The sequence below is a fragment of the Mycobacterium sp. genome (assembly GCF_965229265.1).
GTDB lineage: Bacteria > Actinomycetota > Actinomycetes > Mycobacteriales > Mycobacteriaceae > Mycobacterium.
Map to the genome: position 1 here is coordinate 733,943 of NZ_CBDDIY010000012.1, position 114,706 is coordinate 848,648.

Annotated in this window: 101 protein-coding genes, 5 tRNA genes, 1 other RNA gene and 3 pseudogenes (2 of these 110 cut by a window edge); 58 read left to right on the forward strand and 52 right to left on the reverse strand. The window is 67.4% G+C overall.

Going from position 1 to position 114,706, the window contains the following annotated elements; genetic code table 11:
• The 4 genes from ADBZ9K_RS21300 to ffs form a co-directional block, all read right to left on the reverse strand.
• On the reverse strand, positions 1-8 hold the 5' end (the start) of the coding sequence (locus tag ADBZ9K_RS21300; RefSeq protein ID WP_526623932.1) for a DNA polymerase III subunits gamma/tau. The gene continues 1,858 nt to the left of window position 1, outside the view; the window shows 8 of its 1,866 coding nt (coding positions 1-8); its start codon is at positions 6-8; the stop codon falls past the left edge of the window.
• A 58-nt stretch (positions 9-66) separates the two neighbouring features.
• On the reverse strand, positions 67-1,515 hold the full coding sequence (locus ADBZ9K_RS21305; RefSeq protein WP_526623934.1) for an aminotransferase class I/II-fold pyridoxal phosphate-dependent enzyme: 1,449 nt from the start codon (positions 1,513-1,515) through the stop codon (positions 67-69).
• 12 nt (positions 1,516-1,527) lie between these two features.
• Positions 1,528-2,799, reverse strand: coding sequence for an aspartate aminotransferase type Ic (locus tag ADBZ9K_RS21310; RefSeq protein ID WP_526624301.1), 1,272 nt, complete (start codon positions 2,797-2,799; stop codon positions 1,528-1,530).
• A 14-nt stretch (positions 2,800-2,813) separates the two neighbouring features.
• An RNA gene (gene ffs, locus ADBZ9K_RS21315) (signal recognition particle sRNA small type) lies at positions 2,814-2,908 on the reverse strand.
• Between the two features lie 105 nt (positions 2,909-3,013).
• On the opposite strand from ffs, the gene ADBZ9K_RS21320 reads away from it, so the two are divergent.
• The 3 genes from ADBZ9K_RS21320 (at position 3,014) to ADBZ9K_RS21330 (ending at position 4,761) form a co-directional block, all read left to right on the forward strand.
• A tRNA-Ser gene (locus ADBZ9K_RS21320) sits at positions 3,014-3,099 on the forward strand.
• Positions 3,100-3,170: 71 nt separating this feature from the next.
• Entirely contained in the window at positions 3,171-3,926 is a 756-nt protein-coding gene (gene lucA / locus ADBZ9K_RS21325; RefSeq protein WP_526623936.1) for a lipid uptake coordinator LucA, read from the forward strand.
• 166 nt (positions 3,927-4,092) lie between these two features.
• Positions 4,093-4,761, forward strand: coding sequence for a cutinase family protein (locus ADBZ9K_RS21330; RefSeq protein ID WP_526623938.1), 669 nt, complete (start codon positions 4,093-4,095; stop codon positions 4,759-4,761).
• A gap of 18 nt (positions 4,762-4,779) precedes the next feature.
• On the opposite strand, the gene ADBZ9K_RS21335 is transcribed toward ADBZ9K_RS21330, so the two are convergent.
• Positions 4,780-6,693, reverse strand: a complete 1,914-nt coding sequence (locus ADBZ9K_RS21335) for an alpha/beta hydrolase family protein (protein WP_526623940.1) — start codon at positions 6,691-6,693, stop codon at positions 4,780-4,782.
• Between ADBZ9K_RS21335 and ADBZ9K_RS21340 the strand changes: the two genes are divergently transcribed.
• A complete protein-coding gene (locus ADBZ9K_RS21340; RefSeq protein WP_526623942.1) occupies positions 6,650-7,222 on the forward strand; it encodes a hypothetical protein in 573 nt (190 codons plus the stop codon). The two genes, ADBZ9K_RS21335 and ADBZ9K_RS21340, sit on opposite strands and share 44 nt — an antisense overlap.
• 225 nt (positions 7,223-7,447) lie before the next feature.
• On the opposite strand, the gene ADBZ9K_RS21345 is transcribed toward ADBZ9K_RS21340, so the two are convergent.
• Positions 7,448-8,692, reverse strand: coding sequence for a PecA family PE domain-processing aspartic protease (locus ADBZ9K_RS21345; RefSeq protein ID WP_526623944.1), 1,245 nt, complete (start codon positions 8,690-8,692; stop codon positions 7,448-7,450).
• Positions 8,693-8,807: 115 nt separating this feature from the next.
• Here ADBZ9K_RS21345 and ADBZ9K_RS21350 point away from each other — a divergent pair, with 115 nt between their 5' ends.
• Positions 8,808-9,095, forward strand: coding sequence for a hypothetical protein (locus tag ADBZ9K_RS21350; RefSeq protein WP_526623945.1), 288 nt, complete (start codon positions 8,808-8,810; stop codon positions 9,093-9,095).
• 330 nt (positions 9,096-9,425) lie between these two features.
• Positions 9,426-9,992: a GNAT family N-acetyltransferase gene (locus tag ADBZ9K_RS21355; protein ID WP_526623947.1), complete on the forward strand. Its 567-nt coding sequence runs from the start codon at positions 9,426-9,428 to the stop codon at positions 9,990-9,992.
• Here the strand turns inward: ADBZ9K_RS21355 and ADBZ9K_RS21360 are convergent.
• Positions 9,982-11,055, reverse strand: a complete 1,074-nt coding sequence (locus ADBZ9K_RS21360; protein WP_526623949.1) for a DNA polymerase domain-containing protein — start codon at positions 11,053-11,055, stop codon at positions 9,982-9,984. The genes ADBZ9K_RS21355 and ADBZ9K_RS21360 overlap by 11 nt on opposite strands.
• Positions 11,056-11,121: 66 nt before the next feature.
• On the opposite strand from ADBZ9K_RS21360, the gene ADBZ9K_RS21365 reads away from it, so the two are divergent.
• From ADBZ9K_RS21365 to ADBZ9K_RS21380, 4 genes are read left to right on the forward strand one after another with little or no spacing between them, the layout of a single operon-like run.
• The gene (locus ADBZ9K_RS21365) at positions 11,122-12,195 is read left to right on the forward strand and encodes an ATP-dependent DNA ligase (protein ID WP_526623950.1); all 1,074 of its coding nucleotides are present in this window, start codon (positions 11,122-11,124) and stop codon (positions 12,193-12,195) included.
• Between the two features lie 19 nt (positions 12,196-12,214).
• Positions 12,215-13,096: a tRNA glutamyl-Q(34) synthetase GluQRS gene (gluQRS, locus tag ADBZ9K_RS21370; protein ID WP_526623952.1), complete on the forward strand. Its 882-nt coding sequence runs from the start codon at positions 12,215-12,217 to the stop codon at positions 13,094-13,096.
• 45 nt (positions 13,097-13,141) lie between these two features.
• On the forward strand, positions 13,142-14,614 hold the full coding sequence (locus ADBZ9K_RS21375) for an ABC transporter permease subunit (RefSeq protein WP_526623954.1): 1,473 nt from the start codon (positions 13,142-13,144) through the stop codon (positions 14,612-14,614).
• Complete coding sequence (locus tag ADBZ9K_RS21380) at positions 14,611-15,381, forward strand: amino acid ABC transporter ATP-binding protein (protein ID WP_526623956.1); 771 nt, start codon at positions 14,611-14,613, stop codon at positions 15,379-15,381. The genes ADBZ9K_RS21375 and ADBZ9K_RS21380 overlap by 4 nt, the downstream gene beginning before the upstream one ends.
• Positions 15,382-15,388: 7 nt before the next feature.
• Here ADBZ9K_RS21380 and ADBZ9K_RS21385 read toward each other — a convergent pair whose 3' ends face one another.
• A complete protein-coding gene (locus ADBZ9K_RS21385) occupies positions 15,389-16,612 on the reverse strand; it encodes a saccharopine dehydrogenase family protein (protein WP_526623958.1) in 1,224 nt (407 codons plus the stop codon).
• Between the two features lie 232 nt (positions 16,613-16,844).
• On the opposite strand from ADBZ9K_RS21385, the pseudogene ADBZ9K_RS21390 reads away from it, so the two are divergent.
• Positions 16,845-17,499: pseudogene (locus ADBZ9K_RS21390) on the forward strand (response regulator transcription factor).
• A gap of 11 nt (positions 17,500-17,510) precedes the next feature.
• Here the strand turns inward: ADBZ9K_RS21390 and ADBZ9K_RS21395 are convergent.
• The gene (locus ADBZ9K_RS21395; RefSeq protein ID WP_526624303.1) at positions 17,511-17,867 is read right to left on the reverse strand and encodes a response regulator transcription factor; all 357 of its coding nucleotides are present in this window, start codon (positions 17,865-17,867) and stop codon (positions 17,511-17,513) included.
• 124 nt (positions 17,868-17,991) lie between these two features.
• On the opposite strand from ADBZ9K_RS21395, the gene ADBZ9K_RS21400 reads away from it, so the two are divergent.
• The 4 genes and pseudogenes from ADBZ9K_RS21400 (at position 17,992) to ADBZ9K_RS21415 (ending at position 22,602) form a co-directional block, all read left to right on the forward strand.
• A complete protein-coding gene (locus ADBZ9K_RS21400; RefSeq protein WP_526623960.1) occupies positions 17,992-18,777 on the forward strand; it encodes a hypothetical protein in 786 nt (261 codons plus the stop codon).
• A pseudogene (locus ADBZ9K_RS21405) lies at positions 18,671-19,336 on the forward strand (sensor histidine kinase); the annotation flags it as partial. The gene ADBZ9K_RS21400 and the pseudogene ADBZ9K_RS21405, both read left to right, overlap by 107 nt.
• 66 nt (positions 19,337-19,402) lie before the next feature.
• Positions 19,403-21,118, forward strand: coding sequence for an oxalyl-CoA decarboxylase (oxc, locus tag ADBZ9K_RS21410; RefSeq protein WP_526623962.1), 1,716 nt, complete (start codon positions 19,403-19,405; stop codon positions 21,116-21,118).
• Positions 21,115-22,602 (forward strand): FadD7 family fatty acid--CoA ligase, encoded by a 1,488-nt coding sequence (locus tag ADBZ9K_RS21415; protein ID WP_526623964.1) that lies wholly within the window; start codon positions 21,115-21,117, stop codon positions 22,600-22,602. Before oxc ends, ADBZ9K_RS21415 begins: the two co-directional genes overlap by 4 nt.
• Before the next feature lie 7 nt (positions 22,603-22,609).
• Here ADBZ9K_RS21415 and ADBZ9K_RS21420 read toward each other — a convergent pair whose 3' ends face one another.
• From ADBZ9K_RS21420 to ADBZ9K_RS21440, 5 genes are all read right to left on the reverse strand, one after another.
• The gene (locus ADBZ9K_RS21420) at positions 22,610-25,486 is read right to left on the reverse strand and encodes an NHL repeat-containing protein (RefSeq protein WP_526623965.1); all 2,877 of its coding nucleotides are present in this window, start codon (positions 25,484-25,486) and stop codon (positions 22,610-22,612) included.
• Positions 25,487-25,517: 31 nt separating this feature from the next.
• On the reverse strand, positions 25,518-27,338 hold the full coding sequence (locus ADBZ9K_RS21425; RefSeq protein WP_526623967.1) for a hypothetical protein: 1,821 nt from the start codon (positions 27,336-27,338) through the stop codon (positions 25,518-25,520).
• A gap of 128 nt (positions 27,339-27,466) precedes the next feature.
• Complete coding sequence (locus ADBZ9K_RS21430) at positions 27,467-28,705, reverse strand: cytochrome P450 (protein WP_526623969.1); 1,239 nt, start codon at positions 28,703-28,705, stop codon at positions 27,467-27,469.
• Between the two features lie 16 nt (positions 28,706-28,721).
• Positions 28,722-29,963 (reverse strand): tRNA guanosine(34) transglycosylase Tgt, encoded by a 1,242-nt coding sequence (gene tgt / locus ADBZ9K_RS21435; protein ID WP_526623971.1) that lies wholly within the window; start codon positions 29,961-29,963, stop codon positions 28,722-28,724.
• A 24-nt stretch (positions 29,964-29,987) separates the two neighbouring features.
• Positions 29,988-30,887 (reverse strand): alpha/beta fold hydrolase, encoded by a 900-nt coding sequence (locus ADBZ9K_RS21440; RefSeq protein WP_526623972.1) that lies wholly within the window; start codon positions 30,885-30,887, stop codon positions 29,988-29,990.
• 182 nt (positions 30,888-31,069) lie between these two features.
• Here ADBZ9K_RS21440 and ADBZ9K_RS21445 point away from each other — a divergent pair, with 182 nt between their 5' ends.
• Entirely contained in the window at positions 31,070-31,582 is a 513-nt protein-coding gene (locus ADBZ9K_RS21445; RefSeq protein ID WP_526623974.1) for a lipoprotein LpqH, read from the forward strand.
• 60 nt (positions 31,583-31,642) lie between these two features.
• Here ADBZ9K_RS21445 and ADBZ9K_RS21450 read toward each other — a convergent pair whose 3' ends face one another.
• The gene (locus ADBZ9K_RS21450) at positions 31,643-33,004 is read right to left on the reverse strand and encodes a WS/DGAT/MGAT family O-acyltransferase (protein WP_526623975.1); all 1,362 of its coding nucleotides are present in this window, start codon (positions 33,002-33,004) and stop codon (positions 31,643-31,645) included.
• 175 nt (positions 33,005-33,179) lie between these two features.
• On the opposite strand from ADBZ9K_RS21450, the gene ADBZ9K_RS21455 reads away from it, so the two are divergent.
• A complete protein-coding gene (locus ADBZ9K_RS21455) occupies positions 33,180-33,743 on the forward strand; it encodes a hypothetical protein (protein WP_526623977.1) in 564 nt (187 codons plus the stop codon).
• 3 nt (positions 33,744-33,746) lie between these two features.
• Here ADBZ9K_RS21455 and ADBZ9K_RS21460 read toward each other — a convergent pair whose 3' ends face one another.
• From ADBZ9K_RS21460 to ADBZ9K_RS21490, 7 genes are all read right to left on the reverse strand, one after another.
• Positions 33,747-34,037 (reverse strand): hypothetical protein, encoded by a 291-nt coding sequence (locus ADBZ9K_RS21460; RefSeq protein WP_526623979.1) that lies wholly within the window; start codon positions 34,035-34,037, stop codon positions 33,747-33,749.
• A 137-nt stretch (positions 34,038-34,174) separates the two neighbouring features.
• Positions 34,175-34,441 (reverse strand): hypothetical protein, encoded by a 267-nt coding sequence (locus tag ADBZ9K_RS21465; RefSeq protein ID WP_526623981.1) that lies wholly within the window; start codon positions 34,439-34,441, stop codon positions 34,175-34,177.
• 9 nt (positions 34,442-34,450) lie between these two features.
• A complete protein-coding gene (locus tag ADBZ9K_RS21470; protein ID WP_526623982.1) occupies positions 34,451-35,527 on the reverse strand; it encodes a hypothetical protein in 1,077 nt (358 codons plus the stop codon).
• Positions 35,528-35,815 carry a hypothetical protein gene (locus tag ADBZ9K_RS21475; RefSeq protein ID WP_526623984.1) on the reverse strand — a complete coding sequence of 96 codons (288 nt, stop codon included), beginning with the start codon at positions 35,813-35,815 and terminating at the stop codon, positions 35,528-35,530.
• Between the two features lie 116 nt (positions 35,816-35,931).
• Positions 35,932-36,022: transfer RNA gene (locus tag ADBZ9K_RS21480), tRNA-Ser, on the reverse strand.
• A 28-nt stretch (positions 36,023-36,050) separates the two neighbouring features.
• Entirely contained in the window at positions 36,051-36,512 is a 462-nt protein-coding gene (locus ADBZ9K_RS21485; RefSeq protein ID WP_526623986.1) for a nucleoside deaminase, read from the reverse strand.
• Positions 36,509-37,036, reverse strand: coding sequence for a tRNA adenosine deaminase-associated protein (locus ADBZ9K_RS21490; RefSeq protein WP_526623988.1), 528 nt, complete (start codon positions 37,034-37,036; stop codon positions 36,509-36,511). Before ADBZ9K_RS21490 ends, ADBZ9K_RS21485 begins: the two co-directional genes overlap by 4 nt.
• A 95-nt stretch (positions 37,037-37,131) precedes the next feature.
• Here ADBZ9K_RS21490 and ADBZ9K_RS21495 point away from each other — a divergent pair, with 95 nt between their 5' ends.
• On the forward strand, positions 37,132-38,076 hold the full coding sequence (locus tag ADBZ9K_RS21495) for a prephenate dehydrogenase (RefSeq protein ID WP_526624305.1): 945 nt from the start codon (positions 37,132-37,134) through the stop codon (positions 38,074-38,076).
• Here the strand turns inward: ADBZ9K_RS21495 and ADBZ9K_RS21500 are convergent.
• From ADBZ9K_RS21500 to ADBZ9K_RS21520, 5 genes are read right to left on the reverse strand one after another with little or no spacing between them, the layout of a single operon-like run.
• Positions 38,039-38,641 (reverse strand): putative glycolipid-binding domain-containing protein, encoded by a 603-nt coding sequence (locus tag ADBZ9K_RS21500; RefSeq protein WP_526623990.1) that lies wholly within the window; start codon positions 38,639-38,641, stop codon positions 38,039-38,041. The two genes, ADBZ9K_RS21495 and ADBZ9K_RS21500, sit on opposite strands and share 38 nt — an antisense overlap.
• Positions 38,638-39,426: an ABC transporter permease gene (locus ADBZ9K_RS21505; protein WP_526623992.1), complete on the reverse strand. Its 789-nt coding sequence runs from the start codon at positions 39,424-39,426 to the stop codon at positions 38,638-38,640. The genes ADBZ9K_RS21500 and ADBZ9K_RS21505 overlap by 4 nt, the downstream gene beginning before the upstream one ends.
• Positions 39,423-40,067 (reverse strand): ABC transporter permease, encoded by a 645-nt coding sequence (locus ADBZ9K_RS21510; protein ID WP_526623994.1) that lies wholly within the window; start codon positions 40,065-40,067, stop codon positions 39,423-39,425. The genes ADBZ9K_RS21505 and ADBZ9K_RS21510 overlap by 4 nt, the downstream gene beginning before the upstream one ends.
• Before the next feature lie 4 nt (positions 40,068-40,071).
• Complete coding sequence (locus ADBZ9K_RS21515; RefSeq protein ID WP_526623996.1) at positions 40,072-41,163, reverse strand: ABC transporter ATP-binding protein; 1,092 nt, start codon at positions 41,161-41,163, stop codon at positions 40,072-40,074.
• The gene (locus ADBZ9K_RS21520; RefSeq protein WP_526623998.1) at positions 41,164-42,117 is read right to left on the reverse strand and encodes an ABC transporter substrate-binding protein; all 954 of its coding nucleotides are present in this window, start codon (positions 42,115-42,117) and stop codon (positions 41,164-41,166) included.
• 140 nt (positions 42,118-42,257) lie between these two features.
• Here ADBZ9K_RS21520 and ADBZ9K_RS21525 point away from each other — a divergent pair, with 140 nt between their 5' ends.
• Together ADBZ9K_RS21525 and ADBZ9K_RS21530 are read left to right on the forward strand one after the other, a co-directional pair.
• Positions 42,258-42,623: a LapA family protein gene (locus tag ADBZ9K_RS21525; protein WP_526624000.1), complete on the forward strand. Its 366-nt coding sequence runs from the start codon at positions 42,258-42,260 to the stop codon at positions 42,621-42,623.
• A gap of 66 nt (positions 42,624-42,689) precedes the next feature.
• Entirely contained in the window at positions 42,690-43,613 is a 924-nt protein-coding gene (locus tag ADBZ9K_RS21530) for a hypothetical protein (RefSeq protein WP_526624001.1), read from the forward strand.
• Here the strand turns inward: ADBZ9K_RS21530 and ADBZ9K_RS21535 are convergent.
• Genes ADBZ9K_RS21535 through ADBZ9K_RS21545 form a run of 3 tightly spaced genes read right to left on the reverse strand, consistent with a single transcriptional unit; the run spans position 43,610 to position 46,467 of the window.
• The gene (locus ADBZ9K_RS21535) at positions 43,610-44,635 is read right to left on the reverse strand and encodes a phosphotransferase family protein (RefSeq protein ID WP_526624003.1); all 1,026 of its coding nucleotides are present in this window, start codon (positions 44,633-44,635) and stop codon (positions 43,610-43,612) included. The two genes, ADBZ9K_RS21530 and ADBZ9K_RS21535, sit on opposite strands and share 4 nt — an antisense overlap.
• 16 nt (positions 44,636-44,651) lie before the next feature.
• A complete protein-coding gene (locus ADBZ9K_RS21540; protein ID WP_526624005.1) occupies positions 44,652-45,257 on the reverse strand; it encodes a histidine phosphatase family protein in 606 nt (201 codons plus the stop codon).
• Between the two features lie 49 nt (positions 45,258-45,306).
• Positions 45,307-46,467 carry a CaiB/BaiF CoA transferase family protein gene (locus tag ADBZ9K_RS21545; protein ID WP_526624007.1) on the reverse strand — a complete coding sequence of 387 codons (1,161 nt, stop codon included), beginning with the start codon at positions 46,465-46,467 and terminating at the stop codon, positions 45,307-45,309.
• A 91-nt stretch (positions 46,468-46,558) separates the two neighbouring features.
• Between ADBZ9K_RS21545 and ADBZ9K_RS21550 the strand changes: the two genes are divergently transcribed.
• Complete coding sequence (locus ADBZ9K_RS21550; RefSeq protein WP_526624009.1) at positions 46,559-47,317, forward strand: SDR family NAD(P)-dependent oxidoreductase; 759 nt, start codon at positions 46,559-46,561, stop codon at positions 47,315-47,317.
• A gap of 70 nt (positions 47,318-47,387) precedes the next feature.
• Positions 47,388-48,362, forward strand: coding sequence for an NADPH:quinone oxidoreductase family protein (locus ADBZ9K_RS21555; RefSeq protein ID WP_526624011.1), 975 nt, complete (start codon positions 47,388-47,390; stop codon positions 48,360-48,362).
• Positions 48,363-48,373: 11 nt separating this feature from the next.
• On the opposite strand, the gene ADBZ9K_RS21560 is transcribed toward ADBZ9K_RS21555, so the two are convergent.
• Entirely contained in the window at positions 48,374-50,251 is a 1,878-nt protein-coding gene (locus ADBZ9K_RS21560) for an alkyl/aryl-sulfatase (RefSeq protein WP_526624012.1), read from the reverse strand.
• A 66-nt stretch (positions 50,252-50,317) separates the two neighbouring features.
• Positions 50,318-52,162: an alkaline phosphatase family protein gene (locus ADBZ9K_RS21565; RefSeq protein WP_526624014.1), complete on the reverse strand. Its 1,845-nt coding sequence runs from the start codon at positions 52,160-52,162 to the stop codon at positions 50,318-50,320.
• Between ADBZ9K_RS21565 and ADBZ9K_RS21570 the strand changes: the two genes are divergently transcribed.
• Positions 52,149-52,577: a hypothetical protein gene (locus tag ADBZ9K_RS21570; RefSeq protein ID WP_526624015.1), complete on the forward strand. Its 429-nt coding sequence runs from the start codon at positions 52,149-52,151 to the stop codon at positions 52,575-52,577. The genes ADBZ9K_RS21565 and ADBZ9K_RS21570 overlap by 14 nt on opposite strands.
• A 127-nt stretch (positions 52,578-52,704) precedes the next feature.
• On the opposite strand, the gene ADBZ9K_RS21575 is transcribed toward ADBZ9K_RS21570, so the two are convergent.
• The 6 genes from ADBZ9K_RS21575 to ADBZ9K_RS21600 are packed head-to-tail and all read right to left on the reverse strand — an operon-like array spanning position 52,705 to position 61,143.
• Positions 52,705-54,591, reverse strand: coding sequence for an ArnT family glycosyltransferase (locus ADBZ9K_RS21575; RefSeq protein ID WP_526624017.1), 1,887 nt, complete (start codon positions 54,589-54,591; stop codon positions 52,705-52,707).
• Positions 54,591-55,832 (reverse strand): bifunctional glycosyltransferase family 2/GtrA family protein, encoded by a 1,242-nt coding sequence (locus ADBZ9K_RS21580; protein WP_526624019.1) that lies wholly within the window; start codon positions 55,830-55,832, stop codon positions 54,591-54,593. The genes ADBZ9K_RS21575 and ADBZ9K_RS21580 overlap by 1 nt, the downstream gene beginning before the upstream one ends.
• 44 nt (positions 55,833-55,876) lie before the next feature.
• On the reverse strand, positions 55,877-57,145 hold the full coding sequence (locus tag ADBZ9K_RS21585; RefSeq protein WP_526624021.1) for an MFS transporter: 1,269 nt from the start codon (positions 57,143-57,145) through the stop codon (positions 55,877-55,879).
• Between the two features lie 14 nt (positions 57,146-57,159).
• Positions 57,160-58,962 carry a glycosyltransferase family 39 protein gene (locus ADBZ9K_RS21590; RefSeq protein WP_526624022.1) on the reverse strand — a complete coding sequence of 601 codons (1,803 nt, stop codon included), beginning with the start codon at positions 58,960-58,962 and terminating at the stop codon, positions 57,160-57,162.
• On the reverse strand, positions 58,959-60,461 hold the full coding sequence (locus tag ADBZ9K_RS21595) for a sensor histidine kinase (RefSeq protein ID WP_526624024.1): 1,503 nt from the start codon (positions 60,459-60,461) through the stop codon (positions 58,959-58,961). Before ADBZ9K_RS21595 ends, ADBZ9K_RS21590 begins: the two co-directional genes overlap by 4 nt.
• Positions 60,439-61,143 (reverse strand): response regulator transcription factor, encoded by a 705-nt coding sequence (locus ADBZ9K_RS21600; RefSeq protein WP_526624307.1) that lies wholly within the window; start codon positions 61,141-61,143, stop codon positions 60,439-60,441. The genes ADBZ9K_RS21595 and ADBZ9K_RS21600 overlap by 23 nt, the downstream gene beginning before the upstream one ends.
• A gap of 160 nt (positions 61,144-61,303) precedes the next feature.
• Here ADBZ9K_RS21600 and ADBZ9K_RS21605 point away from each other — a divergent pair, with 160 nt between their 5' ends.
• From ADBZ9K_RS21605 to ADBZ9K_RS21640, 8 genes are all read left to right on the forward strand, one after another.
• The gene (locus tag ADBZ9K_RS21605; RefSeq protein WP_526624026.1) at positions 61,304-61,768 is read left to right on the forward strand and encodes a hypothetical protein; all 465 of its coding nucleotides are present in this window, start codon (positions 61,304-61,306) and stop codon (positions 61,766-61,768) included.
• Positions 61,769-61,794: 26 nt separating this feature from the next.
• A complete protein-coding gene (locus ADBZ9K_RS21610; protein WP_526624028.1) occupies positions 61,795-62,157 on the forward strand; it encodes a DUF1622 domain-containing protein in 363 nt (120 codons plus the stop codon).
• Between the two features lie 7 nt (positions 62,158-62,164).
• Positions 62,165-63,481 (forward strand): threonine/serine exporter family protein, encoded by a 1,317-nt coding sequence (locus ADBZ9K_RS21615; RefSeq protein WP_526624030.1) that lies wholly within the window; start codon positions 62,165-62,167, stop codon positions 63,479-63,481.
• A gap of 40 nt (positions 63,482-63,521) precedes the next feature.
• Positions 63,522-64,520: a phosphotransferase family protein gene (locus ADBZ9K_RS21620; RefSeq protein WP_526624309.1), complete on the forward strand. Its 999-nt coding sequence runs from the start codon at positions 63,522-63,524 to the stop codon at positions 64,518-64,520.
• Entirely contained in the window at positions 64,517-65,695 is a 1,179-nt protein-coding gene (locus ADBZ9K_RS21625; RefSeq protein ID WP_526624032.1) for an acyl-CoA dehydrogenase family protein, read from the forward strand. Before ADBZ9K_RS21620 ends, ADBZ9K_RS21625 begins: the two co-directional genes overlap by 4 nt.
• Positions 65,692-66,453: an SDR family NAD(P)-dependent oxidoreductase gene (locus ADBZ9K_RS21630; RefSeq protein ID WP_526624034.1), complete on the forward strand. Its 762-nt coding sequence runs from the start codon at positions 65,692-65,694 to the stop codon at positions 66,451-66,453. Before ADBZ9K_RS21625 ends, ADBZ9K_RS21630 begins: the two co-directional genes overlap by 4 nt.
• Before the next feature lie 123 nt (positions 66,454-66,576).
• Positions 66,577-66,846 carry a hypothetical protein gene (locus ADBZ9K_RS21635; protein ID WP_526624036.1) on the forward strand — a complete coding sequence of 90 codons (270 nt, stop codon included), beginning with the start codon at positions 66,577-66,579 and terminating at the stop codon, positions 66,844-66,846.
• 117 nt (positions 66,847-66,963) lie between these two features.
• Entirely contained in the window at positions 66,964-67,260 is a 297-nt protein-coding gene (locus ADBZ9K_RS21640; protein WP_526624038.1) for a hypothetical protein, read from the forward strand.
• 10 nt (positions 67,261-67,270) lie between these two features.
• Here ADBZ9K_RS21640 and ADBZ9K_RS21645 read toward each other — a convergent pair whose 3' ends face one another.
• The 4 genes from ADBZ9K_RS21645 to ADBZ9K_RS21660 form a co-directional block, all read right to left on the reverse strand.
• Entirely contained in the window at positions 67,271-67,465 is a 195-nt protein-coding gene (locus ADBZ9K_RS21645; protein WP_526624039.1) for a three-helix bundle dimerization domain-containing protein, read from the reverse strand.
• A 248-nt stretch (positions 67,466-67,713) separates the two neighbouring features.
• Positions 67,714-68,886 (reverse strand): Fic family protein, encoded by a 1,173-nt coding sequence (locus tag ADBZ9K_RS21650; RefSeq protein ID WP_526624310.1) that lies wholly within the window; start codon positions 68,884-68,886, stop codon positions 67,714-67,716.
• Positions 68,887-69,247: 361 nt separating this feature from the next.
• Positions 69,248-69,320, reverse strand: a tRNA-Arg gene (locus ADBZ9K_RS21655).
• Between the two features lie 40 nt (positions 69,321-69,360).
• A tRNA-Ser gene (locus tag ADBZ9K_RS21660) sits at positions 69,361-69,449 on the reverse strand.
• 117 nt (positions 69,450-69,566) lie between these two features.
• On the opposite strand from ADBZ9K_RS21660, the gene hisC reads away from it, so the two are divergent.
• A complete protein-coding gene (gene hisC, locus ADBZ9K_RS21665; protein ID WP_526624041.1) occupies positions 69,567-70,634 on the forward strand; it encodes a histidinol-phosphate transaminase in 1,068 nt (355 codons plus the stop codon).
• On the opposite strand, the gene ADBZ9K_RS21670 is transcribed toward hisC, so the two are convergent.
• Together ADBZ9K_RS21670 and ADBZ9K_RS21675 are read right to left on the reverse strand one after the other, a co-directional pair.
• Positions 70,621-71,226 carry a TIGR03086 family metal-binding protein gene (locus ADBZ9K_RS21670; RefSeq protein ID WP_526624312.1) on the reverse strand — a complete coding sequence of 202 codons (606 nt, stop codon included), beginning with the start codon at positions 71,224-71,226 and terminating at the stop codon, positions 70,621-70,623. The two genes, hisC and ADBZ9K_RS21670, sit on opposite strands and share 14 nt — an antisense overlap.
• Positions 71,227-71,427: 201 nt before the next feature.
• Positions 71,428-72,675 (reverse strand): annotated as a pseudogene (locus tag ADBZ9K_RS21675) (pyridoxal phosphate-dependent decarboxylase family protein); the annotation flags it as partial.
• Positions 72,676-72,941: 266 nt separating this feature from the next.
• Here ADBZ9K_RS21675 and ADBZ9K_RS21680 point away from each other — a divergent pair.
• Positions 72,942-74,408 carry an amino acid permease gene (locus ADBZ9K_RS21680; protein WP_526624042.1) on the forward strand — a complete coding sequence of 489 codons (1,467 nt, stop codon included), beginning with the start codon at positions 72,942-72,944 and terminating at the stop codon, positions 74,406-74,408.
• Positions 74,409-74,585: 177 nt separating this feature from the next.
• Here the strand turns inward: ADBZ9K_RS21680 and ADBZ9K_RS21685 are convergent, their stop codons facing one another.
• Positions 74,586-74,837 carry a hypothetical protein gene (locus ADBZ9K_RS21685; RefSeq protein WP_526624044.1) on the reverse strand — a complete coding sequence of 84 codons (252 nt, stop codon included), beginning with the start codon at positions 74,835-74,837 and terminating at the stop codon, positions 74,586-74,588.
• A 285-nt stretch (positions 74,838-75,122) separates the two neighbouring features.
• On the opposite strand from ADBZ9K_RS21685, the gene cysK reads away from it, so the two are divergent.
• From cysK to ADBZ9K_RS21715, 6 genes are all read left to right on the forward strand, one after another.
• Complete coding sequence (cysK, locus tag ADBZ9K_RS21690) at positions 75,123-76,055, forward strand: cysteine synthase A (RefSeq protein WP_526624046.1); 933 nt, start codon at positions 75,123-75,125, stop codon at positions 76,053-76,055.
• Positions 76,056-76,059: 4 nt separating this feature from the next.
• Positions 76,060-76,761 (forward strand): serine O-acetyltransferase, encoded by a 702-nt coding sequence (gene cysE / locus ADBZ9K_RS21695; RefSeq protein ID WP_526624048.1) that lies wholly within the window; start codon positions 76,060-76,062, stop codon positions 76,759-76,761.
• Between the two features lie 191 nt (positions 76,762-76,952).
• Positions 76,953-77,915 carry a MetQ/NlpA family ABC transporter substrate-binding protein gene (locus tag ADBZ9K_RS21700; RefSeq protein WP_526624049.1) on the forward strand — a complete coding sequence of 321 codons (963 nt, stop codon included), beginning with the start codon at positions 76,953-76,955 and terminating at the stop codon, positions 77,913-77,915.
• 24 nt (positions 77,916-77,939) lie between these two features.
• Positions 77,940-78,968, forward strand: a complete 1,029-nt coding sequence (locus ADBZ9K_RS21705; protein WP_526624051.1) for a methionine ABC transporter ATP-binding protein — start codon at positions 77,940-77,942, stop codon at positions 78,966-78,968.
• Positions 78,965-79,627, forward strand: a complete 663-nt coding sequence (locus ADBZ9K_RS21710) for a methionine ABC transporter permease (RefSeq protein WP_526624053.1) — start codon at positions 78,965-78,967, stop codon at positions 79,625-79,627. The genes ADBZ9K_RS21705 and ADBZ9K_RS21710 overlap by 4 nt, the downstream gene beginning before the upstream one ends.
• 16 nt (positions 79,628-79,643) lie before the next feature.
• Complete coding sequence (locus tag ADBZ9K_RS21715) at positions 79,644-80,786, forward strand: glutamate--cysteine ligase (protein WP_526624055.1); 1,143 nt, start codon at positions 79,644-79,646, stop codon at positions 80,784-80,786.
• 6 nt (positions 80,787-80,792) lie between these two features.
• Here the strand turns inward: ADBZ9K_RS21715 and ADBZ9K_RS21720 are convergent, their stop codons facing one another.
• Positions 80,793-81,920, reverse strand: a complete 1,128-nt coding sequence (locus ADBZ9K_RS21720) for a carboxylate-amine ligase (RefSeq protein ID WP_526624057.1) — start codon at positions 81,918-81,920, stop codon at positions 80,793-80,795.
• Positions 81,921-82,097: 177 nt separating this feature from the next.
• Here ADBZ9K_RS21720 and ADBZ9K_RS21725 point away from each other — a divergent pair, with 177 nt between their 5' ends.
• Positions 82,098-83,558 (forward strand): amino acid permease, encoded by a 1,461-nt coding sequence (locus ADBZ9K_RS21725; protein ID WP_526624059.1) that lies wholly within the window; start codon positions 82,098-82,100, stop codon positions 83,556-83,558.
• A 190-nt stretch (positions 83,559-83,748) separates the two neighbouring features.
• Positions 83,749-84,573, forward strand: a complete 825-nt coding sequence (locus tag ADBZ9K_RS21730; protein ID WP_526624061.1) for a crotonase/enoyl-CoA hydratase family protein — start codon at positions 83,749-83,751, stop codon at positions 84,571-84,573.
• 3 nt (positions 84,574-84,576) lie between these two features.
• Here ADBZ9K_RS21730 and ADBZ9K_RS21735 read toward each other — a convergent pair whose 3' ends face one another.
• From ADBZ9K_RS21735 to ADBZ9K_RS21745, 3 genes are all read right to left on the reverse strand, one after another.
• Positions 84,577-84,840, reverse strand: a complete 264-nt coding sequence (locus ADBZ9K_RS21735) for a hypothetical protein (protein ID WP_526624063.1) — start codon at positions 84,838-84,840, stop codon at positions 84,577-84,579.
• Positions 84,841-85,088: 248 nt separating this feature from the next.
• Positions 85,089-85,175: transfer RNA gene (locus ADBZ9K_RS21740), tRNA-Ser, on the reverse strand.
• Positions 85,176-85,226: 51 nt separating this feature from the next.
• Complete coding sequence (locus tag ADBZ9K_RS21745) at positions 85,227-85,739, reverse strand: MarR family winged helix-turn-helix transcriptional regulator (RefSeq protein WP_526624065.1); 513 nt, start codon at positions 85,737-85,739, stop codon at positions 85,227-85,229.
• 63 nt (positions 85,740-85,802) lie between these two features.
• On the opposite strand from ADBZ9K_RS21745, the gene ADBZ9K_RS21750 reads away from it, so the two are divergent.
• Positions 85,803-86,786 (forward strand): NAD(P)H-quinone oxidoreductase, encoded by a 984-nt coding sequence (locus tag ADBZ9K_RS21750; RefSeq protein ID WP_526624067.1) that lies wholly within the window; start codon positions 85,803-85,805, stop codon positions 86,784-86,786.
• A gap of 4 nt (positions 86,787-86,790) precedes the next feature.
• Here ADBZ9K_RS21750 and ADBZ9K_RS21755 read toward each other — a convergent pair whose 3' ends face one another.
• Complete coding sequence (locus ADBZ9K_RS21755) at positions 86,791-87,987, reverse strand: cysteine desulfurase-like protein (RefSeq protein WP_526624068.1); 1,197 nt, start codon at positions 87,985-87,987, stop codon at positions 86,791-86,793.
• A gap of 109 nt (positions 87,988-88,096) precedes the next feature.
• On the opposite strand from ADBZ9K_RS21755, the gene ADBZ9K_RS21760 reads away from it, so the two are divergent.
• The 9 genes from ADBZ9K_RS21760 (at position 88,097) to ADBZ9K_RS21800 (ending at position 99,612) form a co-directional block, all read left to right on the forward strand.
• Entirely contained in the window at positions 88,097-90,073 is a 1,977-nt protein-coding gene (locus tag ADBZ9K_RS21760) for a DUF6541 family protein (RefSeq protein ID WP_526624070.1), read from the forward strand.
• Between the two features lie 29 nt (positions 90,074-90,102).
• Entirely contained in the window at positions 90,103-90,615 is a 513-nt protein-coding gene (locus ADBZ9K_RS21765; RefSeq protein ID WP_526624072.1) for a proteasome activator, read from the forward strand.
• A gap of 14 nt (positions 90,616-90,629) precedes the next feature.
• Entirely contained in the window at positions 90,630-91,469 is an 840-nt protein-coding gene (gene wzt, locus ADBZ9K_RS21770) for a galactan export ABC transporter ATP-binding subunit Wzt/RfbE (protein ID WP_526624073.1), read from the forward strand.
• On the forward strand, positions 91,466-92,410 hold the full coding sequence (gene glfT1 / locus ADBZ9K_RS21775; RefSeq protein WP_526624075.1) for a galactofuranosyltransferase GlfT1: 945 nt from the start codon (positions 91,466-91,468) through the stop codon (positions 92,408-92,410). The genes wzt and glfT1 overlap by 4 nt, the downstream gene beginning before the upstream one ends.
• The gene (wzm, locus tag ADBZ9K_RS21780; protein WP_526624077.1) at positions 92,407-93,237 is read left to right on the forward strand and encodes a galactan export ABC transporter permease subunit Wzm/RfbD; all 831 of its coding nucleotides are present in this window, start codon (positions 92,407-92,409) and stop codon (positions 93,235-93,237) included. Before glfT1 ends, wzm begins: the two co-directional genes overlap by 4 nt.
• Positions 93,238-93,287: 50 nt before the next feature.
• Positions 93,288-96,020, forward strand: coding sequence for an AAA family ATPase (locus ADBZ9K_RS21785; protein ID WP_526624078.1), 2,733 nt, complete (start codon positions 93,288-93,290; stop codon positions 96,018-96,020).
• Between the two features lie 93 nt (positions 96,021-96,113).
• Positions 96,114-96,905 (forward strand): alpha/beta fold hydrolase, encoded by a 792-nt coding sequence (locus ADBZ9K_RS21790; protein ID WP_526624313.1) that lies wholly within the window; start codon positions 96,114-96,116, stop codon positions 96,903-96,905.
• 13 nt (positions 96,906-96,918) lie between these two features.
• The gene (locus ADBZ9K_RS21795) at positions 96,919-97,749 is read left to right on the forward strand and encodes an alpha/beta hydrolase (protein ID WP_526624079.1); all 831 of its coding nucleotides are present in this window, start codon (positions 96,919-96,921) and stop codon (positions 97,747-97,749) included.
• Positions 97,750-98,106: 357 nt separating this feature from the next.
• Positions 98,107-99,612 carry an HNH endonuclease signature motif containing protein gene (locus tag ADBZ9K_RS21800; protein ID WP_526624081.1) on the forward strand — a complete coding sequence of 502 codons (1,506 nt, stop codon included), beginning with the start codon at positions 98,107-98,109 and terminating at the stop codon, positions 99,610-99,612.
• On the opposite strand, the gene ADBZ9K_RS21805 is transcribed toward ADBZ9K_RS21800, so the two are convergent.
• Together ADBZ9K_RS21805 and ADBZ9K_RS21810 are read right to left on the reverse strand one after the other, a co-directional pair.
• Positions 99,609-100,043, reverse strand: a complete 435-nt coding sequence (locus tag ADBZ9K_RS21805) for a pyridoxamine 5'-phosphate oxidase family protein (RefSeq protein WP_526624083.1) — start codon at positions 100,041-100,043, stop codon at positions 99,609-99,611. The two genes, ADBZ9K_RS21800 and ADBZ9K_RS21805, sit on opposite strands and share 4 nt — an antisense overlap.
• Positions 100,044-100,125: 82 nt before the next feature.
• Entirely contained in the window at positions 100,126-100,749 is a 624-nt protein-coding gene (locus ADBZ9K_RS21810) for an HD domain-containing protein (protein ID WP_526624085.1), read from the reverse strand.
• Between the two features lie 65 nt (positions 100,750-100,814).
• Here ADBZ9K_RS21810 and ADBZ9K_RS21815 point away from each other — a divergent pair, with 65 nt between their 5' ends.
• From ADBZ9K_RS21815 to ADBZ9K_RS21845, 7 genes are all read left to right on the forward strand, one after another.
• A complete protein-coding gene (locus tag ADBZ9K_RS21815) occupies positions 100,815-101,225 on the forward strand; it encodes a GtrA family protein (protein WP_526624087.1) in 411 nt (136 codons plus the stop codon).
• A 27-nt stretch (positions 101,226-101,252) separates the two neighbouring features.
• Positions 101,253-102,653 carry a decaprenylphosphoryl-beta-D-ribose oxidase gene (gene dprE1, locus ADBZ9K_RS21820; protein WP_526624089.1) on the forward strand — a complete coding sequence of 467 codons (1,401 nt, stop codon included), beginning with the start codon at positions 101,253-101,255 and terminating at the stop codon, positions 102,651-102,653.
• A 19-nt stretch (positions 102,654-102,672) separates the two neighbouring features.
• On the forward strand, positions 102,673-103,452 hold the full coding sequence (dprE2, locus tag ADBZ9K_RS21825) for a decaprenylphospho-beta-D-erythro-pentofuranosid-2-ulose 2-reductase (RefSeq protein ID WP_526624091.1): 780 nt from the start codon (positions 102,673-102,675) through the stop codon (positions 103,450-103,452).
• A 38-nt stretch (positions 103,453-103,490) separates the two neighbouring features.
• Entirely contained in the window at positions 103,491-105,305 is a 1,815-nt protein-coding gene (locus ADBZ9K_RS21830; RefSeq protein ID WP_526624314.1) for an arabinofuranosyltransferase, read from the forward strand.
• The gene (locus tag ADBZ9K_RS21835) at positions 105,302-108,535 is read left to right on the forward strand and encodes an arabinosyltransferase domain-containing protein (RefSeq protein ID WP_526624093.1); all 3,234 of its coding nucleotides are present in this window, start codon (positions 105,302-105,304) and stop codon (positions 108,533-108,535) included. The genes ADBZ9K_RS21830 and ADBZ9K_RS21835 overlap by 4 nt, the downstream gene beginning before the upstream one ends.
• An 89-nt stretch (positions 108,536-108,624) precedes the next feature.
• The gene (locus ADBZ9K_RS21840) at positions 108,625-111,894 is read left to right on the forward strand and encodes an arabinosyltransferase domain-containing protein (RefSeq protein ID WP_526624095.1); all 3,270 of its coding nucleotides are present in this window, start codon (positions 108,625-108,627) and stop codon (positions 111,892-111,894) included.
• 8 nt (positions 111,895-111,902) lie between these two features.
• Positions 111,903-114,706 carry the 5' portion of an arabinosyltransferase domain-containing protein gene (locus tag ADBZ9K_RS21845; RefSeq protein ID WP_526624097.1) on the forward strand. The gene runs 436 nt beyond the window's last position, so the window shows 2,804 of its 3,240 coding nt (coding positions 1-2,804); the start codon lies at positions 111,903-111,905; the stop codon falls past the right edge of the window.

Sequence of the window (114,706 nt, forward strand, 5' to 3'; positions counted from 1 at the left end):
AGCGCCACAGTCAGCAGGTTACCCAGGCCTACCGACGTGGGCGCGACGCAGGCTCCGCCTCGGCTCTCAGCGCACGACCCGCAGCGTCTGCAGTGTCCGATCGGCGGCATAGGCGACGCGCACACCGTCGGCCTGTGCCTTGCCGAGGGCGTCCAGCACGCTGTCGGTGATCTCCTCACCGGGCGCCAGAACCGGGATGCCCGGTGGATAGGGCGCGACGAGTTCGACGCTGACGCGTCCCACCGCCCGCGGCAACTCGACCGTCTCGGTCGGCGCGAAGAACGCCTCCCGCGGGGCCATCGCGGTCACCGGGGTGATCTGGTAGGCCGCCCCGGTGACGACGGGCCGGGGCAGGCCGCGGTGTCGTCGCACCGACCCGACGATGGTGTCGACCAAGCGGGTGAGGGAGGCGCTGGTGTCGGCCAGGGATACCTGGGCGACGATCATGTCGCGTTCGGCCGCCTCGACCGGAAGACCCGACGCCAGCAGGTCGTTCTCGACCGCTATCCCGTCGGCACCGGTGCCGGAGAGCACCAGCGTCAGCTTGAGCGGATCGATATGGGGTCCGTCCAGGACGACGAGGCCTTCGACCCCGGACAGTTCCGCGCGAGCCGCCCGCACCGCGGCCAGGGCATCCCCCAGCAGCGCTGGCCCGTCTCGTTCCAACAGGGCACGGGCCGCATCGATGCTGGCGAGGATGGCCCCGGCAGGGCTCGTGGTGTGCGTCGCCTCCACCCCGGCATCCAGCGCCGCGGGATCTATCCGCGCACCGTTGGCCAGCACCATGGCCGCTTGGCTCCACGCGGGCAACGTCTTGTGGGCACTGATGACCATCGCGTCGGCGCCCAGTTGGAGCGGGTGGCGCGGCAGGTGGGGGTGGAATCCGAAATGCGCCGCCCAGGCCGCGTCGACGATCAGCGGCACGTCACTCGCGTGTGCGACATCGGCCAGCCCGCGAATGTCACCGACGGTGCCAACATAGGACGGGTCCCCCACGAACACCGCGCGCACGTCGGGATGCCGCCGCAAAGCGTCGGCGACTGCATCGGGGCGGACGCCGAGTGGCAACCCGGTCGCGGTGTCGATCTCGGGATGCACCCAAATCGGCGTGAGACCGGCCAGCACCAAGCCCAGCAGCATCGAACGATGCAGGGTGCGGCTGATGACCACCGAACCATTGCCAGGCACACCGACGCCGGGCGCCCCCGCACCGGACGCCACCGCGAGCGCCAGGGCCTGGTTGACATGAGTCGCGCCGCCAACGGAGAAACGGCAGACATCGGCACCCCACAGCCGCGCGGCAAGCGCTTCGGCCTCAGCCAGGACGCCCCGGCTCAACTTCATCGTGTCCAGACCGGCGTAGAGCGGGACGTCCCCGGCGATGACATCGCCGACAAGATCGGCACGCTGCTTGTGACCCGGGATGGTGAACGGCGTCGGCGGGTCTTCGCAGAACCGCAACCACGCATCCAGAAGCGGAGCTTGGGAGCGCAATCCGCGTGGGTCAGACGGCATGTACCAGGGAGCTCAGCGCAGCATCAGCTCGGTGGCCGCCAGCAGTGCGCAGGTGGCCAATCCGTCGACCGCATCCTCAAGATCCGGCACCGACGGAAAGCTCGGAGCGATCCGAATGTTCTTGTCGTCTGGGTCTTTTCGGTACGGGAACGCCGCACCGGCTTCGGTGACCGCGATCCCGGCATCCTTGGCCAGAGCCACGGTGCGCTTGGCCGTACCGGGTAGCACGTCGAGGCTGATGAAGTAGCCGCCCTTGGGTTCGGTCCACGAGGCGATCTTGGAGTCAGACAACCGCTTGTCCAGGATCTCCAATGCCAGCGCGAACTTGGGCGCCAGCACCTGCTGATGGCGCCGCATGTGCAGGCGTACCCCGTCGGCGTCTTTGAAGAACAGCAGATGGCGCAGGTGGTTGACCTTGTCCGGGCCGATCGACTTCTTACCCGCATGCTGCAGGTACCAGGCGATATTGCCCAGTGAGCCGCCGAAGAAGCTCACCCCGGCTCCGGCGAAGGTGATCTTCGACGTCGAGGCGAACACGTACGGCCGGTGCGGATGGCCGGCCTTGTCGGCCAATCCGAGAATGTCCACCTGGCGCGGGAATTCCAGCGTGAGCGTGTGCACGGCGTACGCGTTGTCCCAGAACAGCCGGAAATCCGGTGCCGCCGTCCGCATTTGCACGAGCCGCCGGACCACTTCCCAGGAGTAGGTGGTGCCGGTGGGGTTGGAGAACACCGGAACGCACCACATCCCCTTGATCGCCGGGTCGGCGGCGACGAGCTCTTCGATCAGGTCGACGTCGGGGCCGTCATCGCGTAACGGGACGCCGATCATCTCGATGCCGTAGCTCTCGGTGATCGCAAAGTGGCGGTCATAACCCGGCACCGGGCACAAGAACTTCAGGACGGGTTCCTCACGCCACGGCCGCGGCGAGTCCACGCCGCCGTGCAACAGCGAGAACACGACGATGTCGTGCATCAGCTCGAGGCTGGCGTTGTTGCCGGCGATCAGGTTGGGCGCCGGGATACCGAGCAGTTCGCCGAAGATCGACCGCAGTCCGGGCAAGCCGTGCAGACCGCCGTAATTGCGGGTGTCGGTGCCGTCTTCGTCGCGGAAGACCTCGCCAGGCAGGCTCAGCAGCCCGTTGGACAGCTCGAGTTGCTGGGCCGACGGCTTACCCCGGGTGAGGTCCAGCGAAAGCTTCTTGGCCTGCAGGTCCGCGTAGTTCTGCCGCTGCAATTCGTGCTGGGCTTGCAGCTCATCGGGGCCCAGGGACTGGAACGACACCATGCGCCTTTCGCGAAAGGGGACCCCGCGCACCCGCCAGAGCCCATTGACCCTTGCTGCCTTCCGGCCCTGGGGGAGTTCACAGGATAGACGCCGCGCGGGGTCCAACGCGAGTGTAATACGCGCCGGGAGGTGGCCCGCCGCGGAGGCGGCAAGAGAAGGTGGGCCAGGCAGTCGGGGCAAGGCGCGTCCCGGGTCGGCTACCATGGCCGACGGAGGATTCGCCTAGTGGCCTATGGCGCTCGCCTGGAACGCGGGTTGGGTTAACAGCCCTCAGGGGTTCAAATCCCCTATCCTCCGCACCGGTCCGAGGTGCGATCGGGCGAGATGAACGCCTGATCGCACCTCGGATTCAAGCACCAAGGAGGGGTATGGGGCGCGTCGCCGCGACTGCAGTACACCTCACGTTGTGGGTCCTCGCCGGCGTCCTGTACTTCCTGTTCATCCTGCCCCGGTGGTGGGAGCTGATGGGCGATACCTCCCACACCCTGGGCACGGTATTGCGCATCGTTACCGGCGTGCTGTTCGGGCTGGCCGCGTTGCCGGTGCTGCTCACCCTGCTGCGGACCCGCCATCCCGAGCTGGCCACGCCGCCGTTGGCGCTGCGACTGCGGCTGTGGTCGGTGATTTTGCAGGTGCTGGCCGGTGCGCTCATCGTCGGAACGGCGGTTGCCGAGATCTGGGTGAGCCTCGACGCCGGCGGGCCATGGCTGTTCGGTGTCTACGGCGCGGCCGCGGCGGTGGCGATCCTCGGGTTGGTGGCGTTCTACCTGGCGTATACCGCCGAGCTGCCGCCTAAGCCGCCCCGGCCCAAGAAAGCGAAGAAGGCGAAGAGCGGCTCGGCCACCGACACCGACACCGACACCGACACCGACGAGACGCTCGAACCGGCCGAGCCCGAGGCCGAGCAGCCCGACGAACCGGCTGCGGACACCGAAGTAGCCCCGGCCGACGAGCCCGAGCCCGCCGTCGAACCGGCCGAGTCGGAGCCAGTCACCGCCGATACCGAGTCGGCCGAGCAACCCGAACCCGAGCCCGAGCCCGGCCTTCGTAACAAGCGCCCGAGCGGCAAGACCACCCACCGGCTGCGTCGTCGCAACCGCGGAAACGTCGCGCTCGACGACTGAACATCCGCACCGAACTCGACGTTCTGGCGCGATTGTCTCGCACTTGTACGCCCAAACGTTGGTTTGGGCGTACCAGGCGAAGGGGTGAGGGTGGGTTTGCTCACGCCTTGCAACTCTCCTCGGCGCGCCGCAGCCAACCGAGGTCAGTAGGTGCCAACATGCTCCGGTGCACACCCATCGGGGCGTTCAGATCGTTGCTACCGCGGTCATCACGGCCGTCGCGCAGCTGACCGGCGTGGCCGCGCCCGTCGCGCGTGCGGACAACTGCGCAGACATCCACCTGGTGTATGCCCGCGGGACCAGCACCATCCCACCAATCGATCCGGTCGGACAAGCTCTCTTCACTGCCATCAGTGTCCAGGCGCCTGGCAAGAGCATGTCGGTGTACGGCGTCAACTACCCGGCCAATTTCGACCTCAACGGTGGGTCCACCACCGGCGCCACCGACGCGTGGGTGCACATCCAGAACGTGGTGGCGGCGTGCCCCGACACCCGGCTGGTGCTGGGCGGATACTCGCAGGGCGCCGACGTCATCGACCTGATCACCACGACATCAGGGGCGGCATTCGGTTCTCCGACCCCGATGCCGCCGACCGTTGTCTCACACGTCGCCGCGGTGGTGGTGTTCGGGAACCCGTCCCGAAAGGTCGGCGGCGGCCCGCTGCCGGCGCGCAGCGCCCTCTACGGCTCCAAAGCCGTCGACTTCTGCATGACGGGTGATCCCATCTGCTCCGACGGCTACGACCTGACCGCCCACAACAAGTACATCAGCGCCGGCCTCGTCGACCAGGGTGCACGGTTCGCGGCCAGCCAGCTGGCCCCGAGGTCTGCCTGATCGCGGTCGGTGCCGCCCCTACGGGTCGGGGGTGATCGACGCCGGCGTCTGCAGCGACAGACCGATATTGGAGATGTTCACCACGCCGTAGGAGGTGAAGTTCTCGTAGGCCGTCGCCGAGCTGGTGATCTGCAGGGTCAAGTTGTCGGTGGCCGGGTCCTGGACGGTGTAGACGATGTCCTCCAAATTCACCGTCACGCTGTGGCTGCGCCCGTCCAGGGTGACCGGCACCGGCGTGACCAGGTTGCCCACCACCAGGCCGGTCTTGTTGTCCACCAGCTGTGCGTAGACGAAGCGACTGGTGCCCAAACCCTGGTAGTCGAAGCTCAGCGTCGGCGAACCCACGGTCTGAGCCAGTCCGGTGGTGTCGAGCTGCACGTTGATGGCGTTGCTCGCCTTCGACGCCAACCCCAGCGAGTAAGGAATCGAGGCTTGCGGCGCGGGTCCGGAGCCGCCGAGGACCGGAACGATGCCCAGAACGCCGCCGGAGGCGCCACTGGCCGCGTCGAAATTCGAGCCGAAGAAGGGGCTGCCCGCGGTGGGCAGGTCGTCGGCCTTGTACCAGTTGCCGTACTGGTCGGCGTACTGGAACTTCGGGCCGGTCGCCACCGCCTCACCCTTGACGTATTTGTCCAGCCAGTCCAGTGACGCGTCCAGGTTCCGGGTCCCGGTGGAGTCATTGGTCAGGCACACCCCGTGACCGCCGCAGAACCAGATCATCTTGGTGGGAACGCCCGTCGCCATGGCCTCGGCGTTGTCGATGGCCTGCTGCAGGGTGAACAGCACGTCGACGGTGCCCTGGATGAACAGCGTCGGCGCCGTGATGTTGCCGACGACGAAGTTGGGCCCGCTGCTCGCCAGCACTGCCTGGGCGGTGTTGCTGAGCACCCCCAGCAGGTCACCGGTGAGGATGCCGAGATAGATCTGGTTGTTGATCCGCGCGCCCGTCGTCACCAGGCTCAGCAGAAGCAGCGAGGCGTAGGACGTCTTGAAGGCGCTATCGGGATACAACGAGTTGTTCAGCGAGTTCCAGGCGATGCCGGGCACGATCGCATCGATGCGGGAGTCGGTGCCCGCCGAGGTCAGCTGGATGCCACCACCGTAGGAGCCGCCGACCATCCCGACCGTCGGGTCGTTGGCCGCGTCGAGTTTCGAAGTAGGTTGTGTTGCAACCCAATTGAGGATCGACGAGACATCACGGCCCTCGTAGGCCGGGCTGTCCAGCTGCAGGATGCCGCCGGAGGCGAACTCACCACGGGGGTCCCAGGTGACCACGTTGTAGCCGGCGTCGCGCAGCGACTGGACCCCGGGGGTCAGCTCCTTGATCCCGTACTTCAGGTAGGGATCGGTCTGGCCGGGAGTGGCCAGGCCGGGTCCGTTGAGGATGGTGGGGGCGGTATCGCCGGCGGGTACACCATCCGGCCCCAATGTCGAGGCGGGGAACCAGTTGACGCTGATCAGCGTGCCGTCGAAGGAGGGCATCTTGTAGGTGAAAGCGATCGGATCCCCGAGCGGGTTGGACACCGACGGGTTCGGCGTGAACGTCACGACCTGGGAGTACCCGATAACCGGTGCCAGGAGGTCACCCAGGAGCGGGGTCTGGTGCAAGGCGACCAGCACCTGCGGGACGAAGCCACCCACGATCGGGATGCCTTCGAGCAGCTTGTCGAACTGCGTCGTCTCGGCGACCAGGATCTTGAACTGCTCAGTGCCCGACGTCAGGATCGACTTGTCCGGCAGGTAGGTGAAATTACCGAGTACGTAGTTCGTGGTGTCCTTGCTCGAGAACGTGACCTTGCCGCCCGCGCTCGGTGCACTGATCAGGGTGTAGGTGAGCGGATCACCCGAGGTCGTCGAGGCGCCGGTGGTGCCATTGAAGATGCCGTCGATGATGCCCAGTGACGGGTTGACGGCGATGGGGTTGTTCCCCACCAGCGAGGACGCGGTCGTCAGCGCTGCTGATGGGGAACTGCTTGCGGCGGTTGCCGATTCACGGCGAGAGAACGCCGCCAGGGCCAGCGCCAGCGGCGAATCGACCGGCGCCGTGGGCAGACCACCGGGGGACACGCTCGAGACCGAGGCTGCCGGCGCGGCGACGGCTACCGAACCAACCGCGGGCAGGCTCACCACGCTGCCCCCCGACGTCGCCGAGGTGGTGGTCACGCTCGCGGCGGTGCCTGAGTTGTTTGCCGTCTCGACCGAGGAGCCGCCGGTCGACGTCGACGCCGAGGAGTCGGTGCTCCGCGATGCGGCACTGGCGCTCGAGTGCTTCGATCCAGATTTGGCGCCGCCGGTGCCTACCACCCGGCCCGACCCCGCGGTCACCGACCTCTTCGTGGTCGCCGTCGCCGAGCCCTTCGAGCCCGCACCCGACTGGCCGGGGTTCGAGGCACCGCCGTCCGAGGAATTGGAATTCGAGCCTGCCGCCGACGATCCCGTATCGGCCCAGGCGACCCCGTAGCCGGCGGAGAAGACTGCGGCACCGACCCCGAGGGCCACCGCCAATCCGCCGACGCGACCGACAAACCTCGAAGCACCCATGGTTGATTTCCTCCCAGACAACGGCGACTGGCACCTCAGCGGAGGGTAAACCCCTCGACCGGCCCGGGGCCCCGAAATACCGAAATCGTCAATCTTGGGTTTGCTGATCTCGCAGCAGCAGGGTCAACGGTGCTGCTGCGTTGTGTCAGGCGTAGTCGAAGTCCGTCGACCCGATGCCGTTGGGTGCGGTGTAGTTGACGTAGACCGGGCCGAGCTGGAACGGCATGTATCCGGTGTTGATCAAGCCGCTGCTGATCAGGGTCGGCGCGGTGGCCGAGGTGACGGTGTAGGAGTACAGCAGGATGCCGTCCGGGGTGTAGACCGAGATGGTGCTGCCCGGCGCAATGCTCTGCCCGGCGACGGAGGTCAGCATCGTGCCGTACACCCCGCCGGAGTCGATGATCGCCCCGACGTCGTGAGTTGTTCCGTTGTTGATCTTGACCTTCAGGTACGCATCGGGGGCGCCGGACACCGACGTACGGACCGGCAGCGGGTTGGGCCCGAAGACCATCACGCCGGCCACCCCGAAGAACAGGCTCTGGTAGAGGAAGACGCCGTCGCTCAGCTCCCCGGGCAGCGCGGTGGTGGGGATGCTCGGACCGGGTCCCGCGGCGTTGGCGCCGATGCCCAGCACACCGGAAGCACCGCCGAGCTGGTTGAAGAAATTCAGGGCCTTGGCGGCATCGGCCTCATCGACGATATTGACACTGGTGGGCTCGGAGACGATGCCGTTCCCGAAGTCGACCGTCGTGGTGTACGACTTGTAGCTGTAGCTCAGCCCGCCGGTATACGAGCTGCTGCCGGAACCGGTCGGTGAGCCCAGCGGTGCGGCGTTGCCCACCGAAGCCCTCGTCAGCACCAGCCCCGACGATCCGGTGTCGACGAGTACGGGAACGCTCGGTCCGCCGTTGACCGAGATGTAGACGATCGGCTCGGTGGTGGACTTCATGGTCACCGGGACCAGGCCGTAGACCTGGCCGTTCTGGCGTGCCGTGGCAACCAGGTTCTCCACCGAGGTGATGGCACCGGTTCCCTCGAACGCACCCACCAGTGGGAGCAACAGGGCGGTGCTGTTCAGCGCGACTCCGGCCAGCGTGGGCAGGAGCAGGGCACCCAGCAGCGTGACCCCGGCAGCCTGATGCACGATCGGGATGCCGGCGGTGTTGGCGTAGAACGCTTGAGTGGCCGGTGTCGCGGTCTCCCAGGTGCTGAACGACAACGCGGCCTGGGCGAGCAGGATCTGCGGCACGATCGCTGTCAGACCGGCCACGACATTGCCGCTGCCCCAGGTCTGCTGGGTGAGCAGCGACTGCGCCTCGGCGATCTGCTGCTGGGCCAGGTTGACGGCGACGCCCGCGACGATCGGGGTCGACGGCAGCCACGAGGTCATGTTGGGCGACGGATCGGCGGCCGGGGCCGCCGCGGCCGCGCTCGACGTGTCCGAGGTGTCACTGCCGGAGCTGGAAGGACTCGAGGTGGTCCGCACTCGGGCCGAGTGACCCGTCGTGGCGCCCGCCGAGCTACCGGGCACCGCGACACTGGCAGCCTCAGCGTGGCTGGCCACCGGCTCGCTCGACACCGCCGCGGCAGCGGGGGCGTTGCTCGAAACCACAGCCGAAGACGTGCGCCCGGTGACGTTTCCGCCCGATGAGGTCACCGAGCTGCGCCGCGCCGAGTGCGCGGTGGCGTTCTTAGCCGGCGCCGAATCGTTGGTGGCAGCGGCCGTGGAGCCGCTCTCAGAGCTGTCGGCGGATGCCCTGCCGGCGCCGGAACCAGTGCCCGTGTCGGCGTAAGCCACCGCGGATCCGCTGGCCAGGGCCGCGCCGAGGCCCAGTGTCACCGCGCCAGCGCCCAGCCAACCATAGGGGGTACGACGACGGCGCCCGGCGCGATGCCTGCCCGCCTCGGGGTGCTTCCCACTGTCGGTCTGCTTCATCGCTTTCCCCCCATGCTCCGAAGGCGTCGACGGCTGGATGTCGCAGTCGCTAGTTTGCTGAGTGTCTACCACAGGTGACCGAAGCGGCGGAAGCCAACCCGCGTGACCGTCACGAATGGATCCGCCAACCGGATCGGGCGCACCTAGCCGCTTCCAGGACCGCTTCCAGGCGACTAAGAACATCTGCATGACCTCTGATGTGGCGATACGGTTGGCGACCCGGCAAGACATTGCCGCAATGATGGCGCTGGAAGCGCGCTACTACGTCGGCAACCTCGATGCGTCCGAGCGCGCCAACGGCTTCATCTCCAATCTCCAGTCGCAGGAATGGTTCACCTGGGCGGTCGACTCCTCCGGGGTGCACGTCGCGGTGGCCGATGACGACAGCGTCGTCGGTTTCATCGCCGTGACCGATCCGCCCACCCGCTCACAGGTGGGCTCGTCCCCGATCATCGGCGCCATGCTTGATCTCGCCGAGTCACTGGAATTCGACGGAAAGCCCGTCGCGCAGAGGCGTTTTGCGTTGCGCGGGCCGGTCTGCGTCGATGCGGCCGCCCGAGGCCGCGGCGTCTATACCGCGTTCAATGCGGCGACTCAGGCGGCCTATCGGGAGCGCTTCGATATCGGTGTGCTCTTTGTCGCTGCGGACAATCCCCGGTCGCTGCACACCACGACCACGAAACTCGGCGCAACGTCCCTGGCCGTGTTCGAGGTCGACTCCCGGCAGTACCACTTCTTGGCGTTCAGCTTCTAGGCCCCTCTGGGTGCTTCCGATCCGTGTCCCGAGAGGGCTGCACCCGCTTGGGTTCGCCCGGCATCTTCGGATAGTTCGGCGGGTAGGGCAGGTCACCGAGGCCGCGCTCCTCGTCGGCACCGGCCAACTCCAGCAGCCGCTCGATGGACTGCGCGACCGAATCCAGGCCCGCCATCGGGTCGCCGCGCTCGGCGATCAGCGCGGGCACGGTGGCGATGGTGAAATCGTCGGGCTCGGCACTGCGCAGTTCCTCCCACGTCAGCGGGGTCGACACGGTGGCGATCGGGGTGGCGCGCACCGAGTACGCGCTGGCGAAGGTGCGGTCGCGGGCGTTCTGGTTGTAGTCGACGAACACCCGCTCGCCGCGCTCCTCCTTCCACCACGAGGTGGTCACCAGGTCGGGCGCGCGGCGTTCCATCTCCCGGGCCAGCGCGATCCCGGCGCGACGCACCGCGACGAAATCCCACTCGGTACGAATACGCAGGAAGACGTGCACACCGCGGCCGCCGGACGTTTTCGGATAGCCCACCAGGCCGAGTTCGTCGAGCAGCGGCTTGAGGATGTCGATGGCGATGGTGCGAGCCTGCGCGAAACCGGTGCCCGGCTGCGGGTCGAGGTCCACCCGCAACTCGTCGGGATGGTCGGTGTCGGGGCAGCGAACCTGCCAGGGATGCAGCGTGATCGTGCCCATCTGGGCGGCCCACACGATCGCCGAGGGGTGGGTCACCTTCAGCGCGTCGGCGGTGCGCCCGGACGGGAACGTCACGCGGCAGGTCTGCAGATAGTCGGGGTGTTTCTCGGGCACCCGTTTCTGGTAGATCTCCTCCGCCTCGATGCCGTCGGGGAATCGCTGCAGGTGCGTCGGGCGGTTCCGTAGCGCGGTGAGTAGCGGCCCGCCATCGTTTTCCGGGTTCTGGCCGACGCCGACAGCGACCGTCCGGTAGTACTCGACGAGCTTGCCCTTGGTGCCGGCGGCGCCCAGCTTCGGGAAATACACCTTGTCGCGGTTGGTCAGCCGGACGGCGACTCCGTCGACGTCGAGTTCCTCGGCCTTGGCCGCCATCAGCGCGACGGGTTGAATGGGAGTCGGCTCACATTTCGACGCTACCCGTACGAGACGAGATGATCGATGAACTTGCCCGTCATGCCGCCGGTTTCGCCGATGCTCGCCAAGTCGGTGCCGACCATCCCACCCGGGGCGTCCTACGAACCCAAGTGGGACGGGTTCCGGTCGGTGTGTTTCCGCGACGGCGCCGACGTCGAACTCGGCAGCCGCAACGAGCGGCCGATGACGCGGTACTTCCCCGAACTCGTCAGCGCCGCGCTCGCCGAGTTGCCACCGCGCTGTGTTATCGACGGCGAGATCATCATCGCCACCGACCACGGCTTGGACTTCGATGCCCTGCAGCAGCGCATCCATCCCGCCGACTCCCGCGTGCGCATGCTCGCCGAGAAAACCCCGGCGTCGTTTGTCGCCTTCGATCTGCTCGCGCTCGGCGACGTCGACTACACCGGCCGGCCGTTCAGCGAGCGCCGCGCCGCATTGGTAACAGCCCTGGCCGATGCCGGCCCGTCGTTTCACGTCACGCCGGCCACCACCGACCCGGAGAAGGCACAACGCTGGTTCTCCGAGTTCGAAGGCGCCGGGCTCGACGGTGTCGTCGCCAAGCCGCTGACGATCACCTACCAGCCCGACAAGCGAATCATGTTCAAGATCAAGCACGAACGGACCGCCGACTGTGTGGTGGCCGGCTACCGGGTGCACAAGTCGGGTGACGACGCGATCGGCTCACTGCTGCTGGGGCTGTACAAGGACGACGGTGTACTGGTGTCAGTGGGCGTCATCGGGGCCTTCAAGATGGCGGTGCGCCGCCAGTTGTTCACCGAATTACAGCCTCTGATAGCCGAATTCGAGGGCCACCCATGGAACTGGGCCGCGCACGAGGCGGGCGAACGTACGCCCCAGAAGAACGCCGGGTCGCGATGGAACGCGGGGAAGGATCTGTCGTTCGTGCCGCTGCGGCCGGAACGGGTGGTCGAGGTGCGCTACGACCACATGGAGGGCGAACGGTTCCGCCATACCGCTCAGTTCAACCGGTGGCGCCCGGACCGCGAGCCGGGGTCGTGCACCTACGAGCAGCTCGAGCGCCCGGTCACGTTCAACCTCGGCGAGATCATCCCCGGGCTGGGGCCGCGAGGCTGAGCCGAGTTAGATTGCGGGCGTGACCCGCCCAGCACCGGGCGCGGGCCGGTTCGCGCCCAGCCCGTCAGCCGACCTGCACGTCGGTAATCTGCGCACCGCTGTACTGGCGTGGCTGTTCGCCCGCTCAACCGGCCGACGGTTCCTGGTGCGCGTCGAGGACCTCGACGACCGGACCCACGACGAGGTGGCCGAGCGCCAACTGGCCGACCTCGCCGCCATCGGGATCACCTGGGATGCCGAGCCGCAATGGCAATCCCGGCAGCGCAGCCACTACGAGACGGTGCTCGAAATGCTGGCCGAACGCGGGTTGGTCTACGAATGCTATTGCAGCCGAAGAGATATCCTCAGCGCTCCGCGGGCCCCGCACGCCCCGGAAGGGGCCTACCCGGGGACCTGCCGACGGCTGAGCGACGCCGAACGCGCCGCGCGGCGGGAAAGCCGGCCACCGGCGCTGCGGCTGCGCGCTGACGTCGCCGAGTTCACCGTGACCGACCTGCAGCACGGCAGCTACACCGGAGTCGTCGACGACTTCGTGCTGCGCCGCGGGGACGGAGTTTTCGCCTACAACCTCGCGGTCGTCGTCGATGACGCGCTGTCGGGTATCGACCAGGTGGTGCGCGGTGATGATCTGCTGTCCTCGTCACCGCGGCAGGCCTACCTGGCCGGGCTGCTCGGGTACCCGCAACCGGTGTACGCCCATGTGCCGCTGGTGCTCAACGCCGAGCGCAAGCGGCTGGCCAAACGCGATGGGGCGGTGACGCTGGGCGAGCTCGGCGTCCCACGTGCGTTCGCACTGATCACCGAGTCGCTGGGCTGGCCGTCGGCCAACCTGGGCGAGCTGCTGGTCCGGTTCGATCCCGACCGGCTGCCGCGCGAGCCCTGGATATATCAACCGGTTTGATCGCAACCCTTGGCGGGCACCCTCGACCTCGTTAACGTCCGCCGAATGCGCCATCTTCCACGCTCCGCCGTACTGGCTGTCGTGCTGATCGCCGTCGCGTTCCTCGGAGGCTGCGGGTCCAAGGACAACAGCGCAGGTCCGCTCGCTTCCGGGGTGCTGCGGGTCGGCACCGAGGGTACGTATGCTCCGTTCAGCTTCCAGGATCCCGCCACCGGACAGCTGGCCGGCTACGACGTCGACGTCGCCAATGCGGTCGGCGAGAAGCTGGGCAAGCAGGTCGAGTTCATCCAGACCCCGTGGGACTCCATCTTCGCCGCGCTCGAGGCCAACCGGTTCGATGTGGTCGCCAACGAGGTCACCATCACCCCCGAACGTAAGAGCAAATACGACCTGTCCGAGCCGTATTCGGTGGGGGAAGGCGTCATCATCACTCGGGCGGACGATGACTCGATCACCTCGCTGGACGATCTCAAGGGCAAGACCGTGGGTGCCAGCATCACCAGCAACTGGGCCCAGATCTCCCGCGAAGCCGGTGCGACGGTGGCCCCAGTCGAGGGTTTCACTCAGGCCATCACCCTGCTCAACCAGGGCCGGGTGGACGCTGTCGTCAACGACAGCATCGCCTTCCACGCCTACCAAGCCGAGACCAACAATCAGTCAGTCAAAATCAGCGCCACGATCGGAGAGAAGAGCGAGCAGGGTTTCGCGGCCCGAAAGAACAGCGGACTGCTGCCCGAGTTGAACAAGGCACTCGAGGAGCTGAAGGCCGACGGCACCCTGGCCGCGATCTCGCAGAAGTACCTGAAAGCCAACGCCACCGGAGGCCCGGCCCCGGGCGCCGGCGAACCCGGGCACCGCTCGGTGTGGAAGCTCATCGCCGACAACCTGTGGCCGTTGGCCAAAGCGGCGATCACGGTCACCGTTCCGCTGACCATCATCAGCTTCGTCATCGGCCTGGTGATCGCACTCGTGGTGGCCCTGGGCCGGTTGTCCAAGAATGTGGTGCTGTCCAACGTCTCCCGGTTCTACATCTCGATCATTCGCGGCACCCCGTTGCTGGTGCAGCTGTTCATCATCTTCTTCGCGCTCCCACAAATCGGGATAAAACTTGAGCCGTTCCTGGCGGCGGTGATCGCGTTCAGCCTCAACGTCGGCGGCTACGCGGCTGAGATCATCCGCTCGGCGATCCAGAGCATTCCCAAGGGCCAGTGGGAGGCCGCCGAGACCATCGGCTACCACTACGCCGGTGCGCTGCGGCGGATCATCCTCCCCCAGGCCGCCCGGGTGGCGGTCCCACCGCTGTCGAACACGCTGATCTCGCTGGTCAAAGACACTTCGCTGGCATCGACGATTCTGGTGACCGAACTGCTGCGCACCGCCCAGGTGGCCGCCGCCCCGACCTTCGAGTTCTTCGCGCTGTACGGCACCGCGGCTGTGTACTACTGGATCATCTGCCTGGTGCTCTCCTTCGGCCAGAGCCGCCTGGAACGACGACTGGAAAGGTATGTGGCGCGATGACTGACACCGAGGGCGTCGAATACCGCGTCGTCGCCGACAATGTGCATAAGGCGTTCGGCGACAACAAGGTGCTCAAGGGCGTCTCGTTCACCGTCGAGCGGGGCACCGCGACGGCGATCATCGGGCCGTCCGGGTCCGGCAAGACGACGCTGCTGCGCACGCTCAACGCGCTCGACCGGGCCGATGCCGGGGTGATCCGGGTCGACGACGTCGAGATCGACTTCTCCAAGCCGACGCCAAAGCCCGAGGTGCGCCGATTCCAGTCGCGCAGCGGCTTTGTATTCCAGAGCCACAACCTGTTTCCGCATAAGACGGTGCTGCAGAACATCATCGAAGGCCCGGTCATCGTGCAGAAGCGTCCCAAGGAGGAAGCGGTCGCCGAGGCCGTCGAACTCCTCGATCGGGTCGGGCTTGCCGAGAAGAGGGACCAGTACCCCTACCAACTGTCCGGCGGACAGCAGCAGCGGGTCGGTATCGCTCGAGCGCTGGCGCTCAAGCCCAAACTGGTCCTGTTCGACGAGCCGACCTCGGCGCTGGATCCAGAACTGGTCGGCGAGGTGCTTTCGGTGATCAAGGACCTCGCGATCGAGGGCTGGACGCTGGTGATCGTCACTCACGAAATCCAGTTCGCCAGGCAGGTTTCCAGTCAGGTGCTTTTCACCGATGGCGGCGTCATCCTGGAGAAGGGGTCGCCCGACGAGGTGATCGGAAACCCGCAGCAGGAACGCACCCGGCAATTCCTCGACCGGGTGCTCAACCCGCTCTAGACGGCGGTCAGACCGGCAGTTCCATCTGCCCCCACGGCGACCCGTAGGCGTTCAGCAGATCCAGGAACGGCACCGCGTCGAACGCCTCCGGCCCGAGAACACCTGTCCCACTCCAGGTGCCGCTGGCCAGAAGTTCGAGTGCGACAACGGGATTGATCGCCGTCTGCCACACCACGCACTGGTGGCCATACTCGGCCATCGACCATTCGTTGTCGGTCACATGGTAGAGGTAGGTCGAGCGCGGCTTGCCATCCTTGCCGGTCCCGGTCACCCACATCCCCGCGCACGTCTTGCCTTTCATCTGCGGGCCCAGCGTGGCGGGGTTTGGCAGGCAGGCCGCCACGACGTCGCGCGGGCTCACCTCGACCGGACCGTTCTTGCTACCGACCGTGACCTTCTCGGTGCGGTCCAACCCGAGCTTGTGCAGCGTCTTGAGCACGTCGATGAACTCGTCACCGAGTCCGTATTTGAACGTGACTCGCTTGCACTTGATCCAGCGCGGCATCAGGAGCACCTCTTCGTGCTCGACGTTCACGCACTCCACCGGGCCGATCCCCTCGGGGAAGTCGAAAACCTCAGGCTCGCTGAAGGGTTCGGTGACGAACCAGCCGCGGTCAGCCTCCCAGATCACCGGCGGGTTGAGGCATTCCTCGATGGTGGTCCAGATCGAGAACGACGGTGCAAAGTCATAGCCGTCGACAGTCAGGTTCGATCCGTCCCGGGTGCCGAGTTCGTCGATCTCGCTGAACAGGTGATCGGCGGCATACCGGGCGAACACGTCGGACAGGCCCGACTCGACGCCGATTCCCACCAGGGCCAGCCGTCCGGCCGCGACCCAGTCGTCGGCGAGAGCGAACTGCTCGTCGCCGAGTTTCACCCCGGTGAGCTCGTAGGGCTTCTCCGGGTGGCGGGTGGACAGGCTCATCGCCATGTCGAGGTAGTCCGCACCACCGGCGAGTGCACCGTTGAAGATCGGCATCACGAACCGCGGGTCGACGGCGTTCATCACATGGGTGATCCCGTTCGCACGTACCACCTCGGCCACCGCGTCGGCCGAGCTGGCGTCGATCTGCGCCGACGTGAACCGCGAGTCGTTGACCGCCTCCGCGGCCTGCCGTGCTCGACCCTCGTCGTAGTCGGCAACGATGATCTGGTCGAAGAAATCACGTCGCGTCGCGATCGAACAGAATGCCGCACCGACGCCACCCGCACCCACCAACAGAATTTTCACATCGTGCAACTTACCGCGCCTGCCGTGGCAGCGCGCCGGATTCAGTCCTCGCGGCCGTCGACCTAGCTCGAGTTGGTCCACGCCGTGGCCGTTGAGCACGTGCGGCTGCCCAGTGCCGGCATTGCACAGGACAGCTGCATCAGCAAAGTGTTCTGCCGTGCCACCGATGATCTACATGACGCATGCCGCACCGATGAGACACTGGAGGTCGATTCGGCGTAGGGAGGACTGGATGGCTAGCACACGGGTGGTCGTGGCCGATGACGACGTGCTGCTGCGGGAAGGCCTCAGCAGCTTGCTGGCCCGCTCCGGGCCTCGACGTCGTCGGTCAGGCCGGCGACGGCAGTGCGCTGCTCGACCTGGTCCGCCGAGAACACCCCGACCTGGTGGTCGTCGACATCCGGATGCCACCCACCCACAGCACCGAAGGTCTCGACGCCGCCCGGCAGATCCGCCAGGAAGCGCCTCAGACAGCCATTCTGGTGCTGTCGGCGCACGTGGACGTCGACCACGCCGTGGAGCTGCTCTCCGGTGGTCAGGCGATCGGCTACCTGCTCAAGAGTCGAGTGACCGACGTCAACGACTTTCTGGACACCCTCGGTCGCATCGTCAACGGAGCGTCGGTCGTCGACCCCGCCCTGGTGGCCGAACTGGTCTCGGTCCGCCGCCGCAACGACCCGCTGTCGGCGCTGAGCAGCCGGGAGCGGGAGGTGCTGGCGCTGATGGCCGAGGGTCTGTCCAACAGCGGTATCGCCCGGCGGATCTTCGTCACCGAGGGCACGGTGGAAAAGCACGTCCGCAGCATCCTGACCAAACTGGATCTGCCGGAGACCAATGACGACCACCGCCGGGTGCGCGCGGTGATCGTGTATCTCGAATCCCTGTGAGCAACAACCTGTTAAAGGCCACCGACCAGGTCGCGAACCGCCTGCGGGGAGAACGCGACCTTCGGCAGGAAGCCCGAGACCGGGCTGACCGCAATCAGGTCGGCGAGGTCGGACTCCGAATGCGTGGAGATCAGGATCATCGCCGACGGCGGCGCACCGACATCGTGCAGCGCGCGCACGACGTCGAAGCCGCTCTCGACGCCCAGGTCGACGTCGACGAGGGTCACATCGGGCCGCAGTTCCTGGTAACTGCGTAGCGCGTCGGCGGCATTGGAGGCCATCCCGACGACGGCGATCCCACCGCGCTGCAGAATCGTGCTCGCAGTCGTACGGAACTGCGCACTGTCGTCGACGATCAAACAGCGCATCACGAACCACCGATACCAAGCATCCATCGAGCATGGCAGAGCGCCGTGTGAGTTGGCATTCCCGCTAGCGGTAAACCTCACGGGTGTGTGAGGTGCGCGGCGGCCTCTACGATCGGTTGACACCATGACACCGTCACCAGCCGCAGACCTCCAGCCGCGCACACCGTGGCCGGATCGTCTGCTGGCGTTGCTCTTACGGCCGACGCCGCCCCCGTTGATCTGGGGCATGGTCACCGCAGTCGCGTTCATCGCCGTCGAGACATTGATCGTCCACGTACTCAAACGGGTGGCGCCCGACAACGCCTTCGGGGCGCTGTTCCTACTCGGAGTCCTGGTCATCTCCGCGGGGTGGGGCTTCCGGCTCTCGGTGGCGACCTCACTGGCCAGCGCGATGGCCTACGTGTGGTTTCACGTCAATGAGGGCAGCGGCAGCCTGGCTCCGGCACTGGTGGTGTTCCTGACCTTGGCGCTGCTGACCAATCTGCTGGTGGGTCAGGCCAGGCTGCGGGCGGCCGAAGCCATGCAGCGACGCATCGAGGCCGATCTGGCCGCCGAGCTGGCGCGCCTGATGCTGCGGACCGCCGACCTGGATTCGGCACTGGCCGCCGCCGGCCGCCGCGTTGCCGAGGTGATCGGCGTCCCCGTACGCCGAATTGGACTTGGAAACCGTGGTTTCCGACGCGCGCTGCTGCGCGATCCCGCTTCGGGACGGCGACAGCCGGGTGGGCACCCTCCTGGTGCCTGCGGAGCTGCCCCGACCAGCGATGCAGCGGTTGCACCGGCTGGTGCCGTCGTTGCAGGCGCTGTTGGCCGCGGCCCGGGACCGTCAGCAGATCAGCGCCGAGCTCACCGCGTCGCGGGCACGCATCGTCTCCGCGGCCGACCAGGCCCGCCGGCGATTCGAACGTGACCTGCACGACGGCGCGCAGCAGCGCATCGTCTCGCTGAGCCTGGAGTTGCGAGCCCTCGAATCCGCGGTACCCACCGAGGTGCCCGACATTCGAGAGCAGCTCACCGAGATCATCGACGGGATGGCCAGCCTGCACGTCGACCTGCAGGAGCTGTCCCGGGGCATCCATCCGGCGATCCTGTCGCGCGGCGGGCTGGGCCCGGCTATCAAGACGCTGGCCCGACGCTCGGCGGTTCCGGTGAGCCTTGACCTCGACGTCGACCGCCGGCTGCCCGAGTCCGTCGAGGTGGCGGCGTACTACGTCGTGGCCGAGGCGCTGACCAACGCGGCCAAGCACGCGGAGGCCGAGGAGGTCACCGTCTGGGCGCGGGTGGACGCCGCGGAGCTGCGGCTACAGATCGCCGACGATGGCGTCGGTGGAGCCACCACCGGCGGCGGCTCGGGACTGATCGGGCTCAAGGACCGGGTCGAGGCGATATCGGGCAGCATCGAGATCGTCAGCGAGGCGGGCCGCGGCACCGCGATGAGCGTGACGATCCCGCTGACGGCTGGGGGTTAACCCCACCCCAGCTTGTGCAGCTAGCGCTCTGGCACCGGCGCCGGCCGGCGCGCAGACTCTGCAGGTATGACTTCGCCTGACGCTCGTGCGCTGACCGACGGGTTCCACCTGGTGGTCGACGCGCTCACACTCAACGACGTCGACACCATCTATGGCGTGGTCGGCATCCCGATCACCGACCTGGCCAGACTGGCCCAGACCTCGGGGATCCGCTACATCGGCTTCCGCCACGAATCCGACGCCGGGCATGCCGCCGCGGCGGCGGGCTTCCTGACCGGCAGACCGGGAGTCTGCCTGACAGTGTCCGGGCCGGGGTTCCTCAACGGCCTGGTCGCCCTGGCCAACGCCACCGTGAACTGCTTCCCGATGGTGCACATTGCCGGCTCCAGCACCCGCGCCGTCGTCGACCTGCAGCGCGGCGACTACGAGGAACTCGATCAGATGGCCATCGCCAAACCGCTGGCCAAGGCGAGCTACCGCGTCGACCGCGTCGAGGACATCGGGCGCGGAATCGCCCGGGCGTTCCGCACCGCGGTGTCGGGCCGCCCGGGTGGGGTCTACCTCGACATCCCCGGTGACGTCCTGGCCCAGACCATCGACGCGGCCACCGGCGCGGCGACGCTGTGGAAGGTCGCCGATCCAGCACCGGGCCAATCCCCCTCGCATGAAGGGGTTTTGCGGGCGTTGGAGTTGCTCGCCGGCGCACAGCGACCGCTGATCGTGCTGGGCAAGGGAGCGGCCTACGCCCGGGCGGATCGCGAGATCCGGTCATTCGTCGAGACCACCGGAATTCCGTTCCTGCCGATGTCGATGGCCAAGGGCCTGATTCCCGACGATCACCAGCTCAGTGCCGCCGCGGCACGCTCGCTGGCGATGTCGCGAGCCGACGTTGTCCTGCTGGTCGGCGCCCGGCTGAACTGGCTGCTGCAGCACGGCGAGGCCCCGCACTGGTCGAGCGGGGCGAAGTTCATCCAGATCGACATCGACCCAACCGAATTCGACAGCAATCAGCCCACCGCTGTCCCGCTGGCCGGCGACATCAAGTCGGTGATCACCGCGCTGTCCGCCGGGCTGCAACGGCACCCGGTGCTGTGCTCGGTCGACTGGCATGCCGAGCTGGTCGAGCGACGGGAGCGCAATGCGGCGGGCATGGCGCGCCGGCTCGCCGAGGATCCGCACCCGATGCGCTTCCACAACGCGTTGCGCCCGGTGCGCGAATTCGTCCGCGACCACCCCGAGGTCTATCTGGTCAACGAGGGCGCCAACGCGCTGGACGTCACCCGCAACGTCGTCGACATGGCCGTGCCGCGCCATCGGCTGGACTCCGGCACCTGGGGTGTCATGGGCATCGGCATGGGTTACGCGATCGCCGCGGCGGTCGAGACCGGCCAGCCCGTCATCGCCGTGCAGGGCGACAGTGCCTTCGGTTTCAGCGGGATGGAGATCGAAACCATCTGCCGATATCAACTTCCCATCACCGTGCTGATCCTCAACAACGGCGGTGTCTACCGCGGCGACGACGACCGCCCGCCGGGGCCCGACCCGGCACCCACCGCCCTGGCGCCGCGGGCCCGCCACGAACGGCTCATCGAGGCGTTCGGCGGCACCGGGTATCACGTGCAGACCCCCGACGAGCTGGCGCAGGCCCTGGCCGCGGCGGTGGCCGCCGGACGTCCGGCGCTCATCGACTGCGAACTGGATCCGGGAGCCGGAACCGAAAGCGGCCATCTGACCAATCTCAATCCGCGCAGCGCCCTGCAACCCGCGCCGATTCAATCATGAAGCTGGGCGAGCTGGCGGCCCACACCGCCGCGGCCAGCCCCGCGGCGGTTGCCCTTGTCGACACCGCGACCGACCGTCGCATCAGCTACCGGGGGCTGGCAGATCTGGTGGATCAGGCGGCTGAAGCATTGGCGCGCAACGGTTTGGAGCCCGGTGACGTGGTCGGGCTGCGGGCGGTCAACAATGCCGCCTATGTCGTGGCGCTGCTCGGCGCGGTGCGGGCGGGTTTGGTGGTGGCCCCGCTCGACCCGGCGCTGCCGGCCGGCGAACAGGGCGACCGGCTGCACCGGCTGGGAGCACGCGCCGTACTGACCGACGCGGTGGCCGCACCCCTTCAGGACAGCCCCGAACTCCTGGTGCGCATCGCCGAAACCTGCTGCACGGTCGTCGGTACCCCGGCCCGCGGCGGTGACCCCGCGGCGGTGGGGCTGACACCTCAGGACGCCATGGTGATGTTCACCTCGGGCACCACCGGGCGACCGAAGATGGTGCCGTGGACTCACGACGCCCTGGCCGCGGCGATGAACAACGTCGTGTCCGCCTACGGGTTGAGCGCTGCGGATACCACGGTCGCGGTGATGCCGATGTTCCACGGGCACGGTCTGGTCGCCGGTCTTCTGGCCACGCTGCGCAGCGGTGGACGGTTGGGATTGCCTGCAGCGGGCCGCTTTTCGGCGCACAGCTTCTTCGACGAGGTGGCCACCGCCGAGGCCACCTGGATCACCGCGGTGCCGACCATCTACCAGGTGCTGCTGGACACCGCGCCGGCCGGCGCACCGGCCCGCGCCGGGCTGCGGTTCCTGCGCAGCTGCAGCGCCCCGTTGCCTCCAGCGGTGGCGCAGCGGCTGGAATCGGCGTTCGGCGCGCCGGTGCTGCCCGCCTACGGCATGACCGAGGCAACCCATCAAGCGTGTGCGGTGTCCCCGGCTGCGGCGGCCGAGACCCGGTGGCAGACCGTCGGCGCCCCGGTAGGCGCCGAGATCCGCATCTCCGACGGCCAAGGCGGGGCGTCCGCTGCCGGCACGACCGGCGAGGTGTGGGTGCGCGGCCCGGCGGTGGCCCGTGGCTACCTCAACGATTCGGCGGCCACCGAAAGCACGTTCACCGACGGATGGCTACACACCGGCGACCTCGGCTCGCTGGATTATGCTGGCACACTGACACTTCGGGGCCGGATCAAGAACATCATCAATCGCGGTGGCGAGAAGATTTCACCCGAACGCGTCGAAGAGGTGCTGCTGGCCCACACCGACGTCGTGCAGGCCGCGGTGTTCCCGGTGCCCGACGCCAAGTACGGCGAGCAGGTGGCCGCGGTGGTCATCCTGCGGGTGGACACACCGTTCGACGCCGACAGGCTGCGGGATTTCTGCGCCGCCAGGTTGGCGCGTTTCGAAGTACCGGAACGGATTTCGGCGGTAGATGCGCTTCCGGTCACCGCCAAGGGGTCCGTCGACCGCAACCGGCTGGCCGAGCAGTTCGGCTAGCCACCGATCACGGCGTGCCCGGCGTCCCATGATGCCCGTCGGTGCCGTTCGTGCCGGTCTTGCCGCCCGAGCCGCCGTCCCCGCCGCTGCCCAGCGAGCCGCCGTCACCGCCGTCACCGCCGTCACCGCCAGCGCCGGAGAACCACAGCGAGTCACCACCGGCCCCGCCGGCGCCCCCGTCGCCGAACTGTGACTGTGCGCTGCCGCCATCTCCGCCCGCACCGCCGTGGCCACCCGCCGTTCCACCGACCTGCCCGATCACCGTCACCGAGTCGCCGCCACGATTGGTCACATAGACGGTGCCGTCGGCGGTGACCGCCACACCGGCGGGTTCGTCGAGTCCGGTGATGGTGTAGGTGATCTGGTTGGTGGCGGTGTCGATCACCGTCAGCTCGTAATCGTCGTCACCGGCAGCAACCTTGTTGGTGACGTAGACCCGGCTGCCGTCCGGGCTGATCGCGATGCTGGTCGGTTTGGTGATGCCGCTGATGGTCTGGGACCCGAAGATGGTCGTATCGAACACCTTCACCTCGCCGGCCCCGTAGTCGGTGACGTACACGTACTGGCCCGAGGGCGTGACCACGAGGGCATTCGGCTCGGTCAAGCCGAGGGCTTGCAACGTGATTTGGTTGGTGGTGGTGTCGATCACCGCGAGCCGGCCGTTCGCTGAGTCCGCCACGTAGGCCTGGGGACTCACCGGGTTGACCGCGACGGCCACCGGCCCGGAGAAGCCGCTGATGGTCTGGCTGATCTGGTTGGTGGCGGTGTCGATCACCGCTACCGAGTCACCGGCCGAGTTGGTGACGTAAGCGGTTGTGCCATCTGGGGTTACCGCGACACCGGTCGGCGAGTCGAAGCCGCCGATCTTCTTGATGGCGTCGATCGTGATGGCGATGACGGCGACCTTGCCGTCGCTGTCGGTGACGTAGGCATACGCGCCGTCGGGGGTAACGGCGATCTGCTCCGGCTTGTCGAATCCACTGTGGGTCGTCGTGATGCTGTTGGTCGAGGTCCCGATGACGACGACGCTCTTGTGGTCGCAGTCGGCGACGAAAACCAGGCTGCCGTCGGGACTGACGGCCACACCTCTCGGTGACTTGAATCCCCCGATGCTGGTGATGATGTCGAGCAGGCCACTGCCATTGACCCCGACGCCGGCGAGGCCGCCGGCACCACCGGCGCCGCCGTCGCCCAGGGACGTTCCGCCGGAACCACCCACTCCCCCGGTGCCACCGTCGCCGCCGGCAGTCGTGGTGTCGCCGGGTCCGCCGTTGCCGCCGGCACCGCCGGCACCCCCGTTGCCGACCGATCCGCCGCTACCGCCGTTGCCACCGTTACCGCCGGTCGCCCCGACGGCCACGACGTCGTAGCCATCTCCTCCGCGGCCACCGTCGCCCCCGGAGGTGAGCCAGGCCCCGCTCGGCCCGGTCTTGCCGGGGTGGGCGCCGCCGCTGTCCCCGCCCGGCTGCCCAGCCGCCCCGCCGGCACCGGCGCTGCCCGGGTCGCCGCCGTCACCACCGTTGCCGCCGTTCAGGTTTGTCGCGTTACCGTCAGCGCCCCGGCCGCCCTTGCCTGCCTCGCCGGCCTTACCGCCGCTGCCGCCGTTACCACCGTCACCGGCGACGCCGGCCACTTCGAAGAGCAGCAGGAACCGCGACGTCCCGGCCGCGCCCCCGGTGCCGCCCGCGCCACCGACCCCACCGTTTCCGCCGTTGCCCGCCTCGCCGCCGGTACCACCGGGGGTCGTGGCATCCAACCCATCGGCGCCGCGGCCGCCTTCACGCCCGTCGCCGCCGTTGCCGCCCTTGCCGCCCGTGCCGCCCGCGCCGAAGATCCAGCTACCGTTGCCGCCGGCACCGCCGGTGCCGCCAAGTCCGCCGTCGCCGCCGTCGCCCCCGTCCTTGCCGGACCCGCCGACATCGGCGCCGTCGGTGCCCTTGGCACCGGCCTTGCCGTCACCACCTTGCCCGCCGCCGCCACCGTTGCCCCACAGCGCAATTGGAGATGCATTCCCACCCTTGCCGCCCGCGCCGCCCGCGCCGTCGACGCCTCCGGCGTCGGTGGCCTTGCCTCCGTTGCCGCCCGCGCCGCCGTTGCCCCAGAGCACGCCACCCTGCCCGCCGGTACCGCCTGCGCCGCCGGAACCACCGTGTCCGCCGACCCCGCCGGTTCCCACCAGCCCGGTCGAGCCGCCTGCGCCGCCCTGGCCCTCGTCGTCGCCGCCCTTCCCGCCGGCGCCACCGGTGCCATAGAGCAGGCCACCGCGGCCACCGTCGCCGCCCGTGCCGTCGCCCTGTCCGGTACCACCGGCGCCGCCCACCCCGGTGAGCCCGGCGCTACCGCCGTTGCCGCCGTTGCAATTGGTGGTGCAGCTGGTCGACGCGTCGCCTCCGGCGCCGGGGCTGCCTCCGAAAAGTCCGGCGCCGCCGCCATTTCCGCCATTGAATCCATTGCCGCCGGATCCGAGCAGCAGCCCGGCGCTCCCACCGTTGCACGCGGCGGTTCCCTGGCACCGGTCGGCGTTGTAGCTGTAGCCGTTGCCGATCAGGATTCCGGCATTGGGATGATCGGCGGTTCCGTTAGAGACGAACAGGGAGATGACGCTGCCCGGACTCCACGACGCCGCCACCTGTCCTGCCGCCGGCCGTCCGGGTGAGGGCGCCGTCACGCTCCGTTTCGCGACCTTGGCCGCCCCCGCCGCGGGGCCGGCCTTGGCGGGCCGGCCCTGGGCGGCCGGCTTGCTGGTATCCGATTTCGTCCCGGTCTCGGCCTGAGCCGCAGGTGAATTCGCCAGCGCGGCGCCGAAGGACAATGCCAGCACGCCGGCGCCTAACCAGGCGTACGGCTGGAGGCGCCGGCCGGCGGTCCTGCGATGCTCACCCATGACGTCAGCCTTTCCGATTCGTGGCGATCCGCTATTGGATGGGGTGGGGAATCAAGCCGAGCGTTCCGCCGCCGCTGGCGTTGCCCATGCTGTACACGACGTCGTTCTCCAGGAACAGCGAGATCCCGGTGTTGAGGTAGTAGACCTCTTTTGCCGAGGTGGCGTTCTGGACGTTCACCCGGCCGCCGTCGATTCCGGGGTCGGTGACGAATTGGAAGTACGTCGGCTGCGATCCGGTGGTCGTGGTTCCCGACAGCGAAAAGCCAAGCCCGCTCTCGAGATGTCCCTTTTTGCTGTCGTCCGTCGAGCTGATGGTGATTCCGGCGTAGGTGACGGCGCTGGAGGACGAACTTCGGTCGGTGTTGTGCAGTGTCGTGTCGGCACCGGTGTCGGGAGTGATACCGACGTTGGTGTCGGCGATCAAGGGCGCCCCCGATCCGTCGACGATGGTGATGGTCGCCTGGAACAGCTGCGGGGCGTAGTAGCGCGTATTGCTGTTCGGGGCGGTGGCCGCCCCAGGCGCCGACGAATCCGGGTTCATCGCGAAGTACAGACCGGTCGAATCGGCGACGTCGGCCTCGGTGAGACCGATCTGAAGCCAGGACTGCCCGGTATCGGCATCAACGTGAATCCGGTAGCCGGGCAAAACCCCTCGGGCGAAGGTCAGTTCGTTCAACAGATTGGAGATCCCGTTGCCTTCGTAGCTCGGTGCCGCACCGAAGTCGCCGTAGAAGGCGTCGTCGACGGGTGGTTTGCCGTCCACCGATCCGGCTGGGTCCCAGACGACCTCGGTCTTGCCGTCCTTGACCACGGAGATCTGGTCCATCTGGCCGACCTTGACATTGGCGGTCGTCAGCAGCGGGGTGCTGCTGGTCAGCGAGGCGAAGAACGACACCGTGGTGGTCGCCTCGACACCTTGGTAGATCGCGCCGCTGTCGAACGACTTGGTGATGGGCTCGCCGGTGGTGACCCCCGATGAGCCCCACCACGGCGAGGCCGTCGCGGGGTCGGAGGCATAGGCAGCGTGGAATCCTGCTGCGCCGGTGTCGAATTCGAAGAACTGGGGGGTGGGGTTGCCCGAGCCGAGCGCGGCATAGATGCCGACGCGCTGCAGGACGGACCCCTTGCAGTTACCGGCGGAGTCAGTCCCGTCGGGGCACACCTCGACCAGTTGGAGCGGGATCTGGATCGGGGCGGTGATCACGCCGACACTGGCCGGAAAGAGCGTGCGGCGGATCAGCCATATGCCACCCTGCAGCGCGTCGGTGATCGGGTTGGCCGGGAATCCGGCCAGCCAGGTCGCGGCGCTGGCGAGGAACTGCTCGATGCCCACTGCAATCGACGAAATCCCACAGGTGCTGCACGACGCGGCGGCCAACCGGGTCTGGGCCGTGATCGCCGGTACCGCCGCGGCGACCCGGACGCTGTGGCCGGTTGCCGCGGCGGCCGCCGGGGCGGGTTCACTTGCCGTAGACGCTGACGCGGTATCCGCGGCGTTCGGTATCGCCGCCGCCGCGGTGCGGGTTTTCCGGTCGGCCGGCGCGGCCGCCGACCTCGACGGGCGCGCCGCAGCAACACTGGCGCGCCGGGCCCCGGGTGCCTTCTGCGCGACGCCGCCCGCCTTGGCCGGACCAGCGGTCCCCGCGGCGGCGGCCGTGGATTGCGCCCGCGCGGAACCGCCCGAATGACCGGTGCCGCCGCCGTCGTCGGCGAAGGCGACCGCCGGTGCCGCTGCCAGCGCCAGGCCCATACCGGCCGTGGCAGTGCAGATGCGCAGCCAGTGGACCACCGGCAGGCCCCGCTGGCGAACCCGTCGACGGTCGGAGTGCTTGCGATCCCTGGTACGCGACATCGTCCCCCACCCGCCGTATATCGAGGCCCAGCCCATTTCAGCCCCAGTCATAGCACGTTCGGGGGCGGACCTACAGCCTTCTCGACCCGACGGTCACCGCCATTCAGCGACATTCCGTTCGGGGCGGCTCAGATCGCGACGTCGAGTCGGGCCATGCCGCGCAGGGTGACGTGTGGCTTGTAGACCGGTTCACCAGCCAACCGGGCGCGGGGGAAGCGCTTGGTGACGGCCGACAGCGCGACCGTCGTCTCCATCCGCGCCAGTGGTGCGCCGAGGCAGAAGTGCGCCCCGTGTCCGAAGGCGAGATGGCGGATCGAGGCGCGCGCGGGGTCGAACGTCTCGGGGCATTCGGCCACGGCCGGATCCCGGTGGGCGGCGGCCAGCAGCAGCATCATGGTGTCGCCCTTGGGGACGTCGATGACGCCGCCGCCGGACTTCTGCCCGATCGTCATGTCGGCGCCGGCGACCCGGCCGACCAGCTGCACCGGCGGGTCATAGCGCAGGGTCTCTTCGATGATCGGCGCCGCGCGGTCCGGGTCGGCGCTCAGCGCCGTCCAGTGCTCGGGGTGGCGCAGCATCGCCAGGATGCCGTTGGCGATCAGGTTGACCGTCGTCTCGTGGCCGGCGATCAGCAGCAGATTGCAGGTCGCGACGATCTCGTCCTCGGTCAGCTGGTCACCGGACTCCTCGACCGCGATCAGCGCCGACATCAGGTCGTCGGCGGGCTGGTCCCGCCGTCGTTCCAACAGCTCACGCAGGTAGCCGCGCAGCCACAGCCCCGCCTCGAGGCGCTCCTCGAGGCCTTGGGCCTGGCCGGTGAAGGTGGCAAACGGATCCAGGCCCTGCGCCAAAAGTGTTGAGGCCGAACTGAATTTGGGCTCGTCTTCGATCGGCACGCCGAGCAGCCGGCAGATCACCGCCACCGGCAGCGGATAGGCCAGGTCGGCGATCGCCTCGAATTCACCGCGCTCGGTCACCGCGTCCAGCAGGCCGTCGACCAGTGCGGTGATATCGGGTTCGAGGGCTTTGACCACTCGCGGCGAGAAGGCCTTGCTGACCAGCCTGCGCAGTCGGGTGTGGTCGGGCGGGTCGAGGAACAGGAATCCCGGGGTGCCGAACGGACGGGGCTGCTGCCCGGCGGCCAGCGCGCGCTGCGCCATGGTGGACTTCAATCGGTCGCTGCACGAGTCGGGGTGGCGCAGCACCTCGTCGCAGTCGGCGAAGCTGGACAGCACGTGCAGATTGGCCTCGGGGATCTGCATCGGTCCGCCCTGCAGGATCTGCCGGTACACCGGGTACGGATCGGCGCGCTGCGCGGGATCGAGCAGTTTGAGCAGCAGCGCTTGTGACTCGGCGGGAGCGGTCATCTCCCCATTGTGCACGCTATTGTGCACGCGTCGAATGACCGTAGTAGTTGCCGAGCATGTGCTCGCGCAGGTCGTCGAACTCGTCGGCGGCGATCGCGGCGCGGATCTGGTCGACCAGACGGATGACGAAGCGCTCGTTGTGGATCGTGCACAGCGTCGCCGAGAGAATCTCCTTGGCCTTGAACAGGTGGTGCAGGTAGGCGCGGGTGTAGTGGCCGCAGGTGTAGCAGTCGCAGTCGGCGTCGATCGGGGTGAAGTCGCGGCGATAGCGCGCCCCGGTGATGTTGAACCGGCCCGTCGGCGAGTACACCGCGGCGTTGCGCGCCACCCGGGACGGCGACACACAGTCGAAGGTGTCGGCGCCGGCGGCGATCGCCGCGAACAGGTCGTCGGGCTCGCTGATCCCGAGCAGGTGCCGCGGCTTATCGTCGGGCAGCTCGTCGATGCACCAGCCGACGATCGTGGCCAGGTTCTGCTTCTCCAGGGCACCACCGATGCCATAGCCGTCGAAGCCGCGCCCGTCGGCGTCGACGATGCCGGCCAGATCGCGCGACGCCTGCCGGCGCAGGTCCTCGTACTGCGCACCCTGCACCACCCCGAACAACGCCTGCGTGGGCCGCTCGGGTCGCGCTGCGGTGAGCCGGCGGTGCTCGGTCAGGCAGCGCACCGCCCACTCGTGGGTCCGGGCCACCGATTCCTCTTGGTAGCCACGGGTATTCACCAACGTCGTCAGCTCGTCGAAGGCGAAGATGATGTCAGCGCCGATCTTGTGCTGAATCTGCATCGACACCTCCGGGGTGAACCGGTGCGTCGAGCCGTCCAGGTGGGAGATGAACGTCACCCCGTCGTCGTCGACGTGCGCCAGCCGTTGCTTACCCTCGGCGATGACGTCGTCGGCCTGCACCCGGTTGGCGTCCATCGAGAGCACCTTGCGGAACCCGGCACCCAGTGACAGCACCTGGAAGCCACCGCTGTCGGTGAACGTCGGCCCGGGCCAGTTCATGAATGCTCCGAGGCCACCGGCCTCGTCGACGATGTCGGGGCCGGGCTGCAGGTAGAGGTGGTAGGCGTTGGCCAGCACGGCCTGAGCGCCGAGGTCGGCCATGGTCTCGGGCAGCACCGCCTTCACCGACGCCTTGGTGCCCACCGCGACGAACGCCGGCGTGTGGATGTCACCGTGCGGGGTGTGGATCACCCCGGTGCGTCCCCTGCGGCCGGACAGCTCGGCGTCGACGGTGAAAAAGGGGCGCTCGGTCACCCCGGTATTCAACCAGCGCGGCGACTAGCCCAGAAACCGCACGATGTGCTCGGCGAGCTCGGGGCCGGCGTCTTCTTGGATGAAATGCCCGGCGCCGTGGACCGTCGGGTGGTCGATGCCCTGCGCGCCGGGCAGCTGCTGAAAGATCGGGCCCATCGCGCCGGTGATGGGGTCACCGTCACTGAAGGCCACCAGCATCGGTGTCTGGCCGGCCGACAACACGGTCCACGCGCGTCGGTTGGCCTCGGAGGCGGGATCGTCGGGAGAGGTCGGCACCAGACCGGGCATGGCCCGGGCGGCAACGCAGAAGCTGTCGTCCGGGAACGGGGCGTCGTAGGCCTCGCGCACAGCGTCGCTCATCGGGCGCTGGCAGCCCGATTCGACGAACCGGCCCACCTCGACGGTCGGGGCGTTCTGGATCGCCTCGCGGAACCGCCACCAGATCTCGGGCATGTTGAAGTCGCCGGTCGGCAGGCCGGTGTTGGCCACGACGATGCGGGCGACGCGATCCGGGTGCTCGGCGGCCAGCCGCAGCCCGATCAGCCCGCCCCAGTCCTGGCAGACCAAAGTCACCCGGCGCAGATCCAAGACGTCGAACGCGAGCGCCCGCATCCACTCGACGTGACGGGCGTAGGTGTGATCCTCCTGGCGGGTGGGCTTGTCGGAACGGCCGAACCCGACCAGGTCCGGGCAGATGACCCGATGCCCGGCGGCGGCCACGATCGGCATCATCGTGCGGTAGAGATACGACCACGTCGGTTCGCCGTGCAGCATCAGAACCGGGTCGGCGTGCGCCGGCCCGTCCTCCACCCACGCGACCCGCAGCCGGCCACCCTCGTCGTCGTCGAGCTCGCAGTAGTGCGGCTGATACGGAAAATCGGGAATTCCAGCGAACCGCTCATCGGGTGTACGCAGTGTCTGCATGCCCGAGAACATACCGACTCTCCTTGCCCGGAATGGCATTTGCGCTGGACAGCGCGCCTTAGTGCGGGTTGTCCATCAGCGGTGTATTTGGGTCATTCCCGCCAACGCCGCAATACGGCGTCTCATACTTCTTTCGATGGCCCGCCAGCGTCGACGGGTCACGGCAACGAAGGAGAAGACTGGTGAATCGTGGATTGGTGGTGACCGTCGCCGGTGCCGCAATAGTCGTAGTCGGTTTGGCCGGCTGTTCCAAGGACGAGAAGAAGTCCGAAGCCTCGTCGTCATCGTCGTCCAGTTCGGCGTCGGCGAGCGCAAGCTCCAGCGCGGTGGAGTCGCCGAACGCGACGTCCGGTGCGGGCAGCGCCAAGGTGACCATTGACGGCCAGCCGCAGACCATCCAGGGACAGGTGGTGTGCGCGACCGCGGGAGGCAACTTCAACATCGCGATCGGCGAGGCGGCCACCGGCATCGCCGCCGTCATCTCCCCGGATGCCTCGGTAGTCCATTCGGTCGGCCTCGGCAACGTCAACGGCGTGACCCTGGGCTACCAGGAGGGCGTGCCCGGCGGTGCTAATGCCACGGCCTCCAAGGATGGCAACAACTACAAGATCAGCGGAACGGCGACGGGTGTGGACATGGCCAACCCGATGCAGCCGGTCAGCAAGCCCTTCGAGATCGAGGTCTCCTGCCCGTAGCGGCGGCTCCAAGCGGAGCGGCGGCGCCCTGAGGGGTCGCCGCCGCTTCTCGTTTGACCACTACACGCCGACGGCCTCTTCGAGCGCAACCAGCGAGTCCTCCAGGTGGCCCAGCAGCCGTTGCAGATGGGGGATGCTGCGCCGGCAGCCCACCAAGCCGAAGTCCAGGTTGTCGGCGTTGTTGGACAGGGTGATGTTGAGGGCTTGGCCGTCGAGGGCGATCGACAGGGGGTAGTTGCCGTCGAGTCGGGCCCCGCGCCAGTACAGCGGCTCGCGGGAGCCGGGCACGTTGGAGATCACGATGTTGAACGGCGGCTGGGCGGCCGATCCCAGCCCCGGCAGCATCGCCAACCCGAGCTGGGCGATGTTGAACGCCGACAGCGCCAACTGCTGCAACCGGGGCAGCTGCGCGAAGACTTCCTTGTTGCCGGTGATCGAGGCGCGGATGGCCTCCAGACGCTTGGCCGGGTCGTCGACGTCGGTGGCCAGGCTGCACAGGATCGTGCCGACCATGTTGCCGCCGCTGGAGGTGTCGTCCTCGGTGCGCAGATTCACCGGAACCATCGCGATCAGCGGCCGGTCCGGCAGCGCGTCCTGCTCGATCAGATAGGCGCGCAGGGCCCCGGCGCACATGGCCAACACCACGTCGTTGACCGTGACCCCGGTCGCCTCCTTGATCGCGACAATGCGTTTCAGCGGCCAGGACTGTGCGGCGCATCGGCGGGCGCCGCCGATCGGGACGTTGAACATCGTCTTGGGCGCGCCGAACGGCAACGTCAGCTGCTGCTCCAGCAGCGCGGCGCGGGCCAGCGCCAGCGCCGACGGACCGAACGCCGCCAGCGATCCGGTGAGCCGCATCAAACCGCCCAGCCCGGAAGAACTTTGCTTCTCCTTGGCCCGGGGCCGCGGCTGCAGACTCCAGGGTGCCCGCACGTCGGTTTCCAGCGGATCCTCCGACAGCGCCCGCTGCATCAGCTTCATCGCCGAGACGCCGTCGAGCAACGCATGGTGGACCTTGGTGTAGACCGCAAAGCGCCCGTCGCTGAGGCCTTCGACGAGGTGCGCCTCCCACAGCGGCCGGTGCCGGTCGAGCAGGCTTCCGTGCAGTCGCGAGGTGAGCTCAAGCAGCTCCCGCACCCGACCGGGTGAGGGCAGCGCCGAGCGGCGCAGGTGGTATTCGAGGTCGATGTCGCGATCGAACGACCAGGCGACGTTGGCGATCCCGCCGAACAGCTCACCGGGGTGCTTGCGGAACGTGGGTTGGACGTCTTCGTGGCTGAGCATGGCGGCGTAGATATCGCGGATGAACTCCAGGCCGGCGCCTTCGGGCGGCTCGAAGAGTTGCAGACCGCCGACGTGCATGGGGTGCTCCCGCGATTCGGCCAGCAAGAACATCGAATCCGTCGGCGATATCAGTTCCATCGATGCCCTCCACAATTCATCCCCCGGTTGTGCCCATTACACCGGCTCCTCACACGGGCCGGTTCCGTTCCCGTCATTCGGCAACCGACGCATCCCCGGAAAGGGGCCCAACGTGCGGTTCTTCGGGCCGAAAGACCCTGTCTCGCCAGATCCCGCACCGCGCAGTGTGGAGATCATGGCGAGCCCACCCGAGCCTGGCCAACGGCGTGGCTCAGTCGTCGCGAGCGTTGTCCTGGGTGTCGTCGCCGCGGTCGCGGGCGCGGTGCTCGCGCTCGGCTTCGTCGTCATGGGTCGCCAGTCCGGTGGTGATGTGGTGACCTCCCCGCCGCCGAGCGCCACCACCACGACCACGTCGACCTCGATGTCGGCTCTGGCCGAGGCTATGTGGAACTGGGAGCTGCGGGCCGGTGATCACTTCAAGGAGTCCGCGAAGGCCCTCGAGCAGGTGTCTGCCGGCGTCGATGCGAACGACCAGGCGGCGGTGCGTGCCGGCTGCCAGCGGTTGCACGACACCAACGCGATCGGGCTGCAGGCCGACCTACCCACTCCGGATCCGGCGCTGACTGCCGAACTGCAACGCATGATCGACGACGTCAACACCGCCGCCCACGCCTGCCTGCGGTTCGCCGACACGCGCCATCCAGACGACGCTTCGACCTACCAGGATTACCTGACGCGGGCGATGGATCATCTGGCCACGGCCAAACGGATCCTCAACGAGGACCTGGGCAAGGGCTAGGTGTCAGTGATGGCCGCCGCCACCACCGCCACCGCCGCCACCGTCGTGCGGGCTGGCGTTGAAGCCAGGCTCGGCGACCTCGGCCTCGGTGAGCTGGTCGCTGGTGTCCGGGATGACTGCCGGGGCGCAGTTCATCGAGAAGCTGTCCTCGGTGTCGGTGTCCTGGCACTGGGCCGTCACCCGGGGCGCGGGGCCGTCGATACCGGCGAACACGGCGACCGCTGGGGTCGCCGCGATCGCCAACGCGACTGCCGCGTAGAGCATCCGTCGTGAACGGGTCGAAGCGGTCGTCATGATCAACTACCCCCAAAGCGGTTCTTGATGACGTCTGGCCGGTAGCACTACGTCTCCGAAACGCCAGGGTAGGTCAGGTTCCTGGGAATGGCGATCGATCACGACGATTCACAGTCGGCTCGGGGCGGTGAAGCTGGTTATGTGACGACGACGATGAGCAGGTACAGACTCACCAGGATCGGCAGAATCGGGGCCGACCAGAATGCCGCGGCCTTCGACGTGTGTTTGTGGCGGCGGGCGAGGGTGACCGCGATCGAGGTCAGGATGGCCAGCACGATGGCGACCGCGATCACCCAGTAGCGAACCGGCGTGGTTGCGACGATGAGTGCGGTGGCGGCGAGCCAGACGGCGTAGCCGACGGCCATGCCGACTGCCGCGGTGGCCAGCGTTCGAACGGTTGCCATCGTCGCAACCTAAACCGTGGCCAGGCCGGGTTGCGGGCTGAGCGTCGGCAGCTTGGCGTTGAGGTTGTCGGCGAACACCTGCCAGATGCCCTTGTTCAGCCAACTTGCCCCCGGTACGAGACTGCCTTTCGAGAGCGGGCCGGACGCGGCGACGCGTAACTCCCAGTTGAGCCGTCCGGGAATCGGGTTCTCAGATGACGGAACGATGTTGAAGGTAATCGTGCGTCCAGCGCCTTCATTGTGACCCGGAAGGGACACGAACGAGAAGCTGTCCGGAGTGATCCCGCTGACCCGCACCGGCTCGTTCTCGCCGAAGGGCCCCCTGAGATTGACCGTGGCACCGTTGATGAGTTCGCCTTTGTCGGCCGTGAAGGTGAAGTAGTTGTTGAAGTGCTGCTGGATTTCGTTCATGATCTGCTCTTTGGTCCAGCCCTCCGCAGTGCTGAATTCATAGCCGTAGTGGTAGCTGCCGTATCCGCCGCCCGGTGCTTCCGGGCTCGGGGACTCGGCTACCGGGGATTGCCTGAAGTCGACGAGCCGCACGGCATCGCCGTCGTCAGACCGTTGGGCAGCGTTGTCCAACAGCAGGTCGCCAATACCGTTGGTAGCACGGGTGATTTGCGCCGCAATCTCCCGGTCAGCGGCGATGAGTGCCTCGACCCTGGACCGGATGCCGGCAGCGATGAGCTGGGCCTCGGATTGCCGGTGCCGGTCATTGTTGCGAACCGAAACGTCGTCCCCCACAAAGAATCCCGCATCCACGGCCGCCTTCACGGCAGCGAGCGTCTCCTGTTTGACGTGGTCGACGCGGTCAGCACCACGGCGCGCTGTCCCGGCGGCGGCGTGCAGTCGGTCGGCCACAGCTGCGACTTTCAGGCGATCGGAGTACCCGCGCTGCTGGACTACCTCTGCGGCCGCACCTTCCCACGACATACCACCCGGGTTGGCGACGTGAGACGACACAAATGCAAACGCGTCTTCCCAGACGATGGCGGCTCGCGTCCAGTCGGTAGCCGCCTGGGTGAGATGCGCGATGTCCCAGGCACGGACTTGCGACAAGGAAGGGTCCGCGACATTTGCAGACATTTACCCCCCGATGACCAGTTCACGAAGGCGGGCTGCTGACCGATCGTCGCTCGCTGTGTACTGACCGGCCACGGTCACCAACCCGACGGCCGTCTCTTGCATGCGCGCCACCATGGCCCGAACAGCAAGGGGGACATCAGCATGGGCGGCACCGACAGCGACCACGGTGGCCTGCCACTCCATCGGAGGCACCGCCGAGGGGGAAGTTGCGCTGATCTCGGCTGCCCAGGACCGGCACGCTGCGGCCAGCCGTTCCAAGCCGATCCGATCGACCTCCAGCAAACCCATGCCGCCATGCTTATGCAGTGAGCGTTCGCCGGCAAGTCACCCCACACGACGTTGGCGACCAACCGCGCAGCAACCAGAAAAATAGCCCCTCACCTGCAGTGCAGGCTTCGGGGCTATGGCGGTGGCGGAGGGATTTGAACCCTCGGACGGGGGTTACCCGTCACACGCTTTCGAGGCGTGCTCCTTAGGCCGCTCGGACACGCCACCGCCGACGAGCTTACGTGCCCAGACCGGGCTATCCCAAATCGCGGTGGCGGGCGAAAAAGTCGTCGAGCAATGCCGCGCACTCGTCGGCCAGCACACCACCCCGTACCTCGGGCCGGTGGGTGAGCCGCCGGTCGCGCACCACGTCCCACAGTGAGCCCGCCGCACCGGTTTTCGGCTCCCACGCCCCGAACACCAACCGGGCCACCCGCGCCATCACCAACGCACCGGCACACATCGTGCATGGTTCGACGGTCACCGCTATCGTGGCACCGGCCAGCCGCCACCCGTCGCCGTACACCCGGGCGGCGGCGCGCAGCGCCAGGATCTCGGCGTGCGCGGTCGGGTCGCCGAGTTCCTCCCGGGCGTTGGCGGCGCGGGCCAGCTCCGTCCCGTCGGGGCCGAACACCACCGCGCCGATCGGCACATCGTCGGGCCCGGCAGCGGCGGCAGCCTCGATCGCCGCGCGAACCAGCGTGTCGTCAGACCTCACCGATCGAGGCGGTCAAGCACGCCGGACAACTCGTCGGCGAAACCCATCTCCCGGGCGATCCTGCCGAGCTGTTCGTCGGCGTAGAGGTCCGTCTCGGCCAGGATGACACCCAGCACAGCCTCGGGCAGCCCGATATCGGCCAGCACCCCGAGGTCACCCTCCTCGAAAGGGTCGGTGTCCTCGAGGTCTTCGGCCGAGATGTCGGCATCGAGAGTCTCCAGCGCCTCGGCGGCGATGTCGTAATCGAGTGCGGCCGTGGCATCCGAGAGCAGCAACCGGGTCCCCGACGGCGCGGGACGCAGGATCAGGAAGAACTCGTCATCGATGTCGAGCAATCCGAAGACCGCACCGGCACTGCGCAATTCCCGCAACTCGGTCTCGGCGGCGCTCAGGCTGGTCAGCACCTTGGCGCTCAGCGGCGAGCAACGCCACTTGCCGTCCTCGCGGACGACGGCCACCCCGAAGCCGTCCGGGGTGTCGGCCGGGCCCGGTGACCCGGGACTGTTGGCCCGCTGTGCCTCCATGGCCGCTTACGGTAGTCGCTGATCAGGCCTTTTGGCCAGGCACCCGTTGGCCCCACCGGCGGGTGTGCCAACCTGGAAACGTGACGAAGACACCCGTGTGTGTGCTCGGGCTCGGTCTGATCGGCGGGTCGGTGTTGCGCGCGACGGTAGCGGCGGGCCGGGAATCCTTCGGCTACAACCGATCCGTCGAGGGCGCCCAGGCGGCCCGCTTCGACGGCTTTGCGGCCACCACCGACCTCACCGAGGCGCTGACGTGGGCCGCCGAGCGCAACGCGCTGATCGTGCTGGCCGTTCCGATGCCGGCGGTGTCGCTACTGCTGGGCCACATCAAGGATGCCGCCCCGGACTGCCCGCTCACCGATGTCATCAGCGTCAAGGGCGCCGTGCTCGACGAGGTGCGCGCGGCGGGACTGCTGGACCGCTATGTCGGCGGCCACCCGATGGCCGGTACCGCACACTCGGGGTGGACCGCGGGCGATGCGCGCCTGTTCATCGGCGCACCGTGGGTCATCAGCGTGGACGACCATGTCGACGCGACGGTGTGGACCCAGGTGATGGACCTGGCTCTGGACTGCGGTGCGGTCGTGGTGCCCGCCAAGTCCGATGAGCACGACGCCGCCGCGGCCAGCATCTCCCATCTCCCGCATCTGCTCGCCGAAGCACTGGCGATCACCGCCGGCGAGATGCCGCTTGCCTTTGCGCTGGCGGCCGGCTCGTTCCGGGACGGCACCCGGGTTGCCGGCACGTCACCGGACCTGGTGCGCGCGATGTGCGAGGCCAATGCCGACCAGCTCCTGCCGGCGCTGGACCGCAGCCTGGACCTGCTGCATCAGGTCCGCGAGTCGTTGGCGGAGAAAGCTTCGGTGGCCGAGCTGGTCGAGGCCGGCCATGCGGCCCGCACCCGCTACGACAGTTTTTCTCGCCCGCAAATCGTCACGATCGCCATCGGTGAGGAGAACTGGCGGGAAGAACTGGCCGCCGCCGGACGTGCCGGCGGGGTGATCAGATCCGCGCTGCCAGGCCCGGATAGTCGACGATGAATCCGTCGTGGTCGACGCTGATCGTGGTCTCGGCGACCGGCGAGTGCAGCTTGATGCCTTCACCGCTGTCCTGGCCCGAGCTGCTGTAGCTGATCGAGGCCTGCTTGACGGTCAGTTCCGGCAGGTTGACGTAGACGACGGGCAGGTTCACCGAATCCACCCGCCGGTACAGCCCGGTGCGCCGGATCGGCAGTGCGTTGAAGAACGGGCTGAACACCACGTCGACGTCGAGCGCGCCGTCATAGGAACCACGCGACTGGCCCTGATGGTCGGTGACCAGCCACATGTTCTCTTCGTCACGGGCGATCGAGAGCTGCCGATCCCGCTCGGCGAGGGTCACGCTCATCGACAACCGCTTGGTGGCACCACTCTCGTCGGTCACCAGGTCGTAGGACGCGCTGAAAGCGGGGTGCGTCTCGGACGCGGCGGCGACGATGCGGCCGTAGGCCTTGATCCGATTACCCGACAGCTGCACGCGGGTGGATTCCATCCGCGAGGCGTCGTGTGCGCGCCAGGTCAGGATCGCCGGCCACGCGCTTTCTGTCGCATCGTTGGCTGCACTCACCCGTCTACCGTAAGCGACGGGTCACCCCGTTCGTAACCAGGTCGCGAAGTGCGACCCTTCTGTGACGTGCGGGCCTGGGCATCGAAGCTCACCTCGTCGTCCAGCAACGGTTGCGGCATCCGCCGGAATCGCCCGCTGCCGGGCACCGACGCCCACACCGCCAGGGCCAGCAGCCCGTCGAGCACGAGCGCCAGCACCGTCACCAGCAGCGCCCCCACCAGCGCCAGGTAGAACTGGCGGACCTTGATGCCGTCGATCAGATAGCGGCCCAGCCCACCCAGGCTGGCGTAAGCGGCGATGGTCGCGGTGGCAACCACCTGCAGGGTGGCGGTACGCAGCCCACCGAGGATCAGCGGCAGCGCGTTGGGCACCTCGACGCGCAGCAGCACCCGCGACTCGGTCATCCCCATCGACCGGGCGGCATCGACCACCGCCGGGTCGACATTGGCGATCCCGGCGTAGGTGCCGGCCAGCAGCGGCGGGATGCCCAGCAACATGAGCGCAACAGTCGGGGGCACCAGCCCCAACCCCCACAGCAGCACCCCCAGCAGCAGCACGCCGAGCGTCGGCAGCGCCCGCAGCGCATTGACGCCGGTCACCACCAGGAAGGTGCCGCGCCGGGTGTGGCCGATGATCATCCCGATCGGAATGGCGATAAGCGCCGAGGCCACCACCGCCACCGCGGTGTACTGCAGATGTTCGACGATGCGGGCCGCCAGGCCGGACTTACCGCCCCAGTTGGCGGCGGTGAAGATGTAGGCCAGCGCCTGATGCAGGAAGTTCATGAGCTCGCCTTCACCCGAGCCCAGGGCGTGATCAGGCGGCCGCCGAGCAGGATCAGGACGTCGATGACGACGGCCAGGACGAAGATCGCGATGATGCCCGCCACGATCTGATCGCTCTTGTCGGCCTGATACCCCTCGGTGAACCAGGTGCCCAGCCCGCCGATGCCGATCACCGAGCCGACCGACACCATCGAGATGTTGGTCACCGCCACCACCCGAAGGCCCGCAATCAGGACCGGAATCGACAGCGGCAGTTCGATTTTCAGCATCCGCCCTACCCTGGTGTAGCCGACGGCGGTCGCCGCGTCACGCACCTGGGCCGGCACCGCGTCCAGCGCCTCGGGCACCGCGCGCACCAGCAGCGCGGTGGTGTAGAGGGTGAGGGCGACGATGACGTTGGCCTCGTCGAGGATCCGGGTCGGGATGATCAGGGGCAGCACCACGAACAGCGCCAGCGACGGGATGGTGAAAATGATGCTCGCCGTCACCGTGGTCAGCCGTCGCAGCGCCGTACTGCGCCACACGTAGGCCCCCAGCGGCACCGCGATCACCAGACCCAGCACCACCGGCACCAGCGACAGCCGCAGATGGATCAGCGTCAACGCCCAGGCCTTGTCCAGATGGGTGAGCAGATAGTTCATCTGCTCACCCGCCCCCGGCGACGGCCTCGAGAACGTCGTCGGCCGTCACGCCGCCGATCACCTGTCCGTCGCCGTCTACGGCGACTCCCAGTCCGGACGGCGAGGACAGCGCGGCATCCAGGGCCAGCCGCAGCGTGCCGCCCGGTGTGAACAGCGACCCACCGGCGATCGTGCTGTCGTACAACGAACTTCCGCCGCGGTGCAGCTCGACACCTTCGGCGTTGATCCAGGCATAGGGCCGGCCGTCGGCCTTGGTCACCAGCCGCCAGTCACCCGGTTCCAGCGACAGCGCGTCGATCTCGGGCTCGTCGACGGTCGCGATGTCGTGCAGCGCCAACCCGCTGGCCGCCCGGAACTGCAGCCCGCGGTAGCCGCGGTCGGCTCCGATGAATCCGGCGACGAAATCGTTGGCCGGGTTGGACAACAACCGCGCCGGGGCGTCGTACTGCTGCAGCGTTCCACCGGGCCCGAAGACCGCCACCCGGTCCCCGAGGGTGATCGCCTCGTCGATGTCATGGGTGACGAAGACGATGGTCTTACGCAATTCGCTTTGCAGGCGCAGGATTTCGACCTGGAGCTCATCGCGGACCACCGGATCGACCGCCGAGAACGGCTCGTCCATCAGCAGGATCGGCGGATCGGCTGCCAGTGCCCGGGCGACACCGACACGTTGCTGCTGCCCGCCGGACAGCTGGGCCGGGTAGCGGTCGCCGAGCTTGGGGTCCAGGCCCACCCGTTCCAGTACGCCGTAGGCGGCCTTGCGGGCCTCCCGCCGCGACTGCCCCTTGAGCACCGGCACCGTTGCGACGTTGTCGATCACCCGCTGATGGGGCATCAGACCCCCGCTTTGGATGACGTAACCGATCCCCAGGCGCAGCTTGACCGGGTCGACACCGGCGATATCGCGGCCGTCGACGGTGATCGTGCCCGAACTGGGCTCGATCATCCGGTTGATCATCCGCATGGAGGTGGTCTTGCCGCACCCCGACGGTCCGACGAACACTGTCAGGGTTCCATCGGGCACTTCCAGACTGAGGTTGTCGACGGCGACGGTGCCGTCCGGGTACGCCTTGGTGACCGTCTCGAAAGTGATCATCTATTTCCCGATCGGCTTGTCGAAACCGTTGTCTTGGATCCATTTTCGCGCGGCTTCGTCGGGGTCGACGCCGGAGTTGCCGGATACCGCGGCGTTGAGCTCGATGAGCCCCTCGGTGGACAGCTTGGCTGACACCGCGTCGAGCACCTTCTTGAGTTCGTCGGACTTCTTCTGCGAACTGACCAGCGGCACGACGTTGGCGGCCAGGAAGTTGTTCTTGGGGTCCTCGAGGACCACCAGGTTGTTCTGCGGGATGGCTGGTGAGGTGCTGAAGATGTCGGCCGCGGTGACGGTGCCGTCCACCAGCGCACGTACCGTTGCCGGCCCGCCGCCGTCACTGATCGAGACGAAGTTGTCGGCCTTGATGTCCAACCCGTACTTGGCTTTCAAACCGGGCAGGCCCTCGGCGCGGGTCTGAAATTCCGACGGCGCACCGAACTTGACCTCCGCGGAATGGGCGGCCAGATCACCGATGGTCTTGAGATTCCACTTCTGTGCGGTGGCCTGGCTGACGGCCACGGTGTCGGTGTCGTTGGCCGGCGAGGGGGTCAGGATCGACAAGTCGCCGGGCAACGCGCGGCTCAACGCGAGCTCCACCTGGTCGGGTGTGGTCACCGTGGTCTTGGGGTCGAAGTACTGCAACAGGTTTCCGGTGTACTCGGGCACCAGGTCGACCGAGTGGTCACGCACCGCGGGGATGTAGGTTTCCCGGCTGCCGATGCCGAACTGGCGGCCGATCGTGAAACCGTTGGCCTCCAACGCCTGGGCGTAGATCTCGCCGATGATCTTCGATTCCGGGAAGTCCGCAGAACCGACGACGAGCGTCTTCAGGTCGCCGGAGGTCGATCCGCCTCCGAGTGGATTGGAGCTGCCGCACGCGCCGACGACGGGCATCACCGCCGCGAGCAGAATCACCGCCAACCACAGTCGCTTTCCACCTCGCGACGGGTTCATGCGCGTCCTTTCGCCCGGCCGTTCACCCGACAGTAACGGCACCGGCCGCCGCTCGCCCAGGTTTGAATCACCGCAGATGTCATCCTCGGTTTGCACCTTTGGTTGTTTCCTTCTGGCCCGGAACGGGCAAAGATGACGTAATGAGCAGCGAATCGCAGGTGTCGCCCACCGAGCCGACGCCGCCGGTCCCCCCGGTGGCGCCGCCGCCGGGACCGCGCCCATCCGGCAAGGCGGTCAACGAGGTCAAGTTCACCCGCGCGGCAGCACTGTGGTCGTCGTTGATCTTCGGTTTGCTGATTCTGACGATCCTGTTGGTGTTCATCGCCCAGAACACCGAGTCGGCGACCTTCGCATTCCTTGGCTGGGGCTGGACCCTTCCGCTGGGGGTGGCGATCCTGCTCGCGGCGGTGTGCGGTGCACTGATCACGGTCCTGGTGGGCGCAGCACGGATCTTCCAACTGCGCCGGGCCGCAAAGAAGAACCTCAAGGCCGCGCGACAGGTCTAGTTTCGTCGCACGCGGCGGGCCGGTATCTTGACGTATTCGTCAATCCGCCGTCGATCGGGGTCCCCCATGTCCGTCGCCAACGCCGCCAGCCGCCCGTGGGTCACGACCGGCATCGCTCTGCTCGGCGCCGGGATCGTCGCCGCGCCGATCGCCGCGCACCCGCAGGCAGCGCTGCCCCACCTGCACCTGCCGGCGATCGAGCTGCAGGCCTCGGTGCTGGATATCTTCACCGTGCCGGCCCTGCGCCAATACATCGCCAATCAGATCGAGGGATACGCGGTTCTGGCAGCCGGGTTCGCCACCGCGGGAGTCGCGGGTGGCCAGGCTGTAGCCGCCCTGCCGTCGACCGTCGTGACGTGGGGACAGCAGGTGGTCACCGGTGATTGGTTGGGGTCGTTGACCACTGTCGAGGACTACGTCGTTGGCTCGGCGGCCTCGGTCGTGCTTCCGGTTCTGAACGCCTACATCACCAACAATGTGCGCGCCCTCGCGGTCCAGTCCGCGCTGTGGACCGCTATTCCGCAGGCCGCCTACCTGGCTGGCCGCGGCGTCTACCAGCTGTTCGACGGCGTCACCCGAGCCCTGATCGTGGCGACCCAGGGCGTGTTGACGGCCATCCGGTCGCTGAATCTGCAGAACGTCGTCGATGCCGTGGTGGCCGGCACCCAGGGCGTGGTCACCTCGGTGGGAACGGGGGCCCAGAACGTCGTCAACGGCATCGTCGACGCACAGACCACGCTGGCGAACGCATTCAAGGTCTACCCGACCATCCCGCCCTCGTCGTTGACACTGCCCAGCGCTGCTGCAGCGGCCAAGTCAGCGGCGTCGATCAGGTCCGCGGCCACATCGGCCGACACCACCGCCGTCACCGCCACGGGCGGCGCTAAGGGGTCGCGCGCGTCGGCTGCGGCCAAGCCGTCGGCCAAGGGTTCGGCCGACGCCGGCAATCGTGGTGTCGGCGGCAGCAAGCGCGCCGCGCACGCCGGCTAGCCCAAGGTCTCCAGGCCGCGATCGATCAACACGGCGACGGCCTGCCCGGCCCGGTCGTCATCGTTGCCTTCAGCTGCGGCCTGCCGGCGCCGAAAATCGATACCGGCGGCGATGATGGCCAGCTTGAAATATCCCAGCGCCATGTGGAAGTCCCAGTGCGCCAACGGGTATCCCGAGACCAGCGAGTACCGGTGCGCGAGCTCGTCAGCTGAGGGCATCTGCGGTGCCGTCCACGCCGTCTCCTCGTTGAGGATCAGATTCAACGCCGGGTCGCGGTGCACGCACATCAGCGCCGCGTCCGAGAGCGGGTCGCCGAGGGTGGAGAGCTCCCAATCCAGCACGGCCCGAACCACAGTCGGGTCGTCTGGGTCGAGGATCGTGTTGTCGATGCGGTAGTCGCCGTGCACGATCGAGGTCCGGCTCTGCTCGGGCACCGCGCCCGCCAGCCTGGCATGCAAGCGCTCGACCCCGGCGTCGCGCGAGTCGTCGGGCAACCGGACATGCTGCCACTGCGAGCCCCAGCGGCGCACCTGGCGCTCGAGATAGCCGGTCGGCTTGCCGAAATCGCCGAGACCGACGGCATCCGGGTCGATCTCGTGCAGATCGACCAGAACCCGGATCAGGCTGTCGACGCAGTCGCTGACCACATCGGAACCGCCGAGGGCGTCCAGGTCCGCCCGACTGCGCACCACCCGGCCCGGCACGAACTCGACCATCTGGAAGGGTGCGCCGCCCACCGAGTCGTCATCGCGCATCGTCACCGCCCGCGCAACCGCGACCGGGGTATCGGCCAGGGCGGCCACCACCCGGTACTCCCGGGCCATGTCGTGGGCGGACGGGGTGAGGCCGTGCAGGGGTGGGCGCCGCAGCACCCAGCTGGTGGCGTCGTCGTGAATCAGGAAGGTCAGGTTGGACCGCCCGCCGGAGATGAACTGCGCCCGCAGCTCCCCGGCGCGGGGGATGCCCGCCGCTCGCAGATGCCGGTCGAGTGCTGCCAGGTCAAGCCCGTCGAGTGAAGTCACCCGCTATGTATAACTCTCAGCGCTTATTGCGCGGCAGCAGATCCCATACGTGCTCGGTGCTGTTGACCGTCGCGACGGTGCCCTGGCCGCTGCGGGCGTACAGCAGGCGCGTCACCGACACGTAGTCGATGGGAAACGACAGCAGCCGCTTGGTGCCCAGCAGTTCGTGCAGGATCACGTTGATCACACCCCCGTGGCTGAACACCACCACGGTGTCGTCGTGCCCGGCGGCGGCGACGATGTCGGACAGCGCCGCACCGACCCGGCCGCGGAACGCATCCTCGTCGACACTGCTGGGCAGTCTGCCGGCCGCCATCCGCGCCCACTCCTCGGGCCGCTCGGTGCGCACCTGTTCGATCGGCACGTAGTGGGACAGGCCGCGGTCATACTCGGCGAGCCGCTCATCGATGTCGAGGCTCAGCTCGCGCGCCTGCGCGACGGGTTCGGCGGTCTGGATCGCCCGGCGCTGGGGACTGCTGACCAGCCGGGTGATCGGAAACCGAGCCAGTGCGGCGGGCAGCCGCCGAGCCTGCTGCCAGCCCTGGTCGGACAGCTCTGGATCCGAGCCTTCGCCCGCCTCGGTCCGATGGGGCAAGGCATGCCTGACGAGCAGCAACTGCATGAGCGAGGTGGTCCTTCCGGTAGTGGCGCCCGTGACACGATAAGGCCACTCAGTGCCGACGTAGCTCGGCCAGGATCTCCTCGGTGTGCTCGCCGAGCCGCGGAGCGGCCGATCGCGGGGCCCACGGGGTGCCGTGGAAGTCCGCCGGAGTGGCCACCATCGGCATCGAACCGCCGTCGTCGGGCACGTCGACCAGTCCGCCGGCGGCGTAGAACTGCTCGTCACCGAGCACGTCCTCCATCGAATTCACCGGCGACCAGAACAAGTCGGGCTCGGCGCCGAAGATCTGCGCCCACTCGTCCAGCGGCTTGGCCGCGAAGATCTCGTCGAGCATCCCGATGAGTTCGCTGGCGTTGGCCGCGCGGTCCCGGGCGCTGGCAAACCGGCTGTCGCCCAACCACTCCGGCCGGCCAACCGCCCGGCACAACGCCGGCCAGTGCCGGTCGGCCTCCAGCCCGACGATCCAGAACCGGCGGCCGTCACCGGCCAGATAATTGTTCATGCAGGGGTTGCCCATCGACTCGCGCTGACCGATCGCGATCGGCCGCCCGGTGAGCAGAAACGTGTTGAGGTCGAAGCTGACGGTGTAGGCGCCCTGCCGGTACAGCGAGGTGCTCACCAGCTGACCCTGGCCGGTACGGGCGCGCGCGACCAGGGCGGCGTTGATCGCGGCGGCCAGTGTCATGCCGGTCACGTGGTCGCCCATCCCGCCGCGCTGAAACGGCGGGGTGTCGCCGGGACGGGTCAGCAGTTCAGCCACCCCGGAACGGGCCCAGAACGCGGCGACGTCGTAGGCCGGGCGGTTGGCCTCGGGCCCGGACTCGCCGTAGCCGGTGATGAGTCCGTAGACCAACCGGGGGTTGAGTTCGGCGACCGCGCCGTAGTCCAGGCCCAGCCGGTGCAACGCATCGGGGCGCACGTTGGTGATGAAAACATCTGCGGTGCAGAGTAATTGGTGTGCTGTCGCCAGCCCGCCGTCGGTGGTCAGGTCCAGCACGATGCTGCGTTTGGATCGGTTGTCCATCTGGAACGGCGGGTTGTCGTCGTCGCCGAGGCCGAGCATTCGGCCGAACAACCGGGCGGGGTCGCCCGTGGGCGGTTCGATCTTGACCACATCGGCGCCCCAGTCGGCCATGATGCCCCCGGCCGCCGGGCCGGCGACCCACACGCCGAGCTCGACGACCTTGATGCCCTCCAGCGGTCCGGCCATGTCGCTCCTTTCGCGTCGCGTCCAGAACGGCGGGTGGCCGCAACCGCGGAGAATACTATTCTCCAGTGCCCACCCGAGGAAGGTTGCTGACATGGGATACGCCGACGACCTCTTCGACCTGACCGATCGGGTGGTGCTGATCACCGGCGGAAGCCGTGGGCTGGGTCGCGAGATGGCCTTCGCCGCGGCGCGCTGCGGGGCCGACGTGGTCATCGCCAGTCGCAAGTACGACGCCTGCGTTGCCACCGCCACCGAGATCGAGGACGAAACAGGCCGGACTGCAATGCCCTACGGCGTCCATGTGGGGCGCTGGGACGAGCTCGACGGATTGGTCGACGCGGTGTACGACCGGTTCGGCAAGCTGGACGTACTGGTCAACAACGCCGGCATGTCGCCCACGTACGACCAGCTCAGCGATGTCACCGAGAAGTTGTTCGACGCGGTGCTGAACCTCAACCTGAAGGGCCCGTTCCGGCTCTCGGCGCTGGTGGGCGAACGCATGGCCGCCGGTGGCGGAGGGGTGATCATCAACGTCAGCACCCACGGCTCGCTGCGGCCGCATCCCTCGTTCCTGCCGTATGCCGCGTCCAAGGCGGGACTGAACGCGATGACCGAGGGCCTTGCGGCGGCATTCGGGCCGACCGTCCGGGTCAACACGCTGATGCCGGGCCCGTTTCTCACCGACGTCAGCAAGGCGTGGGACTTTGGCGCCCAGAACCCGTTCAGCCGCCACGCGCTGCAGCGCGCCGGCGATCCCGCAGAGATCGTCGGTGCCGCACTGTTTTTGATGTCCGATGCGTCCAGCTTCACCACCGGTTCGATCCTGCGAGCCGACGGTGGCGCCCCGTAGCGGACGGTGTTCAGTTCCACCCTGGAAGACAGGCGCCGGCACCGCTGCCTGCGCCGGAAGGAGATCGTTGATGCGTGCTGTCGTCTGCCGTGAATTCGGTACCCCGGAGGATCTGGTGCTCGACGAACTGCCCGACCCCACACCGGGTCCCGGTCAGGCGGTGGTGCGAGTCCACGCCGCGGCGGTCAACTTTCCCGACGTGCTGCTGATCGCCGGCAAGTACCAGATCAAGGTGCCGCCGCCGTTCAGTCCGGGCAGCGAGCTGGCGGGTGAAGTCCTGGCGGTCGGCGACGGGGCGGACTGCCGCCCCGGTGACCGGGTTTCGGCGACCAGCTTCGTCGGTGCCTTCGCCGAGCAGGCGCTGGTCGACGCCCGCGCACTGACCCCGATCCCTGACGGTGTGGACTACGCGGACGCTGCGGCCTTCGGCATCACCAACCGCACCGCCTACTACACCCTGCGCACAATCGCGCCAGTCAAGCCCGGCGACTGGGTCGTCGTCCTGGGTGCTGCCGGCGGGGTGGGCCTGGCCGCGGTCGACATCGCAGTACTGATGGGCGCCAGGGTGATTGCCGCCGCATCGGGACCCGAGAAACTCGAGGTGTGCCGGCAGCGCGGCGCGCATACCTGCATCGACTATGACCGCGAAGACCTCAAGACGCGACTGAAGGAGATCACCGGTGAGGGTGGCGCTCAGGTGGTCGTCGACCCCGTCGGCGGGCGCTATTCGGAGCCGGCGCTGCGCGGTCTCGGCCGCGGCGGACAGTTCGTGACGCTGGGGTATGCCGCCGGATCCATTCCGGCAATTCCGTTGAACCTGGTGTTGCTCAAGGGAATCACTGTGCAGGGCATGGAGATTCGCACCTTCATGCTCGACCATCCCGAGGAGATGGTGCGCGACGACGCCGAGCTTATGCAGCTGCTTGCCGACGGGCGGCTCCGGCCCTACATCGGAGCGCGATTCCCGCTGGAGCAGGCAGCCACCGCGCTGCGCCATGTCGCCGATCGCAAGGCCGTCGGCAAGGTCGTCATCGACGTTGCCTGAGGCCCACCCGGTCAGGGCGTGACGATGTTGAAGCCGGGGTCCGGCCGGTCCAGCGCGCCGAGCAGGGCCTGAAGGGCCTGGCCGTCACCGCTGGTCTCCAGGCCCGGGGAGGTGAAATCGCCTGCCGCGGCGGCCAGTAGCCGCATCTTGGTGGCCAGCCGGACGGTGACGGTCGCCGTCGACTCCTCGGCAGCGCACTTGCGATACACGAGCACGCCATTGCGCAGGGTGAGCCGGTAGTTGGCGCCGAGATCGGCGAAGGTCATGTCCACCGCGATATCGAGATCCCAGGCCCGTGGTCCGTTGACGCTGATGGCCAGGGCGTCGAACATCTGCTCCGGGGTGAGCTGGGCCATCATCGCCATCGAGTTGGCACCGACCGGCGTGCCGAAATTGCCGTCGCGCAGCTCGGTCGCCCCGGACAGGAAGAAGTTGCGCCACGTTGCGCACTCGGCGCCGTAGCCCAGCTGTTCGAGGGTGTCGGCGTACAGCTCCCGCGCCCCGGCGTGGTTCTCGTCGGTGAAGATAGCGTGATCGAGAAGTGTTGCCGCCCAACGGTAATCACCGGATTCGAAGGCGGAACGGCCGATCTCGACGACCCGGTCAATGCCGCCCATGGCCTCGACGTAGCGCGGGCCGATTGCCTCCGGCGGATGCGCCCAGAGCCGGGCGGGGTTGCCGTCGAACCACCCCATGTAGCGCTGGTAGACCGCCTTGACGTTATGGCTGACCGACCCATAGTACCCGTGCGCGTGCCACGCATCGTGCAGCGCGGGCGGCATCTGGAAGTTCTCGGCGATCTCGATGCCGGTGTAGCCCTGGTTGAGCTGGCGCAAGGTCTGGTCGTGCAGATAGGCGTAGAGGTCGCGTTGCAGGGACAGGAATTCCACGATGTTCTCGTGTCCCCAGGTCGGCCAGTGGTGGGAGGCGAACACGACGTCGGTGCGGCCGGCGAAGCTGTCGATAGCCTCGGTGAGATATCCCGACCAGGCGTGTGGGTCGCGGACCAGGGCGCCGCGCAGGGTCAGCAGGTTGTGCAGATTGTGGGTGGCGTTCTCGGCCATGCACAGCGCGCGGAACTGCGGGAAATAGAAGTGCATCTCGGCGGGGGCCTCGGTCCCCGGCGCCATCTGGAACTCGATCTCGACGCCGTCGACGGTGTGGGTCTCACCGGTCGTGGTGATGTCGACGGTGGGGACGATGATGGCCACCTCACCGGTGGAGGTCTGCTGGCCGAGGCCACAGCCCACCTGTCCCTGCGGGCCCCGGTCGAGCAGGGTGCCGTACATGTAGGACGCGCGCCGCGCCATCGCGGTGCCGGCGTAGACGTTCTCCTGCACCGCGTGCTCGACGAACCCCGCCGGGGCGAGCACCGCGACCTTGCCCGAATCGACATCGGCCTGCGTCGTCACCCCCAGCACCCCACCGAAGTGATCGACGTGGCTGTGGGTGTAGATGACGGCGCTCACCGGCCGATCTCCCCGGTGTGCGCGGTAGAGCGCCAGCGCGGCCGCCGCGGTCTCGGTGGAGATCAGCGGGTCGATGACGATGACCCCGGTGTCGCCCTCGACGAAGGTGATGTTCGACAGGTCCAGTCCGCGCACCTGATAGATGCCCTCGACCACCTCGTAGAGTCCCTGCTTGGCGGCCAGGATGGATTGGCGCCACAGACTGGGATGCACCGACGCCGGAGCATCGCCGCCGAGGAAGTCGTAGACGTCGTTGTCCCACACCACCCGTCCGTCGGCGGCCGTCACCACGCACGGCGCCAGCGCGGCGATGAAGCCGCGGTCGGCGTCGGCGAAGTCGGCGGTGTCCCCGAACGGCAGGACCGTCAGATGCTCGGCGTGCGCGGCTTCGATGACAGGTGTTGGCGGCTTGTGTTCCATACCCCGAATCCTCGCGCAGTACCGGGCAGCTTGGCCCGTGATTGCACCGATCAGGAGTCGCCGCCGCTAGACCAGCGAATCGGACCCCGAGTTGGCAGTCTGACCGGTCCAGAAACCGTTGAGCGGCGTCGCGTACTTGTCGTTGTTGGTCATCGTCGGCAGTCCGAGCGCGTCCTCGATCGTGCGCAGCGTGCTGTAGTGGTCGTAGCGGTCGGTGACGACGAAGGCGCCTCCTCGCATCCCGCCCTCGCTGACGGCCAACGGCGAGGGAATCACGACGGTGACGACATGGTTGCCCTCGTTGCCGATACCGAGGGTGATGTTGTTGTTGTCCTCGTCGAAGGTGACGATCAGCACGGACTTGGTGGTGGCCCAGGCCTCCGAGTTCAGCACCGTCGGCACGTTCTGCTGCAGGAACTCATCCAGAGCCGGCACGTTGTACTGATGGCGTGGATCGATCTGACCCAGCAGGAAGTGGGCGACGCCGCTCAGGCCGTCAACCGGGCCCTCTCCGTTGGAGTCCTCGTTCGGAGCGAACCACACGAAATCGGGTGTGGTGGCCTCTGACTGAAGATCGACGGCCATCTGGTCGAGGGTGAAGATGTGCTCAGCCGCGTAAGCCTGGTTGTCCCCGATCCCGGCGAAAGCCGGCCAGGGAGTCTGATCCGTCGAGTAGTCACCGGAGGACACCAGCGGCTGCCCGACCGGCATGCTCTGCGCATACGCGGCCCAGGTCTTGCCCGCCCGGTCGATGTTGAACGCCAGGTTGTTCGGATCGTCGATGCAGACCGATTCGCAGTTGTAGGTCTTGCCGTAGACCTGGCCACCGGCGATCGCGTAGTAGTTTGGCAGGCTGGGATGGGTCACCCCGTAGTAGTTGTTGGCGAACCCGTAGGCATTGATCAGGCTGTTGAGGAACGGCGCATTGGGGCTGCCGACGATGCTGTTGTAGCCCTTGTTCTCCATGTACACCAGGAACACGTGGTCGAGCTGGCCGACGGTGGACGCCGGCGGCTGGGGAGCGGCAGGAGCGGGCACGTCGGCGCCGATGGTGAACGACAGATTGTCGGCGTAGGCGTTGTTGTACCTGGCAGTGAAACCGAAGAAGACCGGATTCAGGTCGTGGAAGGTAACGGTCACCTGGGCGCTGCGGGCACCCACCGGGATGACGCCGGTGCTGGTGCGCTGGCGGAAACCGGTCTGTCCCCAGCGGTCCAGATTACTGACCGGGCCGATGGACGAGCTACCGAGGTAGAGCTGATTCTGGTCCAGGAAGGTCACATTCACGGTGGTGAAGGACGGGTCGAGCAGATAGCCCCCGAGGTAACCACTGAGGTTGAACGCCACGGCGCCGCCGTCGATCTCGGTGCCCGCGGCGCTGAGGTCGACCGTCTGGCTCAGTGACGACGTGGCGACGTCTCCGCCGCCGAAGAACTGGTTGCCGCCGTCGGGGGGCGCGGCATTGACGCCGGGGAACGAGATGATGGCGGGCAGACTCGGCCACGCGAAACTGAGGCCGACCGGCCAAGCATTGCGGAGTTCGCCGTACTGGACCACGGTCGGAGTGCCGGTCAAAGTCCAGCCGGGCACCGCGACCGTGCTGTTGCCGAACCCGGCGGTGTCGCCCAGCTCCGCACCCGGGTTCACCAGCAGGTTCGGGCTCATGGTCTGGCCGTCCGTGCTGACCGCACCAGCTGCGATGTAACCGATGCCGGTGATGCGCTGGAACTCGTCGCGCGCGGCGGCCAGCATCGACCACAGCACCGGGGCCGCGGGCGGCGTGCCGCCGCCACCGGCGCCCAGCAACGAAGCCAACGTTGAGGTCAGCACCTGCACCGCGGCGCTCAGCGACCCGAGGTTAGGGGCGGCCGCGGCGAGCGGCGGGGCCTGCCGCGCCGTGCGCGCGGACACCGCCCCACGGGCAGGCGCCGACACCGTTGTCACCGACACGGTCGTCACCGACGCCGCTTCGGCCGTCGCGGGTACCGGAGCAGCGGCCGCCGCACCGGCCGAGCTGGTCACCGAAGCACTGCTGGAGCTCGTAAGACGTTCCCGCACAACGGGTTTACGCGCCGGATTCACTCGCCCGACGGGTCGCTTGCCGCTCGCGGACTTCGTTGCGGGCTTCGTTTCGGCCGAGGAGGCCGGGGAGGTTGCGGAATCCTGGGCTGCCGCGTTCGGCGTCCGCTTGCTCGATGCCGCGCCACTCGAGGACGCCGAGGTGTCCGACGGTTGCGCCGAAGCGATGCACGGAGCGCTTGCCAGTGCGGTCCCGATCCCGAGCGCTACCGCCAGCGCCCCGATCCGGCCGATGTGCGTTGCGTGAGCCATCTACCTACCCCCTACCCGAACGGCCGCGGTCGCGGTCCGCTCACATGGTAGGGAGCGCGGCTCGCCGGAGGGGGCTTTCTCGCGGTTAGCCCAGAAAAATACTGTCGCCGTTCAGCCGGCGATCACCTCGGCGCGGACAGGTCGTAGACCTCCGTCCCGCCGACGTCTTCTGCCGTGAAGTGCTGCTGGACCCATTGCGTGATCTGGGTGCCGCTGCCCGAGTCGCCGCCGGGTCCGTGATGTCCACCGCCGGGTCCGTTGCCGACGATGAAGTAGTGGATCTGCCCCTCGGCGACATAAGCCTGGAACTGCTCCAGGGTCGGCGAGTTGTCCCCACCGCCGAACCCGCCGACCGACATGATCGACGCGCCGGTGCTCAGCTCCAGACCACCGGCGGTCTGCGAGCCGACAGTAGCTGCTGCCCAACGGTTATCGGCATGGGTGAGCATGCCCTTCAGCTCGGTGTTGTCCGACGGCGACTCCTCCGGACCGCCCGGCCCGAACCCCGCACCGCCACGGCTTGGTCCGGATGTCGGAATCCCGCCGCTGTGGCTGACCGCCACGGTCGCAACGGTATAAGCGCCGGTGGCGGCCAACCCGAACAGCAGCCCCGCCGCGGCGAGCCCAGCCGTCCACCGGCCCAGGCGGTGGCCGCCGGCCAGTAGCACGGCTGCCGTCAGCACCGATCCGGCCAGCACCGCCCAGCGCAGCCAGGGCAACCAGTCCGGGGTACGGTCCAGCAGGATGAAGTTCCACACCCCGGTAGCCATGAGCATGGCAGCCAAGACCAGCCGGGACGCGGCAAACTGCTTGCCGCGCCACAGTTCTCGGGTGGAGATACCGATCACCGCGGCAATCGCGGGGGCCAACGCCACCGTGTAGTAGGGGTGCATGATGCCCCTCATAAAACTGAACACCACGGCGGTGACGACCAGCCAGCCACCCCACAGCAGCAGGGTGGCGCGAGTGCGGTCGGTGCGCGGTGCACGCCGGGTGAACCACAGGCCGGCCAGCAGCCCGACCAGGGCCGCGGGCAGCAACCAGGAGATCTCGGTACCCATCGAATCGCCGAACAGCCGGGTGACGCCGGTGGACCCGCCGAACATCGGCGAGCCGCCCATCGGCCCCTCACCGCCGCCCGAGCCCCCGCCCGGGTTGCCGTCGCCGCCGAACACCCGGCCCAGGCCGTTGTAGCCGAGTGCCAGTTGCAGCAGGCTGTTGTCGGTGGAGCCGCCGATATACGGCCGGGAATCGCTGGGCCACACGCTGACCACGGCCAGATACCAGCCGGCCGACACGATCATCGTGACCAGCCCGACGGCCAGTTCCCGCAACCGCCGCCACACACTGCCCGGCACGGCGACCAGCACCACCAGAGCCAGCGCCGGGGTGACCAGCAGGGCCTGCAACAGCTTGGCCAGGAACGCGACGCCAACCGCGACGCCGGCCAGCGCGATCCAGCGGGTGGTCGCGCCGTCGAGTGCGCGGATCACGCAGTACCCGGCGGCGACCAGCAGCAGCACCAGCAGTGCGTCGGGGTTGTTGAACCGGAACATCAACGCCGCCACGGGCGTCAGCGCCAGCACGGCACCGGCCAGCAGGCCCGCACCGTAGCCACTGACCCGGCGCACCGCGCCGTAGACCAGAGCGACCGAGGCCAACCCCATCAGCGCCTGGGGCACCAGCATCGACAGGGTGCCGAACCCGAAGATCCGCCCCGACAGCGCCATCACCCACAGCGCGGCGGGCGGCTTGTCCACCGTGATGGCGTTGCCGGCGTCAAGCGACCCGAACAGCAACGCTTTCCAGCTCTGGGTGCCGGCCTGCACGGCGGCCGCGTAGTACTCGTTGGCCCACCCGGCCGCACCCAGGCCCCACAGGTAGAGCACGGCGGTCATCGCCAACAGCGCACCCAGCGCCGGCCGCACCCACCTCGGACGCTCGGTTCGCGGCTCCACCGGCGGGTGCGCCGGTGCCGGGCTTTCGGTGTGATCGACGAGCATGGTCATTACTTTCCCCCGCCGCTCGGGCCGGTGCGGCGGGGGTGGAACACCCAGCCGCGCAGCAGCACGAAGCGCACAACGGTCGCCATCAGGTTCGCCGCGATCAGCACCAGCAGTTCGACGACCCGCGGCGGATCGCCCAGGGTGTGCAACACGGCGAGCGCGCCGCTGGTCAGTGCCAGGCCGACGGCGAAGACGACGAAACCCTCGAACTGATGCCGCGCGACGTTGGCCCGGCCGCGCACCCCGAAGGTGAAGCGCCGGTTCGCCGCGGTGTTGGCGACGGCCGTCACCAGCAGGGCGACCAGGTTGGCGCCCTGGGCGCCGATCGGACGCAGCAGCAGGAACAGCGCCAGATAGGCCAAGGTGGAGGCGATTCCGATCGCCGCGAACCGCACGCTCTGGTTCAGCAGGGACCTCGGTGCGCCAGCCCGGTTGCCGAACTGGGCGCCGATGGCCTGCACCGGGATCTGCCCGCTGGTGAATCCCTTCAGCAACCGAGCGATTCCCTTCAAGTCGGCGATGGCGGTGGCGACGATGTCGACGCGGCTATCGGGGTCGTCGATCCAGTCCACCGGAACCTCGTGGATGCGCAGTCCGCTGCGCTCGGCCAGCACCAGGAGTTCGGTGTCGAAGAACCAGCCGGTGTCCTCGACGTAGGGCAGCAGCTCGGCGGCGACGTCGGCACGGATCGCCTTGAATCCGCACTGGGCGTCGGTGAACCTCGCCGATAGGGTCGAGCGCAGGATCAGGTTGTAGCAGCGCGAGATGAACTCCCGCTTGGCACCGCGCACCACCCGGGAACCGCGCCCCAGCCGGGTGCCGATCGCCAGGTCGGAATGCCCGGACACCAGCGGCGCCACCAGGGGCGCCAACGCGGCCAGGTCGGTAGACAAGTCGACATCCATGTAGGCCAGCACCGGCGCATCCGACATCGACCACACCTGGTGCAGTGCCCGGCCCCGGCCCTTCTGCTCGAGCCGCACCATCCGCACCCCGGGCAGTTCGTCGGCCAGTTCGGCGGCGATCCGCGCAGTGGCGTCGATGCTGGCGTTGTCGGCGATGGTGATGCGGAAGGACAACGGGAAGTCCTCGCTCAGATAGCGATGCAGCCGGTGGATCGAATCCGACAGCACAGCCTGCTCGTTGTACACCGGTACGACGACGTCGAGCACCGGTACGCCGCGGTCCGCGGCGGTCAGTGCGGCATTGCGTCGGCGCGCCACGGGTACGTCGGTGATGGTCATGCTTTGATCGTCGACGCCCGCAGTGAGGGTGAAGTTGGTGCTTGCTATGCGGCGGCTGTGAATCCCGGCGACGGAGGGCGTGCGGCCCGTGTGACATCGAGGATCATCAGCACCACACCAGTCAGCACGACCACCGCGGCGGAGCCCAGGAAGGTGGCCATGACACCGAAGAGGTTGATCGCCTCGCCCAGTGCGATCGCACCGACGGCGGTGGTCGCGGTGACCAGGACGAAGAACAGTCCCATCGCGCGGCCGCGAATGGTGTCGGGCACGTCGATCGCCACCACAGATTGACCGCCGACGAACACGAACTCCCAGCCGAATCCGATGAGCGCAGCACCCGCCAGTTCGGTGGGCAGGCCGTGGTAGGGCGCCAGCGCCAACGCCACCATCCCAGCCGCGGCCAAGAACAGGCCCGCGGCCATCAGCCGCCGCCGGTGCGCGCCGGTAGCACGGGCCCGGCCGATGATCGGGTTGGCCAGCATCGCACCGACTCCGATCGCTCCGATCAGCAGGCCGAGAGCCGACGCCGTCATGCCGTGTTCCTCCACCACCGTGGGCATGAGTTGTTCGACCGGGGCCACGAAGGTGAAGAACACCGCCACCCCGACGGCGGCGACCCGGGCGGCCCGGCGTATCCCGCTCTCCCGCATCGTCCGGCGCGCATCCCTGATGCCATCGAGCATCCCACCTGAGCGCCCCGCTCGAGGAACCCGCGACACGTCAAACGCCAGCGGGGTCACGGCGAGCACCGCGGCAAGCAACAGGTAGGAGGCAGCGTTGGCGGCGAATGCGGGTCCACCGCCGAGTTTTTCCACCACGAAACCGCCGGCGACCGCCCCGGCGAGCCTGGTGAGATTGAACATCATCGACGAGAGCGCCAGGGCGGACTGCCGGCTCTCGGCAGGCACCGTGTAGGGCAGCATCAGAGTGATGACCGGTTGGTTGAGGCTGGACGGGATCGCACCGACGAATACCAGTACGTAGAGCCAACCCAGCGACAGCCCGCCCGCCAGGTCCAGGGCCGCCATCGCCGCGGAGGGAACGGTCTGAAGCAGGCACAGCATCAACGCCAGCCGGCGCGGATCGAATCGGTCGACGAGCGCGCCGCCGAGCGGGCCGCCGACGATGGACGGGCCGAGCGCCAACGCCGACAGCACCCCGACCGACGCGGCGTTGCCGGTGAGTTGGTAGGCGTACCAGGTCGCGGCGACGAGTTGCATGTAGGACCCGGCAGCCGATACCGCCTTGGCGGCGAACATCCGTCGAAAACCCGGAAACGACCAGAGGCTTCGCGCTTGGCCGCTGGTCACGGGATGAGCCTAGATCAGTTGTCGGTGCCGGCTGTGGATCCTGCCGAAAGATCGTAAACGGTGCTGCCGTCGATGCGTTGCGACGGGTAATGCCCGGCCACCCACTGCTGGATCTGCTTGGCGGCGTCACTGCCGGACCGGGCACCGAACATCGATCCGGGCATGTCGCTGTGCACGAACCAGTGAATGCGACGCTGAGCGACGTAGGCCTGGAATTGTTCGAGGGTGGGTGCCGGGTCGGTGCCGTTGAAACCACCCACCGCCATCACCGGCAGCCCAGCGGCGAGCTGGTAGCCGGCGGCATTGCTGGACCCGACAACCGCAGCGGCCCAAGTGTATTCGTCGGAATTCCGGCGTAACGCCGCGGTCAGTTCAGGGCCGGGCTGCGGGGCGCCGAACATGCCGCCCGGTGGGCCACCCCTCCCGTCGGACGGCCCGACCGACGGTATGGCCCCGCTGTGCGGGGCGGCGGCAGTGGCCAGCGAGAAGGCGGCCGGCCCGGCCAACCCGACCAGCAGCGCCAGCACAGCCACCCCGGTGGCCACCAAGTGCGGCAGCCGCCCCACCACCGGCAGCAGGACCACGCAGGCGATGCCGGCGACCGCGATGGACAGCGAAATCCAGGGCAACCATCCCGAATCACGTTGCAGCAGAACAAAGGCCAGCGTGGTGGTGATGGCGGCCATACCGGCCAGCGTGGTCGCGGCCCGAACGTCGGCGCGGCGCCGCCACAACAACGCCGCGCCGATCGCCAGGGCAGCGGCGACCGCCGGGGCCAGTGCCACGGTGTAGTACGGGTGCAGGATTCCGTTGGCGTAGCTGAACACCACCGCGGTGACCGCCAGCCACCCGCCCCACAGCAGCAGTGCCGCCCGGGTCAGGTCTGTGCACGGCGCCCGGCGGGTGATCCACAGACCCGCGACGATCGCGATCACCGCGGCGGGCAGCAGCCAGGCGATGTGCGTGCCCATCTGTGCGCCGAAAAGCCGCGCCCATCCCGCGTCCTGGTTGAGATTGCCAAGCCCGCCGGTCTCGTTGCCGGTGAGCCGTCCGAAACCGTTGTAGCCCAAGGCAAGCTCGAGAACAGAGTTGTGTTGCGAACCGCCGATGTAGGGCCGCGCGGCCGCCGGCCACAGCGCGACCAGCAGCAGATACCACCCGGCCGACACGATCAGCGCCGCCGCGGCGGCCAGCAGCCGGCGCAGCCTCGCCCACAACGGCAGGTCGGCGGCGACCAGGAACACCACCGCCAACGCGGGCAACACCAGGAAGGCCTGCAGCATCTTGGCCAGGAATCCGATGCCGACCGCGACCCCGGCCAGCGGCAGCCACCACCACGCGGCGTCGCGGTCCAGGGCCCGCTGGGTGGCGTAGGCGGCGAACACGAGTGCGAGCACCAGCAGGGCGTCGGGGTTGTTGAACCGGAACATCAGCGCGGCCGCCGGAGTCAGCGCCAGGATCGCACCGGCGAACAGGCCCGCGGTCGGTCCGCTGACCCGCCGCACCGCCGCGTAGAGCACGCCGACGGCGGCCACCCCGGCCAGCGCCTGCGGCACCAGGATGCTCCACGCATTGACCCCGAACAGTCGCGCCGACAATCCGCTCACCCACAGCGCGGCGGGTGTCTTGTCGACGGTGATCGCATTGCCCGCGTCGCTGGACCCGAACAGCCACGCCGTCCAGTTCGTCGCGCCGGCCTGCGCCGCGGCCGAGTAGAAGGGATTGGCCCACCCGCTGGCGCCCAGATTCCACACGTACAACACGGCGGTGGCGGCCAGCAGAACGGCCAGCCCGCCGTACTGGCGGGCGCGGATCATGAGTCGGTCGTCCGGGGCAAGCGCACGGTGAACTCGGTGCGGCCGGGCACGCTGCGCAGTTCGATGGTGCCGCCGTGCGCACGCACAACCGCCGAGGCGATCGCCAGGCCCAGACCGGTCGAGCCGCCCTTGCGGGACCGCGACGTGTCACCGCGGGCGAACCGCTCGAACACCTCGGACTGCAGTTCGGCCGGGATCCCCGGCCCGTCGTCGACCACCCGAAGCACCGCGGCGCCCGGTTCGGCATGCACCGACAGCGTCACCGAGGTGCCGGGCGCGGTGTGGGTGCGGGCGTTGGCCAGCAGGTTGGCCACCACTTGGTGCAGCCGGGCGTCGTCGCCGACAACATAGAGCGGGTCCGGCGGCACCTCGAGATTCCACCGGTGTTCGGGTCCCGCGGCGTGGGCGTCGCTGACGACGTCGGCCGACAGCCGCGCCAGGTCGACCGGCTCGCGTTCCAGCGGCCGTCCCGAGTCCAGCCGGGCCAAGAGCAACAGGTCCTCGACCAGGTTGGTCATCCGCACGGCTTCGGACTCCACCCGGCCCATCGCGTGCGCGACGTCATCGGGTACCTGATCCCGTTTCCGTTGCGCCAGTTCGGTGTAGCCGCGGATGGCGGCCAGCGGTGTGCGAAGTTCGTGGCTGGCGTCGGCGACGAACTGGCGGACCCGGCTTTCGCTGGCCTGCCGCGTCGACAGGGCGGTCGAGATGTGGTCGAGCATCCGGTTGAGGGCCAACCCGAGCCGGCCGACTTCGGTATAGGGATTCGCGTCGGGTTCGGGCACCCGCACCGGCAGCGCCACCTCACCGCGGTCCAGCGGCAGGTTCGCCACCCGCCCCGCGGTCGCCGCGACCCGGGTCAGCGGTGCCAGCGCCCGGCGGATGACCAGGATGCCCACGGTGGTGGCCACCGCCAGCGCCGCCGCGGTCACCACCGCGAAGATCAACGCCACCCGCAGCAGCGTCGCGTCGACGTTGGCCATACTCAGCCCGATGACCAGGGTGTCGCCGGTCACCCGGCTGCGCACGGCGACCACCCGATAGCGGCCCAGGCCGTCCAGCTCGCGCGTTACCGGCTGACGTTCGCCACCGGCCTCGGCCAACTGGGCCCCGGCGGTCGACGAGATCGCGGCCCGGACGCCACCGTCGCCGAGGACAGCGGAGTCCGTCGTCGTCCCATCGGTGACCACCGCGGCGACCATGCCGATCGGCTGACCGGGGGCGTCGAGGAACTGCGGGCCAGGGCCGGGCCGCGGCCACGGCGGCCGGTTGCCCCGCAACGCCGGAGGCAACGGCGGCGGCGGGGGCTCGCCGTAGATGATCGACGACCGGTGTGCGCTGTCGCGCAGTTGGTCGTCGACCTGACCGACCAGGTACTGGTACAGCGCGAACACGGTCACCGCGCCGATGCCCACGCAGACAGCCGCCAGCAGGAAGACCTGCCCGATGAGCAACCGCGCGCGCAGTGACCAGGTGCTAGCTCGCAGGCTTGAGGACATAGCCCGCGCCGCGCAATGTGTGGATCATCGGTTCGCGCCCGCTGTCGATCTTCTTGCGCAGATAGGAGATGTAGAGCTCGACGATGTTGGACCGGCCGCCGAAGTCGTAACTCCACACCCGGTCCAGGATCTGGGCTTTGGACAGCACCCGCCGGGGATTGCGCATCAGGAAACGCAGCAGTTCGAACTCGGTGGAGGTCAGCGAGATCGGTTCGCCACCCCGAGTGACCTCATGACTGTCCTCGTCGAGGACCAGGTCACCGACGACGATCTGGGCGCCGCTGTCCTCGGTGGTGACGCCGGTGCGGCGCAACAGCGCCCGCAGCCGCAGCACCACCTCCTCGATGGAGAACGGCTTGGTGACGTAGTCGTCGCCGCCCGCGGTCAGCCCGGCGATGCGGTCTTCCACGGCGTCCTTGGCGGTCAGCAGCAGCACCGGCAGCTGCGGGTTCTGCTCGCGTAGTTTGCGCAACACGTCCAGCCCGCTCATGTCGGGCAGCATCACGTCGAGCACCACCGCATCCGGGCGCGAGTTGCGGGCCGATGCGATCGCCGACGCGCCGTCACCGGCGGTGGTGATGTTCCAGCCCTCATAGCGCAACGCCATCGACACCATCTCGGCGAGCACGGTCTCGTCGTCGACGACCAGAACCGTGATCGGATTTCCGTCGGCTCGCCGCATCACCACACGTTCGGCCGCTGAAGAGGTCATGTTCTCCAGTATGGGAGCGGCGATGGGCCATTCCTATGGCCTTGCTATGCGCCGGCTGTGAAACAGACGCATAGAGCGCACCGATCGGTTGCACAGCGGGCTCCCAGGTTGACCGCACACGGTGGGTTTCATGAGCACTGAACATCAACCGGTGTGGGGCGCCCCCTCGGAGCACCCGACGACCTGGTCGACCCGCACGACGCTGGTCGCGGTCGGGATCGCCGCCGCACTGGCGGTCCTGGGCGGTGTCGTGGTCTACGCCAGCACCGGCGGTGGCCATGACACGGGCGGGAACATGGGCGGCCCGCCCGGCTGGGGTGGGCCCGGCGGATTCGAGCGCACGGTGCACGGCGAGAACGTCGTCTCCGACGGCGAGGGCGGATTCACCACCGAGCTGACCCAGACCGGCGAGGTCACCGCCGCCTCGGCGACGTCGATCACGGTCCGCAGCGAGGACGGCTACAGCCAGACCTACGTGCTCGACACCACCACCCGTCAACCCTCCGAAGCCCTGCACAACGGTGCGCGGGTGTCGGTGCGGGCCACCGATGTCGACGGCGCGGCGACGGCCACGGCGGTAATGCCCGCCCGCTAGGGGTTTGCGTTCCTACAATTCCTGCGATGAGCTTCTTCGAGGTCATCGAGACGGTGGGCAAGACGATCGACGCGGTCGGGGTCGCGGTGATCGCGCTGGGCGCGCTGATGTCGGCCGCCGGCGTCGTCCGTCGGCTCAAGACGGGTGACGCCTACAAGGCGTTTCGCCAGCAACTCGGCCGTTCGATTCTGCTGGGCCTGGAGCTTCTGGTGGCCGCCGACATCATCCGCACCGTCGCGGTCACCCCGGACGCCCGTAGCGTGGCCGTGCTGGCCGGGATCGTGCTGATCCGTACCTTCCTCAGTTTCTCGCTGGAACTGGAGATCACCGGTTACTGGCCGTGGCAGAAGAACCGCCCCCAGCAAGCCAGCCCGGCCGGTTCGCGATGATGCGGGTATGAACGAGACGAGACGGGCCCGGCGCAGGCGGATCTTCGACGCGCTGCGCAAGACGCCCCCCGAGCCGCTCGGGCCGCCAGACGTCCACGACCAGGTCGAAGTCGCCGCGATGCTGCGCGAGATCGGCATAGCCCTGCTCGTGGTGGAGCAGCCGACCCAGCTCGTGACGGCGCGGCTGTTCGAGATCGCCGCGCAGTACACCACCGAGCCGGTGCGCATCGTCGTCCTTCCGACTGTGTTGATGATCCAGGTCGGTACCGTCGGCTACGAAGTGGACACCTCCACGACCTACTCCGTGCAACTGGATATGGCCGGTCGCATCGACGACATCGCCACGCTGGCCTCCGTCGGGGCGATCACTCCCGCCGATGCCATCGAGTCGATCCAGCAGGCCCGCATCCTGCCCCCACGGTTCGGCCCCATCGCCACGACCATCGGATATGCCGTCACCACAGTGGGTTTCGGCATGGTGATCAATCCCACCTGGGCATCGCTGCCCGGATACGTCTTCCTGGGTCTGATCGTCGGGGCCATCGCGCAAGTGGGCCGGCCGTTCCCGTCGCTGAACCCGGTGCTGCCCACCCTGGCCGCGATGGTCACCACGATCCTGGCGACCTGGTTCGTCGCCGACACCGCCAACGACGGGCTGCTGCGGGTGATCGCGCCCGCGCTGGTGGCGATGCTGCCCGGGATGGCACTGACGATCGGCGCGATGGAGCTGGCCAGCTCCCAGCTGATCGGTGGCACCAGCCGGTTGGTCTACGGGGTCGCCCAGTTGGCGTTGCTGGTGTTCGGCGTCGCCCTGGGCACACACGTCGCCGGCGAGGTCGACCCGCAGACCCCCTCGACGCAGATGGGTTCCTGGTCGTTGTACGTCGCGATCGTGGTGGTGGCGATCGGGCTCTACGTCTACCTGTCGGCTCCGCGTGGCTCGCTGGTCTGGCTGGTCCTTTCGATCGCGGTGGCGCTGGTAGGCCAGGCCATCGCCGGAAAGTTCGTGGCGGCGGCCTATTCCGGCTTCATCGGGGCTTTTCTCACCGTGCCATTCGCGATGCTCGCCGCGCGGATCAAGACCTCGCCACCGGCGATCGTGATGATGCTGGCCGCGTTCTGGGCGCTGGTACCGGGCGCACTGAGCTTCGAATCGGTGACCCAGGCCGCGACGGGCGGCAACGTCGGGGTGGCCAGTCTGGGTGCCACCGGTGCGGCGATCCTGTCGATCGCGTTGGGCACCGTGATCGGGTGGAGCGTCTTCCACACCATCGACAGCCGGTTGCCGTGGCCGAAGGGGCTGGCTCAACCAACCGTACGGTAGGTTCACCGGGGTGGATGACCTGACCTCAGTGGCCGCATGGATGTCGGAGCAGGGCTTGGGCGAGGGCCCGGTCGAGAACGTCTCCGAGATCACCGGCGGCACCCAGAACGTGATGCTGCGTTTCACCAGCTCAGGCCGCGAATACGTGTTCCGCCGCGGCCCGCGGCACTTGCGGCCGGTGAGCAACAAGGTGATCCTGCGCGAAACCCGGGTGCTGCGCGCACTCGCCGGCACCGACGTCCCGCATCCCCGGCTGATCGCAGTCTGCGAGGACACCTCGGTGCTCGGCGACGCGGTGTTCTATCTGATGGAGCCGGTCGACGGCTTCAACGCCGGCGCGACGCTGCCGGCACTGCATGCCGGTGACGCGAGCATCCGGCACGAGATGGGCCTGTCGATGGCCGAGGCGGTGGCCAAGCTCGGTGCCGTCGACCACGTCGCGGTCGGGCTGGCCGACTTCGGCAAGCCCGAAGGATTTCTGGAACGTCAAGTGCCACGTTGGCTTTCCGAGCTGGAGTCCTACAGCGGCTTCGAGAGCTACGCCGGACCAGACATCGGTGACGTCGACGCGGTCGCGCGCTGGCTGCAGCAGAACCAGCCCGCCGACTGGCGGCCCGGGATCATGCACGGTGACTACCACGCCGCCAACGTGATGTTCTCCCCCACCGGAGCTGAGGTGGTGGCGATCGTCGACTGGGAGATGTGCACCATCGGTGACCCGCTGCTTGATCTCGGGTGGATGCTGGCCACGTGGTACCTCCCCGGCAATGAGTCGGTGCTCACCAATGTGCTGATGGACGCCGGCGGCCTGGCCACCCCGGACGAGCTGGTGGAGCGCTACGCCCGCAACACCGATCGGGACCTGTCCGCAATCGACTGGTACACCGTGCTGGCGTGTTTCAAGCTCGGCATCATCCTGGAGGGCTCGAACGCGCGCGCAGCTGCCGGCCTGGCTCCCAAGGAGATTGGCGATCGACTACATATCGCAACCGTCCGGTTGTTCGAACGCGCTGCGGCGCTGATGGAGGGACAACAATGATCGATTTCGAAATCCCCGCCGACCTGGCCGCCCTGCGCGACGAGGTGCGCGCGTTCGTGGTGGACAAGATCGTTCCCTACGAACGTGATCCCCGCCTGACCCGCCACGGCCCCAACGAGGAGTTGCGCACCGAACTCGTCGGCCTGGCCAGGGAGGCAGGCCTTCTGACGTTCCAGGCGCCGCGCAAGTTCGGTGGCCGCGAGCCGTCGCACCGCGAGCAGGCGGTGCTGTTCGAGGCCGCCGGCTGGTCGACGCTGGGTCCGGTCGCGCTCAACTGTGCGGCCCCCGACGAGGGCAACATGTACGTGCTGTCCGAGATCGCCAACGACGACCAGGTGGAGAAGTTCCTGATTCCGGTTATCGACGGCCGGCAGCGCTCGGTGTTCGCGATGACCGAACCGGGCGGTGCCGGATCGGACCCGAATCAACTTGCCACCGAAGCGGTTTTCGACGGCAGCGACTACGTGATCAACGGCCGCAAGTGGCTGATCACCGGGGCCAACGGTGCCCGCACCTGGATCATCATGGCGCGCGTGGCACCGAATCCGCATGGCGCGGATGGCCCCACGCTGTTCTTGTGCGACGGCCAGACACCGGGAATCGAACTCGAACGCGTGATGGACACCATGGACCGCAACTACGTCGAGGGGCACGGCGTCGTCCGGTTCGATAACCTGCGCCTACCGGCCTCGGCGGTGCTCGGCGACGTGGGCCAGGCGTTGCGCTATGCCCAGCTGCGGCTGACCCCCGCCCGGTTGACGCACTGCATGCGGTGGTTGGGCGCCGCCGCACGTGCCCACTCGATCGCGATCGAGCATGCCCGCACCCGCACCGGTTTCGGTAAACCGCTCGGCGAGCACCAGGGTGTGAGTTTCATGTTGGCCGACAACGAGATCGCGCTACAGCAGTGCCGGCTCGCGATCTGGTGGGCGTGTTGGACGCTGGACACCGGCGCTAAGGGTCGCCACGAGAGTTCGATGGTGAAGGCCTACGTGTCCGAAGAATTGTTCAAGGTGGCCGATCGCTGCGTGCAGATCCTCGGCGGCATGGGCATTTCCGACGAAACCCCGGTTGGCATGATCTTCTCCGACATGCGCGCCTTCCGGCTCTACGACGGACCCACCGAGGTGCACAAGTACGCGATCGGACGCCAAGTGCTCAGGAGCGCGCTGTGAGCGTTCTGGATTCCTTCCGGCTCGACGACAAGATCGTCATCGTCACCGGCGCCTCGTCCGGTCTGGGCGTGTCGTTCGCCCAGGCCTTCGCCGAGGCCGGCGCCCACCTGGTACTCGGGGCGCGACGGGTCGAGCAGCTGGCGCGCACCGCTGCCCTCGTCGAGGAGGCCGGCCGCAGGGCCTACACCCACAAGACCGACGTCGCCGATCCCGACCAGTGCCAGCGGCTGGTCGAGTCGGCGATCAACGAGTTCGGTCGGGTGGACGTGCTGATCAACAATGCCGGGATCGGCACCGCCGTGCCCGCCACCCGGGAGACTCCCGAGCAGTTCCGCACGGTCATCGATGTCAACCTCAACGGCTCGTACTGGATGGCGCAGGCGTGCGGCCGGGTGATGGCGCCGGGCAGCTCGATCATCAACATTTCCAGTGTCCTTGGCATCACCACGGGTGGCTTGCCGCAAGCCGCGTACAGCGCATCCAAGGCCGGCGTGATCGGGCTGACCCGCGATCTGGCCCAGCAGTGGGGGCCGCGCAAGGGGATTCGCGTCAACGCGCTGGCACCCGGGTTTTTCAAGAGCGAGATGACCGACGAATACCAGCCCGGTTACCTGGACAGCCAACTGCCGCGGATCATGGTGGGCCGCATGGGTGATCCCGCCGAGCTGGCCGCGACGGCAGTATGGCTGGCATCACCGGCAGCGGGATATGTGACAGGACAGACAATTACCGTCGATGGTGGCCTGACGATCACCTGACGGTAACGATGTGACGTCAATTCGACACCTCTCAGACGACTCACACGTTGGCGACATGCCCCTCTAAGGGACGCGTGGAACTCTCGAACGCAGAAGGTTCCCGAGCCGAGAGGGCGGCCGCCCATGTGGATCGACCTGTACGTGGCGATTGCACTGATCGGCGCTGTCGCTGTATGGCTCATCAGCCAGCGGTTTCAGTCCTACGATCCGCCCAACGATATCGTGCGCGGGTTCTTTGCGCTGGTGGCCGGCGCGCTGTGGCCGCTGGTCATCGTCGGCGCCGTCCAGATACTGGCCGTGCGGTTCGTCGCGCGGCGACTGACCCCCACTGCCATTCCCCAACTCGATCTCCGCGAGTTCGTCGCACAGCAGGACCTCAGCCTGCATAGCTGACCTTGGGTGCGTGGTAGCCCGGTGTTCGAACTGAGACCAGCTGTTCACCGCGGGTTTCCCATCCACTCAAGCGTTTTGGGCGACGATGTTCGCCAGTCGTAAGAGGGGGTCCGCGCGGTGAGAATCCATCCACAGGTTGCATCAGCGGGGTTGGCGCTGGCCACGATGATCGGTATCGCGTTGTCGGTCGCGTCACCGGCCTGGGCCGACGACTCCGGTACCTTGTCCTGGCCCGATCCCAACGAGCCGTACTACTGGGACGCCAACGAGAATGCCGGGGGCACGGGCCCCGCCCCACCTCCTACCGACGACCTGTACTGGAAAGAAGGCCAGGACGCCGGCGGAACGGGCAACGCGCCGCAGCCGAGCGATCCGGAATACACCGACGAGGGTGAGAACGCCGGGGCCTACTAGGCCCGGCGGGTTACGACGACCAGACGAGCTGCGACGCGTTCCGAGACAGGTCGGCGCGAGCGCGGCGCTCGACCAGCAGGGGGATGAACTCGCGAACTCGGCTGTCCGAGAAGTGCTCGTAGGCGCGGTGCACCGCGTGGGCGACGTCATCGTGAGCCAGGTCCGGATAGGTTGCGGCCAACCGGTCGACCACTTGTTCGATCATCGACGCTTCGCTGACTTGGCCCACCCGTCAAGCGTCGGCCAGACGGACAGGTTCGTCAATTTGACAGCCGTCACTTTCGCCGTGGGCACAAACATCGCGTGAGTGCACCCGAAGGGATTCGTCCGAATAGTCCTCTAGCACAGAATATTTCGACCAAATCCGGGGACGGATCTATCAAGAAAGTGGAGACTCGGACGTCTGACTCCCCCTGCTCGATCGAGCGCAACCGGAGTTAGCCTGCCGCATGCTCAGTATTCGAGCGCAGCTAGGACCTCATTGCTTTGGAAGATTCGGTCGTACCTACCCGTCGTACGCTGTCTGAGAATCCCCAGTTCGACCAACTTGGAGATGGCGGTGTTGGCGGCTTGATATGAGACTCCGTAGAGCTTCGCGGCCAGCGACGCCGTAATCATCGGATAGCCGATCAGATCGTCTGCGATTCGCAGCGATACACCCTTCGAGCCTTGAAGGGTCATCTGGAAGCTCTCCCGAAGAGCTAGAAGCTTGTCGACACGCGCAATCACCTCAAGCGCCTCGGCGTGAATAGCTGTCGATATGAGACAGACCCAGGGGTTCCAATCACCCGTTTGAGATACACGGAGCAGTCCGTCCTGGTACTGGGCTCTGTTCTGCTCGAGCCAAGGCGATATATTCAAGACCGGGTATCGCAGGTCTCCCGCGCCCATCAACTGAAGCGCCATGACGAGCCGGCCCAACCGGCCGTTGCCATCGTGAAAAGGGTGCAACGTCTCAAACTGGTAGTGCGCGGCGGCAACGCGGACGATCGTCGGTATCGGGTTGCTAGCGTCCCTTAACCAGGCTTGCCAGGCATCGAGCCCATCGCGAAGGCGGTGGTCGGCAGGCGGAGGAACGAACCGAGCCGACGTCACACGACGGTTACCGACGCCGATGAATACCTGTGTTGTACGAACACTCCCGGCGTGCGGCCCATCGCTAGCGGTGCCACGCAGCAGCTCCTGTTGCAGGTCTTCCAGCATGCGTATCGAGATAGGTTGGCCGTGGGCTATTAACTCGTACGCGCGCTCGGCGGCGGTCACATAGTTGCGCACTTCACTTACCGAGCTCGTTATCTCATCGGCGTCAAGGAAGTCCGCTTCGAAAATGTCAGACAACGCCGCATAGGTGCCCTCAAGGGCCGACGTACTTACTGCTTCTCGACGTGTGGCTGGGCGGGCGAGTAGTGCCGGGTTCGGCAGCAGCGAGGCCGCTTGGTCGGCCCGGGCCATCGCGGCCGTGGCATCGACAACCGCGTTGTAGGTCGCTGCGTCGAGGGCTAACTCAGCGGGTAGCGGATCCGGGACGAACGCGACGTAGTCGTAATCTTCCTTGAATCTTGGGTCATAGCCTGATGTTGGAACTAGCTGTCCCACCGGGCTAGCCCGCAGTTTTCCCACGTCCATCACGCATGTCCCAACCGTCACACTGGCCACAACCTTGAAAACCAGCCTTGTAATTTAAAGGTTACCGGCTAAACCTTGAAAAGTGCGTACCCGATTTCAAGGTTCCGCACGACGAAGAGGATCTTATGAGCGAAGAGACTGCGCGGCGGCCTGCCGAAGCGAAGGCCGAAGAGACGCAGCAGCAGTTGAGTCCCACGGAGCTGGCCACCACGGAGGAGCACTACCTGCAGCGGCACACGGAGGAGGCCGGACCAGGAAGCGTTGGATGCTACAACCCACGTCCGGGGTTGAATGCAGCGGGAAAGGAGCAACTCCCGGGCGTGTCGCTCGCGCCACGGGAGTCATGAATGCTGGCACTGGGTGCGCCCGAAGGGATTCGAACCCCTAACCTTCTGATCCGTAGTCAGATGCTCTATCCGTTGAGCTACGGGCGCCTTCATCTTCAGTTGTTCGTGGCTGACGAATCAGCCGCGGCGGAGGCGAGAGGATTTGAACCTCCGGTCCCCTGTAAGGGGGACAACTCATTAGCAGTGAGTCCCATTCGGCCGCTCTGGCACGCCTCCTGAACTACCTGAGCGTACCGGAGCCTGATCGATGCCCCGGAACCGCCGATCCGACAGAGTACACAGCAGCCACACGTGATGGCAAAGCGGTCCCTCCGGGCCCCTAGACTGGGCCGAGTGACCGCTCGCTTGCGTCCAGAACTGGCTGATCTGCCGGCCTACACGCCGGGCAAGACCGTCCCGGGCGCCATCAAGCTGGCCAGCAACGAAACGGTGCACGGCCCACTGCCCAGCGTTCGCGCCGCGATCGCCGCGGCCGCCGAGACCATCAATCGCTACCCCGACAACGGCTACGTGGAGCTCAAGGAGCAGCTGGCCAAGCACGTCAGCAAGGACGGGCCGTTCACCCCCGAGCACATCGCGGTGGGCTGCGGGTCAGTGAGCCTGTGTCAGCAGCTCATCCAGATCACGTCCAGCGTGGGCGACGAGGTGATCTTCGGCTGGCGCAGCTTCGAGGTGTACCCGCTGCAGGTCCGGGTGGCCGGCGCGACACCGGTTCAGGTGCCGCTGCGCGATCACACCTTCGACCTGGACGCCATGCTGGCCGCGGTCACCGAGCGCACCCGGCTGATCTTCGTCTGCAACCCGAACAACCCGACCTCAACCGTCGTCGACCCCGATCAACTGGCCCGGTTCGTGGCCGCCGTGCCGCCGGATGTCCTCATTGCCATCGACGAGGCCTACGTCGAGTACATCCGCGACGGCCTGGTGCCCGACAGCCTCGGGCTGGTCCGCGACCATCCGAACGTGGTTGTGCTGCGTACCTTTTCCAAGGCGTACGGGTTGGCCGGCCTGCGGGTGGGCTACGCGGTCGGCGACCCCGACGTGATCACCGCACTGGGCAAGGTCTATGTGCCGTTCACCGCGACCACTGTGTCGCAGGCCGCCGCGATCGCCTCGGTGCATGCCGCCGACGAGCTGCTGGCCCGCACCGACGCCGTGGTGGCCGAGCGGCGCCGGGTGTGCGCTGCCCTGGCCGAGCTGGGCTACAGCTTCCCGCCGCCGCAGGCCAACTTCGTGTGGTTCCCGCTGGCCGAACGGACCCTGGACTTCGTCGAGCAGGCCGCCAACGCACGCGTGCTGGTGCGCCCCTACGGCACCGACGGGGTGCGGGTGACCATTGGCGCACCCGAGGAGAACGACGCGTTCCTGGCGTTCGCCCGGGAGTGGATCACGACGAGCTGACGGGCACCCGGCCGGTGAACGCCACCAGCCGCTCCAGCGTGGAGGCATGCTCGCCGACGTCAATCGGATCATCGAAGCCCGCCCTGACCCGGCCCTCCGGGGTGACGATCTGACGCGCCAACCCCGTCACATACTCGGCCAACGAGTCCGGGACGTCGATCGGCCGGCCGATCGCGACCGCGTAGTCCCAAGCGTGAACCAGGAATTCGAGCGAGAGGATGGCGGCCATGAACGCCGCGGGCGCCTCCCCCGAACCCCAGGCAACCGAGCCGTCCAGCCCGCGGCGCTGCCAGGCGTCCAGCGCCGGACGAGCGGCAGCGATGAGTTGGCGTTCGACGGAGTCCTCGGCGTTGCGCTCGGGGAACTGAGCGCCGGCCGCACCCCCCAGCATGGTGATCGAGTTCAGCAGGTGATCGGTGAGCCCGGCGACGTCGAATTCCCGGCACGGCGTCGGTTTGCCCAGGTCGTCGGTGGCAATCCCGTGGACCACCTGCTGCAGCACCTGCAGCGCCGCCTCGGCGCTGTCCAACTCGTCGGTGGGGGGAGATTCCGGCCCCGCGGTCCCGCGTTGGGCGGCTTCCTCCGCACCGATGCGGAGCACGCCGTCGATCAGCTGCTCGATATCCTCGGCGCGGGTGCGGTGATTGACGATCGCCGCGCGTATCGCCGGCTTGCCGTCAACGACCGTAAGCGACGGTGCCACTTGCCCTTCGAGATGAAGGCGTTCAATGATCCGACCGTTGAGCGAATCATGTGACGGTTGGCCGACCTCCGGGTCGCCGTAGGAGAAGCACACAACGTTGAGGGTGACTGGAGCCAAGCGAGTCAGCGACGGCTCCGCGTCCACCCGATCGGCCAGCTGCCTGGCCAGGGACGACGTCGCCGACATGACGGTCGCCAGCTGGTCGAGTCCATAGGTCTTGATGGTCAGCCAGACCTTGAGCGCCCGGAATCCGCGCGACAAGTCCGGCCCCAGATCGACTGGCCACCAGTCGCCTCCGGCGAGGCCCTGTCCGGCGCGGCTGAGATACGCGGCGTCCGAAGCGAAGGCGTCGCGCAACCATTGGCCGTTGGCCACCAGCAGAAAACCTGCGTCATAGGGGACCTGGGCCCATTTGTGGAAGTCGAACGCGATACTGTCGGCTCGCTCGATGCCAGCGTAGAGCGGAGCCAATTCCGGAGCGAGAATTCCGAACGCGCCAAGCGCCCCGTCCACGTGGTAATGCAGCCCGAACTCGGCGGCGATATCGGCAAGCGCAGCCAGATCATCGATGCTGCCGGTGTTTACCGTCCCTGCGGTGCCGACGAGGAAGAACGGCAGATGCCCGTCGACCAAGTCGGCTTCGATGGCAGCCCTGAGAGCACTGGGATCAATTTGTCTGTCTTCATCGGTGGCGATCGATCGCAGCTGTGCCGAGCCGATGCCGGCGATGTCGAGGGCCCGGGAGATGCAGGCATGGGCTTCGCGGCTGGCGTATGCGGTCAGCGTGCGAGTCTTGGGCAGGCCGTCGCGGCGCACCTGCCTGCCGAGGGTCCGCGTCCGTGCGGCCACCACCGCCACCAGAGTCGCCTGGCTGGTGCCGGTGAAGAACAGGCCGTCGGCGGTGTCCGGGAATCCGAATATCTCCCGTACCCAGCGACCGACCTGCCGCTCCACATCCAGCGGAACGTGGTTGCGGCCACCCAGGTTGGAATTCAGCCCGCCGGAGATCATTTCGCCGAGCATGCCGACCGCGGTACCGCCACCCTGCACCCAGCCCATGAATCCGGGATGGCCGTTGCCGCTGCCATAGGGCAGGATCTTCGTTCGCACCTCGGCGTGCACCTCGGCCAGCGATGTGGGGCCCAACGGCAACGGGGCGTCGAAAGCAGCCCGCACCTCCGGCGGCGCCGGCTGCCAGAGGGGCCGATCGGCAAGGCCGGCGATGTGATCGATCACGTCGTCCAACATCCCGTGTGCCTCGGCACGCAGACCCTGCCAGTCGGCGGGATCGAGCCCGATGCCGGTCACGGCTTGCTCTGTTGACTGGGGCACCACCATGCAGCTCCTCACTGGACAACTGAGGGCAGATTAATCGGTCGATGCTGTCTTCCGATACCGCAACATTGCCAGGCATGGCGACCCGGCCGCCCTGGGCTGGCCGGCCGGCGAATCAGCCGATACGCGAAACCGATTGGACCGCAGTGCTTCACCTCGCCGGTACGGGACCGCGACGGACGCGGCCGCGGCAACCGGCACGGCCGACAATTAATCGTCGTCAGCAAATAGCTGGGCGTCGCGGCCGCAGGGTGGTACTTCCTTGCGATATGAGCGGAACCGCGACCGAGACGGGGGTCCCGGCAGCTGCCGTCTCCCCTCCCCTCGCCACCAAGCTTGGGCTGGTCAGCGTCATCTTCCTGGGTGTCAACTCGATCATCGGAGCCGGGATCTTCCTGACCCCCGGGGCCGTGATAAAGATCGCCGGCCCGCTCGCGCCGCTCGCCTATGTGCTTGCGGCGCTCTTCGCCGGCGTCCTGGCCATCGTGTTTGCGACCGCCGCCCGCTACGTCAAAACCAATGGCGCCTCCTATGCGTACACCACAGCAGCGTTCGGACAGCGGGTGGGCATCTACGTCGGGGTGACGCACGCCATCGCCGCATCGATCGCCTGGGGAATCCTGTCGTCGTTCTTCGTCTCCACCTTTCTGCTCGCGGTGTTCCCCCATTCGGGCTGGGCTGGGAGCACCGACATCGTGTCGGTCAAGACGCTCGGGTTTCTGATCTTCATCGCGGTATTGCTGTTGATCAACATGTTCGGAAACCGCGTGATCGCCTGGGCGAACGGTATTTCCACCGTAGGCAAGCTGTCGGCGCTGGCCCTGTTCATTGGCGGAGGGCTGTGGATCATCGTTACCCAGCACGTCAACAACTACGAATCCGCAAGCGCGAACGGCGTTTACAAACCGCAGAACTACTCACTGTTCGGTGCGATGGACCTCGGGCACAACACGGCAACAACCCTGGTCCTGGCCACCGTTGCCGCGCTCTACGCGTTCACCGGGTTCGAATCGATCGCAAATGCGGCCGAGGAGATGAAGGATCCCGAGCGCAACCTGCCACGCGCCATCCCGATCGCCATCGCCACGGTCGCGGTGGTGTACACACTGGCTATCACGGTGGGAATGACATTGAGCTCGGAAAGGATCGCAGGTTCCCACGAGGTCGTGAAACTCGCGGCGGCCATTGGTAACGACGTCTTCCGGGCGGCCATCATCATCGGCGCGTTGGTGTCGATGTTCGGCATCAATCTCGTCGGCTCGTTCGGCGCTCCGCGACTGTGGACCGCGCTGTCCGACGAGGGAATCCTGCCGGCTCGGCTGTCGGTGAAGAACCGCTTTGGTGTTCCCACCGTCGCGTTCGTGCTCACCGCCGGGCTGGCCATCGCGTTCCCCCTTGCGTTGCACTTCGACGACAGCCATCTCACCGGTCTGGCCGTGATCGCACGATTCGTCCAGTTCCTCACGGTACCGGTGGCGCTCATGGTGCTCGCATCAAGCCGCTCTCCCAGGTTCGCCGGGGTCACCCGAAATGCCCTGACCGACAAGGTGCTGCCCGTCATCGCGGTGGTGATCACCGTGCTGCTCGCCGTGTCGTTCGACTATCGGACCATAGTGCTGGGACCCGACGGCGGGCCCAACTACTTCTCGATCACCCTGATTGTCATCGCCTTCGTCCTGGTACCCGGCATCGCGTACTGGCACTACCACCAGGTGTCCGGCAAAAGGGCGTCATAGCGCAGGGGCGTTGTTCGTCGACTCGGCGATCAGCGGCCGACTGGGCAGCTGGGCCCACAGCTGCAGGGCGACTTCGGCCTGAAACACGATGCGCAAGCACTCGAGGTAGAGCCTAGGTACACCGAGACCCCTAGGCCCCCGAGCATCCGGCTGAAGTTGTCGCCGGCGACCAGAGCCTCAATTCCCGAAAGCTCTTCTGCGGAAACCGCTTTCGAGCCGGATCAGCCACGCTCTTCGTTGGCCACCTCGCGACAGACCCAGCGCCCGTGCGGATTCCGTCTGGATCCGCGGGAGGCCGCCGAAGTCACCCGGGAAGGCCCCGGCCAGATACGCTCCGCCGAGCAAGGCCAGCCCGATGATCGCGGCTGTGCCGGCCGGGAGTTTGACGCACACCGTGGGCAATACGTAGTAGAGGACGAGCAGTGTCACGCGCGTCAATTTGCCCCGGCCGGTCGGTTGTTGCGGTCGGCCTTCCGAGGCCTCCCCGCGGCGCAATTCCGATCCGGCTGATCCAATTACTTGCCAAGCCAGCACCGCCCTGACCTCGGCGAATGGCCCGGTGGAAGGCGTGGTGACCCGGCTGAAACGGTGCGGTCATCGCCTGCGGCTCACCGCCACGACACCTGTTAGGCTGGGCGCCCAAGCGGACCCGGCGGTCCAACCCGAAGGACGCGAGGTCAGCCAGGCCTTGCGTTACATCATTGGAGAAGGTTCATGAGTATCGCCGATGACATCACCCAGCTGACCGGAAAGACGCCGTTGGTACGGCTGCGCCGGGTAACCGACGGAGCGGCGGCCGACGTGGTCGCCAAGCTGGAGTCGTTCAACCCGGCGGGCAGCGTGAAGGACCGTATCGGGGTGGCAATGATCGACGCGGCCGAGAAGGCAGGCCTGATCAAGCCGGACACCATCATCCTGGAGCCGACCAGCGGCAACACCGGCATCGCGCTGGCGATGGTCTGCGCCGCCCGAGGTTACCGATGCGTGCTCACCATGCCCGAGACGATGAGCATCGAGCGCCGAATCCTGCTGCGCGCCTATGGCGCCGAACTGATCTTGACTCCCGGCGCCGAGGGCATGCCGGGCGCCATCGCCAAGGCCGAGGAACTGGCCAAGACCGACGAGCGGTATTTCGTCCCACAACAGTTCGAGAACCCGGCTAACCCCGCCATCCACCATGCCACCACCGCTGAAGAGGTGTGGCGGGACACCGAGGGGAAGGTGGACATCTTCGTTGCCGGCGTGGGCACCGGAGGCACCATCAGCGGGGTGGCCGAAGTGCTCAAGGAACGGAAGCCCTCGGTGCAGATCATTGCGGTGGAGCCAGCTGCTTCGCCGGTTCTCTCCGGCGGCAAAAAGGGACCGCACCCGATCCAGGGCATCGGCGCGGGATTCGTCCCGTCCATCCTCGAGACGGAACTGATCGACGAGATCATCCAGGTCGGCAACGAGGACTCCTTCGATCTGGCGCGGCGGCTGGCCCGGGAAGAGGGCTTGCTGGTCGGCATTTCATCGGGTGCGGCGACGTGGGCTGCCCTGCAATTGGCCCGCCGACCCGAGAACGCCGGCAAGCTCATCGTCGTCGTGTTCCCCAGCTTCGGCGAGCGCTACCTGAGCACGGCGCTGTTCGCCGATCTGGCCGACTGAGCCCATGCTCCGAGGCATTCTTCGGGACGTGCAGTCGGTCAAGAAGCGCGATCCCGCCGCTCGTTCGACGCTGGAGATCGTCCTGTGCTACCCCGGCCTTCATGCGGTCTGGGGTCACCGGGTCACCCATTGGTTGTGGCATCGCAATGCCCGACTGGCCGCCCGAGTGATCGCCGAAGGTGTTCGGAAGCTGACCGGAGTCGAGATCCATCCCGCGGCCGTCCTCGGTGACGGGGTATTCATCGACCATGCCACCGGCGTGGTCATCGGGGAGACCGCGGAGGTCGGCAACGACGTCACGATCTATCAGGGCGTCACGCTGGGCGGCACCAACCTCGACCCGGTGAAACGCCATCCCACCGTCGGCGATCGAGTGATCATCGGTGCCGGCGCAAAGGTTCTGGGCGCCATCACCATTGGCGCCGACAGCCGAATCGGTGCGAACTCCGTCGTCGTGAAGTCGGTGCCGCCCGGATCGGTGGTCGTCGGGGTCCCCGGCCAGATCATCGGTCGGCCCGCTGGAACCGAGACCCCGTCCGAGACCAAGACCGATCAAGCCAACTTCCCCGACCCCCTCGGGGTCAGCCTGCACTCGCTGCTCAGCCGGGTGACCAAGCTCGAGGCGTTGGTCGACTCTCCTCGTTCGGAGCGGGTGATCCGGCCCCCGGAGGCCGGCGTCTGGTACGGGGAAGACTTCTCCATCTGAGCCGTACCCACACTCTCCACGGGCACTTCTGCGCACGCTGCGCATAACCACACTGACCTTTGCTGATAGCGGTCGGCATAGTGACCGGCTCCTATGCGCGCGACCGATGATGCTGTGAAGATTGCGCGCCACCACTCGTCACTTTCGCGTGGGGTGGGCACAGCGAGATCGGACAGAGCGGGGGCGACCAGGTGACCAACGCGGAGGACAGCGCCGCCGTCGACAAGGACGACCCGCGCTGGTTACCACCGAGGCCCAAGCGCGATCGTTCGCTGATCATCGCCGGCGCGGTCGTGGCGGTCGGCCTGGTGGTCGGTCTGGTCTTCTCCCTGTTCGGCGGATCGAACGCGATTCTGCGCAGCGACGACGCCAACGTCGTCACCATCGGCACGACCGAGGGCAGCGCCGACTACTGGCCGATCCTGCAGCGCCTGGCCGCCGAGCAGGGCATCACGATCAAGGTGATCAACTTCGCCGACTACTCCCAGCCCAACCCCGCCCTGGCTCAGGGGCAGACCGATCTCAATCTGTTCCAGCACCTGCAGTTCCTGGCCAGCTACAACGTGGCGGCCAACCAGACCCTCACCCCGGTCGGCTCGACGGTCGTGGTGCCACTCGGGCTGTACTCCAAGCGCTACACCTCGGTCGAGCAGATTCCGGTCGGTGCCGAGGTCGCGATCCCCAACGATCCGACCAACCAAGCCCGGGCGCTGCTGGTGTTGCAGCAGGCCGGTCTGGTGAAGCTGCGCGGCGGCGGAAGCACCCAATCCACCCCGGCCGACGTCGAGGCGGCGGGAACGCGGGTGCGGGTGGTGCCGATCAGCGCCCAGCAGACGGTGACCTCGCTGCCGTCGGTGGCCGCCGCGGTCATCAACAACGGGTTCGCCCTGGATGCCAACATCGACCCGTCGTCGGCGATCTACAACGACGACCCGAACAGCGCGGCCGCCGAGCCCTACATCAACGCCTTCGTCGCGCGCGAGCAGGACAAGGACAACCCGACCTACCAGGAGATCGTCAAGCTCTACCACGATCCGGAGGTGACCAAAGCCGTCGTCGACGCCTCCAAGGGCACCGCTGTCATCGTCGACCGTCCCGCAGCCGATCTGCAGCGCATCACGCACGACCTCGAGAACCAGATCCGTCAGAAGTGACCGGCCCGGCAACAAGGAGATCCGATGGCTCCGATCGTTGAGTTCGTCAACGTCACGAAGACGTATCCCGTCGAGGGATCCAAGGACACCTTCGACGCGATCTCGGGGATCAGCCTGACCGTCGAGACCGGCAGCATCTACGCGATCATCGGCGGCTCGGGTGCGGGCAAAAGCACGCTCGTGCGCACGATCAACGCCCTCGAACGTCCCACCTCCGGGCAGGTGATCATCGAAGGCACCGACATCACGACGCTGAGCGGCAAGCAGATCCGAGAACTGCGAACCCGCATCGGCATGGTCTTCCAACAGTTCAATCTGCTCAACTCCCGCACCGTCTACGGCAACATCGCATTTGCGCTGGAGTCCGCCGGCGTGCCCAAGGACCAGCACCGCGACCGGATCGCCGAACTGCTGCACTTCGTCGGGCTGGCCGAGAAGGCCTGGGCCTACCCGCGACAGCTCTCCGGTGGGCAGAAGCAGCGCGTGGGCATCGCCAGGGCACTGGCGGCCAACCCCAAGATCCTGCTGGCTGATGAAGCCACGTCGGCACTGGACCCACAGACCACCAATGACGTACTGCGCCTTCTCAAACGCGTGAACTCCGAATTCGGGATCACCGTCATCGTGATCACCCACGAGATGGACGTGGTGCGCAAGATCGCCGACCGGGTCGCCGTGCTGGATCGGGGCACCCTGGTCGAAGAAGGCGACGTCTACAGCATCTTCTCCGCACCACAGGCCGACCTCACCACCGCGATCGTGTCGAACTCTCTGCACGACAAGCCCTCTGCCGCCGACGCGGCGGAGTTGGCGCAGCGATACCCGGGACGGCTCGTCGCGGTCACCGTCGCCGACGAGGACCGGGTCGGCGCCATCCTCGCCGATGCCGTGCGATCGACCGATGTCGGATTCGAATTCGTCTACGGCGGAATCTCGGCGCTGCAGGGCAAATCCGTCGGCAACATCACGCTGGCGCTGACCGGTTCGGACTCGGCCATCGACCACGTCGTCACACGGCTGCGTTCACACACCACGGTGCAGGAGTTGGGATGAACATCAACTGGGACGTACTCAAGCCGATCTTCGCCCAGTCCATCTGGGAGACCCTCCAGATGGTGGTCACCACCCTGGTGGTGGGCGGCTTCTTCGGGCTGATCCTGGGCGTGCTGCTGTACACCTCGCGCACGGGCGGCGTGCTGGAGAACAAATGGATCTACAACATCCTCAACGTGGTCGTGAACTTCGTCCGGCCCATCCCCTTCATCATCTTCATCGTCGCGATCGGACCGCTGACCCTGTCGGTGGTGGGCACCACCATCGGCACCAAGGCGGCGATATTCGCCCTGATCATCGCGGCGTCGTTCGGCATCTCCCGCATCGTCGAGCAGAACCTCATCTCGATCGATCCCGGCGTGGTGGAGGCCGCACAGGCCATGGGTGCCAGTCCATTTCGGATCATCACCCGCGTGCTGTTGCCCGAAGCACTCGGGCCACTCATCCTGGGCTACACCTTCGTGTTCATCTCGGTGGTGGACATGACCGCGGTCGCCGGTTCGGTGGGCGGCGGTGGTCTGGGCAACTTCGCGATCGTCTACGGCTATCAGAGATTCAACTGGTGGGTGACGTGGCTCGCGGTGTTGACCATCATCGTGTTGGTTCAGGCGGCGCAGTTCTTCGGGAACTGGTTGTCGAACAAAGCACTTCGCCGTTGAGCGGGCCCCACCCGACGTGACCATCGAGTTCACCGCCGCAGAGCGGTCCCGGATCGGGCTGGAGTGGGAGGTTGCCTGCGTCGACCGGCGCAGCGGAGAGCTGGCCCCCGCAGCGCCCGAGATCTTGGCGAAAATCGGTCCCGTTGAGGGGTTTCCACACGTCACAGGTGAGCTGCTCACCAACACGGTGGAATTGGTGACCGCTCCGCATCATCGGGTGAACCACGCTGTCGCCGAGCTGAGCCAGCTTGCCCACACCGTGATCGACATCGCCGAACCGCTGGGAGTGGAGGTGATCTCGTCGGGGACCCATCCGTTCAGCCAGTGGTTCGCCCAACAGGTCACCCCCGGTAACCCGCGCTACGACGTGCTCATCGATCGCACCCAGTGGTGGGGACGGCAGATGATGATCTGGGGTGTGCACATCCACGTCGGCATCGAACGGCGCGACAAGGTGCTACCGATCGTGAACGGCCTGCTCAACTACCTCCCGCACTTCCAGGCGCTGTCGGCCTCCAGCCCGTTCTGGGCCGGCGAGATCACCGGTTATGCCTCCAACCGCGCCCTGATGTTCCAGCAATTGCCGACTGCCGGGCTGACACCCGCGTTCACCGACTGGGCGTCCTACGAGAGGTTGGTCGCCGACCTGCGGCATATCGGCGTCATCGAGAGCTTCGGGGATCTGCGCTGGGACATCCGGCCCTCGCCAAAGTGGGGCACAGTCGAACTGCGGGTGTTCGACGGCGTCTCCACCGCGTACGAGATTGGCGCCATCGCCGCGTTCACCCAGACCCTGGTCGAGTACTTCTCCCGCGAGCTGGACGCCGGTCGACCGATACCGGTATTCCCGCAGTGGTTTCACCGGGAGAACAAGTGGCGCGCCGCCCGCTACGGGATCGACGCCATCGTGGTGGTCAGTCCGGACGGCGACGAACGGCTGGTCACCGACGACCTGTTGGACCTGATCACCAAGCTGTCCCCGATCGCCGAGGAGTTGGGCAGCCTCGACGAGCTGCACCGGGTGCAGACGATCATCGACCGCGGTCCGAGCTATCGCCGGCAATTGCAGGTCGCCGAGGCCAGCTTCGGCAGCCTCAAGGCGGTGGTGGGTGCGCTGGCCGCCGAGCTGCGCGACAACACCTTGACCACCCTGCGCTGACCGGAATCAGCCGGCGGACACCGGCTCGGCGGCCACCGCCAAGTCGGCGACGAGCGCATCCAGACCGCCACCCACGTGCAAGGCCCGGCGCTGTCGCACCGCGCCGTTGCCCTCGGCCAGGCTTCTCGCCAGCGACCGTTTGACGTTGGTCAGCTCGCCGAGGTCTTCCAGCACGGGCGTGACCCAGTCGACGAGGGATTCCACGACCGCAACCGCCGAGGTGATCCGGCCGAGCCGCACGTCATACCCCTGACCGGTGAGACCGTCGTGCGCGGCTTTCCACTTCGCCGCCACCAGCGTCTCGGTGCCGACCTCTGGCGCCGTGCGGCCCCGCTGGAGTTCACGCAGCGCCGTGACCGCCAGTGCCCGGACCAAGGTGGCCAACGTGACCGCTTCGTCGACGGTGGCCGCGACGTCACTGACCCGTACCTCGATCGTCGGCAGGTGGCTGGAGGGCCGCACGTCCCAATAGACCATCCGCTCGTCGAGCACCGCGCCGGTCTCGTGCAGGACGGCGACGAGCTCGTCAAAGTGTTCCAGCGAACGGAAGTAGGGCGGCGGGCCCGACACCGGCCAGCCGGTCTGTTGCACCGCGCGCCAGCTCGCGTAACCAGTGTCGAAGCCGGCGTAGACCGCCGAGTTCGCGGTGAGTGCCAACAGCGCAGGAAGCCAGATTCTGATGAAGTTGCTGACCTGCAAGGCGGTTTCACGATCGGGCATACCGACGTGTACATGACAGCCACAGATCACCTGCCCGTAGGTGAGGCTCCCGAACGAGTCGGTGATCCACTCGAAGCGGGCGCTGTCGGTGAGGGTGAACGGCGGCTTGCCGACCGGGGGAACCGCAGCGGGCAGCAACCGTGCACCGACGGTCGCCGCCGCCTGGGCCGCAACACTTCTCAGGCGCGCCAGCTCAGTGCGTAGCTCGGCCGCACAGGTGTGCACCGAGGTGTCGGTTTCGACCTGGCAGCTGGCGAATTCGGTCGTCAGCGCCAGCCCCAGCCCACCCGCCGCCTCGACGACCGCTCGGTTGTCCCCGAAGGGCACCCCGGAGATCGCGTCGACGAGCAGGAACTCCTCTTCGACCCCAAACGTCGTACTCGACGGCGACGACACTGATCCACTCACCCGCATTCCTCGCCTTGGCGCGCCAAACTTTCCGCAGTTGTAGTTACGCGACGACGCCGACCGCGACAAGGGTTCTAACCAGCGGGATCGATAGGGCCGCCGTATCGAATCCTGCTGATCTGAAGTGTCTGATCCAGCCTTCGACGGGATTAGCGTCTGCAGGCGCCAAGCCATCGAAGGGGCATGATGTCGAACCAAATTGAGGAAGCCGGCGGCGCTCCGGTCGCGGTGAACACGGCCGACGACCGACCGCACCGGAAGCTGCGGGGCACCCTGGGCGTCTGGGGAATCGTGTTTGTGGTCGTGGCCGCCGCCTCACCACTGGGTGTCATCGGCGGTCCGGTGCCGCTGGGCATCGGAATCGGCAACGGGACGGGCTTCCCCGCCATCTTTGTCGTCAGCACGGTGATCATCCTGCTGTTCGCAGTGGGTTTCACCGCACTGACGCCGTACGTTCCCGACGCGGGCGCCTTCTACTCCTACATCGGCAAGGGCCTTGGCCGCGTCACCGGCTTCGGGTTCGCCTTTGTGGCGCTGATCTCCTACCTGACCCTCGAGATCGCGGTGTACGGCCTCATCGGCCAGGGCGCCCAGGCACTCTTCGCTTCCTACGGTTTGCCCCAGATCCATTGGGGTATCTGGGCGTTCATCGCGTTTGCGATCGTGACGCTGCTGGGACACTTCAACATCGACCTATCCCGCAACGTCCTGGGCGTCCTGCTCCTGGGCGAGGTCGCCATCGTGCTGGCCCTCGATGCCGCCGTCATCTTCACCGGCGGTCACGAAGGACTGTCCGCGGGTATCATCACCCCCTCCGAAATCGCCTCGGGCGCACCGGGTCTCGCCTTGTTGTTCGCGATCCTGAGCTTCATCGGTTTCGAGGCAACCGCGGTCTTCCGCGACGAGGCCCGCGACCCGCTGCGCACCATCCCGCGCGCCACCTACCTGGCCGTCACCCTCATCGGCGTCTTCTACACGGTGTCCACGTGGGCGCTGATCAGCGCCTGGGGCGACAGCCGGGTGGTCGAGGCCGCAACCAACGCTCCCTCGGACCTGCTGCCCACCGCCACCCAGGAGTACCTCGGCACGGCCGGGCTGCACATCGTGCAGGTGCTGTTCGTCACCAGCCTGTTCGCCTGCATCCTGTCGTTCCACAACATCGTCGCGCGCTACGTGTTCACCCTGTCCAACCGCCATGTCTTCCCGGATCGGCTCGGCGACGCGCACGAGCGCCACGGATCTCCGCACCTCGCTTCGGGTCTGGACGCCGCGATCGTCGCGGTGGCCCTGCTGCTCGGCATCCTGTTCAAGCTCGACCCGGTGACGCAGTTCTACACCTGGCTGGCCGGCATCTCGACGGTCGGCATCACCACCTTGCTGATCGCAACCAGCGTCGCGGTGCTGGCGTTCTTCGCCCGCCGCAAGAAGGCGGGCAAACTCGAGGTCTCCACCTGGCGGGCCTTCATCGCCCCGGGGCTCGGCCTGGTCGGCCTGGTGATCGCGTTCGGGCTGATCCTGCAGAACCTGCCCGCCCTCGTCGGCAATTCGACACCCATCGCGATCGGCGTCGGCGTTCTGCTGGTCGCCTTCTTCGCCCTCGGTGCCGGGATCGCGGCGCGGCGGCCCCAGGTGAAGTTGGAGTGACATGACCACCGCCTGCGAACGCTAGCTCAACGACGCGATCAGCAACGGCGGCATCGCGTTCAGCAGTGGGCAGCTGACCTGCCAGCCGCGATTGCCGCCGCCCGCGACTTCGAGATCCAGCGCTACCGGCACACCTCGTAATCGCAGGGCGACGGGGACACTGGACTTGAGGGGTCGTAGCCTACGTGCCATGAGCGAGCCCTATGAATCCCTCACCGTCGAGGTCAAGGACCACGTCGCCCAGGTCACGCTGATCGGCCCCGGCAAAGGCAATGCCATGGGACCGGCGTTCTGGGAAGAGATGCCGGTGGCTTTCGCCGCCCTTGACGCCGACCCCGACGTACGCGCGATCGTGCTGACCGGGTCCGGCCGCAATTTCAGCTACGGGTTGGACCTGGTGGCGATGGGCGACACCCTGGCCTCGACGATGAGCGGCGGCCCCTCGGCACGTCCGCGCACCGAGTTCCACGCCAAGCTCAAGCGGATGCAGCAGTCGATCACCGCGGTGGCCGACTGCCGCACCCCGACCGTCGCCGCCGTGCACGGTTGGTGCATCGGCGGCGGGGTGGACCTGATCAGCGCCGTAGACATCCGCTACGCCAGCGCCGACGCCAAATTCTCGGTACGGGAAGTCAAGCTGTCGATCGTCGCCGACGTCGGCAGCCTGGCCCGGCTGCCCTACATCCTGTCCGACGGCCACCTGCGTGAGCTGGCGCTGACCGGCAAGGACATCGACGCCGCGCGGGCGGAGAAGATCGGTCTGGTCAACGACGTCTACCCGGACCCGGAGGCCACCCTGGCCGCCGCGCACGCCACGGCCGCCGAGATCGCGGCCAACTCGCCACTGGTGGTCCACGGCATCAAGGACGTCTTGGACGAGCAGCGCACCGCCGACGTGGCTGCCAGCCTGCGCTACGTCGCGGCGTGGAACTCGGCGTTCCTGCCGTCCAAGGACCTCTCCGAGGGCATCTCGGCGATGTTCGCCAAGCGCAAGCCTGAGTACACCGGCGAATAGGCGCTACTTGCCGGCCGGGGTGATGGCTGGGACGGCCACCGAGGTCGCCAACGTCGTGGGATCGACTGCCACGGTCATGGTGGCGCCCATCTTCTCCACCGCGCTGGTGGTCATCGCCGGTACGACGGGCGACGAGTATGCCGGGAACTTCGTCTCGTCGCCGGAGTCGGCGGTGATCCCCCCGGTTACCGAACCGGGCGCCGGGTGGGTCAACCCGAACAGCGCGAGCACCGCGATCGCGCCACCGCCGACAGCTGTACCCAGCAATCTCCGATGTGAAGCTAAGCTTTTTCGAAGGTTCAGATGAGTTGACATGTGAAGCAACACCTTTCGGGCATTTCAGGTAGCGATGACTACCCGAACCGCCCTGTGTTGGGCTGTTCGGGCAACCAGTTGACGCCTTTGATCCTTTGTATGCCCGCCCAAGGCCTTAACGCACGTGTCCCAAGGTGATCCACAGAAGTCCGGATCCCTGCCCACAGCTGAGCCAACCGACCGGCTGGCCATCACAAAAGCGGTGGCGGAGGGATTTGAACCCCCGGACGGTGTTAGCCGTCTCTCGCTTTCAAGGCGAGTGCATTAGGCCGCTCTGCCACGCCACCGCCGACAAGCCTAACGGTGACATGGAACGCCGCTGTGAGGACCCACGTCGGTTAGACGCGGCCAATCTTGGCCGAGGTGCCCCCGTGCTTCAGCGCGGCGCTGATCCGACGGCAGTTTTCCCCCATTGCCGCCATCTGTGGCCGTGACAGGGGACCCAGGAAGTTCTCCCGCACCCCCAGCGCATAGGTCTGCATCGCCTCCCCGACGACGGCACGCCCTCGGTCGGTGATGCTAGCCAGCACCCCGCGGCCGTCGTCGGGGCTGGCCTCGCGGCGCACCAGACCCGCGTTCTCCAGCCGCCGGATCTGGCGCGTCACCCGACTCGGCAACGACATGAGTTGCTCGGCCAGATCCCCCATCCGCGCCGAGCCCGTCTCGGAATTGTCCAAGATTTCCAATAGCCGTACGTCAACCAAGCTCAGCTTGTGCTTGTCGACCAGCCCACGATTCAACGTTCCGTAGAGCCGCAGTGCGGCGTCGAGGAAGTTCTGCCAAGCCCTCTGCTCAGCTATATCCAACCCCGGCATCTCACTAGCGGTCCGCCCCGCAATAATCCCTCCCATTTCGCAATCGTAAGCGACACAGCGCGGTACGAAGCCGAAATGCTCCGGTAGTACCGTTGACCCATGCTGGCCATCGTCGCTGAGTCCACCGACCGCCTGATCTGGCGGGAGGTACCTGACGTGCTGCCCGAACAGGGCGAGGTACTGGTCAAAGTCACCTGCGCGGGCGTCAATCGAGCCGACCTCCTGCAGGCCGCCGGGCACTACCCACCCCCGCCCGGCGCCAGCGACATCATCGGCCTCGAAGTCTCCGGCACCATCGCAGCCGTCGGCGGCGGAGTCACGGAATGGACTGTAGGACAGGAGGTTTGCGCGCTACTAGCCGGCGGTGGCTACGCCGAGTACGTGGCGGTACCGGCCGGCCAGGTCATGCCAATTCCCCCGGGCGTCAATTTGAGTGACGCCGCCGCACTGCCCGAAGTCGCCTGCACGGTGTGGTCCAACCTCGTCATGACCGCGCACCTGAACGCGGGCGAAGAACTGCTCGTGCACGGCGGGGCAAGCGGTATCGGAACCCATGCCATCCAGGTGGCCCGCGCCCTCGGCGCCCGGGTAGCGGTGACAGCCGGATCGAAGGCCAAACTCGAACTGTGCGCCGAACTCGGTGCCGACACCCTAATCTCCTACCGCGACGAAGATTTCGTCGCGGTCGTCAAATCCGCCACCGGCGGCGCCGGCGCCGACGTCATCCTCGACATCATGGGTGCGGCCTACCTCGATCGCAACCTCGACGCCCTGGCGCTCGACGGGCGACTGGTCATCATCGGCATGCAGGGCGGGGCCAAAGGTGAACTCAACATCGGCAAGATGATCGCCAAGCGGCTGCACGTGATCGGCACGGCTTTACGCGGCCGTCAGGTCGGCGGCGCCCACGGCAAGAGCGCCATCGTCGACGCGGTGGTGGACTCGGTATGGCCGATGATCGCCGACGGCCGCGTGCGGCCGATCATCGGCGCCCGCTTCCCCGTCACCGAAGCCGCCGAAGCGCACCGGGTGCTCGCCTCGGGTGAGGCGTTCGGGAAGGTGTTGCTGACCGTCGGCGAGTGAGAGTTCAGCCCAGCGATGCCAGCGCCCTTACCAGCTGATCGACCTCGCCCACCGTCGAGTAATGAGCAAGGCCTACGGTGACCGCGCCACCGATGTCGTTGACGCCGATCAGGTCCAACACGCGCGAGTTGGCGTTGCAGACGGCCAGGATTCCGTTGTCCGCCAATCGCTGAACTACCCGCTCAGCGGGCACACCGGTGACCGCGAAGCTGACCACGGGGATGTGCACCTCGGGCTGGCCGATCACCATCACCAGCGGCAGTGACCGCAGCGACATCATCAGGTAGTCGAACAACCCATTGAGGTATGCGTTCGCGGATTGCATTGATAAGGCCAGTCTTTCGCGCCGCGATCCGCGCGCCGACTCGTCGAGGCCGGCCAGGTACTCGATGCTGGCCACCACGCCGGCCAACAGGCCGTACTGGTGCCCACCCAACTCCAGGCGGGCGGGTCCGCTGGCGTAGGGGTTCATCGACACCGACCCGAAGCTGTCGATCAGCGCGGGGTTGCGGAACACGAGCGCGCCGATCGGCGGGCCTCCCCAGGCGGGTGCGTTGAGCGCCACCACATCGGCGTCGACCTCGTTGATGTCCAGCAGCTGGTACGGCGCGGCGGCCGAATGGTCGACCACCACCAGCCCGCCGACGTCGTGCACGAGTTTGGTGACGGCGCCCACATCGGTGATCGTGCCCAGCGTCGATGACGCCGACGTCAGCGCCACCAGCCGGGTCGGCGGGGTGATGAGGTTCTCCCACTGCCATGGCGGCAACTCGCCGGTTTCGATGTCCACCTCGGCCCACTTGACCTTGGCGCCATACCGGTTCGCGGCGCGCAGCCACGGGGCGATGTTGGCCTCGTCATCGAGGCGGCTCAGCACCACCTCGTAGCCGATGCCGGCCCGCGACGAGGACGCGTCGGCCAGTGACGTCAGCAAGATCGAGCGATCGGCGCCGAGTACCACCCCGCCCGGATCGCCGCCGACCAGATCGGCGACGGCCTGCCGGGCCGCTTCCAGCACCGCCACGCTGCGCCGGGCCGCCGGGTGGGGACTCGCCACGTTGGGGACAGAGCCGCGAAATGCCGTCGACACCGTCGTGGCCACCGACTCGGGGATCAGCATCCCGGCCTGGGCGTCGAAGCGCATCCACCCGTCGCCCAGCGCAGGGTGCAGACCCCGCACCCGGGCAACGTCGTATGCCATGAAGCCCACCTTAGAGCGTCGGTGATTGTGCTATCGAGACAGCGAGGGCACCTCCGGTCCCCGCCGACGGCGAAAAGGACAGGGTCACCTGGGCAGCCATACTAGTCCAGTGAGCTTCGGGTTCGGCGTGCTGATCGCGGTCTTGTTGCTGATCCTGCCGGGTGCGGTGGTCGGGCTGGCAGGGCGGCTGAGCTGGCCCGTCGCCCTCGGCGTCGGCCCTGCCTTGACCTACGGGGTGGTCGGCCTGGCCATCATCCCGTTCGGCGCGATCGGCATCCCCTGGAACGGCTGGACCGCACTGCTGGCGTTGTTCGTCGTGACCGCGATGGTCTTCGGCGTACGCCTGCTGCTCGACCGTTACCGCAGCGCCGACCCGTTAGCCGGAGCGGTCGCGCTGCTGCCCGCGCTGACCGTGGCGGCCGGAGTGATCTTCGGCGCACTCGTGATCGGCTACGCCGCCTGGCGCGGGACCCCGTACTGGCAGTCCATCCCCAGCAACTGGGATTCGGTCTGGCACGCCAACACCATCCGGTGGATCCTCGACACCGGGCAGGCCTCGTCGACGCACATGGGCGAGCTGCGCAACGTCGAGACCCATGCCGCGCTCTACTACCCCTCGGTGTTTCACGCCCTGGGCGCCGTCCTGGCCCAGCTGACCGGCGCCGCGCCCACCACCGCCTACACGCTGAGCTCGCTGGCGGCGGCGGTCTGGCTGTTCCCGCTCAGCGCCGCGCTGCTGACCTGGCAGCTGCTGCGTCCTCGCGCTACCCAGTGGCGCACGGCTGGAGCTGCAGCCACCGCCGCGGCGCTGTCGGCGTCGTTCACCGCCGTGCCCTACGTCGAATTCGACACCGCATCAATGCCCAACATGGTCGCCTACGGCCTCGCCATACCGGCCTTCGTGCTCATCACGTCCTCGCTGCGCAATCCGCAGCGCATCCTGCTGGCGGTACTCGCCTTGATCGGGGTGTTCTCGGTGCACATCACCGGCGGCGTGGTGGTCGTCACGTTCGTGGTGGCCTGGTGGCTGCTCGACGCGCTGTGGCGCCCGGTGCGCGGCAGGCTGCGCGACTTCCTCACCCTGACCGCCATCGCGGCGCCCTCGCTGGCGGTGCTCCTGCCGCAGTTCCTCGGGGTTCTCCAGCAGGCCGAGGTCATCGCGGGCCACGCCTTCCTGACCTACCAGGGCCGCAAGCGCACGCTGTTCAACGCGATCGTCCAGCACACCCGCCATCTCAACGACTTCCCGATCCAGAACATCCTGATTGTGCTGGCCGCGGCCGGGTTCGTGCTCCTGCTGATCAGGCGGGTCTGGTGGCCGGCAGCGGTGTGGCTGGTGCTCATCGTCTCGATCGTGCATTCCGGTGCGCCGTTCGGCGGGCCGGTCGGTGCGATCGTCGGCAAGTACAGCGACCTGTTCTACAGCGACCCACGTCGCCTGTCGGCGGTGGTGACCATGCTGCTGGCCCCGATGGCCGGCATCGCGCTCTACTCGGCGGCGCTGCTGGTCGTCGCCGGCGCCCGCCGATTGACCCAGCGCTGGGCCCAGCGGGACCCCGGCCGCGGATTCTGGATCGGTGCCACCGCCGTGCTGCTGGTGGCCGTCAGCTTCGGGCTGGCCTGGCATTACTTCCCCCGGCACCGCTACCTGATGGGCGAGAAATATGACCGGGTGATCATCGACGACAAGGATTTGCAGGCCATGGCCTATCTGGCCACATTGCCCGGGGCCAAGGACACGCTGATCGGCAACGCGAACGTCGATGGCACCGCCTGGATGTACGCGGTGGCCGACCTGCATCCGCTGTGGACGCATTACGACTACCCCGTCCAGCAGGGCCCGGGCTACAACCGCTTCATCTTCTGGGCCTACGCCGACGATGCCGACCACGACCCGCGAATCGCCGAAGCGGTGAAGGCGCTGAACATCCGCTATGTGTTGACCAGTACACCGGTGGTCCGCGGGTTCGTCATGCCCGACGGTCTAGTGTCACTAGACAAGTCCAAGTCGTGGGCGAAGATCTACGACAACGGTGAGGCCCGCATCTACGAGTGGCGCGGATCCCCACCACCGGACACCCAATGAACCTGGGACGCGAGGGAATGCTCAGCGCAATGACTGCGAACACAGACGACGACAACATCGAGATCATCGGGGCGCCGGACGCGGCCGCCGGCCAGAATGGCGACGATCAGCGTTCGGTGACCGACCTGGTCGAGCAGCCCGCCAAGGTGATGCGGATCGGGACCATGATCAAGCAGCTGCTCGAAGAGGTCCGCGCTGCTCCGCTGGACGACGCCAGCCGCGCCCGGCTCCGCGAAATCCACGCCACGTCGGTCCGCGAACTCGAGGACGGCCTGGCCCCCGAGCTGCGCGAGGAACTGGAGCGCCTGGCGCTGCCGTTCTCCGAGGACGCCGTGCCGTCCGACGCCGAGCTGCGGATCGCCCAGGCACAGCTGGTCGGCTGGCTGGAGGGCCTGTTCCACGGCATCCAGACGGCGTTGTTCGCTCAGCAGATGGCGGCCCGTGCACAGCTGGAACACATGCGTCAGGGTGCGCTGCCGCCCGGCATGGGCCAGCCTGGCACCCCCGGAGTCCCCGGTCACGGCACCGGGCAGTACCTGTAATCAGAGACGCAACGGTGTCAACCGCCGACCCCTACATCGAAACCCGCGACGCCTGGGTGGAGTTTCCGATCTTCGACGCGAAGACGCGGTCGTTGAAGAAGACGTTCCTGGGCAAGGCCGGTGGCGCTATCGGCCGCAACACCGAGAACGTCGTGGTCATCGAAGCACTCCGCGACATCACCATGACGCTCAAAATGGGCGACCGGGTGGGCCTGGTCGGCCACAACGGGGCGGGTAAGTCCACCCTGCTGCGACTGCTGTCGGGCATCTACGAACCCACCCGCGGTTCGGCCAGCGTGCGCGGGCGCGTCGCGCCGGTGTTCGACCTGGGCGTGGGGATGGACCCGGAGATCTCGGGCTACGAGAACATCCTCATCCGCGGGTTGTTCCTCGGCCAGACCCGCAAGCAGATGCTGGCCAAGGTCGACGAGATCGCGGAGTTCACCGAACTCGGCGAGTACCTGTCGATGCCGCTGCGCACGTACTCCACCGGCATGCGGGTGCGACTGGCCATGGGCGTGGTCACCAGCATCGACCCAGAGATCCTGCTGCTCGACGAGGGCATCGGCGCGGTGGATGCCGACTTCCTCAAGAAGGCGCAGACACGGCTGCAGAGCCTGGTCGAGCGGTCCGGGATCCTGGTGTTCGCCAGCCATTCCAACGAGTTCCTGGCCCGGCTGTGCAAGACCGCGATGTGGATCGACCACGGGACCATCAGGATGACCGGCGGCATCGAGGACGTGGTCCGCGCCTACGAGGGCGAAGACGCCGCGCGGCATGTGCGGGAGGTCCTCGAAGAGCACAAGGGCGACTGGTCGAACGAACCGACGCAGGGCCGGGCCGCCCAGCAATGACCGATGTCGTGTGCGCCGTCGTTGTCACCCACCGTCGGCCAGAACAGCTGGCGAGATCCCTGGACGTACTGAGCACCCAGAGCCGCATGGTGGATCACCTCATCGTCGTCGACAACGACTTTGGCAACGGGGAGGACGTGCGGGTGCGCGACCTGGTGGCCGGGCAGCCGGTGCCGACGACCTACCTCGGTTCGCGCCGAAACCTCGGCGGTGCAGGTGGTTTCGCGTTGGGCATGCTGCAGGCGTTGGCCCTGGGCGCGGACTGGGTCTGGCTGGCTGACGACGACGGCCGCCCCAAGGACACCGAGGTGCTAGCCACCCTGCTGGCGTGCGCGCAGAAGCACGGGCTTGCCGAGGTCTCGCCGATGATCTGTGATCTCGACGATCCCGAGCGCCTCGCGTTCCCACTGCGCCGCGGGCTGGTGTGGCGTCGTTGGGTCAGTGAACTGCGCATCGACGGGTCCGGAGACGATCTACTGCTCGGGATCTCCCACCTCTTCAACGGTGCCCTGTTTCGTGCGGAAACTATTGATGCCGTTGGCATTCCAGACCTTCGGTTGTTCGTCCGGGGTGACGAGACGGAGCTGCACCGCCGGCTACTTCGATCCGGGCTGCGCTTTGGTACTTGCCTGAATGCGGTATATCTGCATCCGCAAGGTGGCGACGAGTTCAAGCCGATCCTCGGCGGACGGATGCACACCCAATACCCCGACGACCCGACAAAACGGTTCTTCACCTATCGCAACCGCGGCTACCTGCTCTCACAACCCGGATTGCGCAAGCTGCTGCCCCAGGAGTGGCTGCGGTTCGGCTGGTACTTCCTGGTCACCCGTCGCGATCCGGCCGGCTTACGGGAGTGGATTCGGTTGCGCCGCCTCGGCCGGCGCGAGCACTTCGGTCCACCCGACCCTCGACATCTCGGAAAGCGGGAGCACCAGTGACGTTCATTGACGCCGCCGCGCAATCGAAGACCTTCACCCGCGCGTGGGGTGACCTGCTCGACGGCTACCGCAAGCGGGAGCTGTGGCTGCATCTGGGTTGGCAGGACATCAAACAGAAGTACCGACGGTCGGTACTCGGCCCGTTCTGGATCACCATCGCCACCGGCACCACCGCCGTCGCGATGGGCGGGCTCTACTCACAGCTGTTCCATCTCCAACTGTCCGAGCACCTGCCGTATGTGACGCTCGGCCTGATCATTTGGAACATGATCAACGCCTCGATCATCGAGGGCGCCGACGTGTTCATCGCCAACGAGGGCTTGATCAAACAGCTGCCCACCCCGCTGAGCGTGCACGTCTACCGGCTGGTGTGGCGGCAGATGATCCTGTTCGCGCACAACATCGTCATCTACGTGGTGATCGCGATCATCTTCCCCAAACCGTGGTCGTGGGCCGACTTGGCGGCGATCCCGGCGCTGTTTCTGATCATGCTCAACTGCGTGTGGGTGTCGTTCTGCTTCGGCATTCTGGCCACCCGCTACCGTGACATCGGGCCGCTGCTGTTCTCGATCGTGCAGCTGCTGTTCTTCATGACGCCGATCATCTGGAACGACGAGACGCTGCGCCAGCAGGGCGCCGGCCGGTGGGCCAAGATCATCGAGCTCAACCCGCTGCTGCACTACCTCGACATCCTGCGCGCCCCGCTGCTCGGTGCTCACCAGGAGCTGCGGCACTGGGTGGTCGTAGTGGTGCTGACACTTCTCGGCTGGCTGGTTGCTGCGCTGGCACTGCGCCAGTACCGGTCGCGGGTCGCGTACTGGGTGTAGCCCGGGCACCGGCCGCTGAGGGGACGGGCGATCGATGGTAAGCAATGTGGGTGCCCTCCAAGACTTTCGTCGGCCGCGTCGAGGAGCTTGACACCATCAAGGCCCTATTCACCCGGGTTCGCAACGGGACGGGTGGGGCCCTGGTGGTCCGCGGCGAGCCAGGGATCGGCAAGACGGCACTGTTGGAGACCGCCACCTCGGCCCTGAGCGGCGTGAGCGTGATCCGGTCGGACGGATTCGAAGCAGAGCTGGCCATGCCGTACGCGGCACTCCAGCGCATCGGGTCATCGTTGAACGATCACATCGACGGGCTCCCCGAGCGGCAGCAGCAGGCGTTGCGCATCGCGTCGGGGCACGAACAGGGCCCACCACCCGACCGTTTTCTCGTGGGTCTGGGCATGCTCGGCTTGTTCGCCGCGGCCGGGATTCAACGACCGGTGGTCTGTGTGGTCGACGATGCGCACTGGCTGGATTCCGAATCCCGGGAAGTCCTTGCCTTCGTGGCACGTCGGCTGCAGGCGGAGTCGACGGCGCTGCTGTTCGCCTCGCGCGACAGTCAAGAATCCAGGACCCAGCTGGCGGGAATCCCCTGCCTCGAACTGGGTGGACTCGACACCCAATCCGCCGTCAAACTCCTCTCCGCATCGGCGGCCGAGCCCATCGATCCGTATGCCGCCATTCGTATAGCGACGGCGACAGGGGGGAACCCGCTGGCCCTGCTGGACCTCACCGAAGACCTGAACCCCCATCAATTGAGCCAACTCTGGCTGTCACCGGCACCAGCTCCGATCGGCAGCCAGCTGGAGGAGCATTACCTGGATCACATTCGGCGGCTGCCGGACGGCGTTCGACTTTGGCTATCGCTGGCGGCCGCCGACCCATCGGCTCACCACACCTTGGTGGCAACCGCTGCCGCATCGCTGGATCTGTCGCCGGACTGCCGCTACGAGGCCGAGCGGGCACGGCTGGTGACGGTCGGTGAGACGATCGTCTTCCGCCATCCGCTGGTGCGCTCAGCTGTCTACAGCGCGATGAGTCTTCCCGATCGCCGGCGCGTCCACTCGGCCCTGAGTACCACAGCGGCCGCGCTCGACCTGGTCGACCTGGCGGCTTGGCACGCGGCGGAGGCAGCCGAGGGAATCGACCCAGCAGTCGCCGATCGACTCGCTGCCGCCGCCGACCGGGCTGGCCGGCGAGGAGGGCTGGTCTCCCAAGCTCGCCTGTTGACGCGTGCGGCCGAACTGACGCCGACCGGGGACAGGCACGCCGATCTTCTGCTGGCAGCGGCGCGCGCAGCGGCTGACGCGGGTGCGGCCCAGCTAGCGCAGGGCCTTTTGGATCGAATCGACGCCCACGACCTCGGCCCTGTGCAACGCGGCCGCCTAATCATGATCCGTACCGAATTGGCGTTGTTCCTGGCCGATTCTGCGGGAATCGTTCGCGGGCCTGCCGATCTGATCGCCGCAGCCGACCTCTTTCGCGATTGCGCACCGGACCTCGAGCAGGCCGCCTTGCTGCGCGCCTTCGAATTGTGGTCGGTGACAGAGCTTCTGATGGAGGGTATGACGCTAGAGGAACTGGGCCGGCGCATTCGGGCCGGGGCCGACGTCCTCGAAGGGCCACGATCGGTGATCCTGCGTGCACTGGCCGCGCACATCCTGGTCCCTTACCCCGAAGCGGTGCCACCGATGCGTGCCGCTCTGGACATGCTCGCCCGGCTGGCAGACTCCTCGGTAACCGATTTTGGATTCGTCGGGATCACCATAGCCACAGCACTTTTCGAGAAGCATGCAGGCGTGGACTACCTGGATCGGCTAGCCACGATCGCCCGCGACGCGGGCGCACTGCGAGCGCTTGACACGGTGCTGTGGGTGCGGTCGATCTTCGATCTCGAGCACGGTGATCCCGCTTCGTGCGGCACCTACGTACTTCGAGTCCGGGAACTTCGGCGGGCCATCGGCTATGACGCCGAAAACGTGGTCAATGCCGGCTATCTGGCGTGGACCGGGGCGTCGCGCGATCACATGGAGCTGATCACCCAAGCCGTCGAACAGATGGGCTTCGGGGGCGTGCGGACTTCGGCCGTCGGCGCTCTGGCCATTCGCGACATCGCCCAGGGGCGCTACCTGGAGGCCTACACCGCTTTACAAGCGATCGCCGACGCGCCGCTGTTGCAGGTCGCCCATATCCGATTCGCGGACTTCGTGGAAGCCGCCGTGCGCAGCGGCCATCGTTCGGATGCCATCCGGGTCGCCGGACGACTCACCACGATGGCGGCGGCGACCGGCACCTCCGCGCTGGGCGGCATCGATCATCGCTGCAGGGCACTGGTGGCGTCGGACGATGAATCCGAGGATCACTTCCGCCAGTCCGTCGAGCTGCTGGATTCTGCGCGGAGACCTGCCGACCTGGCGCGGACACATCTGCTCTACGGCGAATGGTTACGCAGGATGAAGCGCCGCCGTGACGCACGCGAGCATCTACGGTCGGCCATCGCGCTGTTCGACCGTCTTGAGTCCTCCGCGTTCGCCGAGCGAGCCCGAGCCGAGCTGGCGGCCACTGGAGAGCGGACGCGCGAACGCGAGTTCGTCGCCGGTGTGGAGCTGTCGACGCAGGAAGCGGCGGTAGCTCGGATGGCCGCCGACGGCCTCACCAACGCCGAGATCGGTGCGACGTTGTTTATCAGCTCCAACACCGTTGACTATCACCTACGCAAAGTGTTCGCCAAGCTCGGCGTCTCGTCACGCCGACAACTGACCGAACGGTTCGACCAACTCGACTGACCGTCGCGACTACGAGTCGTACGTGGTCCGCGGCGACTACTCACCGCCGAGACTGGCGTCGTGCCATTCGTCAACACCGAAGACGGTGCGCAGATCTTCTACCGAGACTGGGGCACCGGCGACAAATCCGTCGTCCTCAGTCACGGTTGGCCCCTCAACTCAGACTCCTGGGCGGCCACGGCGCGCTTCCTCGCCGAGCACGGCTATCGTGTCGTCGCCCATGACCGTCGTGGACACGGCCGGTCGTCACAGACCTGGCATGGCAACGAGATGGACACGTACGCAGATGATCTCGCCGCAGTGATCGATGCGCTCGATCTTCGCGACTTGGCACTGGTCGGACACTCGACCGGTGGAGGCGAAATCGTGCGGTACGTCGGTCGGCATGGCACATCGCGGGTATCCAAGCTGGTACTCGTGTCGGCCGTACCACCGCTGATGGTGCGGGGTCCCGACAACCCGCAGGGCATGCCGCTGGAGGTATTCGACGAACTGCGGTCCGGCGAGGCATCCGATCGCGCACAGCTCTACCGCGACCTCGCAGACGGACCGTTCTACGGCCACAACCGTAGCGGCGCCGTCTCCCAGGGCATCCGGAACGGGTTCTGGCTGCAAAGCATGGCCTGCGGGCACCGGGCTGCCTACGAATGCATCACGGCATTCTCCGCCACGGATTTTCGCCGCGATCTTGTCAGCGTCGACGTGCCGACGCTGGTCATTCACGGCGACGATGACCAGATCGTGCCGATCGATATCGCCGGGAGACGTTCCGCAGATCTCATCCAAGGATCCCGATTGATCGTCTACCACGGCCGCCCGCACGGCCTCCCGGATACCGACCGGAACAGGCTGCACGCAGATCTCCTCACCTTCATCTCCCGATAGAAAGCGAGTTCCGATGTCACATCAACCCGACACCATCGTCCTGGTCCATGGACTCTGGATGACTCCGCGTAGCTGGCAGCATTGGAAGAAGTACTACGAAGCCAAGGGCTTTCGAGTACTCACCCCTGCCTACCCCGGTTTCGAGATCGAGGTCGAGGAGCTACGAAAGAAGCCCGAGGTGATCGCGAGACTCACCGTGCCGCAGACCGTCGACCACCTGGCACGCGTGGTCGAATCCGTTGCGATGCAACCGATCATCATCGGCCATTCGTTCGGTGGCACGCTCACCCAACTGCTTCTCGCCCGCGGCCTTGGAGCAGCGGCGGTGGTCATCGACTCGGCACCGACCGAGGGCGTGCGGGTGAGCCCGCTGTCACAGGTGAAGTCGCTCTTTCCTGCCTTGAAGAATCCGGCCAACATCCACAAGGCCGTCGGCTTCACTCAAGAGGAGTTCCACTACGCCTTCACCAATACGTTGACCCGCGAGGAATCGGATCAAGCCTGGCAGCACTATGCCATTGCTGCGCCAGGCAGTTGGGTGTGGCACTACGGTCTGATCGCGAACTATCAGCCCGGACATCAAGAGACCTGGGTGGATTACGCCGCCGACCGGGCACCGCTGTTGTTCATCGGCGGCGAGAAGGATCACATCATGCCGCCGGCGGTGAACAAGTCGAACGCCAAGCATTATCACAAGTCTCCGGCCGTCACCGAGTACTACGAGTTCGAGGGCCGCGATCACTGGACTTGCGCAGCACCCGGTTGGGAGGCGGTCGCCGACCACGCCTTGCAGTGGGCCCTTGAACATGCGGACACCGGGCGACACCAACAACACTCAGCGTGAGCTTGCAGCACTTAACATCTGGCCGTAACCACGGTATGCGCGTGTTCCAGCTAGCTCTGGGCGCCTGGAATTTCGGCATCGGGTGGGGCCGGCCGGTTACCGAGACTCCAAATGTTGGTACAAACCGAGAGTAGGCCGCAGTGGTGGACTCGGTTGGTCGAGCCGCCGCCAAGACCGGCCTTGCCCCCGCGATGGTCGCGGTCGCCTGGGTACTCGCCCGAGCCCGTCGACGTTGAGCGACGAACTCAAGAAGCAGGCCGTGGTCGTAGCGGCCCCCAACCCAGGACCGCACAACCGTCACCGATGTCCTGATACATCACACGGTGACATGTCGGCAATGTTGGTATAATCGAACACATGTTCGAAGCTGAACTGGTTACGACTGATGACAGCGCTGTGGTCACTGCCATCGAGGAGTGCGCGGCAGACGAGGCACGGGCGGCTGCGCGGCGGATCGCCGCGATCGGCGAGCTGGTGCGGCGGCGCTGCAGTGACGACACCCGCGCGCATTGGGCGTGCGATTCCTGGGATGCCACCGCTGCCGAGGTGTCGGCCGCGTTGGGCATCCCGCATGGTCGCGCCTCCGGTGAGATGCATCTGAGCCAGGCGATGCGCCACCGCCTCCCCCTCGTGGGAGCACTGTTCATGGCTGGCCGGCTGAGCTATCCGGTGTGCCGCGCCATCGCGTGGCGCACGATGCTCGTCGACGACACCGAGGCTCTCGCCCGTATCGACACCGCCCTGGCCGAAGCCGCGGTGGTGTGGGGCCCGATGTCGGACTACAAGCTGGGCCAGGCCATCGACGTGTGGATCGACCGGTACGACCCGGGGGCATTGCGACGCGCACGGGCGACTGCGCGCAGCCGGGACGTCACGATCGGATCGCGCGAGGAGGACACGGGCACAACTGCGTTGACCGGCCGGCTGTACTCCACGGACGCCGCACTGCTGGACCGCAGGCTGACCCAGATGGCCCACGGAGTCTGCGAGGACGACCCGCGGACCATCTCCCAGCGCCGGGCAGATGCCCTCGGGGCGCTGGCAGCTGGATCCGACCGGCTGGCGTGCGAGTGCGGCTCGGCTGAATGCCCGTCAGCCGAGGGTGACGGGCGCGCGTCGAGCATCGTGATCCATGTGTTGGCCGAGCCCGAGGCGCTCAATCACAGCACCGACCCGGCGATGTCGGGGGAAGTCGAATCGCGCCCCGTCACGAGGGACACCCCACTGGTCGAGGCACTGGCACCCCGTCCCGAGCCCGCGCCGAGCAGCGGCCCATCGACATCGCTGATCGCCGGTCGTGGGGGCGTCGTGCCGCCTGCCCTGCTCGCGCAGATGATTCGCTCCGGGGCCAAACTGCGCCCCCTGCGGCGGCCCGGCGACGAACCGGAGCCGGGCTATCGCCCTTCGAGAGCACTCGACGAATTCGTCCGCCTCCGCGATGTGACGTGCCGGTTCCCGAACTGCGACGTACCCGCGGAGCGCTGCGACGTCGACCATACGGTGCCATGGCCATGGGGCCCGACGCACGCCTCGAATCTGTCCTGCAAATGCCGGAAACACCACCTGCTCAAGACTTTTTGGGAGGGCTGGTCCGACCGGCAGTTGCCCGACGGCACGCTGATCTGGACATCGCCGGCCGGCAAGCGATACGTCACCCACCCAGGCAGCCGACTACTCATCCCGCAGTGGGAAACCACCACTGCCGAACTACCCGAACGGTCCGGATACCCACCAGGTGCGACGGGCCTGTTGATGCCGACGCGACGACGCACCCGCGCTGCACAACGCGCCTTGTTCGTCAGGCGCGAGCGGGCGCTGAATGCGGGTTACGTTGCCGGACGCAAGGCGCCCGTCCCCTATTAGCCTGGGTATGTCCCGTGATCGGGCTCGGGGCCGAATTGGAAACGGCGCCCGGACACCTCGCTGGGCGTGATGCGGACGTAGCGCAGTTTCTCGGTGGCCACCCACGGCAGCAGCTGTGCGCGGTCGGCCTCGTGGAGTTCATCGGCCGTGACGAGAACTCGTGCAGTGCCGCGCACGACGACGCTCCAGCCTTCCGCCACGGTGTGGTCATCGACCTCGAAGAGCACCTTGTCGTTCATCACCGTGCTGAACAACTTGGTGCCTTCGGCAGTACGGAACAGCAGCGTGCCGTTCTGGGTCACGAAGTTGACCGGGAAGATCTCCAGCTGGTCACCGATGTTGGTGACCAGTCGCCCCAACGAAACGCTGGCCAGCCGATCCCAACTCTCGTCGTCGCTGAGTACCGTGATCGGGCCCTGTTCGACTGTCATGGCCAGATTTTGCCGTGGCAAGCAGACGAGCGAATAGGGTCGAACGGCCCTTCGCCCACTCACCCTGGTCGTATGGCCCGTTTCAGTCGGTCAGCGTCGCCAACTCGGCTCGGAGGTTGCCCTGCGCCGGCGCTTCCCATTCCCGGCGCGCGTACTCGGTGCGGAACACCCCGGGACCGCTCAGGAGCGCGACCAAGACCTGCACCCGTCCCTTGCGGAACATGTCGTCGGGCACATGGGTGTACTCGGCCCGGATCGCAGCGGTGTTCTGCACGTAGCGATCCCGCGGCACGGCCAGTGCCGCCAGGTCGGCGTCGGAAAGCACCTCGCCGTTGTGGTCGCCGGCCGCCGGGTCGTGCGTGATGGTCAGGCGCACCAAGCGGGTCACCTCATCGACGAGACCCGGGTGCAGGCCCAACCGGGTCAGGTCCGCCTCGGCACGACGGGCGCTACGCTCCTCGTCGTCGGGCAGCCCCGCGTACACCGCGTCGTGGTACCAAGCCGCCAGCCGGACCGCGTCGGCGTCCTCGGCGAAAGCGGCCAAGTCCTCGACGTGGCTCAGGATGTCGCGCAGGTGCGAGACGGAGTGGTATCGGCGGTGCGGTTCGCTCCAGGAGGCAACCAGGTCACGGCCGACGGCGGCCACCTCGGGGCTGTCGGTATGCCGGGCCAGGAGCGCTGCCCAGGCCTCAACCAGATCCTGCACAACTCTATGGTGCACGGACCGGCGGGCAGGAGCGAAGCGACCGGGGGTGTAAGTAAGCTTCCGGCGTGCCCGAACCTGCCCCGTCGACACCCCTGAGCCTCAAGACCCAGGTGGTGCGGTTCCTCTTGACCGGCGGGCTGTCGGCAATCGTCGATTTCGGGCTCTATGTGCTGTTCTTGAGGCTCGGGCTGCATGTCAACGTCGCCAAAACGCTGAGTTTCATCGCCGGCACAACCACCTCGTACCTGATCAACCGCCGGTGGACGTTCCAAGCGTCACCCAGTACGGCCCGGTTCATCGCAGTGATCGCCCTCTATGCAGTGACCTATGCGGTCCAGGTCGGCATCAATTACCTGTTCTATCTGAAGTTCGCGGGCCAGCCGTGGCAGGTTCCGGTCGCCTTCGTGATCGCGCAAGGCACCGCCACTGTCATCAACTTCGTGGTCCAACGAGCAGTGATATTCCGGTTCAGGTAACCCAGCCGGGTAACCTGTGGCACTGACATGGCTACTGACCCTCCCCTGACGCAGCGTTCCCTGACCGGGTTCGGCCGGACGGCGCCAAGCGTGGCGCACGTCCTGTCGACCCCCGATGTGGAGGTGATCGCAGCCGCCGTCCGCCAGGTGGCCGACGCCGATTCCACCAGCCCGTCATACCTGCGCCGGGGCATCGTGGCGCGCGGGCTGGGCCGCTCCTACGGAGATCAGGCCGGCAACGGCGGCGGCATCGTCGTCGACATGACGCGCCTGAATCGCATCCACTCGCTGTCCGCCGAGACCGCTGTGGCCGACGTGGACGCCGGGGTAAGCCTCGACCAGCTGATGAAGGCCGCGCTCCCCTTCGGCCTGTGGGTACCGGTTCTGCCCGGCACCCGGCAGGTGACCGTCGGCGGCGCCATTGGATCCGATATCCACGGAAAGAACCACCACAGCGCGGGAAGCTTCGGCAATCACGTGCTGTCGATGGATCTGCTGACGGCCGACGGTGACGTCCGAACCCTGACACCAGATGGACCCGAGCGTGAGCTGTTCTGGGCGACCGTGGGCGGAAACGGCCTGACCGGCATCGTGATTCGCGCCCGCATCGCGATGACGCGCACCGAGACCGCGTATTTCATCGCCGATGGGATCGCCACCGCCAACCTGGACGAGACCGTCGCGGTTCACCAGGACGGCAGTGAGGACAACTACACCTATTCCAGCGCCTGGTTCGACCTGATCAACCCGCCGCCGAAGTTGGGGCGTGCGGCAGTCAGCCGGGGCAGCCTGGCCAAACTGGACCAACTGCCGCCGAAGTTGGCGAAAGACCCGTTGCAGTTCAGTGCACCCAAGCTGCCCGCCGTGCCAAACCTGTTCCCCGTCAGCGTGATGAACAAGCTCTCGCTCAACCTCGTGGGCGAGGCCTTCTATCGGATGAGTGGCAACTACCAGAACAAGATCGTCAATCTGACGCAGTTCTACCACATGCTGGATATCACGACTGGATGGCAATATGCCTATGGTCCAAACGGTTTCGCGCAGCACCAGTTCCTCGTTCCGCCCAACGCGCTGGACGAGTTCAAAGACATCATTCGATGGATCCAGACCCAGGGCCACTACTCGGCACTGAACGTGTTCAAGTTGTTCGGCCCGGGAAACCCTGCCCCACTGAGCTTCCCGATGGCCGGCTGGAATGTGGCGATGGACTTCCCCAACAACGCAGGCGTCAACGAGTTCCTCAACGAACTCGACGACCGCGTCATGACATTCGGCGGTCGCGTATACACCGCCAAGGACTCCCGGGTGAGCGCCGAGAAGTTCCACCGGATGTACCCGCGGATCGATGAATGGATTGCTGTGCGCCGCAAAGCCGATCCCAATGGCGTGTTTGCCTCCGACATGGCCCGCCGACTCGAACTGCTGTAGAAAGGCATCCTCCACAAACATGATCGACGCCACCGGCAACCCGCAAACCATCCTGCTGCTAGGCGGAACATCCGAGATCGGCCTGGCGATCTGCAAGCGCTATCTACGCAACGCGAAAGCCAGGGTGATCCTGGCCGACCTACCGAACGCGCCCAAGCGTGACGCCGCGATCGCCCAGTTGGAAGCCGCGGGAGCCAAGTCGGTCGAGTATCTCGATTTCGACGCACTGGACACCGCAAGCCACCCCGCTGTCATCGACTCCGCTTGGGCCCAAGGCGATGTCGATGTCGCAATCGTCGCTTTCGGCATCCTTGGCGACGCCGAGGAACTGTGGCAGAACCAGGCCAAGGCGGTGCTCAGTGCCCAGATCAACTACACCGCGGCGGTTTCGGTGGGCGTACTGATCGGGGACAAGATGCGCGCACAGGGCTTCGGCCAGATCATCGCGATGTCGTCGGTGGCCGGTGAGCGAGTGCGCCGAAACAACTTCGTCTACGGCTCCACCAAGGCCGGCCTGGACGGCTTCTACCTTGGCCTAGGAGAAGCCTTGCGCGAGTTCGGTGTTCACGTCCTGGTGATCCGGCCCGGGCAGGTCCGCACCACCACCACGCTGGAACACTGGAAGGCGACCGGCGCCAAGGAAGCGCCGTTCACGGTGAACGCCGAGGACGTCGCCGAACTGGCCGTGACATCGGCGGCCAAGGGTAAGGACCTGGTGTGGGCGCCCGGGCAGGTGCGGGTGCTGATGTCGGTGCTGCGGCACATCCCGCGGCCAATCTTCCGCAAACTGCCGATCTAAGGCGCTGCGTGCGCAACGCTGTGGCCACCGCGGGCCAGATGATCGCGGCAGTCGCGGTAGCCGTGACGATCTCGGTCGTCGCGTTGATTGCGATATCCCGCGTCCAATGGCCCGCCTACCCGTCGTCCAACCAGCTGCACGCGTTGACCACCGTCGGCCAGGTCGGCTGCCTGGTTGTGCTGCTGGGCACGGGATTCCTGTGGCGCCGGGGCCGGAAGTGGGCCGCCCGGCTAGCTGCCTCGGCAGTGCTGTCCGCCTTCACGGTGGTCACGCTGGGGATGCCACTGGGCGCGACCCGGCTCTACCTGTTCGGTATCTCGGTGGACCAGCAGTTCCGGACCGAATACCTCACCCGACTCACCGCGAGCCCGGCGCTGCACGACATGACCTATTCGGGTCTGCCGCCGTTCTACCCGCCGGGTTGGTTCTGGATCGGCGGGCGGGCCGCCGCCCTCACCGGCACCCCCGCCTGGGAGATGTTCAAGCCGTGGGCGATCACGTCCATCGCGATCGCGGTGGTGCTGGCGATGGTGCTGTGGTCGGCTTTGGTCCGCTTCGAATACGCACTGATCGTCACCACCGCCACCGCGGCGGTCACGATCGCCTACGGCTCACCGGAGCCCTACGCCGCGATGATCACCGTCCTGATCCCGCCGGTGCTGGTGCTCGCGTGGTCGGGACTGCGCGGCGGGGAGCGCCGAGGCGGCTGGGCCGCCGTCATCGGCGTCGGCCTGTTCCTCGGCATCGCCGCCACCTTCTACACGCTGCTGCTGGCCTACACCGCGTTCACCCTCGTCGTGATGGCCGTCATCGTCGCGATCGCACGGCGCAGCCTCGAACCGCTGCTCCGTCTGACGGTGATCGGCGTGCTCGCCGTGGCCGTCGCGCTGATCACCTGGCTGCCGTTCCTGCTGCGGGCGACCCGCGGGCCACTCAGCGGCACCGGCAGCGCAAACCACTACCTGCCCGCCGACGGCGCAGTGCTGACGTTCCCGATGCTGCAGTTCTCGCTGCTCGGGGCGCTGTGCATGCTCGGCGCACTGTGGCTGGTCTGGCGGGCCCGCTCTTCAACGAGGGCCGCGGCCCTGGGCATCGGGGTGCTGTCGGTGTACGCCTGGTCGTTACTGTCGATGCTGACCACCCTGGCCGGCACCACGCTGCTGTCCTTCCGGCTACAGCCGACGCTGACCGTGCTGCTGTCCGCTGCCGGGGTGTTCGGCTTCATCGAGGTCGCGCTGGCAATCGCTGCCCGCACCAACCGCAAGGTCATCCCGGTGGCCGCCGCGATCGGACTCATCGGGGCGATCGGGTTCAGCCAGGACATCCCCGACGTCTTGCGCCCGGATCTGACGGTCGCCTACACCGACACCGACGGCTACGGCCAGCGCGGCGACCGCCGCCCACCCGGCGCCGAGAAGTACTACCCCGAGGTCGACGCCGCCATCCGGCACGCCACCGGTAAACCGCGGGAGCAGACCGTCGTAATGACCACCGACTACAGCTTCCTGTCGTACTACCCCTATTACGGGTTCCAGGGCCTGACGTCGCACTACGCCAACCCACTGGCCCAGTTCGACAAGCGGGCCGCCGCCATCGAATCCTGGGCCGACCTGAAGAACGCCGACCAGCTGGTCAAGGCGCTCGATGCGCTGCCATGGCCGCCACCGACGGTGTTCGTGATGCGCCGCGGTGCCAACGACACCTACACCCTGCGGCTGGCCCAAGACGTCTACCCCAACCAGCCCAACGTGCGGCGCTACACCGTCGACCTCGACGCCAATCTGTTCACCGGCCCGCACTTCACCGTCACGACCATCGGGCCCTTCGTCGTGGCCATCCGGAACAGCCAGTGACGGCAGGCCAATTACCATCTAGCTCCGTGGAGCAGACGCGGGCGAACTACCGGATCGCCCGTATCGTCGCCGTCGTCGCCGGCCTGCTGGGCGCGGCACTGGCGATCCTGACCCCGTTCCTGCCGGTCAAACAGACCACCGCGGAGCTGAACTGGCCGCAAAACGGCGTTCTCAGCAGCGTCACGGCGCCGCTGATCAGTTACGTGGCAACCGATCTGACGACCAGCGTGCCGTGCAGTGCGGCGGCCGGACTCGACGGCCCCGGCAAGACGGTCCTGCTGTCGACGGTGCCCAAACAGGCACCCAAAGCCGTCGACCGCGGCCTGCTGATCCAGCGCACCGACAAGGACCTGGTCGTCGTCGTCCGCAATACCCCGGTCGTGGTGGCCCCACTGTCCCAGGTGCTCAGCCCGGCCTGCCAACGACTGACGTTCACCGCGCACGCCGATCGGGTGACCGCCGAATTCGTCGGCCTCACCCAGGGGCCCGACAGCGACGACCCGGGCGCGCCGCTGAAGGGTGAGCGCAGCGGCTACGACTTCCGCCCCCAGATCGTGGGCGTCTTCACCGACCTGTCCGGGCCCGCCCCCGAAGGACTGCGCCTATCGGCCACCATCGACACCCGCTACAGCAGTGCGCCGACGGCGCTGAAGATGGTGGCGATGGTGCTCGGCGTGGTCCTGACCATCGCCGCGCTCATCGCCCTGCACATCATGGACACCGCCGATGGAGTGCGGCATCGGCGATTCCTGCCGCCGCGGTGGTGGTCGGTGAGCGCGCTGGACGGGGTGGTGCTGGCGGTCCTGGTGTGGTGGCATTTCGTCGGCGCCAACACCTCCGACGACGGCTACATCCTGACCATGGCCCGGGTATCCGAACACGCCGGCTACATGGCCAACTACTACCGCTGGTTTGGCACCCCCGAAGCCCCGTTCGGCTGGTACTACGACCTGCTGGCGCTGTGGGCCCACGTGTCGACCGCGAGCGTCTGGATGCGACTTCCGACGCTGGTGATGGCGCTCGCGTGCTGGTGGATCATCAGCCGCGAGGTCATCCCCCGGCTCGGCCACGCCGTCAAGACCACCCCCGCGGCGGCATGGACGGCGGCAGGCATGTTCCTGGCGTTCTGGCTGCCGCTGAACAACGGCCTGCGGCCCGAACCGATCATCGCGATCGGCATCCTGCTGACCTGGATCTGCGTAGAGCGCGGCGTCGCCACCAGCCGCCTGCTGCCGGTCGCCTTCGCGTGCATCGTCGGCGCGCTGACCCTGTTCTCCGGCCCGACCGGAATCGCCTCGATCGGCGCCCTGCTGGTGGCCATCGGGCCACTGCGCACGATCCTGCACCGCCGTTCCCGCCAGTTCGGGCTGCTGCCCCTGCTGGCGCCCATCCTGGCCGCCGCGACCGTCACGATCATCCTGATCTTCCGCGACCAAACCCTGGTCGGCGAGGTCCAGGCCAACATGCTCAAGTCCGCCGTCGGACCCAGCCTGAGCTGGTTCGACGAGCACATCCGCTACGAACGCCTGTTCATGGCCAGCCCGGACGGGTCGGTCGCGCGCCGGTTCGCGGTGCTGGCTCTGCTCGTCGCACTGGCGGTGTCGGTGGCGATGATCCTGCGCCGCGGGCACATCCCGGGCACCGCGGCCGGCCCCAGCCGTCGCATCATCGGGATCACCATCATCTCGTTCATCGCGATGATGTTCACCCCGACCAAATGGACCCACCACTTCGGCGTCTTCGCCGGCCTGGCCGGATCGCTGGGTGCGCTGGCCGCCGTCGCGGTGACGGCGCACGTTCTGCGATCCCGGCGAAACCGGGCGATGTTCGCCGCAGTGGTGCTGTTCATCACCGCCCTGTCGTTCGCCAGCGTCAACGGCTGGTGGTATGTCTCCAACTTCGGTGTCCCGTGGTCGAACCAGTTCCCGGAGTGGCACTTCGGTTTCACCACGATGCTGCTCGGGCTGACGCTGCTGGCCCTGCTGCTCGCCGCGTGGTTCCACTTCTCCGGACGCGACGACGGGCCCGGCGACCAGCGCCGGTGGTGGTCCGGCCTGGTCGGGTCGCCGTTGGCGGTCGTGGCCTGGCTGCTGGTCGTGTTCGAGGTGCTGTCGCTGACGCTGGGCATGACCGACCAATGGCCAGCCTGGTCGGTCGGCCGGTCGAACCTGCAGGCGCTGACCGGCAAGACGTGCGGGCTGGCCGACGACGTCCTGGTCGAAGAGAACCCCAACGCCGGCATGCTCGCCCCCATCGGGGTGCCTGTCGGGGGCGCACTCGGAGCGGTGACCGCCGAGGCGTTCACCCCGAGCGGGGTGCCCGCCGATATCTCGGCCGACCCGGTGATGGAGCCACCGGGCGGCGGCAGCCTGGCCGGCAACGACGACGGCGTGGCCACCAGCAGCGAGGCCGGCACCGAGGGCGGCACGACCGCCGCGGGCGGCGTCAACGGGTCTCGCGCCCGACTGCCCTACGGGCTCGACCCGGCGCAAACGCCGGTGATGGGCAGCTGGCGCTCGGGTGTGCAGCAGCCCGCTCAGCTGCGCTCGGCGTGGTACCGGCTGCCGGCCGATTGGACCTCCTCGCCGCTGCTGGTCGTATCCGCCGCTGGTCGGTTCGACCAGGGTGAGGTGCGGGTGCAGTGGGCGACCGACCAACAGGCCGCCGAGGGCAAGCCCGCCGGCTCGATCGGCTTCGCCGACATCGGTGCGGCACCGGCGTGGCGCAACCTGCGGGCCCCGCTGGCCGCGATCCCCCGCACCGCCACCCAGATCCGCATCGTGGCCATCGACGACGACCTGGCCCCCCAGCACTGGATTGCGGTGACCCCGCCGCGCATCCCGAAGCTGCGCACCTTGCAGGAGGTCGTCGGCTCCCAGGATCCGGTGCTGCTGGACTGGCTGGTCGGCCTGGCGTTCCCATGCCAGCGGCCCTTCGGCCACCAGTACGGCGTCATCGAACCGCCGAAGTGGCGGATCCTGCCGGACCGGTTCGGCGCGGAGGCCAACTCCCCGGTCATGGACAACATCGGCGGCGGACCGCTGGGCATCAGCGAGCTGCTGTACCGCGCGACCACGGTGCCGACCTACCTCAAGGACAACTGGTTCCGCGACTGGGGCGCCCTGCAGCGGCTCAACCCGTTCTATCCGAACGCACAGCCCGCCCGCCTGGACCTCGGCACGGCCACTCGTAGCGGCCTCTGGAGCCCGGCCCCCCTGCGACCGACGTAACCAATCCCGGCGGCAATCCCGTCTCGAATCGCGGTACCGCCCGCAGGCCTTCCGAGCCGACTCAACTTCGTCGCCTACCATCGAGCCTCGTGCCCAGCGACAGAGCGGACTCGCCCCGGATCGCGCGGCTGGTCGCCGTCGTCGCAGGAATCCTGGGCGTGCTGCTGTGCGCGCTGGTGCCGCTGCTGCCGGTCACACAGACCACGGCCGCCATTCAGTGGCCGCAGGCGCCCGGCGCCGACGGCATGGTCAGCGACGTCACCGCACCCCTGGTCTCGGGCGCCCCACAGTCGCTCGACGTCTCGATCCCCTGCGCAGCGATCGCGACGCTGCCCGCCGACGGCGGCCTGGTGTTCTCGACGATTCCGCCGGCCGGGATCGACGCCAGCCGCAACGGGCTGTTCGTCCGGGCCAACAACGCCACCGTCGTCGTCGCCTTCCGCGACACCGTGGCCGCGGTCGCGCCGCGTCCGGCGATCGCGGCGGGCGCCTGCAGCGACCTGCACATCTGGGCCGGGCCCGGCGGTGTCGGTGCCGACTTCGCCGGCATCCCCGGCGCGACGGGCACCCTCGCGCCCGAGAAGAAGCCGCAGGTCGCGGGGATCTTTACCGATCTGAGAGTGCCTGCCCAACCTGGCCTGTCGGCCCGGGTGGACATCGACACCCGCTTCATCACCAACCCGACCGCCCTCAAGATCGCGGTGATGGTCCTGGGCGTCGTCTGCGTGGTGGCCTCGCTGATCGCGTTGGCGGTGCTGGACCGGAATTCCGGTCGGCGCCTTCAGGGGGCATGGCGACGCTTCCTGCGCGTCGGGGTGTCGACCTGGCTGGCCGACGTCGGCGTGATCGGCACCCTTCTGTTGTGGCATGTCGTCGGCGCGATTTCCTCCGACGACGGCTACAACCTCACGATCGCCCGGGTGTCCGGGGAGGCCGGCTATACCGCGAATTACTTCCGCTTCTTCGGCGCGACCGAGGCACCCTTCGACTGGTATCAGTCGGTGCTCGCCCAGCTCGCCGCGATCAGCACCGCCGGGGTGTGGATGCGGCTGCCCGCCACCGCCGCCGGCATCGCCACCTGGCTGATTCTGAGCCGCTGTGTCCTGCCGCGGCTGGGCCGGCGGCTGGCGAACAACCGCGTTGCGGTCTGGACGGCCGGTGCGGTGTTCCTCGCGGCCTGGCTGCCGTTCAACAACGGGCTGCGCCCCGAGCCCCTGATCGCCTTCGGCGCCCTGGCGGCCTGGATCCTGGTGGAGAACGCCATCAGCACCCGCCGGCTGGTCCCGGCTGCCGTCGCGATCATCATCGCGGCGTTCAGCGTGACCCTGGCCCCGCAAGGGCTGATCGCCATCGCGCCGCTTCTCGTGGGTGCGCGGGCCATTGCCGGGGTGATCCGGGCCCGCCGCGCCACCGACGGCCTGCTGGCGCCGCTGGCAGCGCTGGCGGCGTCGCTGTCGGTCATCTTCGTGGTCGTCTTCCGCGACCAGACCCTGGCCACCGTCGCCGAGTCGGCCCGCATCAAATACGTCGTCGGCCCGACGATCGCCTGGTACCAGGATTTCCTGCGCTACTACTTCCTGACCGTCGAAGACAACGTCGAAAGCTCGCTCACCCGTCGCTTCGCGGTTCTGGTCATGCTGCTATGCCTGTTCGGCATGCTGGCGGTGCTGCTGCGCCGCGGCCGGGTGCCCGGGGTCTCAGGAGGACCGGTGTGGCGGCTGATCGGCAGCACCGCGATCGGCCTGCTGCTGCTCACCTTCACCCCCACCAAGTGGGCTGTTCAGTTCGGCGCATTCGCCGGCCTGGCCGGCGCGCTCGGCGGGGTGACGGCCTTCGCGTTCGCCCGGGTGGGACTGCACAACCGGCGCAACCTCGCGCTGTGGGTGACTGCACTGCTGTTCGTGCTGGCGTGGGCGACCTCGGGTATCAACGGGTGGTTCTATGTCGGCAACTACGGCGTGCCCTGGTTCGACCGCCAGCCGGTGATCGCCCACCAGCCGGTGACCACGATGTTCCTCGCGCTGGCCATCCTGACCGGCCTGCTGGCCGGCTGGCTGCACTTCCGGATGGACTACACCGGGCACACCGAGGTCAAGAACACCCGGCGCAACCGAGTGCTGGCCTCCACACCGCTGCTGGTGGTAGCGGTCATCATGGTGCTGCTCGAGGTCGGCTCGATGACCAAGGCCTTCGTCCAGCGCTATCCCGTCTACACGACCGCCAAGGCCAACGTGTCGGCGCTGACGTCAGGCCTGTCCTCGGCCAGCTGCGCGATGGCCGACGACGTCCTCGTCGAGCCCGACCCCAATGCCGGGATGCTGCAACCGGTTCCGGGCCAGAAGTGGGGCCAGTACGGCCCGCTGGGCGGGGAGAACCCGATCGGCTTCACCCCCAACGGCATCAACGACACCCTCGAGCCGGCCGAACCGTTCGTGGCCAACCCCGGAACCGTCAACTCCGACGGCTCCCCCAACAAGCCCAACGTCGGCATCGCCTATGCGGCGGGCACCGGCGGCGGCTACGGGCCGGTCGGGGTGAACGGCTCGCGGGTGTTCCTGCCGTTCGGCCTCGACCCCAAGACCACGCCGGTGATGGGCAGCTCCGGCGAGAACACCGTTGCGGCCAAGGCCACCTCGGCCTGGTACCAGCTGCCCCCGCGGACCCCGGACCGCCCGCTGGTCACCGTCGCGGCCGCCGGGGCGATCTGGTTCTACGACGAAGAGGGCCAGTTCAACTACGGCCAGTCACTCAAACTGCAGTGGGGCGTGCAGCGCCCGGACGGCAGCTTCCAGGCGCTCAACTCCGTGCAGCCCATCGACGTCATCGCCCAAAAGGCTTGGCGTAACCTGCGGTTCCCGCTCGCCTGGGCGCCGCCGGAGGCCAACGTGGCGCGTATCGTCGCCGACGACCCGAACCTGAGCACCGACCAGTGGTTCGGCTTCACCCCGCCGCGGGTGCCGGTGCTGGAGACCGCCCAGCAGTTCCTGGGGTCGCAGACTCCGGTGATGATGGACATCGCCACCGCCGCGAATTTCCCATGCCAGCGCCCGTTCTCGGAGCATCTCGGCGTCGCCGAGCTGCCCGAGTACCGGATCCTTCCCAACCTCAAGCAGGTGGTGGTGTCAAGCAACATGTGGCTATCCGCCCGCGCCGGCGGTCCGTTCCTGTTCATCCAGGGACTGCTGACGACGTCGACGGTGCCGACCTACCTGCGCGGCGACTGGTATCGCGACTGGGGTGCCATCGAGCGGTACATCCGCCTGGTGCCGCCCACGCAGGCACCCGACGCCGTCATCGACCAGGGCTCCACGACCGTGTTCGGGTGGAGCCGTAGCGGACCGATCCGGGCCTTGCCATGAAAGGGGCCATGACACAGACGCTCGCGGCCAATGACCGCGATTCGGCCCGCGACGTGACCATCACCCGCTGGGTGGCCACCGTCGCCGGCCTGCTCGGCTTCGTGCTGTCGGTGTTGACGCCGCTGCTGCCGGTGGTGCAGACCACCGCGACGCTGAACTGGCCGCAGGGTGGCCAGTTCAGCAATGTGACGGCACCGCTGATCTCCCAGGCGCCGGTGTCGTTGACCGCGACCGTGCCCTGCGAGGTGATCCGGTCCATGCCACCCGAGGGCGGCCTGGTGCTGGGGCTGGCGCCGAAGAAAGGCAAAGAGGCGGCGCTGAATTCGCTGTTCGTCACCGTCAGCGCGCAGCGTGTCGACATCACCGACCGCAATGTCGTGGTGGCCAGCGTGCCGCGGTCCCGCATCGGCGGGTGCTCGCGGATCGAGATCACCTCGAACACCGACGGGACGTTCGCCACGTTTGTCGGGCTCGGCGGGCAGGAGCGAAGCGACTCGGGGAGTGACACCGATCCGGCCACCGGCAAGGAACTGCGCAGCGGATTCGCCGACCCGAACCTGCGTCCCGCGATCGTCGGGGTGTTCACCGACCTGACCGGACCCGCACCGCCCGGACTGAGCGTCTCGGCGACGATCGACACCCGGTTCTCCACCAAGCCAACGGCTTTGAAGCTCGCCGCGATGCTGCTGGCGATGGCCGCCACGGTGATCGCCGTGGTGGCGCTGTGGCGGCTGGACCGGCTCGACGGGCACCGCATGCACAGCTGGATCCCGCAGCGCTGGCGGACGTTCACCGCCGTCGACGTCACCGTGGTGGCCGGCTTCCTGATCTGGCATGTGATGGGCGCCAACTCCTCCGACGACGGCTACATCCTGCAGATGGCCCGCGTCGCCGACCACGCCGGCTACATGTCGAACTACTTCCGCTGGTTCGGCAGCCCCGAGGATCCGTTCGGCTGGTTCTACAACGTGCTGGCGCTGATGACCCACGTCAGCGACGCCAGTATCTGGATGCGCCTGCCGGACTTGATCTGTGCCCTGGTGTGCTGGCTGCTGCTGTCCCGCGAGGTGCTGCCGCGGCTGGGGCCGGCCGTCGTCGCCAGCCGGCCCGCGCTGTGGGCCGCCGGGCTGGTGCTGATGGCGGCGTGGATGCCGTTCAACAACGGCCTGCGCCCGGAGGGCCAGATCGCCACCGGCGCGCTGATCACCTACGTGCTCATCGAGCGGGCCATCATCTCGGGGCGACTCACCCCCGCCGCGTTGGCCATCATCAGCGCCGCGTTCACCCTGGGCATCCAGCCCACCGGACTGATCGCGGTGGCGGCACTGCTCGCCGGCGGCCGCCCGATCCTGCGGATCCTGGTGCGCCGGCGCGCCGTGGTGGGCACCTGGCCGCTGGTGGCCCCGCTGCTGGCGGCGGGCACCATCATCCTGACCGTCGTCTTCGCCGACCAGACGCTGGCAACGGTGTTGGAGGCGACCAGGATTCGCACCGACATCGGACCGAGCCAGGCCTGGTACACCGAGAACCTGCGCTACTACTACCTGTTCCTGCCGACGGTGGACGGCTCGCTGTCGCGGCGGTTCGGTTTCTTCATCACCGCGCTGTCGCTGTTCACCTCGATGTTCATCATCCTGCGCCGCAAGCGCATCCCGGGCGTCGCCCGTGGACCGGCGTGGCGGTTGATGGGCGTGATCTTCGCGACGATGTTCTTCCTGATGTTCACCCCCACCAAGTGGGTGCACCACTTCGGCCTGTTCGCCGCCGTGGGCGCGGCAATGGCGGCGCTGGCCACCGTCCTGGTCTCCCGCACGGTGCTGCGCTGGTCGCGCAACCGGATGGCCGTCGTCACCGCGGTGTGCTTCGTGCTCGCGCTGTGCTTCGCCACCACCAACGGCTGGTGGTACGTCTCCAGCTATGGCGTGCCGTTCAACAACGCGATGCCCCGCATCGCTGGAATAACCGTCAGCACACTGTTTTTCGCGCTCTTTGCCCTGTCGGCGATCTACACGGTCTGGCTGCACTTCAACAGCCGCGACCACGGCGAAGGCCGCTTCGCCCGCGCGGTCACCGCCGCACCGATCCCACTGGCAGCCGGCTTCATGGTGCTGGTCTTCGTCGCCTCGATGGCCGCCGGCGTGGTGCGTCAGTACCCGACCTATTCCAATGCCTGGGCCAACCTCCGGTCGTTCTCCGGCGGGTGCGGGCTGGCCGACGACGTGCTGGTCGAGCCGGATTCCAACGCCGGATTCCTCACCCCACTGCCCGGCGACTACGGCCCCCTGGGGCCGTTGGGCGGTACCAACCCCGTCGGCTTCACCCCGAATGGCCTGCCGGAACACATTGTCGCCGAAGCGATTCGGATGACCAACCCGCAGCCGGGCACCGACTACGACTGGGATCAACCGATCAAGCTCGACGCCCCCGGCGTCAACGGCTCGACGGTTCCGCTGCCCTACGGCCTGGACCCGAACCGCGTTGCGCTGGCCGGCAGCTATGCCGCGGGCCCGCAGCAGGAAGCGATCCTCAACTCGGCGTGGTACCAACTGCCGCCGCAGGACGACGGTCACCCGCTGGTGGTCGTCACCGCCGCGGGCACCATCGCCGGGCGCAGCGTGCTCAACGGCTACACCGACGGCCAGGCCGTGGAGCTGGAGTACGCCAAGCCCGGACCCGACGGCGCTCCGGTGCCGGCGGGCCGGGTCAGTCCCTACGATCTAGGACCCGCGCCGTCCTGGCGCAATCTGCGCTTCGCCCGCTCGGAGATACCCGCCGACGCCACCGTGGTGCGGATCGTGGCCACCGACCGCTC

Coding starts and splice junctions, on each gene's coding strand:
- ADBZ9K_RS21305 (WP_526623934.1), bottom strand. CDS start 1,515: ATGCCGTCTGACCCACGCGGATTGCGCTCCCAAGCTCCGCTTCTGGAT.
- lucA (WP_526623936.1), top strand. CDS start 3,171: ATGGGGCGCGTCGCCGCGACTGCAGTACACCTCACGTTGTGGGTCCTC.
- ADBZ9K_RS21340 (WP_526623942.1), top strand. CDS start 6,650: ATGATGCCCAGTGACGGGTTGACGGCGATGGGGTTGTTCCCCACCAGC.
- ADBZ9K_RS21345 (WP_526623944.1), bottom strand. CDS start 8,692: ATGACCTCGTGGCTGCCGTCGACCCCGATCGTCGCGGGCGTCGCCGTC.
- ADBZ9K_RS21355 (WP_526623947.1), top strand. CDS start 9,426: ATGACCTCTGATGTGGCGATACGGTTGGCGACCCGGCAAGACATTGCC.
- ADBZ9K_RS21360 (WP_526623949.1), bottom strand. CDS start 11,055: ATGGCGGCCAAGGCCGAGGAACTCGACGTCGACGGAGTCGCCGTCCGG.
- ADBZ9K_RS21365 (WP_526623950.1), top strand. CDS start 11,122: ATGAACTTGCCCGTCATGCCGCCGGTTTCGCCGATGCTCGCCAAGTCG.
- ADBZ9K_RS21375 (WP_526623954.1), top strand. CDS start 13,142: ATGCGCCATCTTCCACGCTCCGCCGTACTGGCTGTCGTGCTGATCGCC.
- ADBZ9K_RS21380 (WP_526623956.1), top strand. CDS start 14,611: ATGACTGACACCGAGGGCGTCGAATACCGCGTCGTCGCCGACAATGTG.
- ADBZ9K_RS21395 (WP_526624303.1), bottom strand. CDS start 17,867: ATGCGCTGTTTGATCGTCGACGACAGTGCGCAGTTCCGTACGACTGCG.
- ADBZ9K_RS21400 (WP_526623960.1), top strand. CDS start 17,992: ATGACACCGTCACCAGCCGCAGACCTCCAGCCGCGCACACCGTGGCCG.
- oxc (WP_526623962.1), top strand. CDS start 19,403: ATGACTTCGCCTGACGCTCGTGCGCTGACCGACGGGTTCCACCTGGTG.
- ADBZ9K_RS21415 (WP_526623964.1), top strand. CDS start 21,115: ATGAAGCTGGGCGAGCTGGCGGCCCACACCGCCGCGGCCAGCCCCGCG.
- ADBZ9K_RS21420 (WP_526623965.1), bottom strand. CDS start 25,486: ATGGGTGAGCATCGCAGGACCGCCGGCCGGCGCCTCCAGCCGTACGCC.
- ADBZ9K_RS21425 (WP_526623967.1), bottom strand. CDS start 27,338: ATGTCGCGTACCAGGGATCGCAAGCACTCCGACCGTCGACGGGTTCGC.
- ADBZ9K_RS21430 (WP_526623969.1), bottom strand. CDS start 28,705: ATGACCGCTCCCGCCGAGTCACAAGCGCTGCTGCTCAAACTGCTCGAT.
- ADBZ9K_RS21440 (WP_526623972.1), bottom strand. CDS start 30,887: ATGCAGACACTGCGTACACCCGATGAGCGGTTCGCTGGAATTCCCGAT.
- ADBZ9K_RS21450 (WP_526623975.1), bottom strand. CDS start 33,004: ATGGAACTGATATCGCCGACGGATTCGATGTTCTTGCTGGCCGAATCG.
- ADBZ9K_RS21455 (WP_526623977.1), top strand. CDS start 33,180: ATGGCGAGCCCACCCGAGCCTGGCCAACGGCGTGGCTCAGTCGTCGCG.
- ADBZ9K_RS21460 (WP_526623979.1), bottom strand. CDS start 34,037: ATGACGACCGCTTCGACCCGTTCACGACGGATGCTCTACGCGGCAGTC.
- ADBZ9K_RS21465 (WP_526623981.1), bottom strand. CDS start 34,441: ATGGCAACCGTTCGAACGCTGGCCACCGCGGCAGTCGGCATGGCCGTC.
- ADBZ9K_RS21470 (WP_526623982.1), bottom strand. CDS start 35,527: ATGTCTGCAAATGTCGCGGACCCTTCCTTGTCGCAAGTCCGTGCCTGG.
- ADBZ9K_RS21475 (WP_526623984.1), bottom strand. CDS start 35,815: ATGGGTTTGCTGGAGGTCGATCGGATCGGCTTGGAACGGCTGGCCGCA.
- ADBZ9K_RS21490 (WP_526623988.1), bottom strand. CDS start 37,036: ATGGAGGCACAGCGGGCCAACAGTCCCGGGTCACCGGGCCCGGCCGAC.
- ADBZ9K_RS21505 (WP_526623992.1), bottom strand. CDS start 39,426: ATGAACTTCCTGCATCAGGCGCTGGCCTACATCTTCACCGCCGCCAAC.
- ADBZ9K_RS21510 (WP_526623994.1), bottom strand. CDS start 40,067: ATGAACTATCTGCTCACCCATCTGGACAAGGCCTGGGCGTTGACGCTG.
- ADBZ9K_RS21515 (WP_526623996.1), bottom strand. CDS start 41,163: ATGATCACTTTCGAGACGGTCACCAAGGCGTACCCGGACGGCACCGTC.
- ADBZ9K_RS21520 (WP_526623998.1), bottom strand. CDS start 42,117: ATGAACCCGTCGCGAGGTGGAAAGCGACTGTGGTTGGCGGTGATTCTG.
- ADBZ9K_RS21525 (WP_526624000.1), top strand. CDS start 42,258: ATGAGCAGCGAATCGCAGGTGTCGCCCACCGAGCCGACGCCGCCGGTC.
- ADBZ9K_RS21530 (WP_526624001.1), top strand. CDS start 42,690: ATGTCCGTCGCCAACGCCGCCAGCCGCCCGTGGGTCACGACCGGCATC.
- ADBZ9K_RS21540 (WP_526624005.1), bottom strand. CDS start 45,257: ATGCAGTTGCTGCTCGTCAGGCATGCCTTGCCCCATCGGACCGAGGCG.
- ADBZ9K_RS21545 (WP_526624007.1), bottom strand. CDS start 46,467: ATGGCCGGACCGCTGGAGGGCATCAAGGTCGTCGAGCTCGGCGTGTGG.
- ADBZ9K_RS21550 (WP_526624009.1), top strand. CDS start 46,559: ATGGGATACGCCGACGACCTCTTCGACCTGACCGATCGGGTGGTGCTG.
- ADBZ9K_RS21555 (WP_526624011.1), top strand. CDS start 47,388: ATGCGTGCTGTCGTCTGCCGTGAATTCGGTACCCCGGAGGATCTGGTG.
- ADBZ9K_RS21560 (WP_526624012.1), bottom strand. CDS start 50,251: ATGGAACACAAGCCGCCAACACCTGTCATCGAAGCCGCGCACGCCGAG.
- ADBZ9K_RS21575 (WP_526624017.1), bottom strand. CDS start 54,591: ATGACCATGCTCGTCGATCACACCGAAAGCCCGGCACCGGCGCACCCG.
- ADBZ9K_RS21580 (WP_526624019.1), bottom strand. CDS start 55,832: ATGACCATCACCGACGTACCCGTGGCGCGCCGACGCAATGCCGCACTG.
- ADBZ9K_RS21590 (WP_526624022.1), bottom strand. CDS start 58,962: ATGATCCGCGCCCGCCAGTACGGCGGGCTGGCCGTTCTGCTGGCCGCC.
- ADBZ9K_RS21595 (WP_526624024.1), bottom strand. CDS start 60,461: ATGTCCTCAAGCCTGCGAGCTAGCACCTGGTCACTGCGCGCGCGGTTG.
- ADBZ9K_RS21600 (WP_526624307.1), bottom strand. CDS start 61,143: ATGCGGCGAGCCGACGGAAATCCGATCACGGTTCTGGTCGTCGACGAC.
- ADBZ9K_RS21605 (WP_526624026.1), top strand. CDS start 61,304: ATGAGCACTGAACATCAACCGGTGTGGGGCGCCCCCTCGGAGCACCCG.
- ADBZ9K_RS21610 (WP_526624028.1), top strand. CDS start 61,795: ATGAGCTTCTTCGAGGTCATCGAGACGGTGGGCAAGACGATCGACGCG.
- ADBZ9K_RS21615 (WP_526624030.1), top strand. CDS start 62,165: ATGAACGAGACGAGACGGGCCCGGCGCAGGCGGATCTTCGACGCGCTG.
- ADBZ9K_RS21620 (WP_526624309.1), top strand. CDS start 63,522: ATGTCGGAGCAGGGCTTGGGCGAGGGCCCGGTCGAGAACGTCTCCGAG.
- ADBZ9K_RS21625 (WP_526624032.1), top strand. CDS start 64,517: ATGATCGATTTCGAAATCCCCGCCGACCTGGCCGCCCTGCGCGACGAG.
- ADBZ9K_RS21635 (WP_526624036.1), top strand. CDS start 66,577: ATGTGGATCGACCTGTACGTGGCGATTGCACTGATCGGCGCTGTCGCT.
- ADBZ9K_RS21645 (WP_526624039.1), bottom strand. CDS start 67,465: ATGATCGAACAAGTGGTCGACCGGTTGGCCGCAACCTATCCGGACCTG.
- ADBZ9K_RS21650 (WP_526624310.1), bottom strand. CDS start 68,886: ATGGACGTGGGAAAACTGCGGGCTAGCCCGGTGGGACAGCTAGTTCCA.
- ADBZ9K_RS21680 (WP_526624042.1), top strand. CDS start 72,942: ATGAGCGGAACCGCGACCGAGACGGGGGTCCCGGCAGCTGCCGTCTCC.
- cysK (WP_526624046.1), top strand. CDS start 75,123: ATGAGTATCGCCGATGACATCACCCAGCTGACCGGAAAGACGCCGTTG.
- cysE (WP_526624048.1), top strand. CDS start 76,060: ATGCTCCGAGGCATTCTTCGGGACGTGCAGTCGGTCAAGAAGCGCGAT.
- ADBZ9K_RS21705 (WP_526624051.1), top strand. CDS start 77,940: ATGGCTCCGATCGTTGAGTTCGTCAACGTCACGAAGACGTATCCCGTC.
- ADBZ9K_RS21710 (WP_526624053.1), top strand. CDS start 78,965: ATGAACATCAACTGGGACGTACTCAAGCCGATCTTCGCCCAGTCCATC.
- ADBZ9K_RS21720 (WP_526624057.1), bottom strand. CDS start 81,920: ATGCGGGTGAGTGGATCAGTGTCGTCGCCGTCGAGTACGACGTTTGGG.
- ADBZ9K_RS21725 (WP_526624059.1), top strand. CDS start 82,098: ATGATGTCGAACCAAATTGAGGAAGCCGGCGGCGCTCCGGTCGCGGTG.
- ADBZ9K_RS21730 (WP_526624061.1), top strand. CDS start 83,749: ATGAGCGAGCCCTATGAATCCCTCACCGTCGAGGTCAAGGACCACGTC.
- ADBZ9K_RS21745 (WP_526624065.1), bottom strand. CDS start 85,739: ATGGGAGGGATTATTGCGGGGCGGACCGCTAGTGAGATGCCGGGGTTG.
- ADBZ9K_RS21750 (WP_526624067.1), top strand. CDS start 85,803: ATGCTGGCCATCGTCGCTGAGTCCACCGACCGCCTGATCTGGCGGGAG.
- ADBZ9K_RS21755 (WP_526624068.1), bottom strand. CDS start 87,987: ATGGCATACGACGTTGCCCGGGTGCGGGGTCTGCACCCTGCGCTGGGC.
- ADBZ9K_RS21765 (WP_526624072.1), top strand. CDS start 90,103: ATGACTGCGAACACAGACGACGACAACATCGAGATCATCGGGGCGCCG.
- glfT1 (WP_526624075.1), top strand. CDS start 91,466: ATGACCGATGTCGTGTGCGCCGTCGTTGTCACCCACCGTCGGCCAGAA.
- ADBZ9K_RS21795 (WP_526624079.1), top strand. CDS start 96,919: ATGTCACATCAACCCGACACCATCGTCCTGGTCCATGGACTCTGGATG.
- ADBZ9K_RS21800 (WP_526624081.1), top strand. CDS start 98,107: ATGTTCGAAGCTGAACTGGTTACGACTGATGACAGCGCTGTGGTCACT.
- ADBZ9K_RS21805 (WP_526624083.1), bottom strand. CDS start 100,043: ATGACAGTCGAACAGGGCCCGATCACGGTACTCAGCGACGACGAGAGT.
- dprE1 (WP_526624089.1), top strand. CDS start 101,253: ATGGCTACTGACCCTCCCCTGACGCAGCGTTCCCTGACCGGGTTCGGC.
- dprE2 (WP_526624091.1), top strand. CDS start 102,673: ATGATCGACGCCACCGGCAACCCGCAAACCATCCTGCTGCTAGGCGGA.
- ADBZ9K_RS21830 (WP_526624314.1), top strand. CDS start 103,491: ATGATCGCGGCAGTCGCGGTAGCCGTGACGATCTCGGTCGTCGCGTTG.